Origin of the sequence: Streptomyces sp. GESEQ-35, assembly GCF_017948485.1 — a bacterium.
Lineage (GTDB): Bacteria > Actinomycetota > Actinomycetes > Streptomycetales > Streptomycetaceae > Streptomyces.
In genome coordinates this window covers 1-113,178 of record NZ_JAFFSX010000004.1, presented here as the reverse complement: position 1 = coordinate 113,178, position 113,178 = coordinate 1, and the positions used below count along the sequence as shown (strand labels likewise).

105 protein-coding genes (1 of these 105 only partly in view) are annotated in these 113,178 nt (G+C 70.0%); 44 read left to right on the top strand and 61 right to left on the bottom strand.

Annotated elements, in window-relative coordinates; translation table 11 throughout:
• Both KCH87_RS09890 and KCH87_RS09885 read right to left on the bottom strand, forming a co-directional pair.
• Positions 1–697 carry the 5' portion of a PrsW family glutamic-type intramembrane protease gene (locus KCH87_RS09890; RefSeq protein ID WP_210585583.1) on the bottom strand. It extends 1,427 nt beyond the left edge of the window, so only the first 697 of its 2,124 coding nucleotides appear in the window; the start codon lies at positions 695–697; its stop codon lies beyond the left edge, outside the window.
• A 300-nt stretch (positions 698–997) separates the two neighbouring features.
• On the bottom strand, positions 998–1,501 hold the full coding sequence (locus KCH87_RS09885) for an ATP-binding protein (RefSeq protein WP_210585582.1): 504 nt from the start codon (positions 1,499–1,501) through the stop codon (positions 998–1,000).
• A 270-nt stretch (positions 1,502–1,771) separates the two neighbouring features.
• On the opposite strand from KCH87_RS09885, the gene KCH87_RS09880 reads away from it, so the two are divergent.
• Together KCH87_RS09880 and KCH87_RS09875 are read left to right on the top strand one after the other, a co-directional pair.
• The gene (locus KCH87_RS09880) at positions 1,772–2,623 is read left to right on the top strand and encodes a helix-turn-helix transcriptional regulator (RefSeq protein ID WP_210585581.1); all 852 of its coding nucleotides are present in this window, start codon (positions 1,772–1,774) and stop codon (positions 2,621–2,623) included.
• A gap of 12 nt (positions 2,624–2,635) precedes the next feature.
• Positions 2,636–2,827 carry a hypothetical protein gene (locus KCH87_RS09875; protein WP_210585580.1) on the top strand — a complete coding sequence of 64 codons (192 nt, stop codon included), beginning with the start codon at positions 2,636–2,638 and terminating at the stop codon, positions 2,825–2,827.
• Between the two features lie 342 nt (positions 2,828–3,169).
• Here KCH87_RS09875 and KCH87_RS09870 read toward each other — a convergent pair whose 3' ends face one another.
• The 15 genes from KCH87_RS09870 to KCH87_RS09800 form a co-directional block, all read right to left on the bottom strand.
• A complete protein-coding gene (locus KCH87_RS09870; RefSeq protein WP_210585579.1) occupies positions 3,170–3,451 on the bottom strand; it encodes an Arc family DNA-binding protein in 282 nt (93 codons plus the stop codon).
• Between the two features lie 45 nt (positions 3,452–3,496).
• On the bottom strand, positions 3,497–4,129 hold the full coding sequence (locus KCH87_RS09865) for an OmpA family protein (RefSeq protein ID WP_210585578.1): 633 nt from the start codon (positions 4,127–4,129) through the stop codon (positions 3,497–3,499).
• A 7-nt stretch (positions 4,130–4,136) separates the two neighbouring features.
• The gene (locus KCH87_RS09860; RefSeq protein ID WP_210585577.1) at positions 4,137–4,718 is read right to left on the bottom strand and encodes a hypothetical protein; all 582 of its coding nucleotides are present in this window, start codon (positions 4,716–4,718) and stop codon (positions 4,137–4,139) included.
• Between the two features lie 34 nt (positions 4,719–4,752).
• A complete protein-coding gene (locus KCH87_RS09855) occupies positions 4,753–5,358 on the bottom strand; it encodes a pilus assembly protein TadG-related protein (protein ID WP_210585576.1) in 606 nt (201 codons plus the stop codon).
• Entirely contained in the window at positions 5,358–5,555 is a 198-nt protein-coding gene (locus KCH87_RS09850; protein ID WP_210585575.1) for a Flp family type IVb pilin, read from the bottom strand. The genes KCH87_RS09855 and KCH87_RS09850 overlap by 1 nt, the downstream gene beginning before the upstream one ends.
• A 113-nt stretch (positions 5,556–5,668) precedes the next feature.
• Positions 5,669–6,388 carry a response regulator transcription factor gene (locus tag KCH87_RS09845; protein ID WP_210585574.1) on the bottom strand — a complete coding sequence of 240 codons (720 nt, stop codon included), beginning with the start codon at positions 6,386–6,388 and terminating at the stop codon, positions 5,669–5,671.
• Positions 6,388–7,770, bottom strand: coding sequence for a histidine kinase (locus KCH87_RS09840; RefSeq protein WP_308298797.1), 1,383 nt, complete (start codon positions 7,768–7,770; stop codon positions 6,388–6,390). The genes KCH87_RS09845 and KCH87_RS09840 overlap by 1 nt, the downstream gene beginning before the upstream one ends.
• Positions 7,771–7,784: 14 nt before the next feature.
• A complete protein-coding gene (locus KCH87_RS09835; RefSeq protein WP_210585573.1) occupies positions 7,785–8,672 on the bottom strand; it encodes a DUF5936 domain-containing protein in 888 nt (295 codons plus the stop codon).
• 16 nt (positions 8,673–8,688) lie between these two features.
• A complete protein-coding gene (locus tag KCH87_RS09830; protein ID WP_210585572.1) occupies positions 8,689–9,630 on the bottom strand; it encodes a type II secretion system F family protein in 942 nt (313 codons plus the stop codon).
• A 10-nt stretch (positions 9,631–9,640) separates the two neighbouring features.
• Positions 9,641–10,978, bottom strand: coding sequence for a CpaF family protein (locus KCH87_RS09825; RefSeq protein WP_210585571.1), 1,338 nt, complete (start codon positions 10,976–10,978; stop codon positions 9,641–9,643).
• Positions 10,979–10,989: 11 nt separating this feature from the next.
• Positions 10,990–11,340, bottom strand: coding sequence for a TadE/TadG family type IV pilus assembly protein (locus KCH87_RS09820; protein ID WP_210585570.1), 351 nt, complete (start codon positions 11,338–11,340; stop codon positions 10,990–10,992).
• Position 11,341: 1 nt separating this feature from the next.
• On the bottom strand, positions 11,342–11,716 hold the full coding sequence (locus KCH87_RS09815; protein ID WP_210585569.1) for a TadE/TadG family type IV pilus assembly protein: 375 nt from the start codon (positions 11,714–11,716) through the stop codon (positions 11,342–11,344).
• Positions 11,713–12,954: an AAA family ATPase gene (locus KCH87_RS09810; RefSeq protein ID WP_210585568.1), complete on the bottom strand. Its 1,242-nt coding sequence runs from the start codon at positions 12,952–12,954 to the stop codon at positions 11,713–11,715. Before KCH87_RS09810 ends, KCH87_RS09815 begins: the two co-directional genes overlap by 4 nt.
• A gap of 9 nt (positions 12,955–12,963) precedes the next feature.
• The gene (gene cpaB, locus KCH87_RS09805; RefSeq protein ID WP_210585567.1) at positions 12,964–13,671 is read right to left on the bottom strand and encodes a Flp pilus assembly protein CpaB; all 708 of its coding nucleotides are present in this window, start codon (positions 13,669–13,671) and stop codon (positions 12,964–12,966) included.
• A 71-nt stretch (positions 13,672–13,742) separates the two neighbouring features.
• Positions 13,743–14,627 (bottom strand): hypothetical protein, encoded by an 885-nt coding sequence (locus KCH87_RS09800; protein ID WP_210585566.1) that lies wholly within the window; start codon positions 14,625–14,627, stop codon positions 13,743–13,745.
• Positions 14,628–14,860: 233 nt separating this feature from the next.
• Between KCH87_RS09800 and KCH87_RS09795 the strand changes: the two genes are divergently transcribed.
• The 3 genes from KCH87_RS09795 to KCH87_RS09785 all read left to right on the top strand — a co-directional run bounded on the left by KCH87_RS09795 (position 14,861) and on the right by KCH87_RS09785 (position 18,511).
• Positions 14,861–16,546: a chitinase gene (locus KCH87_RS09795; RefSeq protein WP_210585565.1), complete on the top strand. Its 1,686-nt coding sequence runs from the start codon at positions 14,861–14,863 to the stop codon at positions 16,544–16,546.
• A 145-nt stretch (positions 16,547–16,691) separates the two neighbouring features.
• Entirely contained in the window at positions 16,692–17,201 is a 510-nt protein-coding gene (locus KCH87_RS09790) for a SigE family RNA polymerase sigma factor (RefSeq protein ID WP_210585564.1), read from the top strand.
• Positions 17,202–17,254: 53 nt separating this feature from the next.
• Complete coding sequence (locus KCH87_RS09785) at positions 17,255–18,511, top strand: hypothetical protein (protein ID WP_210585563.1); 1,257 nt, start codon at positions 17,255–17,257, stop codon at positions 18,509–18,511.
• 9 nt (positions 18,512–18,520) lie between these two features.
• On the opposite strand, the gene KCH87_RS09780 is transcribed toward KCH87_RS09785, so the two are convergent.
• From KCH87_RS09780 to KCH87_RS48940, 5 genes are all read right to left on the bottom strand, one after another.
• Positions 18,521–18,940, bottom strand: a complete 420-nt coding sequence (locus KCH87_RS09780; RefSeq protein ID WP_210585562.1) for a hypothetical protein — start codon at positions 18,938–18,940, stop codon at positions 18,521–18,523.
• 28 nt (positions 18,941–18,968) lie between these two features.
• Positions 18,969–20,279, bottom strand: coding sequence for an Nramp family divalent metal transporter (locus KCH87_RS09775; RefSeq protein WP_210585561.1), 1,311 nt, complete (start codon positions 20,277–20,279; stop codon positions 18,969–18,971).
• Between the two features lie 92 nt (positions 20,280–20,371).
• Positions 20,372–20,878: an ATP-binding protein gene (locus tag KCH87_RS09770; protein ID WP_210585560.1), complete on the bottom strand. Its 507-nt coding sequence runs from the start codon at positions 20,876–20,878 to the stop codon at positions 20,372–20,374.
• Between the two features lie 76 nt (positions 20,879–20,954).
• A complete protein-coding gene (locus KCH87_RS09765; protein ID WP_308298796.1) occupies positions 20,955–21,863 on the bottom strand; it encodes an MEDS domain-containing protein in 909 nt (302 codons plus the stop codon).
• 41 nt (positions 21,864–21,904) lie between these two features.
• Positions 21,905–24,730, bottom strand: coding sequence for a LuxR C-terminal-related transcriptional regulator (locus tag KCH87_RS48940; RefSeq protein ID WP_247196002.1), 2,826 nt, complete (start codon positions 24,728–24,730; stop codon positions 21,905–21,907).
• A gap of 334 nt (positions 24,731–25,064) precedes the next feature.
• On the opposite strand from KCH87_RS48940, the gene KCH87_RS09750 reads away from it, so the two are divergent.
• Positions 25,065–26,420 (top strand): M14 family metallopeptidase, encoded by a 1,356-nt coding sequence (locus tag KCH87_RS09750; RefSeq protein WP_210585559.1) that lies wholly within the window; start codon positions 25,065–25,067, stop codon positions 26,418–26,420.
• Here the strand turns inward: KCH87_RS09750 and KCH87_RS09745 are convergent, their stop codons facing one another.
• The 5 genes from KCH87_RS09745 to KCH87_RS09725 form a co-directional block, all read right to left on the bottom strand.
• Positions 26,421–26,975 (bottom strand): hypothetical protein, encoded by a 555-nt coding sequence (locus KCH87_RS09745; RefSeq protein ID WP_210585558.1) that lies wholly within the window; start codon positions 26,973–26,975, stop codon positions 26,421–26,423.
• Between the two features lie 64 nt (positions 26,976–27,039).
• Complete coding sequence (locus KCH87_RS09740) at positions 27,040–28,518, bottom strand: GntP family permease (RefSeq protein ID WP_210585557.1); 1,479 nt, start codon at positions 28,516–28,518, stop codon at positions 27,040–27,042.
• Between the two features lie 127 nt (positions 28,519–28,645).
• Positions 28,646–29,056, bottom strand: a complete 411-nt coding sequence (locus KCH87_RS09735; protein WP_210585556.1) for a RidA family protein — start codon at positions 29,054–29,056, stop codon at positions 28,646–28,648.
• The gene (locus KCH87_RS09730) at positions 29,053–29,814 is read right to left on the bottom strand and encodes an IclR family transcriptional regulator (protein ID WP_210585555.1); all 762 of its coding nucleotides are present in this window, start codon (positions 29,812–29,814) and stop codon (positions 29,053–29,055) included. The genes KCH87_RS09735 and KCH87_RS09730 overlap by 4 nt, the downstream gene beginning before the upstream one ends.
• On the bottom strand, positions 29,811–30,977 hold the full coding sequence (locus tag KCH87_RS09725; protein ID WP_210585554.1) for a sugar kinase: 1,167 nt from the start codon (positions 30,975–30,977) through the stop codon (positions 29,811–29,813). The genes KCH87_RS09730 and KCH87_RS09725 overlap by 4 nt, the downstream gene beginning before the upstream one ends.
• 92 nt (positions 30,978–31,069) lie before the next feature.
• Here KCH87_RS09725 and KCH87_RS09720 point away from each other — a divergent pair, with 92 nt between their 5' ends.
• A complete protein-coding gene (locus KCH87_RS09720; protein ID WP_210585553.1) occupies positions 31,070–32,347 on the top strand; it encodes an amino acid deaminase in 1,278 nt (425 codons plus the stop codon).
• Positions 32,348–32,357: 10 nt separating this feature from the next.
• Positions 32,358–33,977 (top strand): amidohydrolase family protein, encoded by a 1,620-nt coding sequence (locus tag KCH87_RS09715; protein ID WP_210585552.1) that lies wholly within the window; start codon positions 32,358–32,360, stop codon positions 33,975–33,977.
• Positions 33,978–33,992: 15 nt separating this feature from the next.
• Here KCH87_RS09715 and KCH87_RS09710 read toward each other — a convergent pair whose 3' ends face one another.
• The 3 genes from KCH87_RS09710 to KCH87_RS09700 form a co-directional block, all read right to left on the bottom strand.
• Complete coding sequence (locus tag KCH87_RS09710) at positions 33,993–34,916, bottom strand: serine protease (RefSeq protein ID WP_210585551.1); 924 nt, start codon at positions 34,914–34,916, stop codon at positions 33,993–33,995.
• A gap of 173 nt (positions 34,917–35,089) precedes the next feature.
• Positions 35,090–36,895, bottom strand: coding sequence for a P-loop NTPase fold protein (locus tag KCH87_RS09705; RefSeq protein ID WP_210585550.1), 1,806 nt, complete (start codon positions 36,893–36,895; stop codon positions 35,090–35,092).
• A 153-nt stretch (positions 36,896–37,048) separates the two neighbouring features.
• Positions 37,049–37,675, bottom strand: coding sequence for a hypothetical protein (locus tag KCH87_RS09700; protein WP_210585549.1), 627 nt, complete (start codon positions 37,673–37,675; stop codon positions 37,049–37,051).
• Positions 37,676–37,801: 126 nt separating this feature from the next.
• Between KCH87_RS09700 and KCH87_RS09695 the strand changes: the two genes are divergently transcribed.
• The 6 genes from KCH87_RS09695 (at position 37,802) to KCH87_RS09670 (ending at position 44,284) form a co-directional block, all read left to right on the top strand.
• Positions 37,802–39,013, top strand: a complete 1,212-nt coding sequence (locus KCH87_RS09695) for a pyridoxal phosphate-dependent aminotransferase (RefSeq protein ID WP_210585548.1) — start codon at positions 37,802–37,804, stop codon at positions 39,011–39,013.
• 101 nt (positions 39,014–39,114) lie between these two features.
• A complete protein-coding gene (locus tag KCH87_RS09690) occupies positions 39,115–39,537 on the top strand; it encodes a hypothetical protein (RefSeq protein ID WP_210585547.1) in 423 nt (140 codons plus the stop codon).
• Positions 39,538–39,901: 364 nt separating this feature from the next.
• Positions 39,902–40,966, top strand: coding sequence for a hypothetical protein (locus tag KCH87_RS09685; RefSeq protein WP_210585546.1), 1,065 nt, complete (start codon positions 39,902–39,904; stop codon positions 40,964–40,966).
• Between the two features lie 12 nt (positions 40,967–40,978).
• Positions 40,979–42,148 carry a toxic anion resistance protein gene (locus tag KCH87_RS09680; RefSeq protein ID WP_210585545.1) on the top strand — a complete coding sequence of 390 codons (1,170 nt, stop codon included), beginning with the start codon at positions 40,979–40,981 and terminating at the stop codon, positions 42,146–42,148.
• Entirely contained in the window at positions 42,145–43,695 is a 1,551-nt protein-coding gene (locus KCH87_RS09675) for a substrate-binding and VWA domain-containing protein (RefSeq protein ID WP_210585544.1), read from the top strand. The genes KCH87_RS09680 and KCH87_RS09675 overlap by 4 nt, the downstream gene beginning before the upstream one ends.
• The gene (locus tag KCH87_RS09670) at positions 43,682–44,284 is read left to right on the top strand and encodes a hypothetical protein (protein WP_210585543.1); all 603 of its coding nucleotides are present in this window, start codon (positions 43,682–43,684) and stop codon (positions 44,282–44,284) included. Before KCH87_RS09675 ends, KCH87_RS09670 begins: the two co-directional genes overlap by 14 nt.
• A 247-nt stretch (positions 44,285–44,531) precedes the next feature.
• On the opposite strand, the gene KCH87_RS09665 is transcribed toward KCH87_RS09670, so the two are convergent.
• Positions 44,532–46,355, bottom strand: coding sequence for a phosphoenolpyruvate carboxykinase (GTP) (locus KCH87_RS09665; RefSeq protein ID WP_210585542.1), 1,824 nt, complete (start codon positions 46,353–46,355; stop codon positions 44,532–44,534).
• Positions 46,356–46,692: 337 nt separating this feature from the next.
• Here KCH87_RS09665 and KCH87_RS09660 point away from each other — a divergent pair, with 337 nt between their 5' ends.
• The 4 genes from KCH87_RS09660 (at position 46,693) to KCH87_RS09645 (ending at position 49,991) form a co-directional block, all read left to right on the top strand.
• Positions 46,693–47,406 (top strand): hemolysin III family protein, encoded by a 714-nt coding sequence (locus KCH87_RS09660; RefSeq protein ID WP_210585541.1) that lies wholly within the window; start codon positions 46,693–46,695, stop codon positions 47,404–47,406.
• 112 nt (positions 47,407–47,518) lie between these two features.
• Positions 47,519–49,078 (top strand): DHA2 family efflux MFS transporter permease subunit, encoded by a 1,560-nt coding sequence (locus KCH87_RS09655; protein ID WP_210585540.1) that lies wholly within the window; start codon positions 47,519–47,521, stop codon positions 49,076–49,078.
• Between the two features lie 4 nt (positions 49,079–49,082).
• Positions 49,083–49,712, top strand: a complete 630-nt coding sequence (locus KCH87_RS09650) for a TetR/AcrR family transcriptional regulator (protein WP_210585539.1) — start codon at positions 49,083–49,085, stop codon at positions 49,710–49,712.
• A 51-nt stretch (positions 49,713–49,763) separates the two neighbouring features.
• Positions 49,764–49,991, top strand: a complete 228-nt coding sequence (locus KCH87_RS09645; RefSeq protein ID WP_247196001.1) for a prevent-host-death family protein — start codon at positions 49,764–49,766, stop codon at positions 49,989–49,991.
• A gap of 59 nt (positions 49,992–50,050) precedes the next feature.
• On the opposite strand, the gene KCH87_RS09640 is transcribed toward KCH87_RS09645, so the two are convergent.
• The 5 genes from KCH87_RS09640 to KCH87_RS09620 form a co-directional block, all read right to left on the bottom strand.
• On the bottom strand, positions 50,051–52,450 hold the full coding sequence (locus tag KCH87_RS09640; protein ID WP_210585538.1) for a galactose oxidase early set domain-containing protein: 2,400 nt from the start codon (positions 52,448–52,450) through the stop codon (positions 50,051–50,053).
• Positions 52,447–53,778, bottom strand: a complete 1,332-nt coding sequence (locus KCH87_RS09635) for a glycosyltransferase family 2 protein (protein WP_247196000.1) — start codon at positions 53,776–53,778, stop codon at positions 52,447–52,449. Before KCH87_RS09635 ends, KCH87_RS09640 begins: the two co-directional genes overlap by 4 nt.
• A complete protein-coding gene (locus tag KCH87_RS09630; protein WP_210585537.1) occupies positions 53,775–55,421 on the bottom strand; it encodes a glycosyltransferase family 39 protein in 1,647 nt (548 codons plus the stop codon). Before KCH87_RS09630 ends, KCH87_RS09635 begins: the two co-directional genes overlap by 4 nt.
• Complete coding sequence (locus KCH87_RS09625; RefSeq protein ID WP_210585536.1) at positions 55,418–56,680, bottom strand: glycosyltransferase; 1,263 nt, start codon at positions 56,678–56,680, stop codon at positions 55,418–55,420. The genes KCH87_RS09630 and KCH87_RS09625 overlap by 4 nt, the downstream gene beginning before the upstream one ends.
• Positions 56,681–56,882: 202 nt before the next feature.
• Positions 56,883–58,913 (bottom strand): thioredoxin domain-containing protein, encoded by a 2,031-nt coding sequence (locus KCH87_RS09620; RefSeq protein WP_210585535.1) that lies wholly within the window; start codon positions 58,911–58,913, stop codon positions 56,883–56,885.
• 138 nt (positions 58,914–59,051) lie between these two features.
• Here KCH87_RS09620 and KCH87_RS09615 point away from each other — a divergent pair, with 138 nt between their 5' ends.
• Positions 59,052–62,258: a tetratricopeptide repeat protein gene (locus tag KCH87_RS09615; RefSeq protein ID WP_210585534.1), complete on the top strand. Its 3,207-nt coding sequence runs from the start codon at positions 59,052–59,054 to the stop codon at positions 62,256–62,258.
• 168 nt (positions 62,259–62,426) lie between these two features.
• Here the strand turns inward: KCH87_RS09615 and KCH87_RS09610 are convergent, their stop codons facing one another.
• Together KCH87_RS09610 and mca are read right to left on the bottom strand one after the other, a co-directional pair.
• Entirely contained in the window at positions 62,427–62,684 is a 258-nt protein-coding gene (locus tag KCH87_RS09610; protein ID WP_210585533.1) for a hypothetical protein, read from the bottom strand.
• A complete protein-coding gene (gene mca / locus KCH87_RS09605) occupies positions 62,677–63,537 on the bottom strand; it encodes a mycothiol conjugate amidase Mca (protein ID WP_210585881.1) in 861 nt (286 codons plus the stop codon). Before mca ends, KCH87_RS09610 begins: the two co-directional genes overlap by 8 nt.
• A 126-nt stretch (positions 63,538–63,663) precedes the next feature.
• Between mca and KCH87_RS09600 the strand changes: the two genes are divergently transcribed.
• Both KCH87_RS09600 and greA read left to right on the top strand, forming a co-directional pair.
• Positions 63,664–64,062: a DUF4307 domain-containing protein gene (locus tag KCH87_RS09600; protein WP_210585532.1), complete on the top strand. Its 399-nt coding sequence runs from the start codon at positions 63,664–63,666 to the stop codon at positions 64,060–64,062.
• A gap of 168 nt (positions 64,063–64,230) precedes the next feature.
• Positions 64,231–64,731, top strand: a complete 501-nt coding sequence (gene greA / locus KCH87_RS09595) for a transcription elongation factor GreA (RefSeq protein WP_210585531.1) — start codon at positions 64,231–64,233, stop codon at positions 64,729–64,731.
• A 104-nt stretch (positions 64,732–64,835) separates the two neighbouring features.
• Here greA and KCH87_RS09590 read toward each other — a convergent pair whose 3' ends face one another.
• From KCH87_RS09590 to ilvA, 3 genes are all read right to left on the bottom strand, one after another.
• Positions 64,836–65,681 carry an ABC transporter permease gene (locus KCH87_RS09590; RefSeq protein ID WP_210585530.1) on the bottom strand — a complete coding sequence of 282 codons (846 nt, stop codon included), beginning with the start codon at positions 65,679–65,681 and terminating at the stop codon, positions 64,836–64,838.
• The gene (locus KCH87_RS09585; protein ID WP_210585529.1) at positions 65,678–66,685 is read right to left on the bottom strand and encodes an ATP-binding cassette domain-containing protein; all 1,008 of its coding nucleotides are present in this window, start codon (positions 66,683–66,685) and stop codon (positions 65,678–65,680) included. The genes KCH87_RS09590 and KCH87_RS09585 overlap by 4 nt, the downstream gene beginning before the upstream one ends.
• Before the next feature lie 200 nt (positions 66,686–66,885).
• Positions 66,886–68,115, bottom strand: a complete 1,230-nt coding sequence (gene ilvA, locus KCH87_RS09580) for a threonine ammonia-lyase (RefSeq protein WP_210585528.1) — start codon at positions 68,113–68,115, stop codon at positions 66,886–66,888.
• Between the two features lie 163 nt (positions 68,116–68,278).
• On the opposite strand from ilvA, the gene KCH87_RS09575 reads away from it, so the two are divergent.
• The 3 genes from KCH87_RS09575 to KCH87_RS09565 all read left to right on the top strand — a co-directional run bounded on the left by KCH87_RS09575 (position 68,279) and on the right by KCH87_RS09565 (position 69,700).
• A complete protein-coding gene (locus KCH87_RS09575; RefSeq protein ID WP_210585880.1) occupies positions 68,279–68,785 on the top strand; it encodes a MarR family winged helix-turn-helix transcriptional regulator in 507 nt (168 codons plus the stop codon).
• A 166-nt stretch (positions 68,786–68,951) separates the two neighbouring features.
• On the top strand, positions 68,952–69,455 hold the full coding sequence (locus KCH87_RS09570; RefSeq protein ID WP_210585527.1) for a sigma factor-like helix-turn-helix DNA-binding protein: 504 nt from the start codon (positions 68,952–68,954) through the stop codon (positions 69,453–69,455).
• Positions 69,452–69,700 carry a hypothetical protein gene (locus KCH87_RS09565; RefSeq protein ID WP_210585526.1) on the top strand — a complete coding sequence of 83 codons (249 nt, stop codon included), beginning with the start codon at positions 69,452–69,454 and terminating at the stop codon, positions 69,698–69,700. The genes KCH87_RS09570 and KCH87_RS09565 overlap by 4 nt, the downstream gene beginning before the upstream one ends.
• Before the next feature lie 7 nt (positions 69,701–69,707).
• On the opposite strand, the gene KCH87_RS09560 is transcribed toward KCH87_RS09565, so the two are convergent.
• Positions 69,708–70,865, bottom strand: coding sequence for a cystathionine gamma-synthase (locus tag KCH87_RS09560; RefSeq protein ID WP_210585525.1), 1,158 nt, complete (start codon positions 70,863–70,865; stop codon positions 69,708–69,710).
• A gap of 107 nt (positions 70,866–70,972) precedes the next feature.
• On the opposite strand from KCH87_RS09560, the gene KCH87_RS09555 reads away from it, so the two are divergent.
• Positions 70,973–72,091 carry a hypothetical protein gene (locus KCH87_RS09555; RefSeq protein ID WP_210585524.1) on the top strand — a complete coding sequence of 373 codons (1,119 nt, stop codon included), beginning with the start codon at positions 70,973–70,975 and terminating at the stop codon, positions 72,089–72,091.
• 63 nt (positions 72,092–72,154) lie between these two features.
• Here the strand turns inward: KCH87_RS09555 and msrA are convergent, their stop codons facing one another.
• From msrA to KCH87_RS09535, 4 genes are all read right to left on the bottom strand, one after another.
• A complete protein-coding gene (gene msrA / locus KCH87_RS09550; RefSeq protein WP_210585523.1) occupies positions 72,155–72,667 on the bottom strand; it encodes a peptide-methionine (S)-S-oxide reductase MsrA in 513 nt (170 codons plus the stop codon).
• Between the two features lie 227 nt (positions 72,668–72,894).
• Entirely contained in the window at positions 72,895–74,037 is a 1,143-nt protein-coding gene (locus tag KCH87_RS09545) for an RNA polymerase sigma factor (protein ID WP_210585879.1), read from the bottom strand.
• On the bottom strand, positions 74,034–74,456 hold the full coding sequence (locus KCH87_RS09540; RefSeq protein WP_210585522.1) for a YciI family protein: 423 nt from the start codon (positions 74,454–74,456) through the stop codon (positions 74,034–74,036). The genes KCH87_RS09545 and KCH87_RS09540 overlap by 4 nt, the downstream gene beginning before the upstream one ends.
• 132 nt (positions 74,457–74,588) lie before the next feature.
• The gene (locus KCH87_RS09535; protein ID WP_210585521.1) at positions 74,589–74,972 is read right to left on the bottom strand and encodes a VOC family protein; all 384 of its coding nucleotides are present in this window, start codon (positions 74,970–74,972) and stop codon (positions 74,589–74,591) included.
• A gap of 109 nt (positions 74,973–75,081) precedes the next feature.
• On the opposite strand from KCH87_RS09535, the gene KCH87_RS09530 reads away from it, so the two are divergent.
• The 3 genes from KCH87_RS09530 (at position 75,082) to KCH87_RS09520 (ending at position 78,340) form a co-directional block, all read left to right on the top strand.
• Positions 75,082–76,134 (top strand): iron-siderophore ABC transporter substrate-binding protein, encoded by a 1,053-nt coding sequence (locus tag KCH87_RS09530; protein WP_308298795.1) that lies wholly within the window; start codon positions 75,082–75,084, stop codon positions 76,132–76,134.
• Entirely contained in the window at positions 76,131–77,129 is a 999-nt protein-coding gene (locus KCH87_RS09525; RefSeq protein ID WP_210585520.1) for an iron ABC transporter permease, read from the top strand. The genes KCH87_RS09530 and KCH87_RS09525 overlap by 4 nt, the downstream gene beginning before the upstream one ends.
• Before the next feature lie 167 nt (positions 77,130–77,296).
• Positions 77,297–78,340 (top strand): iron chelate uptake ABC transporter family permease subunit, encoded by a 1,044-nt coding sequence (locus KCH87_RS09520; protein ID WP_210585519.1) that lies wholly within the window; start codon positions 77,297–77,299, stop codon positions 78,338–78,340.
• 49 nt (positions 78,341–78,389) lie between these two features.
• Here KCH87_RS09520 and KCH87_RS09515 read toward each other — a convergent pair whose 3' ends face one another.
• Positions 78,390–79,430, bottom strand: coding sequence for an NAD(P)-dependent alcohol dehydrogenase (locus KCH87_RS09515; RefSeq protein WP_210585518.1), 1,041 nt, complete (start codon positions 79,428–79,430; stop codon positions 78,390–78,392).
• A gap of 169 nt (positions 79,431–79,599) precedes the next feature.
• Here KCH87_RS09515 and KCH87_RS09510 point away from each other — a divergent pair, with 169 nt between their 5' ends.
• From KCH87_RS09510 to KCH87_RS09500, 3 genes are all read left to right on the top strand, one after another.
• On the top strand, positions 79,600–80,514 hold the full coding sequence (locus KCH87_RS09510; RefSeq protein ID WP_210585517.1) for a helix-turn-helix domain-containing protein: 915 nt from the start codon (positions 79,600–79,602) through the stop codon (positions 80,512–80,514).
• Between the two features lie 125 nt (positions 80,515–80,639).
• The gene (locus KCH87_RS09505) at positions 80,640–82,097 is read left to right on the top strand and encodes an ABC transporter permease (protein ID WP_210585516.1); all 1,458 of its coding nucleotides are present in this window, start codon (positions 80,640–80,642) and stop codon (positions 82,095–82,097) included.
• Between the two features lie 317 nt (positions 82,098–82,414).
• A complete protein-coding gene (locus KCH87_RS09500) occupies positions 82,415–83,095 on the top strand; it encodes an ABC transporter ATP-binding protein (RefSeq protein ID WP_210585515.1) in 681 nt (226 codons plus the stop codon).
• Positions 83,096–83,164: 69 nt separating this feature from the next.
• Here KCH87_RS09500 and KCH87_RS09495 read toward each other — a convergent pair whose 3' ends face one another.
• Complete coding sequence (locus KCH87_RS09495; RefSeq protein ID WP_210585514.1) at positions 83,165–83,914, bottom strand: SDR family NAD(P)-dependent oxidoreductase; 750 nt, start codon at positions 83,912–83,914, stop codon at positions 83,165–83,167.
• A gap of 261 nt (positions 83,915–84,175) precedes the next feature.
• On the opposite strand from KCH87_RS09495, the gene KCH87_RS09490 reads away from it, so the two are divergent.
• Positions 84,176–87,469, top strand: a complete 3,294-nt coding sequence (locus KCH87_RS09490) for a S8 family serine peptidase (RefSeq protein WP_210585513.1) — start codon at positions 84,176–84,178, stop codon at positions 87,467–87,469.
• A 79-nt stretch (positions 87,470–87,548) separates the two neighbouring features.
• Here KCH87_RS09490 and KCH87_RS09485 read toward each other — a convergent pair whose 3' ends face one another.
• Positions 87,549–88,811: an Ig-like domain-containing protein gene (locus KCH87_RS09485; RefSeq protein ID WP_210585512.1), complete on the bottom strand. Its 1,263-nt coding sequence runs from the start codon at positions 88,809–88,811 to the stop codon at positions 87,549–87,551.
• Between the two features lie 212 nt (positions 88,812–89,023).
• Positions 89,024–89,392, bottom strand: a complete 369-nt coding sequence (locus KCH87_RS09480) for a hypothetical protein (RefSeq protein WP_210585511.1) — start codon at positions 89,390–89,392, stop codon at positions 89,024–89,026.
• 130 nt (positions 89,393–89,522) lie between these two features.
• On the opposite strand from KCH87_RS09480, the gene KCH87_RS09475 reads away from it, so the two are divergent.
• Entirely contained in the window at positions 89,523–89,807 is a 285-nt protein-coding gene (locus KCH87_RS09475; protein WP_210585877.1) for an LAETG motif-containing sortase-dependent surface protein, read from the top strand.
• 41 nt (positions 89,808–89,848) lie between these two features.
• Positions 89,849–90,625, top strand: coding sequence for a hypothetical protein (locus KCH87_RS09470; protein ID WP_210585510.1), 777 nt, complete (start codon positions 89,849–89,851; stop codon positions 90,623–90,625).
• A gap of 185 nt (positions 90,626–90,810) precedes the next feature.
• Here KCH87_RS09470 and hutH read toward each other — a convergent pair whose 3' ends face one another.
• From hutH to KCH87_RS09455, 3 genes are all read right to left on the bottom strand, one after another.
• On the bottom strand, positions 90,811–92,349 hold the full coding sequence (gene hutH / locus KCH87_RS09465) for a histidine ammonia-lyase (RefSeq protein ID WP_210585876.1): 1,539 nt from the start codon (positions 92,347–92,349) through the stop codon (positions 90,811–90,813).
• A gap of 87 nt (positions 92,350–92,436) precedes the next feature.
• Positions 92,437–93,579 carry a GGDEF domain-containing protein gene (locus KCH87_RS09460; RefSeq protein ID WP_210585509.1) on the bottom strand — a complete coding sequence of 381 codons (1,143 nt, stop codon included), beginning with the start codon at positions 93,577–93,579 and terminating at the stop codon, positions 92,437–92,439.
• 225 nt (positions 93,580–93,804) lie between these two features.
• A complete protein-coding gene (locus KCH87_RS09455; protein WP_210585508.1) occupies positions 93,805–94,614 on the bottom strand; it encodes an enoyl-CoA hydratase/isomerase family protein in 810 nt (269 codons plus the stop codon).
• Positions 94,615–94,801: 187 nt separating this feature from the next.
• On the opposite strand from KCH87_RS09455, the gene KCH87_RS09450 reads away from it, so the two are divergent.
• Positions 94,802–95,296 (top strand): hypothetical protein, encoded by a 495-nt coding sequence (locus KCH87_RS09450; protein ID WP_308298794.1) that lies wholly within the window; start codon positions 94,802–94,804, stop codon positions 95,294–95,296.
• 79 nt (positions 95,297–95,375) lie between these two features.
• Here the strand turns inward: KCH87_RS09450 and KCH87_RS09445 are convergent, their stop codons facing one another.
• Both KCH87_RS09445 and KCH87_RS09440 read right to left on the bottom strand, forming a co-directional pair.
• Complete coding sequence (locus tag KCH87_RS09445; RefSeq protein ID WP_210585507.1) at positions 95,376–96,548, bottom strand: adenylate/guanylate cyclase domain-containing protein; 1,173 nt, start codon at positions 96,546–96,548, stop codon at positions 95,376–95,378.
• 250 nt (positions 96,549–96,798) lie between these two features.
• A complete protein-coding gene (locus KCH87_RS09440; protein ID WP_210585506.1) occupies positions 96,799–97,668 on the bottom strand; it encodes a biotin--[acetyl-CoA-carboxylase] ligase in 870 nt (289 codons plus the stop codon).
• Between the two features lie 110 nt (positions 97,669–97,778).
• Here KCH87_RS09440 and KCH87_RS09435 point away from each other — a divergent pair, with 110 nt between their 5' ends.
• The 4 genes from KCH87_RS09435 (at position 97,779) to KCH87_RS09425 (ending at position 100,586) form a co-directional block, all read left to right on the top strand.
• Positions 97,779–99,398, top strand: a complete 1,620-nt coding sequence (locus KCH87_RS09435) for an acyl-CoA carboxylase subunit beta (protein ID WP_210585505.1) — start codon at positions 97,779–97,781, stop codon at positions 99,396–99,398.
• A gap of 8 nt (positions 99,399–99,406) precedes the next feature.
• Positions 99,407–99,616 carry an acyl-CoA carboxylase epsilon subunit gene (locus KCH87_RS09430; RefSeq protein ID WP_210585504.1) on the top strand — a complete coding sequence of 70 codons (210 nt, stop codon included), beginning with the start codon at positions 99,407–99,409 and terminating at the stop codon, positions 99,614–99,616.
• 189 nt (positions 99,617–99,805) lie between these two features.
• Positions 99,806–99,934, top strand: coding sequence for a morphogenic membrane protein MmpB (gene mmpB / locus KCH87_RS50045; RefSeq protein ID WP_282612928.1), 129 nt, complete (start codon positions 99,806–99,808; stop codon positions 99,932–99,934).
• Positions 99,935–99,965: 31 nt separating this feature from the next.
• Positions 99,966–100,586: a nucleoside triphosphate pyrophosphatase gene (locus KCH87_RS09425; RefSeq protein ID WP_210585503.1), complete on the top strand. Its 621-nt coding sequence runs from the start codon at positions 99,966–99,968 to the stop codon at positions 100,584–100,586.
• Here the strand turns inward: KCH87_RS09425 and KCH87_RS09420 are convergent.
• Positions 100,555–101,034 (bottom strand): hypothetical protein, encoded by a 480-nt coding sequence (locus KCH87_RS09420; protein ID WP_210585502.1) that lies wholly within the window; start codon positions 101,032–101,034, stop codon positions 100,555–100,557. The two genes, KCH87_RS09425 and KCH87_RS09420, sit on opposite strands and share 32 nt — an antisense overlap.
• 364 nt (positions 101,035–101,398) lie before the next feature.
• Between KCH87_RS09420 and KCH87_RS09415 the strand changes: the two genes are divergently transcribed.
• A complete protein-coding gene (locus KCH87_RS09415; protein WP_210585501.1) occupies positions 101,399–103,171 on the top strand; it encodes a biotin carboxylase N-terminal domain-containing protein in 1,773 nt (590 codons plus the stop codon).
• A gap of 175 nt (positions 103,172–103,346) precedes the next feature.
• Entirely contained in the window at positions 103,347–103,889 is a 543-nt protein-coding gene (locus tag KCH87_RS09410) for a TetR/AcrR family transcriptional regulator (RefSeq protein WP_210585500.1), read from the top strand.
• A gap of 82 nt (positions 103,890–103,971) precedes the next feature.
• Here the strand turns inward: KCH87_RS09410 and KCH87_RS09405 are convergent, their stop codons facing one another.
• Positions 103,972–104,931, bottom strand: coding sequence for a DeoR/GlpR family DNA-binding transcription regulator (locus KCH87_RS09405; protein WP_210585499.1), 960 nt, complete (start codon positions 104,929–104,931; stop codon positions 103,972–103,974).
• A gap of 166 nt (positions 104,932–105,097) precedes the next feature.
• Positions 105,098–106,546: an NAD(P)H-quinone dehydrogenase gene (locus KCH87_RS09400; RefSeq protein WP_210585498.1), complete on the bottom strand. Its 1,449-nt coding sequence runs from the start codon at positions 106,544–106,546 to the stop codon at positions 105,098–105,100.
• Positions 106,547–106,643: 97 nt separating this feature from the next.
• Between KCH87_RS09400 and KCH87_RS09395 the strand changes: the two genes are divergently transcribed.
• The 3 genes from KCH87_RS09395 to KCH87_RS09385 all read left to right on the top strand — a co-directional run bounded on the left by KCH87_RS09395 (position 106,644) and on the right by KCH87_RS09385 (position 109,941).
• The gene (locus KCH87_RS09395) at positions 106,644–107,081 is read left to right on the top strand and encodes a gamma-glutamylcyclotransferase (RefSeq protein WP_210585497.1); all 438 of its coding nucleotides are present in this window, start codon (positions 106,644–106,646) and stop codon (positions 107,079–107,081) included.
• Between the two features lie 115 nt (positions 107,082–107,196).
• On the top strand, positions 107,197–108,021 hold the full coding sequence (locus KCH87_RS09390) for a purine-nucleoside phosphorylase (protein ID WP_210585496.1): 825 nt from the start codon (positions 107,197–107,199) through the stop codon (positions 108,019–108,021).
• Positions 108,022–108,309: 288 nt separating this feature from the next.
• A complete protein-coding gene (locus KCH87_RS09385) occupies positions 108,310–109,941 on the top strand; it encodes a phospho-sugar mutase (RefSeq protein ID WP_210585495.1) in 1,632 nt (543 codons plus the stop codon).
• A 473-nt stretch (positions 109,942–110,414) separates the two neighbouring features.
• Here the strand turns inward: KCH87_RS09385 and KCH87_RS09380 are convergent, their stop codons facing one another.
• Genes KCH87_RS09380 through KCH87_RS09370 form a run of 3 tightly spaced genes read right to left on the bottom strand, consistent with a single transcriptional unit; the run spans position 110,415 to position 113,008 of the window.
• Positions 110,415–111,143, bottom strand: a complete 729-nt coding sequence (locus KCH87_RS09380) for a hypothetical protein (protein ID WP_210585494.1) — start codon at positions 111,141–111,143, stop codon at positions 110,415–110,417.
• Positions 111,140–112,006 carry a phosphate ABC transporter ATP-binding protein gene (locus KCH87_RS09375; RefSeq protein WP_210585493.1) on the bottom strand — a complete coding sequence of 289 codons (867 nt, stop codon included), beginning with the start codon at positions 112,004–112,006 and terminating at the stop codon, positions 111,140–111,142. The genes KCH87_RS09380 and KCH87_RS09375 overlap by 4 nt, the downstream gene beginning before the upstream one ends.
• Before the next feature lie 45 nt (positions 112,007–112,051).
• Positions 112,052–113,008 (bottom strand): class E sortase, encoded by a 957-nt coding sequence (locus KCH87_RS09370; protein ID WP_308298793.1) that lies wholly within the window; start codon positions 113,006–113,008, stop codon positions 112,052–112,054.
• Between the last annotated feature and the right edge of the window lie 170 nt (positions 113,009–113,178).

Below are 113,178 nucleotides of genomic sequence, written 5' to 3'. Positions count from 1 at the left end.
CGCCCGGGTTACTGCCTGCGTAGTTGTTGAGAGTGTGGTGCGCTGTCGCCACCCCGAAGGGGATCAGCGCCAGCGGTTTCCACCAGGTCCGCGCCCGCCACAGAATGCCAACCCCCAGGCCCGCCAAGGCCGTCCACGCAAGGTGGGTGAAGGTTGCGATCGTGACGCCCCCGCCCGGGGCGAGGTCGAGGGTGGCGGCCGGGGACGGGAGCCAGGTCGTGAAGACCTGACTCGGGCCAGGGATGTACGGCGGCGAGAGGCTGTCGGGGACCAGCCAGCCGCCGTGACGTTCGAACGCCCGGTCCGCGTCCAGGGAGTACCGCAGCAGCGCCTCCAGCAGGCCGAAGCCGGCGCCGAGTGCGGCTCCCAGGACGGTGAAGTCGGTCAGACCCCATTGGCGTCGGACCTTGGCGTAGAGCCCGGCCAGCAGGAGCGGGGACGCTTTCACCAGCTCCTCCACCCAAGGGGCGGTGGTATAGGCGGTGGCGTTCACGACCCTGATCAGCGACTCTCCTGTGGCTGCCGCGATCATCCGCGTGTACGTCAGCTCCAGCAGCGCCGCGACCGTTCCGCAGGCGTAGACCCCTGCAAGGAGCGCCAGCAGCACCGTCGAGAGCCGTACCGAGCGTGCGGGCCACGACAGCACGAACATCTGGATGACGCCGTACAGGGCCGCCGCCACCATGAGCACGGTCATGCCCGCCCCCGCTCCCCGAGCCATCGACTATTCCCGATCGCAAACGCGATGCTATGGCTCGGGCGGAGCCGCCGCAACAACTTGCGGCCAACTCACCGTAGTTTTTGGCGTATTGGCCGGCGACGTTGCCGAGTGGGCCACTGGAGATCCCCAGTCATGGCTGCCGCCGCCTCTTCGTCGGCTAACGAACATCCAAATCAAGCGGGGCCAGGCTGACCGTACTGCTACGCATTCCGCCCAGCTCGATGGCCTCCACATCATCGGCGGCCACCCCCAGACGCTCCCCGAGAGCGGACTGCGTCACCCATTCGTGCGGCCGTCGCCCAGATACGTACGGGCACCCTGCCGCAGAAGGACCGCCCACGTGCGTGTGCCGCCGGTCGGCTCGTGGGCCTCCCCGAAACCCCAGTCGCCGTCGCAGGTGCGGACTACGCAGGCCAACAGGCGAAGGGCTGCGCGGCGGCGGGTGTCGCAGGCTGCGGAGAGGTGGGGGTTGGTGTGGCGGGGGTGGGCGTCGTAGAGGATCACGCGGAGGGCACCTTCCCTGTAGCGGAGGGAGATGTAGATCTCCGTGGCCGTGGTGAAACGGCAGGCGCAGGCCACGAGTTCGCTTACCGCTTGTACGGCTGCTTCGGCCACGTCTTCCAGGCCGTGGGCCCGCAGGATCGTACGGGTGGCTGCGCGGGCGATCGCCGGGCTTTGGGGAGCGGCGGGGAGGGTGAGGCTGTAGGTGAGGGTTTCGGGGGTCGGCGGAGTGGGGGGCCGGTCGGTCGGTGTGGGGCACGTCGTCACGAGTTCGGGCATTGGCAACTCCCTGTGCTGGCGCGTGATTTCAACTCCGCCCGGTGGCTTGTCTCCCTGGCGCGGACCCACCCCTCCCAGGGGAGGAGATTGCGGGCAGGCTCGCGCGATGCGCTTCCGGTACGCGGAAGGTCGCTCTGTAATCGACCCATCACTGAAGGTAGAGCAACAGGGGAACCTGTGCCACCTTCCTAATGAAATTGCCTCCCATCGGTTAGACCATGAGGCCCGGAAGGAGGCAGACTGACGCCGACCAACCGAGAAGGAGGGCGCATGCCGACACGGTCCACGCCAACAGAGCGCCAGCGGCGCCTGGGTGCCGAGTTGCGGAAGATGCGGCTCGCGGCCGGACAGACCACGGAGTACGCCGCCGGTCTGCTCGGACTGGACCGTACGAAGGTGTCCAACATGGAGTCCGGCGTCCGCGCCATCTCGCCCGAGCGCATCCGGATACTCGCCAGCAACTACGACTGCGGGGACCAGGCCTACGTCGACGCACTGGTCGCCATGGCCGACTCCCGCAAGCGAGGCTGGTGGGAGCAGTACCGGGGCAACCTGCCCCAAGGTCTCCTCGACGTCGCCGAGTTGGAGTGGTACGCCGTCCGGCTGCGCAGTTACCAGACCGTGCACGTACCCGGGCTGCTGCAACTGAGCGGGTACGCCCGGGCCGTCTTCGACTCCGCCCTGCCGCCGCTACCGACGTCGGAGGTGGAGCTGCGAGTGGCCCAGCGCATGCGGCGACAGCAGGTACTGGAACGGGACAACCCCGTCCAGTACATCGCGTACGTCCATGAGTGGGCCCTGCGCATGCAGTTCGGCGGCCGGCGGGCGACCCGGGAGCAGTTGACGCACCTCTGTGAGGTGTCGGAGCGGGAGAACGTCGAGTTGCAGGTGCTCCCCGTCGAGGTGGGCGCCTTCCCCGGTGCGGGCCACGCGGTGCTGTACGCCGACGGTGCAGTGCCCGAACTCGACACCGTGCAGCTCGACTCCGCACACGGCGGCGAATTCACGCACGCCGACGCTCAGCTCGCCAAGTACCGTGCTCATATGGACTGGTGGCACACCAAGTCGCTGGCGCCACAGGCCTCACGGGACTTCATTCACAGCATCGCCAGCCAACTCTGAGGAGCTTCCACCATGGCCGAGATCACCTGGGAAGAGCCGTACTGCGCCGAAGGCAACAACTGCTTCCGCATAGGCACCGACTCCGACGGCAACGCCTACATCGCCGTTGCCGGCCAGGAGGATCACCACGTCACCGACAGCCGCGAAGCCCTCCGTAACCTCATCCTCGAGATCAAGGCCGGGAAGGCTGACCACCTCCTGTAAGCAGGAGCGCACCGGCTCCGCCCCCGGCGACCGGAGTCGGGCGTGTCAGCGGTTCAGGTCCATGACCCCGACTCCCAGCCCTGCGTAAGCCTCCAGCACAACCGTGGCAACCAGTGCTCCGCCGTGAAGCATCGGTTTCGGCCACGACACATGCACGGCGGCGGCGACACCGAAGGCGACGGCGACCCGCACGCTCGCGCTCGGCCTCCACCAGGCGCAGGACAGGCAGCCACAGGCGTACATCGTCGCCGGCCGCCGTGGCTTGGATGAGGCCGGAGACCTGCTTGTTGCCCCCCATTGCCGGCAGTGTGGGTCTGTCGAGGGCGTCGTGCTCGATCTGGTTCAACCGGACGGCTCGGCCTCGGCGAGAGCAGCCCGGTGTGCGGCCGTGGCTTCACGCATCTTGCGTCGCATTTCCGCGGTTTCCTCGTCCATCACGTAATGGCCGAAACGCTCGGCGAGCAGGGTACGGGTGCGATCGGCCCGCTCCTTGACCTGCTCGGGGGTCAGCGTCTGAGCCGCAATCTCCTGCATCAGGGCACGAAGACTGATCCCACGCGCCTCCGCCACTGCGGCGAGCTGGTCACGGACTTCAGCGGGCACGCGGATCACGACGTCAGACATAGCGCGAGTATGCGTGATGTTTACGTCTCGCGCTTCTCGGCATGGTCAGTTCTCGGTGCGCGGGAAGGAGACCTCCACCCGTCGGTTCTTCTTGCGGCCGGACTCCGTCGCGTTCGATGAGATCGGGTACTGCTCGCCGTAGCCGCGGACCTCGTACCTGACGTTCGCGTCGTTCAGCTCGCCCTCCAGGACCTCCTGTACGGCGTTGGCCCGCTGCTTCGACAGGACGTCGCCGTGGGCCGAGGAGCCGAGGTTGTCCGTGAAGCCGAAGACCCTGATGCTCGTCGCGTTCTGGGTCTTGATCTCCTCGGCGATCGCGGAGATACGGGACTTGGCCTCCGCGCTCAGCCTGGCGCTGTCCTTGGGGAACAGGACCTCCGCCTGGAGCGCGAACTTCACGTCCGCGTTGGTGTCTTCGCGGCGTTCGTCGCCTGTCTGGTCTTCTACGACCTGCTTGATGTCCAGGACCTTCGGCTCGGCGAGCGTTGCGCCCTCGGGGATCTTGAGATCCGGGTCGTTCCCGTCCACTTCCACCGGGGCAGAGGCCGTTGCCTCCGTGCCCGGCGGGACGCTGGGGCTTTCGTCGGCGTGGGCCGTCGTTCCGGAGGTGAGGATGGTCGTGGCGAGCAGGAGCGTGGCTGCGGTGAGGGTGGCGGCGCGGTGTGGGGTGAGGGTCATCGGTGCCTCACCCGGAGATCGTGATGGTGGCGGTGGCGAACATGGGCAGCTGGAAGGAAACTTCGGTCGTATCGGCGGGCGGTGCGGGGAACTGCAGGAACACCGGCACGGTCTCACCCGACTTGACGGACGTTATCCCGGTCGTGGTGAGGGGGCGGCCATCGGTGTCGCGCAGAACGTAATAGCGCTTCTTCCCCTTGGAATCCACGAGTGTGGCACCGCCGAACGAGCGGCCGTTCCTGATGATCTCGGTCTCGTTGCCGCTCAGCGCGGCAGGAATGGTGAGCGTTTCGTTGCCGTCGTTCTTCAAGTCGCCATTCACGGTCACGAACCCCCCGGAGTCCCGCTCGGCCGAGGTGAGTTGGAACAGCAGACCGTCAGGCCCCTTCAATTCGGCCAAGGGCACGTCCGACTGCCCCTCCTGAGCGCTCGGGGCGGATCCGCTGCTCTTGGATGCCGGAGCCGACGATTCCGGCTTCTTGCCCTCGTCGCCTCCGCCGCCGCAGCTCGTCACGCCGACGGCCAGTCCGGCCGCGACGGTCAACGCGACCATCCCCCTGCGGGCCTTGGCTGTGAACCGAATGCTCATGACTCTGCTTCCCTCACCACTCGTCGTTCACTTGTCAGTCATCAGCCAGATGGACGTCGAAGAGGTCCTCGGGGCCCGGGAGACTGGTGGGGTCGTCCGGGTCCAGGTCCTCCCAGATCCCGCCGTCCTTGCACTTGAGTTGGGGCAGTACGTCGTCCCCGGCGTCCTCGCCGGGAAGCTCGAACGTGCAGAGCGGATCGATCACAGCAGTGGCAAACGCCGTCGAGTACGTGCCCTCGGTGCCGGGAACTATGGAATCCCCGACGGGCTTGTCTGTCTTGACGCCGACCCTGTAGCCCAACACCCCCACCAGGTCACAAACGTCGACACCGGCATTGTTCTGTGCGGCGAGTTGCTCAGCACGCCAGCATGACGGATCGAGCCCCGTCACATCTCCGTTGAAGATGTCCTGCCACAGATCCGGGTCGAGTACGTTCTCCAGCCACTGCCCCGCGAGCTGGTCCCGACGATCCTGGGCCGCCGCCAGTGCGGCCGCGTCAGCCGCCGTCTGAGCACCGTTCCTGTTCGCCGCTGCCTGGCCGACCGCAAGGTAAGCGAACGCGAGAAAAAGCAGGCCCGCCACCACCGTGATGTAGATGGGGAAGGCCTGCCCTGCGTCATCGTGCCTTCGGGGCGGCATCAGCCGCCAGTGACTTCGGTGATCTTGGTCGCGATCGCATCGAAGATCGTCTGACCGATACTCGTCCCCGTAATCGCCAGCACGATCGCCACAACCACCGCGATGATCCCCAGATACTCCACCGCCGTCTGCCCCTTGTCGTTCCGGGCGGCGCGAGCGCGGACGTACGAGACGGTCGTGTTGATCCAGTTGCTCATGGTGGTCCCCTCCGGTCACGGCTGTGGTGCTTGTACCGTAAGGCGGAACACGTCGATCCGCCGAGGGCCCCAGGGCCCAATTCCGCCTACCACCAACCCCCCAACGCGCCACTTCAGGCCACCCCCAACCACTTCACAGCAGCCTGAACGCGGCTCGTGCTGTGGAGCTTGGCGAAGATGCGGTTGATGTGGTTCTTGACCGTCTTCTCGCTGATGAAGCAGACGGCGGCGATCTGGTGGTTGTTCATGCCCGATGCGATGAGGTCCATGATCTCCGCCTCCCTTGCGCTGAGTTGGAACCGCGACCTGTCGGACCATCCCGATGAAGACTGTCCCACAGTTGGTTGCAGTTGCGAAAGGCGTTTGGGGGAAATCGCTTCCCCCAGGCCTTCGGGTAGGCCTGGAGTGCCAACATCCTTTGCCGTTGCGCGAAGTTGCTCTAGCAACGCACCCGCCGCAGTGGGCGTGAAGTGCGGCCTTCCCCGCTTGATGTCCCGCACGGCTGCCACCAGTTCGTCCGCCGTGAACTCGCCGTGCACCAGGTAGCCGTTGGCGCCCCTGCGCAGGGCTTCCTGGACTATCTGTGACTCGCCGCTGTAGGTGAGCATCATCACCGGAGCGATCCGGACCAGGTGCGGGAGTGCCGAGATGCCGTCCACGCCGGGCATGCGGACGTCCAGCAGCACCACGTCAGGGCGGTGTTCGTCGGCCGCCTCACACGCCTCGCGGCCGTCCGCGGCCTCCGCCACCACCGTGATGTCCTCGCGGCCGGACAGGAGTGCGGTGAGGCCGGCTCGGACCACTGGGTTGTCGTCCGCCACCAATACCCGCATCAGGCGGCCTCCTTTCGTGTGCTGCTCTGTGGCGTCAGGGCCGCCAGGGGGAGTTCCAGGCGGACCTCCGTGCCTCGTGCGTGGTCGCCTCGGCCGATGTGGAGGTGGGCTCCCACCGAGGTCGCGCGTTCGACCATGCCCAGCAGGCCGAAGTGGCCGGCCTGGCGCAGCTGGTCGAGGGTGGTGTCGGGAGGGAGGCCGCGCCCGTCGTCGTAGATCGTGACCAGTAGGAGGTCGCCGTGGACTCCTGCCTTTACGACGACGTGGGTCGGTGATGCGTGGCGGTGGGCGTTCTCCATGGCCTCGGTGGCGATGGTGAGGAGTTGGCGGGCCACCGCCGGGGGGATCGGGGGGACGGGGGCGTCCCCTGTGGCGTGGTAGGTGGCTTGCAAGCCCGTTCGGGTGGTGAAGTCCTGGGTGCGGGCCGCCAGTTCCGTCAACACGTCCGTGGGGTCCGTCTCTCGGCGCAGGTCGGCCAGGAGGTCTCGGGATTCCGCTGCCGCTCTGCGGGCCGAGCGGGACACCAGTTCCGCCTGCTGCTTGATCAGGGCCGGATTCGGGTTGGGCGAGTCCGCGGAGGCGGCCAGGGCGTCCGCGGCCAGGGCCACTCCGTGCAGGGTCTTGGCCACCGAGTCGTGCATCTCACGTGCCAGACGGGCCCGTTCCGCGCTCACCGCCTCCGTCACGGCCAGCCGCGCCTGGGTTGCCGTCAGGGCCGTTGTCGCTGTGCCGAAGCGGAGGAGGAGCGTGCGGAGGGAGGAGCCGACCGCGCCCGCGATGACGCAGAGGCCGGGGAGGAAGGCCGTCTCCGCGACGCCTGCTTGTGTGTCGGGTCCCGTTGCGTGGACGAGAAGGAGGATCAGGGACTGGAGACTGGCGAAGACCGCGGCCCCCCGCCAGCTGTAGACGATGCCGGCGAGGAGGGGGGTGCCGATGCTGACGTACGCGAGGGGTGTGTCCGGGCCGGCGGAGATCAGGAGGAGCGAGCCGAAGAGGGTGTCGATGGCCAGGAGGGAGGGGTGGCGCAGGAGGAGCGGGCCGAAGCGCTCCCAGTCCCTGAAGAGGACGTACGAGCCCATGAAGGTGACCACCACCGCTGCGCCCACCAGGCGGACGCCCAGCCCGGGGGCCGCGTTGAGGAGGGCCGAGGGAGAGGCCAGGGCGATCATGGCCAGGCGGAACGCGAAGACCTGGCGGCACATCGCCTGTAGGGCGTTGACTTCCAGTGCGGGTACTCGTGCGGGTACTGGTGCCGGTACTGGTGCCGGTGTCCCCTGCGGCCGATTCCGACGGCGGCGACGTAGCAGTCGTGGCAGACCCAGCGGGCCGAGCAGGCCGAGCATGCCGAGCGGGCCCCCGCCGCCCTGTTCCGTCGTAGCCATGCCCCTCGCCCCCTCTACTCCCCTGTGATCGACCCGAAGTCCGTCCCCGACCCGAGCAACAACCCCGCCCCGAGCAGGATCATCGTGGCCGGCACCATGAAGGTGGTGATCATCAAGGTGGCCTTGGGGACGGCCCTGGCCGCCTTGCGGCGGGCGTTCTGCGCATCCGTACGGCGCATGTCCTTGGCCAGCGACACCAGCGTGTCGACGATCGGCGCACCCAGCTCCTCCCCCTGCTGCAACGCCGTCACGAACATCGCGACCTGCTCGGAGTCGTTGCGTCGCCTGAGTTCCGCGAAGGCCTGGCGGCGGCTCATGCCGAGGTCCATCTGGCGCAGCGTGATGCGGAGTTCGTCCGCCCAGGGGCCTTCGTACCGGGAGGCGACTCGGTCCAGGGCCTGGCGGAAGCCCAAGCCCGCGCTCACCACCACCGCCAGGACGTCCAGGAAGTCGGGCAGCGTCCGCTCGATCACGTCCTTGCGGATACGGATCGCCGACCAGATTCCGACCTCCGTCCAGAACGCCCCGAAGGCGAGCAGGAGCAGCGCCACCAGGTACTGGCCGCGCAGCACGAACACCAGGCAGCCGACGCCGCCCAGCGCGCCGTAGACCGCCCTGCGTGCCGCGTAGCGGTTGATGGTCAGGCCGCCGGGGTTGCCCGCCAGGTCGATCTTGCGGCGGTACTTGGCCACCTGCTTCGGACCCATCAGCCGGAGGACCGCGGGCGCGTACCGCATGCCGAGGCGGTCGATCAGGGAGTCGACCGCGCCCGTCCTGGTGGCGCCGACCTCCAGGGCCAGCGCCAGGTCGCTGGGGAGTTTCGCGTCCGCGCGGTACATGCGGATGCCGGCGAAGACGCCCCAGATGCCGAGGCCCATGAGCAGGGCCAGTAGGAGTGCCATGTCCTTCTCCCCCGCCTCAGACGTCGATCCGCGACAACCGGCGGATCATGATGAAGCCGATCGCGTACAGCGCGAACGCGACGATCACCGCCCCTTGTCCCATCGGTGAGCCCGTCATTCGGTCCAGGGCCCCGTCCTTCACCCCGTTCATCAGGAACAGCGCGCCCACGCCCAGCGCGGGGACGGCGTACGACGTCATGGTGACCTGGGAGAGCTGGGTACGGACCTCGCGCCTCGTCTCCTTGCGCTCTTCCAGCGTCTCGGTCAGGTTCCGCAGGGCGCTCACCACCTGACCGCCCGCCCGGTTCGACAGCACCAGGGTCGTCACCAGGACCACCAGCTCACGTGAGGGGAGCCGATCCGCCAGCTCCCCCAGCGCGTCGTCCATCGACGCGCCCACCGCCAACTGGTTCGCCACCTTCCCCAGTTCCTCCCCGGCCGGCGCCTCCAGCTCCTCCGCCGCCATCCCGATCGCCGTACGCAGCGCCAGGCCCGCCTGTGTCGCGTTCGCCAGGATGCGGGCCAGCTCCGGGAGCTGGTTGATGAACTTCTCGATCCGCTTCTGCCGCTGCCAGTTGAGGAACTGGATCGCCACCCACACCCCCAGCGCTCCGGCCAGCGGGCCGAAGAAGGGGGCCAGGGTCGCCTGGCCGATCAGCCACAGGCCCGCGACCGTCGCGAGCATGTAGGCGAAGAACTCGCCCGGGGTGACGTCCAGGCCCGTGGCCGCCAGACGGAGTTCCAGGTCCTTGCCCAGCTTCGTACGGCGCAGCCGGCGGTCCATGTTCCGGAAGCGGCGCCGGCGGCCGACGGGCAGTTGGCCGGTGGCCGACAGCCGCTCCACGAGGGCCGCCCGCTGCGCCTTGCCTGCCGCGTAGAAGTGCAGGCCCACCACGAAGAGAACGCAGGTCAGCAGCGCTGTGCCGGTGGTGAGCGTGACTAGGGTGTCGAGTTCCATCGGGAGGGTCCTACCTGGCTTCTCGGGTGGACAGCTGAGCCGGCGTGAGGGCGACGCCGTAGGCCTGGGGTATGGGCTGGCTCGCCATGTAGAGGCGGTCGGCCGTGCGGCGCGGGAGCGGGAAGTGGGTGTAGCTGCCGTGGACCCGGCCGTCGTGGGTCATCGGCTGGGCGTCGAAGCGGGCCACCGTCGCGATGCGGTACGGCTCGCCGCCGTGGCTGTCGAGGATCGCGATCTCCGTGATGCGGCGGGCGCCGTCCGGGAAGCGGGTGAGCTGGATGATGACGTCGACCGCGCTGTTGATCTGGTCGTGGAGTGCCACGAAGGGGACCTCCACGTCCGACATGGAGGCGAGGGTCTGGAGGCGCGTCAGCGCGTCCTCCGCGCTGTTGGCGTGGACCGTGGCGAGGGAGCCGTCGTGGCCCGTCGACATCGCCTGGAGCATGTCCAGGGACTCGCCGCCGCGGACCTCGCCGACGACGATGCGATCCGGGCGCATCCGCAGGGAGTTGCGGACCAGATCGCGGATGGTGACGTGGCCCTTGCCCTCCACGTTCGGCGGGCGGGCCTCCAGGCGGATCACATGCGACTGCTGGAGCTGGAGTTCCGCCGAGTCCTCGATGGTGATGATGCGCTCGGTCTCGGGGATGAGCCCCGACAGGGCGTTCAGCAGCGTTGTCTTTCCGGTGCCCGTCGCTCCCGAGACGATGATGTTGCACCGTGCCTGCACCAGCCCCGCCAGCAGATACAGCATGTGCTCGTCGAGCGAGCCGAAGCCGATCAGCTCCTGGAGCGTGAAGGAGCGGGGGAAGCGGCGGATGGTGAGGGTGGCGCCGGTGAGCGACAGCGGTGGGATGATCACGTTCACGCGCTCACCGGACGGCAGCCGTGCGTCGACCATCGGGTTCGACTCGTCGACGCGCCGGTTGACCGTCGACACGATCCGCTCGATCGTCTGCATCAGCTGGTCGTGGGAGGGGAAGCGGAGCGGCAACTGCTCGACGCGTCCGCCGCGTTCCACGAAGATCGCGTCCGGGCCGTTCACCATGATCTCCGTGATCGACGCGTCTTCGAGCAGCGGCTCCAGGATGCCGAGGCCGAGTGCCTCGTCGACCACGCGGCGGATCAGCTGCGCGCGTTCGACCGTCGAAAGGACCGGGCCCTCACGGCTGATGATGTGGCCGAGGACGCGCTCAAGACGCGCTCTGCGCTCGGCCATGGCGAGCGCGCTCATCTCCGCGAGGTCGATCTCCTCCAGGAGTTTCGCCCGGTACGAGGCGACCAGGTGGCCGTCCTCGCCCCGGCTGCCGTTCTCCTCCGGGGTGTTGATGCGGGACCGCAGGCTCATCGTCGTACTCCTCAGTGGTCCAGCGGCATGGTGGCGGTCTTGGTGGCGTCCCCGAAGTCCCAGCCGGGGACGAAGTCCGGGATGCCGACGACGGCCGTGACCGTGACTTCGTCGCCGCCCTCCGCCGCGGAACAGGAGACGGACAGCCAGTCGCTGATCGCGTTCACGCAGCCCTGCTGGGCGCTCTCGTCGAGCGAGGCGGCACGCGCCCCGGCCCGGGCCGCCGTACCGGCCTGCTGTCCGGCGTAGGCGATCAGCCCGATCTGCACCCCCGCCAGCGCGACGAGGATCAGGATCGGGATGAAGCCGAGGTACTCGATGGCTACTTGACCGCGATCGCGGCCCTTACCGTCGTACGACATCTCAGTCCTTCACCTCCTCCACGGCACCCGCGTGGCCCTCCACGTCGAAGGGGAAGCCGATCGAGCCCGGGAAGAGGACGGGGACATGGAGCGTGACGGTGGCCTTGACGAAACCGCCCTCGGTCCCGCAGTCCACCTCGCCGCTCCACGCGTCCGGCAGCTTGTCCAGACCCGCCTGCTGACACGCGGCCTGCCGCGCACCCTCCGGAACCGCCGTCCCCGCCCGCACCGCCTCATCCGCAGCATTCCCAGCCAGCGTGTACGTGTACCCCAGCAGCACGAACTGCCACATCAGCACCAGCGTGAGGATGATCAGCGGGGTCATGCCGAGGAACTCGATGGTGACCTGACCGTCGTCCCGCGCTCTGATCCTCATCCCCCTGCGTCCTTCCGCCGCCGGAAGCCGACCGCCCCCCGCCCGCCCCGCCGGGCGTCGCCTTCGGGGACGTTCACCAGGCCGAGTTCACCCGCGAGGCCCCACAGGGCCTGCTTGACCGTGCTCCTGTTGTCGAGTTCGTGGACGCGGCCCGCGTCGACCACGGCCTGGAGTTCCTTGAAGTTGGCGGGGACGGCCGTGGCGGCCAGCGCGGTCCCGGTGATCTTCTGGATCAGCGGGGGCTGTATCTCCGTACCGCGGGTGTGGCGGTTGACGACGACGGTCGTCTCCTCGGCCTTGCGGATCTGGAGCCGGTCCCACATGCGTACGGTGCGTTTGGCGCCGCGGACGGAGACCACGTCCGGGGTGGTGACCAGCAGGGCCGTGTCCGCCGCCTCGATCGCCGCCGCGCTCGCGCCGCCCACCTGGGCGCCGCAGTCGATGACGACGACCTCGTAGCGGGCGCGCAGGGCGGTGACGATCTGGCGGGCGGCGCGGTCGGTGACCTCCTCACCGCGTTCGCCTTCGCCGGGGGCGAGCAGCAGCGCGACGCCGGTGTCGTGGCGGAAGACGGCGTCGGCCAGGACGCGCGGGGATATGTCGGTGATGGTGGCGAGGTCGGCGACCGAGCGGCGGAACTGGATGTCCAGGTAGGAGGCGACGTCGCCGGCCTGGAGGTCCATGTCCACCAGGGCCGCCGACCGGCCCGACGCCTGGGCGGCGAGGGCCAGTTGGATCGCCGTCAGGGTCGTCCCCACGCCGCCCTTCGCGCCGCTCACCGTGACCACCGTGCCGCCCACGCCGGTGAACACGTCGACCGCGCCGCCCAGATGGCGCCGTACGCCGGCCGACCACTGGGCGACGGCGCGGACGCGGCTGGCCAGTTCCTCGTAGCTCAGCGGCAACGCCACAAGGCCCCGCGCGCCGTAGTCCATGGCGGCCTGGAAGAGGCCGGGGCTGGCGTCGGACGTGACGAGGATGACGCCTACGGCCGGGAAGCGCAGGGCGACGTCGCGGATCAGTTCCAGCGCGGGGACCGGGCCGATGCGCTCGTGGACGACGACGACCTCGGGCAGTTCGTCGACCGACTCGGCGGCGAGGCGGGCGAGGGTGTCGACGAGCTGGGTGGAGTCGACCACCGGGGCGACCGGCTCGGCGTCCGGGAGCTGGCTGAGGAGGGTCGTGAGGGACCGGACCGCGTCCGCGTCACCGACCGCCGGGAGGATCCTCGTGGGCATGCGGGCCTCTCACTTGTCCTTCGCGAGTTCGTACGTCCGGTCGGACTCGGGGACCGTGGTGTCGCCGCCGGGCGCGACCAGTGCGAGCCGGACCCGCTGGGCGAACGACTCCGCGTACGTGATGCGCTGGGCGTCGATGGTGGACAGTGCGAAGGTGATCGGGACGGCTTCGGTGGCGTCCCGGGTTTGGTCGTTTCCGTCCGGTTCGAGGGCGGTGAGCCGGCCGACGTCGAGGACCCTGGCGTTCGTCACGATGATCTTGGACTGATCGGGGTCGCCCTCACGCGCGCCCTCGAAGGTGGCGTACACGTTGACCGTGGAGTTCGGCGTGATCTTGCCGGCGACGCCGGTCGCCGCGTCGATCATGATGGCGACCTCCTGCTGCCCGGGCTGGAGGGCGGGCTGGTCGACGATCATGTCGCTCTGTAGCAGGGAGCCCTTCTTGAGGGGCGTCACGGCGATCTTGCCGTCGATCTGCCTCAGATCGGTGACGGCCGTGTCGGACAGCCAGCGCTCGGGCATCTCGGTCTTCTCGAACTGGCCCGCGCTGAGGGTCTCGTAGGGCTTCACGTTCGTCTTGACCCGATAGGCGGTGACCTCGGGACCGACCTTGGACTCCACGTCGTTGACGACGGAGAGAACGCCGGCGAACGCGCCGAGGGCGCACAGGACCGACAGGAGCAGGAGTATCACGCCGCGGCGCTGACGGGAGTTCATGAACCGTACAACCTCATTGGGGGGTATAGGTCGAGCGGAGTCGAGTGGTGCGGTGGTGCGATGGTGCGGGCTCAGCCTGCTGTTATCTGTTTCCGGTTCTGGTACTGAATCTGCTTCGGGCTCCCGTTCTGGTTCTCGAGGACGGGTGGGGTCGCGGAGCAGAAGACACAACGGTCGCCGATGACGTCGATGCCGCACCAGTGGCAGACGTTCTGCCGCACCGAGGCGACCAGTTGATAGAGGACCGACAGGTCGGGCAGGAACGAACAGAACTCGATCAGCTTGCCGGTCCCCCACCAGTGCGGGGACTCGGCGGGCAGTACGGCCTCACGCAGCCCCTGGACCTGCCAGGACTTCGCCAGGCTCTCCGTGACCCAGTCCGACTGCAACTGGCCCTTGGCGACCAGCATCCAGGTGGCGAACTCCGGGCCGGTCAGCCCGGCCCCGGGCTCGACCTTCACCAGTTGCGGCTCGGGATGGGCCATCACTCCGAACTGGCTGCCGGGCACCCAGGACTTGGCGTGCGACTTCAGGCCGACGGGGACGCGATCGAGGCGGGCGACGGAGCCGAGCAGCGCGCCCGCGTGGATGTAGTGCGTGAGCAGCCGGCCGGCCGAGGCGAGCACACCCGGGCCGAGGTCGCAGGACGCGAGCTGTCTCAACTGACGGGCCAGGACAGCGAGTCCGAGCGGGGGCAGCGGGGGACGGAACAGGGCGATCCGGTCACTCTCCAGCAGGGACCGTACGGTGTGCAGCCGCTGCACCACGGCAGAGGGAACCGCCTGCGAGCACATGACGATGACATGCCCGTGCTGGTCGATCAGCGTCTGCACAGCGCCCAGCGACCGGTCCAGCGACTGCCGGTCCAGGTCCTGGAGCACGACCGCGGGCACGGTTCGCTCGTCGTGAGCCGGCAGCGCCAGGTCGGCACTGGTCACGGCAATGGCAGTTGGCACGTGCAGCTCCCCGGTTCACCCGCCCCTGTCGGCCCGCCGGTGTTACTCCGGCACACCGAGTCGACTTCACAGCGTGACTACCTGAGCACTGTAACCACGCCTCTATGACCGGAGAACAGCGTTTCTGTAGCTGCGAAGCAACTGGCGTTGCACAACACCTGTCAAAACGGGGCAGGTTGAGCATCTCGGCGGCACCTCTTGACAACGCAATTGGTCTGGACCAACTTGTTGTCATGTCCCCACAGACACGATCGATACGACTCTGGGCGGGAGCCGTCACCGCCGCCCTCGCCCTCTCCCTCACCAGTGCGGGCCAGGCGTCCGCCGCCGACGTCAACAACGCCAAGAACGCCGGCTTCGAGTCCGGCCTGAGCAACTGGACCTGTTCCGCGAGCAGCGGTGCGACGGTCTCCTCCCCCGTCCGCACCGGCGCGACCGCGCTGAAGGCGACGCCGGCCGGGCAGGACAACGCCAGATGCACCCAGACGGTGGCCGTCAAGCCCAACTCGACGTATGCGCTGAGCGCCTGGGTGCAGGGCGGGTACTCGTATCTGGGCGTGACCGGCACCGGTACCACGGACGTGTCGACCTGGACGCCCGACTCGACGAGCTGGAAGCAGCTGACGACGTCCTTCACGACGGGCGCCTCGACGACGTCGGTGACGGTGTACACGCACGGCTGGTACGGACAGGCCGCGTACTACGTCGACGACCTGTCCGTGTACGGGCCGGACGGGGGCGGCGGGACCGATCCGGCGCCGACGATTCCGGGTGCGCCGGCCGGCCTGTCCGTGTCGGGCACCAGCTCGACCTCCGTGTCCCTCGCCTGGAACACGGTCTCGGGAGCGACGGGTTACACCGTCTACCGGGACGGTGCGAAGGTGACGGCGGTGACGGGAACGTCGGCCACGGTCACCGGCCTGGCCGCCTCCACCTCGTACTCCTTCCAGGTCACCGCGACCAACGCGGCCGGTGAGTCGGTGAAGTCGACGGCGGTGACGGGGAGGACGACGGCCACTCCGGTGGGCCCGGCCCTGCCGAAGCACGCCGTGACCGGTTACTGGCAGAACTTCAACAACGGCGCCACGGTCCAGAAACTGTCGGACGTGCAGTCCCAGTACGACATCATCGCGGTGGCCTTCGCGGACGCGACGACGACGCCGGGCGCGGTGACCTTCAACCTGGACTCGGCCGGGCTCGGCGGCTACACCGTCGACCAGTTCAAGGCGGACGTGCAGGCGAAGCAGGCGGCCGGGAAGAAGGTCATCGTCTCGGTCGGCGGCCAGAACGGCACGGTGTCGATCAACGACTCCGCCTCCGCGACGAACTTCGCCAACTCCGTGTACTCGCTGATGCAGACGTACGGCTTCGACGGCGTCGACATCGACCTGGAGAACGGCATCAACGCGACCTACATGTCGCAGGCGCTGCGTTCGCTGTCGTCGCAGGCGGGCTCGTCGCTGGTCATCACGATGGCCCCGCAGACGATCGACATGCAGTCGACGTCCAACGGCTACTTCCAGACGGCCCTGAACATCAAGGACATCCTCACGGTCGTCAACATGCAGTACTACAACAGCGGTTCGATGCTCGGCTGCGACGGCAAGGTCTACAGCCAGGGTTCGGTGGACTTCCTGACGGCCCTGGCCTGCATCCAGCTGGAGGGTGGCCTCTCGCCGTCCCAGGTGGGGCTGGGTCTGCCGGCCTCGACCAGCGGCGCGGGCAGCGGCTATGTCTCGCCCTCCGTCGTGAACAGCGCGCTGGACTGTCTGGCGAAGGGCACCGGTTGCGGTTCCTTCAAGCCGTCCAGGACGTATCCCGACCTGCGCGGCGCGATGACCTGGTCGACCAACTGGGACGCGGCCGCGGGGAACGCGTGGTCGAACGCGGTGGGACCGCATGTGCACGGGCTGCCGTAGCCGATGAGAGAGAGGGGGGCACCCGGCCGCTGTGCCGGGTGCCCCCCTTCCGTCACCGGCGCCGAGCTCATCTCCGTGTCAATGGGTGAAACATTTCCCGGGGCCCACCGCATCAATAGGGTGACGGCCGGCGATGGGGGAGTACATGAGACAGGTCCGCGCGGACGAGTATGCGGACTTCGCGGCGGCACGAGCGGGGCATCTCTACCGGTCCGCGTGTCTGCTGACCGCGGGGGACACGCATCTCGCCGAGGATCTGGTGCAGGAGACCCTGGGGCGGCTGTACGTCAGATGGGGGCGGGTGTCCCGGGTCGGCAACCCGGCGGCGTACGCGCAGACCGTTCTCACCCGCACGTTCCTCGCCCATCAGCGGCGCCGCAGCAGCACCGAGCGCGCCACGGACGTCCTGCCGGAGCCGCCGCACGCCGCCGACGGCGACACGACCCTCCGGCTGACCCTGCTGGAGGCGCTCGCGCGGCTGCCCGCCAAGGACCGTGCGGTGGTCGTCCTGCGCTACTGGGAGGACCGCAGCATCGAGGAGACGGCCGACGCGATGAACACCAGCTCGGCCGCGGTGCGCACGCGTTGCACCCGGGCCCTCGCCCGGCTGCGCGAACTCCTCGGTGAGGACATGGGCGAGTACGCGGCGACCTGAGCCCCCTTCCGGCACTTCATTGACCAACACCCTTGTGGAAAAGGTGGTTTGCCATGCCCTTCGGACATCAGCACGACCCCTTCGAGAACCGGCTCGGTACCGCCCTGCGCCAGGCCGGCGACTCCTTCGACACCGACCGGGCCGCCCTCGCCGCCGCAGGTCAGGTCCGCGGGCGGCGGCTGTGGCTGCGGCGCCGTGGCGCGGTGGTCGGCAGCGCGGCCGGGATCGCGCTCGTGGGGGTGGGCGCGGCGGTGGTCGCGCCCTGGGGCGGCGGGGACGGCGACGGGCAGCGGTCCGTCGGGGTCGACCGCACGGCCTCCGCGTCCTCCGAGTCGGCCGCGCCCGCTGCCGTCTCCGGCGACGAACTGCTCAAGTCGCTCAAGGGCCTGCTGCCCGAGGGCGAGTTCAGCGGGGAGGAGGCGCGCGGCACGGACGAGCTGCCGGGACCGTACGCCCACCTCGTGTACGACGACGGCAAGGGCCCGGCGGCGATCGACGTCAGCCTGGGCCGGGTGGAGCCGGGCAGCGATCAGGCCCGCCAGGCGACCACCTGCCCGGACAAGGTGCTGACACCACACGACAGTTGCCTCACCCAGCGGCTGCCCGGCGGCGCGCTGCTCATGGTGTTGCAGGGATACGAGTATCCGGACCGCCGCGTCGACACCAAGCTGTGGCGCGCGGAGTTCGTCACCCCCAAGGGATCCCACGTCAGCGTGAGCGAGTGGAACTCCGCGGCCCAGAAGGGCGCGCCGATCAGCCGGCCCGAACCGCCCCTGACCGCAAACACGCTGAGAGAGGTGGTCACCGCGGCTGCGTGGCAGTACGCCATCGCCGCCATGCCGGAGGATCCCGAGGGCACGGCGGCCCCGGAGACGAGCACGCCGCCTGCGGCCCCCGGCCCCGACGCCATCGTGGCGACGCTCACGGGACTGCTCCCGAAGGACGTCGAGGTGGTCACCAAGGGCACGGACTACTCGTATGTCGTCCTCGACGACGGCAAGGGCAAGAGCTACGTCCAGGTCGATGTGCAGCCCGGCATGGGGGACGTGGAGGGCGAACTCTTCGGCTCGGACGCCGAGACACTGGACGACGGCACGAAGTTCGTTTCCCGGCAGAGCGGAGGCGACAAGGACGTCTCCGGGGCCGTCATGTGGACCGCCGACACCCTCCGGACCGACGGTCTGCGCGTGGTGGTCAGCGCCTTCAACCAGGCCGACCAGCACAGCGCCCCCAGCCGCGAGACCCCGGCCCTGACGATGCAGGAGCTCCGGGCGATCGCCCTCAGCCCGAAGTGGGCCGACCTGGTCTAGGCGATCAGGTCAGCCCATGGGCCGGTAGTACCCCAGCACGCCCGCCAGCTGCCCGAACCACTCCCGCAGCCGCTCCCCGCGCTTGGCGTCGACCACGCACTCGTAGAACTGCCCGTCGGCGTGGACGACCCCGACGACGAGCGCGTTGCCGTTCGCCTTGTAGTGGACGCTGCGGATCTGGGGCCAGGACAGCTCCAGGGTCATGCCGTGGTTCTCGAAGGAGACCCCGGAGGAGTCCACGACGACGGAGTTGTGGCGGTCCACGGCCAGGAACTCCGGGCCCGAGGGGACCGGGTGAGGCGGTACCGGCCCGGCGTGGGGCGCATACGGGGGTGGTGGCGGCGCGGAGACGTACGGCTGCGGGGGCGGGCCGAAGCCGGGCGGTGGTGACTGTGGTGGCTGCTGGGGGCCGGAATCGGGCTGCTGCATGGGCGCACCGTAACCCGCCGGCCAGGGGCTAGAAGAACTCCGACCAGGGCTGGTCCCAGATCTGCTTCACGCACAGCACCAGGAACAGCAGCCCGGCGATCGCGAGCATCCCGTTGCTCACCCAGCCGTTGCGCCACTCCCTCGGGGTGCGCGTGGTGTTGAGGAGCCAGATCAGGGTGCCGGCGAGGAAGGGGAGGAAGGCCGCGCCCAGGACGCCGTAGAGGATGATGAGGCGGAAGGGCTCGCCCTGGAAGAGCAGGACGATGGGCGGGAAGGTGAGCCACAGCAGATAGGCGCGGAACGGCCAGGACCGCTCACGTTCGCCGGAGGCCACCTCCGCGCCCGTCGTCCGCTCGCGCTTCTGCTGCCGGGCCACGAAGTCCGCGAACATCAGGCTCACGCCGTGCCAGACGCCGATGAGGGAGGTGAAGGAGGTGGCGAAGAAGCCGATCAGGAAGAACTTGGCCGTCGCCGTGCCGTACTCCGCCTCCAGGATGTCGCTCAGCTGGATGAGGCCCTTGTCGCCGCTGGCGATCGCGATGTTGGCGGAGTGCAGCAGCTCCGCGCCGACGAAGAGCATGGAGATGACGAAGATGCCGGTCGTGGCGTAGGCGACCCGGTTGTCCAGGCGCATCACCTTCATCCAGCCGGTGTTCGTCCAGCCCTTGGCGTTGACCCAGTAGCCGTACGCGGCCAGCGTGATGGTGCCGCCGACGCCGCCGATCAGGCCCAGCGTGTTGAGGATCGAGTCCTTCTCGTCGGGCAGCACCGGCAGCAGACCGGCGAAGGCGTCCCCGAGGTTCGGAGTGACCCGGATCGCCAGATAGAGGGTCACCACGAACATGACGCCGACCAGCACCGTCATGACCTTCTCGAAGACCGCGTACTTGTTGAACCAGACGAAGACCAGCCCGACCAGACCGCACGCGATGGCCCACCATTCCAGGTCCATCACGTCCGGGAACAACGCCTGCAACGGCAGCGCGCTCGACGACATCGCCGCCGCGCCGTAGACAAAGCCCCAGATCACGACGTAGACGACGAAGAACCACGTCGTCCACCGGCCCAGACTCGCCCAGCCGTCGAACAGCGTCCGCCCGGTGGACAGATGCCAGCGCCCCGCCGCCTCGGCCAACGAGATCTTGACCAGACACCCGATGACGGCGGCCCACAGCAGCGTGTACCCGAAGTTGCTGCCGGCGATCAGCGTCGCCACCAGGTCCCCGGCCCCCACACCGGTCGCCGCGACGACGATCCCGGGCCCGATGTACTTCCAACTGGACTTGCGGGGAGCGCTGGTGGCCTCACCCGTTGCCTGGTTTCCCGTCGTCTCAGCCATGCCGATCAAGAAAGCGCAAAAAGGCTGCACAGACAAGAGGGCGGGACCGAACCGACCTCAGGGGCGCGGGGAACTGCGCGACCAGCCACCGACTAGCCGCAGCCCGCAGACGACCTCATCCGGCAGGACGAACCGCCCGACGCACACGCACACGTACCGAGCTCGAACCACACGGTCGTCCCCGCCCGATCATCCAGGCACCCCCAGCGGAGCGCCAACGCGTCCACGAGGAACATCCCCCGGCCACTCTCCGACGTACCCGCGTCGAGAACGCGTGGCTGCCCATGACCCGCGTCAGCGACCTCGCACCGCAGAACACCGTGCGCCGCGGTCAGCGTGAGCGTGAACCGGCTCTCGGAGTGCAGTACGGCATTGGTGGCGAGCTCGCTGACGAGCAGCTCGGCCGTGTCTGCCACGTCGTCCCGCTCGGCCAGTCCCCATATCTCCAGCTGCCTGCGGACCTCCGCGCGAGCCTCGCGGACCGCGATGGGGCACGGTTCGTACTCGACACTCAAGTAGCCCGCCCCCAAGGGCGGTTGGGGGTTGGCGCCGTACCGGGGACCAGGATCCGGGAGGGGGAACCCGGAGAGTTGCAGCATGGTTCATATGGTGGCCTCCCCGCGTGTACCGCACACGGGGAGGACTACCTGATTCCCTACCTGCGTCGACGTACGGCTACGCGTACTGGAGGCGTACGGTCGACCCCTCCGCGTCGTCGCGCACGTCGACGTACGCGCACACCTGCCGGGCGAACCACAGCCCCTGCTCCGGCCCGAGTTCGCCGTCGGGCGGCGGGACGAAGCCGGCCAGCGGGTCGGCGACGCGGCGTGTGGTGCGCAGTTCGCAGACGCAGGCCGGTGCCGTGCCCCACAGCAGGGCGCCGGTGACCGGTCCGAGCGAGGCCGCCGCCGCGAGGACGCAGCCGGCGAACAACTCCGCGTCCACGGTGGCCAGTCCACGGGCGAACGCACCGGCGCACAGGGCGTCCGGGTCCGGGTGGTGGAGCAGTTGCGCGTCCGCCGGGGGCTCCGGCAGCGGTACGGCGTCCAGCTCGCCGGCGAGCGTGACCGGGTCCGCGTAGACGCCGGTGCCGGGGTGGGCGCGGCGGGCGGCGGCGACGATGGCGGCTCCGGCGGTGCGGGTGTCGTACGCGCACAGGGCCGTCGTGGCGAGCGGCGCGAAGAGGAGGTTGGCGAGGGCCTCGTAGCGGATCCACTCGGCGGTCTCGCGCGGCGAGCGTCCGGCGCGGCCGTCCCAGATCGGTTCCATGAGGAGGTGGATACGGCCGCCGGGCCCGGCCTGGGCCGCGAGGTAACCGGCGCTCTGTGCGACGGCGTTGGCGGCGGAGCCGATGTACCACTCGGTGTGCGGGATGAGGGCGACGTTCTTGGCGTCACCGCCGAGGGCGTCCCGCACGAGGTCCAGCTTGCCGGGGGCGGCGATGGCGACGGGCGGGGGTTCGCCGGGGGCGCCGAGGCCTTCGGTGAGGAACGGGAGGGCGGCGGCGACGAATGCGTCGTCCGTGCCGAAGACGGCCATACGGTGGTCGAACGCCCCGTGGGCGGGGGCAGGATGGATGGTCACGGGTTCCCTTCGAGGTCTGGGGAGGGAGGATCCTGACGGGTTCAGCGCTGGGCCGTCACCCAGGCGGCGATCTGGCTGCGGTTGCTGAAGCCGAGCTTGCTGAGGATGCGTTCCACATGGCCTTCGGCGGTTCGGCGGGCGATCACCAGACGGTCGGCGATCTGCTGGTTGGCGAGTCCTTCGGCGACGAGCGCGGCGACTTCGGCCTCACGGCGGGTGAGGCGGACGCCGTTCGAGGGCCGTTCGGTGGTCTCGTCCGGCGGCTGTTCGTCGCTGAGGGCGTATGCGACGGCCTCCGTCAGGCCGTACGCACTGCCGCGTTCGTACGACCGCTGGAAGGCGGGCCCGTCCAGCGTGGCGCGCACCCCCTCCTCGCACCGTCTTCGTGCGGAGGTGAGGGCGTCCGAGCCCCAGCGGTCTCTGTCGATGTCGGCCCAGACGCGGTCGGCGGCGCCGAGCAGGGCGGCGGCGCGTTCGGGGGTACCGCGTTCGGCGGCGATCACGGCGAGCAGGTCGAGGGTGAGGGCGATACCGATGACGTCGTTGACGTCGAGCTTCAGGCGCAGCGCGTCGAGGGCGTGCCGTTCGGCGCGTGACCAGTCCCGGCGGACGGTGTGGGCGAGGGCGAGGATCCGCAGGAGGTAGGAGCGCACCCAGTCCTCGTGGTGCTCCTCGCAGTCGCGCAACGCGGCATCGCAGACCCCGACGGCACGGTCGGCCTGCCCCAACAGGGCGAGTGCGCAGGCGAGTTCGACCTTGTCGAGGCCGTGCATGCTCAGGTGCTGGCCGGGGACGCGGCCGCGGGCGACGGCGGTCTCGAAGTGGGCGAGGGCGGCCTGGAGGTCGTTGCCGAAGAGCTGGAGGACGCCGACGACGTATTCGGCATGGGCCGTCTCGGCCGGGTCACCGAGGTGACGGGCGAGGCGGCGGGCGTCCTTGGCGAGGCCCAGCCCTCGGGCGAGGTCCTGGGTGGCGGCCGCGAGGAGGCCGGCGACCCACAGGCCGCGGGCGCGTTCGGGGGTCGGCTCCGGGTTGGCGGCGAGGGCGCGGTCGAGCCAGTAGCGGCCCTCGCGGGGTGCGCCACAGGCGTGCCAGTAGAACCACAAGGTGCCCGCGAGCCGCAGCCCGGCGAGGCGTTCGCCGGGGGTGGTGAGACAGAAGTCGAGGGCGGCGCGCAGGTTGTCCTGGTCGGCGCGGAGCCTCGCGACGGTCTCGCGCTGCCCGGGGCCGAACCAGGCGCGTTCGCGGGCGGCGGCCCACTGCTGCATCCAGTCGCGCTGGCGGCGCCGGGCAGCGGTCTCCTCGCCGGGCAGGCGGCGCAGCTGCACCAGGCCGTAGTGGCGCAGCGTGAACAGGAGCCGGTAGCGCACGCCGTCCGGTCCCGGCTCCCGGCACAGCACCGACTTGTCGACAAGCCCGGCAACGGCTTCGAGAACGTCATGCGCACCAACCCTCAACCGACCGCCGGCCGGGGGGACCCCCGCCTCGCTTCCCTCCCAACCTCCGGCCGAGGGGACCCCTGTCTCGCTTGTCCCCCAGCCCCCGGCCCGGGGGACCCCCGCCTCGCTTCCCTCCCAGCCCCCGGCCGAGGGGACCCCTGTCTCGCTTGTCCCCCAGCCCCCGGCCCGGGGGACCCCCGCCTCGCTTCCCTCCCAACCTCCGGCCGAGGGGACCCCTGTCTCGCTTCTCCCCCAGCCCCCGGCCGAGGGGACCCCTGTCTCGCTTCCCTCCCAACCTCCGGCCGGGGGAACCTCCATCTCGCTTCCCTCCCAACCTCCGGCCCGGGGAACCTCCATCTCGCTTCCCTCCCAGCCCCCGGCCAAGGGGACCCCCGTCTCGCCTCTCCCCCAGCTCCCGGCCCGGGGGACCTCCGTCTCGCTTCCCTCCCAGCCGTCGGCCGGGGGGACCTCCGTCTCGCTTATCCCCCTCCCCCCGGCCTGGGGGACCGCCACCTCGCTGCCGCCGCCGTCCGCGCAGACGGATTCCGCCGTGTCCAGGTCGAAACTGCCGGCCAGGACCGAGGCGCGCGCCCACACCAACTGTTCGCGTTCGGTGCACAGTTCGTGGCTCCAGTCGATGGCGGCGCACAGGGTCTGGTGCCGGGGCAGGGCGGCTGGACTGCCGGCGTTCAGGAGGCGGTAGCGGTCGTCGAGGCGGTCGAGGAGCTGGTCGACGCCGAGGACGCGCATCCGGACGGCGGCGAGTTCGATGGCGAGCGGAAGGCCGTCGAGGCGTCGGCACAGCCGGGCCACGGCGGCCCGGTTGGCGGCGGTGAGCCGGAAGCCGGGGACGACGGCGGCGGCACGGTCGGCGAAGAGGGCGAGGGCGGGGTAGCCGTCGGCGGCGGAGAGGTCGCCGTCCGGGTCGGGTACCGGCAACGGCCGTACGTCCAGGAGGTGTTCCTCGGTGAGGCCGAGGCGGTGGCGGCTGGTGGCGAGGACACGGACGCCCATGGTGCCGCGCAGCAGGGCGGCGGCGAGGTCGGCGCAGGCGGGCAGCAGATGCTCGCAGTTGTCGACGACGAGAAGCAGCCGCCGGTCGCGTACATGCTCGGCCAGGGCGTCCAGTGGCGGCTGCGGGGAGTGGTCGTGCAGGCCGAGCGCGTCGGCGGCGGCGAGCGGGACGAGCGCCGGGTCGTGCAGGCCCGCGAGGTGCACGAAGCGCACGCCGTCCGGGAAGGCGCGGGCGACCCGGGTCGCGAGGCGCGCGGCGAGCCGGGTCTTGCCGACGCCGCCGGGGCCGGTGAGCGTGACCAGGCGGGCGCGGGCCAACAGCTCGCGGCCTTCGGCCAGTTCGTCGCGGCGGTCGACGAAGCTGGTCGTCTCGACCGGCAGCTGACGGTCCCTTCGTGGCGCTGATCCGCCCATGATCAGCCAGTCCTTGGGGTGTGGGGGTCCGAGGAGACCCGGAGGGTGTGACTCCTCTTGCGCGCACTCCCCACTCTCCCCCGGCAGATTGCATATTTGCACGCGGCGGTCACACCGTCGGGTGCAATTCGTCCGGGTTCACGTCCGCGATGGCGGGCGCGCGTACACTGCGCGACCGATTTCGGCCATGCCCTCTTGGCCAACACTTGACCGGGCCATGCCATACCCGCACCATAAGCGCCACACCCGCACCAAGTACGTCGCAGAGAGACACCCCCCAGCTCCACTCCCCACTCCGGAGACCCCGGAATTCCTGGAGAAACTAGGAGATTTCATGCGACTTCGCATACGCGGCTCAGGCGCGCGAGGCGGCAGACGAACCGCCGCACTGGCCGCACTGGCCGCCTTCGCACTCGCGGCTCCCCTCGCCGCGACGGCGACGAACGCCACCGCGGACGGTGGCGCACGCCCCACGGCCTCGGCGGACGACATCCGCCAGTACGAGATCAACATGCACTCGACCGTCAAGGACCGTACGGCGATCCAGCAGGTCGGCGTGACGGTGGACGAGGTCGACGACCACGGCGTCGTGATCTCGGGCCGCGCAGACCAGGTCAAGAAGCTCCGCCAACTCGGCTACGAGGTCACGTCGTTGGGCGCGGCCCCGGACCGGTCGACGAGCGCGGACGACATACGGCTCCTCGACTTCCCGTCGGCCGACTCGCGGTACCACAACTACGCGGAGATGACGAGCGAGATCAGCTCCCTCATCTCGGCCAACCCGAGCATCGCGAGCCAGCGGACCATCGGCACCTCGTACGGGGGCCGGAACATCGTCGCCATCAAGATCAGCGACAACGTCGGCACCGACGAGGCCGAGCCGGAGGTCCTGTTCACCCACCACCAGCACGCCCGTGAGCACCTCACCGTCGAGATGGCGCTGTACCTGCTGCGCGAACTGACGCAGGACTACGGCACGGACTCCCGCGTCACCAGCATGGTGAACAACCGCGAGATCTGGATCGTCCCCGACCTCAACCCGGACGGCGGCGAGTACGACATCGCGACCGGAGCCTACCGGTCCTGGCGGAAGAACCGGCAGCCCAACTCCGGTTCCTCGTACGTCGGTACCGACCTCAACCGGAACTGGAACTACCGGTTTGGCTGCTGTGGCGGGTCGTCCGGGTCGACGTCCTCGGAGACGTACCGGGGCACTGCCGCCGAGTCCGCACCCGAGGTCAAGGTGGTCGCAAACTTCGTGCGCAGCCGGGTTGTCGGTGGTGTGCAGCAGATCAAGGCGGGGATCGACTTCCACACGTACAGCGAACTGGTGCTGTGGCCCTTCGGGTACACCACCGCCGACACCACGACCGGTATGACGGCGGACGACCGTAACGCCTTCGCCACGGTGGGCGGGAAGATGGCCGCCAGCAACGGCTATACGCCGGAGCAGTCCAGTGACCTGTACATCACCGACGGGTCGATCGACGACTGGCTGTGGGGCAACCAGAAGATCTTCGGTTACACGTACGAGATGTATCCGTCGTCGAGCTCCGGGGGTGGGTTCTACCCGCCCGACGAGGTGATCGAGCGGGAGACGGCCCGTAACCGGGATGCGGTGTTGCAGTTGCTGGAGAACTCGGACTGTATGTACCGGTCCATCGGCAAGGAAGCCCAGTACTGCAGCTAGCTAGTCGGACTCCTCGGCGTCCTCGGCGTCCTCGAAGTAGGCGTCCAGGACCGCGTCCAGCTGCTCTTCCCACTCCTTGAAGCGGCTCCTGGCCGTCGCCTCGATCTCGATCGGGAACCAGCGGCGGTCAGGAGTGTGCACGGTGATGGTGAAACGCTTGCCGAAGCGGGGGGACTCCGTCTCGACCGCACCGATCTCGTCCCAGCGGAACTCACATTCCTGGTCGTCCAGGAACAGTCGTACGCCGCTGTGGTCGGCGATCATCCTGGCGCGGCGGTCGGAGGCTTCGAAGACGGGTCCGTCGGGAGCTTCCTCCTCTTCGGACTCCTCCTCCGCGGACTCCGGCTCTTCGGAGGCGGGGGGCTCATCGGGTGCGTCCTCGACGGCCTCCTCGGAGGCCTCGGCCGGTGACTCCGCCTTCTCCGGCTCCTCCGCTTTCTCCGGCTTCACGTCCTCCGGGTCCTCGGACACGGGTGAGGTGAGCCCGGGGATGAAGGCCGGGTCGATCCCGGCGCCGTCCAGGGGCTGGCTGCTCGAACCTATGCGCTGCTCCACAGCGGGCAGTATGGTCGACGATCCTGTGCCGTACACAGCCAGCCCCGACTTTGTTATCAGACGCCTACACAAACAAGCTCAGCACCGCCGCCACCACGAACCCCGCAACCGACAGCACCGTCTCCAGCACGGTCCACGTCTTGAGGGTGTCGCGCTCGCTGATGCCGAAGTACTTGGCGACCATCCAGAAGCCGCCGTCGTTGACGTGCGAGGCGAAGATCGAGCCTGCGGAGATCGCCATGATGACGAGGGCGATGAAGGCCTGGGAGTGGTCGCCCTCGGAGAGGAGGGGGGCCACGATGCCCGCCGTTGTCACGATCGCGACCGTCGCCGAGCCCTGGGCGACGCGCAGGACCACCGAGATCAGGTAGGAGAGGACGATCACGGGGAGACCGACGTCGTTGAAGGTGTCGGAGAGGGCCTGGGCGACGCCGCTGCCCTTGAGGACGGCGCCGAAGATACCGCCGGCGCCGACGACGAGCAGGATGTTGCCGACGGGCTTGAGGGACGACGTCGAGACCGTCTCCAGGGACTTGCGGGACCAGCCGCGCCGGATGCCCAGCAGGTAGTACGCGAGCAGCAGGGCGATGGTGAGGGCTACGAAGGGGCTGCCGAAGAACTCGACCACCGAGCGGCCCGTGGAGGGGTCCAGGGCGATCGAGGAGAAGGTCGCGGCGAGGATCAGCACCAGGGGCGTACCGATGATGGCCAGGACCGTGCCGAGCGGGACCGGCTTCTCCTGGGGCTCCACGCCCGCCTCGCGCTGCTCGTCGATGACCGCCTGCTTCGCCTCGGCCGCCGCCTCCACCATGTCCTGCGGTACGGCGACGAAGATGCGCTTGCCGATCCACGCCGAGAACACCCAGGCGGCCAGCACGGCGGGGACGCCGCAGACGACGCCCATGAGGATGACCCAGCCGAGGTCGACGTGGAGGAGTCCGGCCGCCGCCACCGGGCCCGGGTGCGGGGGCAGGAAGGCGTGGGTCATGGACAGGCCGGCCAGCAGGGGCAGGCAGTAGAGCAGGATCGACTTGCCGCTCCGCTTGGCGGCGGCGTACACGATCGGCGCCAGGACGAAGATGCCCACGTCGAAGAAGACCGGGATACCGAAGATCACGCCGGTGACGCCCATGGCGAGCGGGGCCCGCTTCTCGCCGAAGAGGTTCAGCAGCCGGGACGCCAGCACCTCGGCGCCGCCGCTGACTTCGAGGATCGCGCCGAGCATGGTGCCCAGACCGATGATGATCGCGACATGGCCGAGGATGCCGCCCATGCCGGACTCGATGGTCGACACGGCGTCCGAGCGCTGGACCGTGCCGAAGAGCTCGGTGACCGAGAGGCCCGCGAGCAGGCCGACGGCTATGGAGACCGCGAGCAGCGCGACGAACGGCTGGAGGCGCGCCTTGATGATCAGGAAGAGGAGCAGGGCGATGCCGATGGCGGCGACGGTGAGGAGACCGGCGGTGCCGTCGATGAGGAGGAGCAGGCCTCCGGTGTGGGGTGGCGTTTCGGCTGGGGCGGTGGCTGCGAGCGGATGGGACATTCGGGGGTCCTCTACTTAAATGCATGGAGCTTTCGGGCAGGGGGGATCGCGGCACGGCTCCCCGGGGGATGACGGGCACCGTGCCGAGATGGCGTACGGGGTGCGGGAGTTGAGGGGTGTCAGTCCGTCAGTCGAGTACGGCCAGCGCGTCGATCTCGACGAGGAGCCCCGCGGGCAAGCCGACGTACACCGTGGTGCGCGCGGCGGGCGGCGCGGTGAGGCCCTGCTCCTCGAAGTACGCGTTGTAGATCTCGTTCATCTCCGCGAAGTGGGCGACGTCCGTCAGATAGACGCGGATCATCATCGCGTCGTCCCAGGAGGACCCGCCCTCCTCCAGGATCGCCTTGACATTGGCGAGGGTCTGGAGGGTCTGCTCGCGCAGGGTCGGTCCCGCGGGCGTCGGGGGTTCGCCCTCGACCGCGGGCAGGAAGCCGACCTGGCCGGCGACCTGGAGAATGTTGCCCTTCTTCACACCGTGCGAGAACTTCGCGGGCGGCGTGGTGTGGGTCTTGGGGGTGAGGGCGATCTTCTCGGTCATACGGAATCCTTCGTCGTGGTTCTGCCCGAGTACTCGCCGCTGATCGCGTCCGCGGTACGGCGGACCAGCGGGAGCAGGGTGAGGAGTTCGTCGCCGGTGACGACGACGTTGGGCGCCGACACCGACATCGCGGCGGCGACCCGGCCGTCCGCGCCGCGGATCGGCGCGGCGACGCAGTTGATGGACTCCTCGTGGCCACCGAGGTCGGTGGCCCAGCCCTGTTCGCGCACCTTGGTCAGTTCCCTGAGGAAGGCTTCCGAATGCGGCGTCGAACGGGCCGTGTACATGGGGTAGTCGAGCTTCTCCGCGAGGACGCGGCGCTCGGGTTCGGGTAGATCGGCGAGCAGCAGCTTGGCGACGGCGGCGACCGTGATGGCGACCGGCTTGCCGATGCGTGAGTACATGCGCACCGGGTAGCGGCTCTCCACCTTGTCGATGTAGAGAACCTCGTCCTCCTCGTAGACGGCGAGGTGGACGGTGTGCCCGCACTGGTCGTTGAGGCGTGCGAGGTGGGGGTGGGCGATCTCGCGGATGTCGAGGTTCTCCATCGCCTCCTGGGCGAGTGCGATGAGGCGGGCGCCGAGGCGGTAGCGCTGGTCGGACTGGCGGTAGACCATGCCGTGTTCGTGGAGCGTGCGGAGCAGGCGCAGCGCCGTGGATTTGTGCACGCCCAGGCGGTCGGCGACCTGGCCGAGGTCGGCGGGGCCCTCGGCGAGCAGCGGCAGGATGCTGAGTGCGCGGTCGACGGTCTGGCTCATGGCGTACGTACCTCCTCGTCGGCCTGCTGGGTCGTCCAGCCGGGGCCGAGTCGAAGTGTCTCCCACGCGTTGTCGTCGAGGGCGGCGAGGCGGTCGGCGGTGTCGCGGGCGGGGGGTGCGGCGAGGTCGCCGGGGGCGGTGAGGGTGGCGGCGGCCATGAGGTGGCCGTGGCGGAGGCGGTCGCGGACGGGGAGTTCGCGGAGGGTGGCGGAGAGGAAGCCGGCGGCGAAGGCGTCACCGGCGCCGACCGCGGCTACGGGGGTGACGGTGAGGGCGGGTACGAAGGTGACCGGCGTTGGGGTGGGCCGGGGGTGGGTCGCGCTGCCCGGCGCTGACGGGGTGCCGCCCTTCTTTGGGTCGGGAGCCGCCCCAGGCGGCACGACTGCCCGCGGGACAACGGTCTCGAACGCCGTCGCTCCCCTCGCACCCTCCTTCACCACCAGCACCCCCGGCTCCGGCAACAGTTCGCGGATCTCCTCCGGGCCCCCGGTGATGTCCCAGGCCGCCCTCGCCTCGTCGGTGCCGACGAAGACGATGTCGGCGCGGCGGGCGAGGTCGAGGAGGACGCGAGGGCCGTCGGCGTCGTGCCACAGGCCCGGGCGGAAGTTGACGTCGAAGGAGACGAGGGGCCGGTCCGGGCGGGGTGCCGTCAGTTGCCAGAGCAGGCTGAAGCACTCGTCGGAGAGTGCTGCCGTGATCCCGGAGAGGTGCAGTACACGGCCCGCGCGCACCGCCTCCAAGTCCATGTTCTCCGCTGCCATGGCGGATGCCGCCGACCCCGTCCGGTAGTAGGCCACCTCATGACCGTCGCCGGCCCGGTCCCCCGCCGTACGGAAGTACACGCCCGTCGGCCGCTCCGGGTCACGCCGTACGGCCGAGACGTCGACGCCGTACTCGCCGATCGCCTCGATCAAGTGATCGCCAAAGCCATCCGCGCCGACCCGGCTCACCCACCGTGCGGAATGGCCGGAGGCCGCCAGCATGCAGGCCACGTTGGATTCCGCGCCGCCGATGGCGCGGTCGAAGGAGGGGACGTCGGCGAGGCGGCCCGGTCGGGTGGGCAGGAACGTGACCATGGACTCGCCGAGCGCGACGACGTCCAGGACGTCGGGGGCATTCACGATGGTCGTAGCTCCTCGTTGTCTCGGTCGCGCGGGCTCCATTGACCCGGCGTTGGCCTGGATGTTAGACAGCGGTAAGCGACATACGCAATGCACGTTGCATACTTTGCAATCCACCTGATCAGGGAGGTCCCGTGTCCCCCGACACCGGCACCGAAGCGCTCGCCCGCCTCGCAGAGGAACGCGTCGACCACCGCTTCAAGGGCCTCCCGCCGGACGCCGACGGCCTGACCGTCGCCGAGCTGACGGCCCAGCGCCGCAACCTCTTCACCGACGGCTTCGCCACCCCGGTCCTCGCCCTCTCCGCCGAGCGGCTGGAGCACAACCTCGCGCTCATGGAGACGTACACCGTCCGCCACGGCCTCGTCTTCGCCCCGCACGGCAAGACCTCCATGGCCCCCCAGCTCTTCCAGCGCCAGGTCGAGCACGGCGCTTGGGGCATCACCCTCGCCGTGCCGCACCAGGTGCGGGTGGCCCGGGCCTTCGGCAGCCGGCGGATCTTCCTGGCCAATGAACTGGTGGACCCGGCGGCTCTGCGGTGGATCGCCGCTGAGCTGGCAGCGGACGGCGACTTCCGGTTCATCTGCTACGTCGACTCCGTGCGCGGCGTCGAGCTGATGGACGCGGCGCTTCAGGGAGCCGGCCGCCCGCTGGACGTCGTCGTCGAGCTCGCCGCCGGTGAGGGCGCCCGCACCGGCGTCCGTACGGAGACGGAGTGCGCGGCGGTCGCGGACGCGGTGGCGGCCACGCGCACGCTGCGTCTCGTCGGCGTCGCGGGGTACGAGGGCGAGGTCCCGCAGGCCGATCCGGAGCGGGTGCACGCCTGGCTGCGGCGGCTGGTCGCACTGGCCGTCGACTTCGACCGGGCGGGGCGGTTCAAGGGCCTGGACGAGATCGTCGTCAGCGCGGGCGGCAGCGCCTGGTTCGACGCGGTGGCCGACGTGTTCGCCGAGATCCCGGAACTCGGTGGCCCGGTCCTGAAGTTGCTGCGCTCGGGTGCCTACGTCTCGCACGACGACGGCCACTACCGCAAGCTGACCCCCTTCACCCGTGTCCCCGAAGAGGGCGCGCTGGAGCCCGCGTTCCGCCTGTGGGCGCAGGTCGTCTCCCGCCCCTCGCCCGACCAGGCCTTCGCCAACGCGGGCAAGCGGGACGCGGCGTACGACCTGGACCTGCCCTTCGCCCAGGTCGTACGCCGGGGTGACACCGAGCGGCCGGCGGCCGGCATCGAGGTCACCGGCCTCTCCGACCAGCACGCGTGGATCCGCACGGCTCCGGAGGCGGACCTGGAGGTCGGCGACTGGCTGGGTATGGGCCTGTCGCACCCGTGCACGTCGTTCGACAAGTGGCAGCTGATCCCGGTCGCCGAGGCGGACGGGACGGTCGTCGACTACATTCGCACGTTCTTCTAGGAGGCCCGGCATGGCAGATCTCGTCATCCGTGACGCGGACGTGGTCGACGGCTCCGGCGCGCCCTCGTACCGCGCCGATGTGGCCGTCGACGGCGGCAGGATCGTGGCGATCGTCAAGGAGGCCGCGGCCGCGGGCTGTCAACGGCCCACAGCGACCCGGGAGCTGGATGCCGAAGGGCTCGTCCTCTCCCCCGGCTTCATCGACATGCACGCCCACAGCGACCTCGCCCTGCTCCGCGACCCCGACCACAGCGCCAAGGCCGCACAGGGGGTCACCCTCGAAGTCATCGGCCAGGACGGGCTGTCGTACGCGCCCGTCGACGACCGCACGCTCGCCGAGGTACGCCGTGCCATCACCGGGTGGAACGGGTACGGCGACGACATCGACTTCGACTGGAGGTCGGTGGGCGAGTATCTGGACCGGCTGGATCGCGGGATCGCCGTGAACGCCGCCTATCTCATCCCGCAGGGCACCCTCCGGATGCTCGCCGTCGGGTGGGAGGACCGGGAGGCGACGCCCGGAGAGCTGGATCGTATGCGACGGCTGCTCGCGGAAGGGCTTGAGCAGGGTGCGGTCGGTATGTCGTCCGGGCTCACCTACACCCCCGGCATGTACGCCAAGGACACCGAACTCACCGAACTGTGCCGGGTGGTGGCGGAATACGGCGGCTACTACTGCCCGCACCACCGCTCGTACGGCGCCGGTGCCCTCCAGGCCTACGAGGAGATGGTGGCCCTGACCCGGGAGGCGGGCTGCGCTCTCCATCTCGCCCACGCCACCATGAACTTCGGCGTGAACAAGGGCCGGGCGCCCGAGCTGCTGACGCTGCTGGACGACGCGCTGGCCGCCGGGGCGGACATCAGCCTCGACACGTACCCCTACACACCCGGCTGCACCACCCTGGTCGCCATGCTGCCGAGCTGGGCCAGCGAGGGCGGGCCGGAGGAGATCCTCAAGCGGCTGGCGGACGAAGAGACGGCCGAGCGGATCCGTCATCACATGGAGGTCGTGGGCGCGGACGGCTGCCATGGCGTGCCCATCGAGTGGGACACGATCGAGATCTCGGGTGTGAGCGAGGCCGCGCTCGGCGAGTACGTCGGCCGTACGGTCCGGGAGTCGGCGGAGCTGCGTGGCGAGGCCCCTTGGGTGACCGCCCGGCGCCTGCTGCTGGAGGACCGGCTCGGTTCGACGATCCTCCAGCACGTGGGCCACGAGGAGAACGTCCGGGCGATCATGCGGCACCCCGTCCACACGGGCGGGTCGGACGGCATCCTCCAGGGGATGAAGCCGCACCCGCGCGCGTACGGGACGTTCCCGCAGTATCTCGGCCGGTACGTACGGGAGTTGGGCGTGCTGTCCCTGGAGGAGTGCGTCGCCCACCTCACCTCGCGCCCCGCCGCCCGGCTCCGGCTGCCGGACCGGGGGCTGGTCCGCGAGGGCTACCGGGCGGACCTGGTGCTGTTCGACCCGGCGACGGTGGCGGCGGGCTCGACCTTCGAACGTCCGCGCGCGCTCCCGACGGGCATCCCGCACGTCCTGATCGACGGACGGTTCGTGATCGAGGACGGGCGGCGGACGGACGTACTCGCGGGGCGGGCGGTCCGTAGAACTCCGCCCGCCCTCGCTTGAGTCACGTCGCTTGATCTACGGCTTGGGCAGGGTGCAGCCGCTCGCGCTCAGGTCGAGCTTGTTGTCGACGCCGAAGCAGGGCGCCATCTGGTAGGTCTGCTGGCCGTAGTTGATGCCCTGGCGGACGGTGACGTTGCCGCTCTCGTCGACCTCGCAGGGGTTGTTGTCGGTGCAGCGACCGCCGTCCTCGTTGCCGGTGTTGTTGACGGCGACGACCTGACCGGTGGCGTTGTCGATCACGGGCGAGCCCGAGGTGCCGCCGATGGTCTGGCAGGCGGAGGTGTAGCGGACCGAGTCCTTCCAGGTCCAGCTCCCCTCCTTGAGCTGGGGCACGAAGCCGTCGACGTTGCAGGCGTACGTCCGCTTCCAGTAGCCGGAGACGACCGTGATCGCGGTGCCGGCGGTGGGGTGCGCGTCGCTGATCGTCAACGGGTCGATGCCGTACGAGCTCTTGATCGCCGCGTAGGTGGTGGTGAGCTGGTACATCGACACGTCCGTGTCGGTCATCGTCGCGTACGCGATCTTGCTCGCGCGCAGGGTCGCGACGCGGGTACCGGCGGAGTTCAGCAGACCGAAGGTACGGCTGGAGGCCTGGTCGACGATGACCTCGCCGGGCTCGGGGAAGCCGGACTCCAGGCAGTGGCCGTTGGACATGACCAGCGCCGGGTCGTTGTCCTCGGAGTCCGGGAAGCGCACGACCGAGCCGGAACAGTTGCTCAGCGAGACGGTGCCGGCGAAGGTGACGGCCTGTGCCGAGGGCGCGAGGGCCTGGTTCAGGCTCGCCGTGGTCGACGTGGCCAGGTCCCAGACCGTGGACACGGCCGTGTCCGCGTCCACGCTCTTGCCGACGGAGTCGGCCGCGGGCGCCGCGACCGCGGGCGCCGCGCCGGCCCCGGCCAGTGCCAGGGCCAGGAGCGCGGCACCGAGAGGCTTCTTCATGTGGGGGGTCCCCTCATTGCGACGAAGGTGACCGGAGAATTTCCGGCCACCGGCAGATTTGTCATGCGCATTCTCATCGCGAAGGGGCGCACGGGCAAGGAGTTGGTCCAGGGCGTGGGGGTTTCCCTACCCCTGGCCGTCAACAGACGGACTCCTGCCCATGGTTGGGATCTTCATGCCTCCCGTGTCATCGGGGCCGGGGCGAGGGCGCGCTGCTCCTGGGCAACCTGGAGCGCCCACTGCGTCAGCAGGTCAGGGCTTGATGTCGGCCCCAGAGCCTTCAGTTCGCGGGCGCGGGCGTGCCGGTTCAGGGTGCACTTGGAGACATAGAAGATCGCCTCCTTCGGCACGGGGTACAGGCCGCGCTCCCGCCATTCCTGGAGTGCGTCCAGGCCTGCGTCCGGGCCGTTGCCGCGACCGATGTCGGAGATCACCAGGTTCACACGGTCGTTGGCCAGCGCGAGCTCCGCCTCCTCCTGATCAGGAGCCTCCACCACAACGGCGCCCCGCAGCGTCAAATACTCCACCAGGCGCCGGTTGTTGGCCATGTGATCGTCCACCCACAGGACGTGCAGCCCCGTGAAGTCCTCCTTGACCCGCGTCGGCGCGGGCTCCGTCAGCCGCTGCGCGGCGATCGGGAGCACCGCGTCGCCGAGCGGCAACTGCCGCAGGGACTCGATGAGTTTCGTCGCATCCGAGAACTTCATCAGGCCGTCGTAGAGGGAGATGAAGTCGGGGTCGTCGGAGAGCTTGCCGAACTCGTTCGGCAGCTTGCCTTCCAGCTCAGTCAGACTCTGCCGCCACGTCCCGCGGGCGGACCGCTCGGGCTGCTTCACCTCGTACTCCAGCAAGTACGACACCACCCACTCCCAGTCCTCCCCGGACGCCGCTTCGGGACCCGCCGGCCTGAGCACGCGCCGCGCCCGACGGTAGTCCTCAAGCTCGCTCACCGCGTCCCGGCGCCCCTCGTGATGCTGGTCGACGAGCTGCCGGTAGAACTCGGGGTAGCAGATCTGGAGCAGCAGGACCCGGAAGGCGATCTCGGGCCGGTACTTGCCCCACACCGGGTTCATCCCACGGGCCAGCACGAAGGCGTTGATCAGCCTCTTGATGCGGCGCGGATTGCGGCGACAGCCGTCCGCCACGAGTTTGGTGAGATCGGGATCGAGTAACGCGCCGATGCCCGCCTCGGTCGCCGACTTCTCGATGTACGACTCGACGTGGTCGTCCTTGACGGCCGGCAACCGGTAGCTCGTCTGGAAGATCTTCTCCATGAACTCCGCCGCCTCCGGCGACGCATCGCGCAACATCCCGTTGGGCCCCGCGGCCGCACGGTCGCAGCTGACGACGAAGGCGATGCCACGGACCCCGAGGTAGAGCTTCACGGCTTCGCAGACGGCGAGTACGGCCTGGTCGGTGCAGCGGTCCAGATCGTCGATGAAGACGACGAGCAGCTGCTTCTTGCCCTTCTTCCCGCGGCGCGCGGCCCACGCGGAGACCAGTTTCTGCACGGACTCCTGCGTGTCGACACGTCGACGGGGATCGACGGTCAGCGCGTTCCAGACCACGTTGACCAGCGCGGCCGGCCCCACAAAGGCGGCCGCCACGGCCAGCCCCAGGCGCAGCACGGCGACGAACGAGAACCTCCCGTCCGACGTGGCCAGGAACCGGACCAGGGCACCTCGGCCGAACCCGGCCAGCACCGCCTTGAGCAGGCGTTCCAACTGGTCACCGCTGCGGGCGGACCACGCGTTGTACCAGACGGTCTCGACGTCCTCCTCCCGTAGCCGGGCCCGCGTCAGGCGCATCAGGGTGCTCTTGCCCATGCCCCGGCGCGCGTCCACCGCGACGGCCATGGGCGTCGAGCCGCACGAGCGGATCAGCAGCCTGGTGAGCGCCTCGGCACTGTCCTGCGCCTTGAGCCGATCAAGTTCCGCGCACTCCACCGGTTCGTCGCTGAGAAGCGTGAAGTCGGCCATGTCCGTCCCCCGTTCATGGCAATCCCTGCCCCGAGTGTGGCACTGGCCCGGGTGTCCTGCTCCGCTCGCGCACGCGGTCGCTCACGGCTCCGTACGACGCCGTAGACGCGACGTGCAGGGGAGGTGACGGGCCCTACGCTCGCGCCCGGATCCTCACCTGGGTTTCTTGGTGCTGCCCTGCCCTTTCCCCGGATTGCCGTCGGAGTTGCCTGGGGCGGACTGGCTCGCAGTGACGCTGGGGGCCTGGGTGGTGGCCGCACCGGACGAGGGTTCCCCCGTCGCCCTCGACTCCTCCGGCGTCGGGGACGTGGAAGCGGTTCCGGAGGGCGTGACCGCGTCCGGCGTCCCCTTGGGGGCCGAGCCCGTGGCGGTTCCGGCCTCGGCGGGCTCTGTGGACTCCCCGGCCGTCGCCGAACCCGTACGGCCGTGATTGCCCTCCCCGTCGCCCGAGGACGACCCGGAGAACGAGAAAGCGGCGATCAGCGCCGCTGCCGACACAACCCCCACCGCACCTGCGGCGACCATCGCGCGGCGCGAGCGGAGGCCGAGGGGCCGGTGCCGGCCGCGGTGGCCCGACCGACCCGCGGGTTCACCGTCCGCCACGGGAGGCAGCTGGGCCGTGTCGTCGAAGGCACCGTCCTGCCAGCCGTGCGCGGCCGCCGGATCGGCGTACTCGTCGTACACCGGGGTCGCCGGGGCCTGCGGGTGGTACACGTTCGGCGCCTCCTGAGGGTCCTCCCCCTCCGGGTGGGCGTTTCCGTATTCCGATGGCCTGGACATGACCGCGCATTGTAGGGACTTATCGGGCTCCTGAAACAGCTACCGGCGATAACAGCCCAAACCCCCGCGTCTCACGTGGCGGAAAACACCGTCCGGACCGCGTTACCGGGCCGTAAGCTCCCTGACATGCAGGTGATCCAGTCGACCAAGCTCGCCAACGTCTGTTACGAGATCCGGGGCCCGGTGCTCGAGGAGGCGATGCGGCTCGAGGCGGCCGGGCATCGGATCCTCAAGCTGAACACCGGCAACCCGGCGGCGTTCGGCTTCGAGTGCCCTCCCGAGATCCTGGAGGACATCCTCCGCAATGTGTCGTCGGCGCACGGCTACGGCGACGCGAAGGGCCTGCTGGCCGCACGCCGGGCGGTCGTCATGCACAACCAGACCCTCGGCATCGAGACGGATGTCGAGCACGTCTTCATCGGCAACGGCGTCTCCGAGCTGATCGTGCTGGCGATGCAGGGCCTGCTGGACGACGGCGACGAGGTGCTCGTCCCGGCCCCGGACTACCCGCTCTGGACGGCGGCCGTGTCGCTGTCCGGCGGTACGGCCGTCCACTACCGCTGCGACGAGCAGTCCGACTGGATGCCCGACCTCGCGGACGTGGAGCGGAAGATCACCGACCGCACCAAGGCCCTCGTCATCATCAACCCGAACAACCCGACGGGCGCGGTCTACGACGAGGCCATGATCAAGGGCCTGACCGACATCGCCCGCCGCCACAATCTGCTGGTCTGCTCCGACGAGATCTACGACAAGATCCTCTACGACGGCGCCACGCACACGCCGACGGCCGCGGTGGCCCCCGACCTGCTGACACTCACCTTCAACGGCATGTCGAAGGCCTACCGGGTGGCCGGCTACCGGGTTGGCTGGATGGCGATCTCGGGCCCGAGGGCGCACGCCGACTCATACATCGAGGGCCTGACGATCCTGGCGAACATGCGGCTGTGCGCGAACATGCCGGGACAGCACGGCGTGGTCGCCGCGCTGAGCGGACGCCAGACGATCAACGACCTGGTGCTTCCCGGCGGACGGCTGCGTGAGCAGCGGGACGTGGCGTACGAGCTGCTGACCCAGATTCCGGGCGTGACATGCGTGAAGCCGAAGGGGGCGCTGTATCTCTTCCCGCGGCTCGACCCCCAGGTCTTCAAGATCAAGGACGACCGGCGGATGGTCCTGGACCTGCTGCGGCGCGAGAAGATCATGGTCGTCCAGGGCACCGGCTTCAACTGGCCCGAGCATGACCACTTCCGGGTGGTGACGCTGCCGACGGTCGGGGATCTGCGGGATGCGGTGGGGCGGATCGGGAACTTCCTGGACGGCTACAGCCAGACCTGACGCTCACCCTGCGTGGACGTGCCGTCCCGTTTTGTGAATCACTCAACTTTAGACGAAATCTAAGCTAGGATGACTTCTGTCAGAACACAGGAGGCCATCCCATGTACGAACCGATCCGCACCAAGTCGGTCCACAGCTCGATGGCCGGCACCACCTCGGACTTCCCCCACCGGTCCCGTGAGGAGGAGCTGGACATCCAGCTCGCGGGCCATCTCGCCGCGCTCCTCGCGATCACGGACGAGCTGCGGACGATCGCGCCTTCGGCCGACCTGGACGCGGCTGCGGAGCGGCTGGCCGAACAGGTGAGCCGGTTGCGCGGTGGGGCGACGATGCGGGCGCTGCCGACCGCCGGCGCACCTCAGTCCTCCGCCGCCCTGCACCGGCGGGCCCATGCCCTCGCGGGCCGCGCGCTGGTCGTCGCCGCGTCACGCGCGGACACGGCGGCCGCGATCCTCGCCGCCGAGCGCATGGACGCGCATGCCGCTGCGCCGGCCGGGCCGAAGGAACTGAGCACCGCCCACTGATCCCGTTCACCGGGGTCCACTGAACGGCCCCGGTCCGCGCGCACCCGCAGCGACGTGCGGACCGGGTGCCACAGCACTGCGTTGGCTTGCGCCGGGGTTGTTGTTGTGCCGGGTTGGTCAGTGCCGTCGGGGCCGTGCGATGCGCCGTTCGGCCTTGTGTCGTGGGGCGGCTGCGGGTTCGCTGTGGCTGGTCGCGCCCACGCGGCGGAGCCGCATATCGATACAGCCCCGCGCCCCTTGAAGGGCGTTGCTGTGGTCGTCTTCTGAGAAGCTCTGGGTTCCGTTGTGTACCGGGACGGGTGCTTCACCGGGCGTTCATCCCAGGCGACGGGGAACGTTGGATTCCGCGAGCACTCTCCCCGGCGTGAGACGTATCGCAGGGATAGTCCTCGCGGTTCTGCTGATCGGCGGAGTGGTGGCAGCCGTCGTAGCGGGCCGACAAGGTGAGGACCAGGCCACGGCAACGAAGACCGTGCGCGCAATGATCGGGTCGGAGAAGGCGGAGTTCTTCGCCGATCCCGAGGTGGTGGACGCCCTTGCCGCCGAGGGCTACACCGTGCAGGCCGAGACCTCCGGGTCCTGGGCCATGGAAGGGCTCGACCTCAAGGGGTACGACTTCGCGCTGCCGTCGAGCCAGGCGCCCGCCGTCGAACTGGCCGGGAAGTACAAGGTGTCGGGAACCCTCCCGCGCCCCTTCTACTCCCCTCTGGTCGTCGTGGCGCACAAGAACGCCGCCGAGGTGCTCAAGGCGAACGGCCTCGTCACGCTGGACGAGCCGCACCGGGGCACGCTGAGGATGGGCGACTATCTGGACGCCGCCCGCGCCGACCGCACCTGGCAACAGCTCAAGGGAGCCGAGAAGTACGGAGAGTTGACGGGCACTCTCTACCTGTCCAGCACCGACCCCGAGACCTCCAACTCCGGCGCCCTCTACCTCGCCGCCGCCTCCTACGTCGAGAACGGCGGCAAGGTCGTCGCCACCGACACCGAGATCGACCGCACCGCCCCGCTGCTGCGCAAGCTGGTCAGCGTGCAGGGTGCTCAGCAGGCCGGCAGTGACGCGGTCTTCCGGGACTTCGTCAGCGGCGCCGGCAATCCGCTCGTCGTGGTCTACGAGTCCCAGGTCGCCGCCCTGCTGACGGAGGGACAGCAGCCGGACGACCTGGTCGTCCTCTACCCGGACACCACGGTCAACAGCGACCACACCGTCGTACCGCTCACCGACAACGGCAAGGCGGTCGCCGAACTCCTCGCCACGGACCCGCAGCTGCGAAAGCTGGAGGTCCGGCACGGGTTCCGCCCGCAGGGCGAGGCCACCGAGTTCGCCTCGGACACCACCTACCTCAAGCAGGAACTGACCGGTGTCCGGCAGGCGCCCGTGCCCACCTCCACGGTGCTGCACGAGTTGGCGCGCCGGGCCCGGAACTAGGGGGAACAGGACATGACCGACAACGACTTCACGCTCACTCCGCCCGAACCCGTCGCCGCCGTGCCCCGGGAGAAGGCCGGCGGGCTCGTGCCCGTCGACGACAGTGTGCGGGGCGACATGGCGCAGAAGGCCGCCGGGTATGTCGAGGGCCTTGCCGCGCTCGACGCCCGGTCCCCGGAGTTCGCCGGCAAGGTCGGGGAGATCACCAACCTCGGCGCCGGAGAGATGCGCAGCGCCGCCGCACAGTCCAACCGGATGCTGGAGCGCACCGTCCGCAGCCTCCCGGACAAGGGCGGCGACGCCCAGTCGCAGGTGGCGGGCTCCCTCGTGGAGCTGCGGCGGGTGGTGGAGGACCTGGACCCGCGTGACCTGCCCGCGAGCAAGGGACGCAAGTTCCTGTCCCGACTGCCCGGCGGCAACAAGCTGCGCGACCACGTCGCCAAGTACGCCTCCTCGCAGACCACGTTGAACAAGATCGTGGGCTCGCTGCGCGGCGGACAGGACGAACTGCGCCGCGACAACGCCGCGTTGCAGACCGAGCGCGTCCGCCTGTGGGAGACGATGGGCAAGCTCCAGGAGTACGTCGTCCTCACCCAGGCGCTGGACACCGCCGTCGAGCAGCACATCGGCGGTGTGGAAACCGCCGATCCGCAAGCGGCCGACAGTCTCCGCGCCGACGTGCTCTTCCCCGTCCGGCAGAAGCACCAGGACCTGCTCACCCAGCTCGCGGTGTGCGCGCAGGGCTACCTCGCCATGGACGTCGTACGACGCAACAACGAGGAGCTGATCAAGGGCGTCGACCGGGCGGCCACGACCACCGTCTCGGCGCTGCGCATATCCGTCATGCTCGCCTCGGCGCTCGACAACCAGAAGAAGGTCGTCGACCAGGTCAACGCGTTGCGCGGCACCACCGAGGACCTCATCCGGGGCAACGCGGAGATGCTCGCCACGCAGAGCGGGGAGATCCAGCGGATCGCCGCCGACCCGGCCGTCGGCGCCGAGACGCTGCGCAGCGCCTTCCAGCAGATCTACCGCACCCTCGACGCCATCGACACCTACAAGGTGCAGGCCACCGAGGTGATGGCGTCGACCGTGGAGTCCCTGACCTCCGAACTCCAGCACGCCAGCGCCTATTTGGAGCGCAGCCGCTCGCAGGGCGCGCTGGAAGGGGGCCTCGGATGAGACGAGGCGCGCTTGTCACCCTGGTGGCCGTCGCCCTGCTCACCGCCTGCACGGCACAGGGAGAGCAGACGGACTTCCCGACGCCCGGCGTCCCCGGATCCGCCGAGCCGGGCACCCTCCGCGTCCTCGCCTCCAGCGAGCTGAGCGACATGACTCCGGTCCTCGCCCAGGTCGAGAAGGACACCGGCATCAAGGTCCGGCCGACCTACATGGGCACCCTGGACGCCGTGGATCTGCTGGCGAAGGGGAAGGCGGACGGCCAGTTCGACGCGCTGTGGCTGTCCTCCAACGACTATCTGCGGCTACGACCCGACGCGGCGAAGAAGGTCGTGTCCGAGACGCCCGTCATGTCGAGCCCGGTGGCCATCGGCGTGAAGACCGCGACCGTCAAGGAGCTCGGCTGGAAGCCCCAGGACGTCACCTGGTCCCAGGTCGAGCAGGCCGTGCAGGACGGGAAACTGACGTACGGCATGACCGACCCGGCCCGCTCCAACTCCGGCTTCTCGACACTCGTCTCCGTCGCCTCGGCGCTCTCCGGCGCCCAGTCGGCCCTCACCGACGCGGATGTCACCCAGGCGACTCCGCGGCTGAAGGAGTTCTTCAAGGGGCAGAAGCTGACCTCGGGTTCGTCGGGCTGGCTGGCGGCGGCGTACGACCGGCGCGGGAACGTCGACGCGCTCCTCAACTACGAGTCCGTCCTCAAGGGCATCCCGGGCCTGACCGTGATCCGCCCGCGTGACGGCGTGGTCACCGCCGACTACCCGCTCTCCTCGCTCGCGGCCACGAACAGCGAGACCCGGGAGAACGTCCGGCGTCTCACCGAGGCCCTGCGCACCCCGGAGATCCAGCGCGCGATCACCGAGCGCACCCACCGTCGGCCCGTCGTCCCCTCCGTCCGGCCCGCTGCCGGGCTCGACACCGACCGGCGGCGCGAACTGCCCTTCCCCGGCAGCCGTTCCGTCGCCGACGGACTGCTCGACTCGTACGAGAACGAGCTGCGCCGCCCGTCCAGGACCGTCTACGTCCTCGACACCTCGGGCTCGATGGAGGGCGACCGGCTCGCCGATCTGAAGCAGGCCCTCGCCGCTCTGACCGGCGACTTCCGGGAGCGCGAGGAAGTCACCCTCATGCCCTTCGGGTCCGACGTGAAGAGCGTGCGCACCCACGTCGTCGAGCCGGCCGACCCGCAGATCGGGCTCGACGCGATCCGGCAGGACACCGGGACGCTCACCGCCGAGGGCGACACCGCGATCTTCACCTCGCTGGAGAAGGCGTACGACCATCTGGGCACCGACCGCGACACGTTCACGTCGATCGTGCTGATGACGGACGGCGAGAACACGACCGGCGCCAAGGCTGCGGAGTTCGACGCCTTCTACGCCGGACTGGACCGGGACAGCAAGGAGATCCCCGTCTTCCCCATCCTCTTCGGCGACTCCGACCGCTCCGAGCTGGAGCACATCGCCGAGCTGACCGGCGGCCGTCTCTTCGACGCCCAGCAGGGCTCGCTGGACGGCGCCTTCGAGGAGATCCGTGGCTACCAGTAGGTTCACCGGCTATCTCGAGTCCCGCAAGAACATCGCCGGCAGCCTGTGCGGGCTGCTGGGCCTCGGGCTCACCTTCGCGGGCGTGGCGGGCCCGTACTGGCCCGTGGTCGTCGCCGGCCTGTACGGGGCGGGCGCGCTGATCGCCCCGCCGGAGCGGCCGCCGCTGCCCGACTTCCCGGACCCGTCGGCCCAGCTCGACGAGATACGGGCCGACTTCGAACGCCTCACCGCCTACCTCGCGGACGTAGAACTGCCGCCCGCCGCCGCGGGCCGACTCGCCGAACTGACCGAGCTGCTGACCGCGTTGCTGGATCCCGGCTGGGTCACCGAGGTCCTCGCCCAGGACCCGGAGGGCGTGCACGCGGTGTCCCGGGCCGTACGGCAGGACATACCCGAGGCGGTCGACACGTTCGTACGGACCCGGTGGTGGACCCGGCTCACCCCGGGCCAGGACCCACCGGAACGACACCTGGAGCGCCAGCTCAGGCTGCTGCACGAGGAGGCGGAGGAACTGGCCGCGAGCCTGCGCGAGACGGAGGCAAGGCGACAGGAGTCGCTCACCCGCTATCTGGAGGACCGCAACGGGTAGCTCCGCTGGGTGGGCCATTCTTTCGCCGCGGGCCGGTGGGGGCTGGTCGCGCAGTTCCCCGCGCCCCTAACGGGGCACGGGCCCCGCACGCCATTGTGCGGGGCCCTGGCGGTTCTGGCGAAGCTACGGTCCGGCAGCGCCCCGAAGGGGCGCGGGGAACGGCGCGACCAGCCACAACGCACCCGCACCCGCCAACGGCGAAGGCCACGCACCCCATTGTGCGCGGCCTTCACAACTGGGAGGGGAGTTACCCCAGGCGCTCAACCAACGCCCGGTACTCGTCCCACAGCTCCTTCGGCGTGTGCTCGCCGAACGTGTTGAGGTGCTCGGGGACCAGGGCGGCCTCCTCGCGCCAGACCTCCTTGTCGACGGTGAGCAGGAAGTCCAGGTCAGCGTCGGCCAGTTCCAGACCCTTCGTGTCGAGCGCGTCCTTCGTCGGCAGAATGCCGATCGCGGTCTCGACGCCCTCGGCCTTGCCCTCCAGCCGCTCCACGATCCACTTCAGGACGCGGCTGTTCTCACCGAAGCCGGGCCAGACGAACTTGCCCTGGTCGTTCTTGCGGAACCAGTTGACGTAGTAGATCTTCGGGAGCTTCGCCTTGTCCTTGTCCTTGGCGACGTCGACCCAGTGACCCATGTAGTCGCCCATGTTGTAGCCGCAGAACGGCAGCATGGCGAAGGGGTCGCGGCGCAGCTCGCCGACCTTGCCCTCGGCGGCGGCGGTCTTCTCGGAGGCCACGTTCGCGCCGAGGAAGACGCCGTGGTTCCAGTCGAAGGACTCCGTCACCAGCGGTACGGCGGTGGCGCGCCGGCCGCCGAAGAGGATCGCGGAGATCGGCACGCCCTTGGGGTCCTCCCACTCGGGCGCGATGATCGGGCACTGCGCGGCGGGGACGGTGAAGCGGGCGTTCGGGTGGGCGGCGGGCGACTCGGACTTCGGTGTCCAGTCGTTGCCCTTCCAGTCGGTGAGGTGGGCCGGGGTCTCCTCCGTCATGCCCTCCCACCAGATGTCGTTGTCGTCGGTGAGGGCGACGTTCGTGAAGACGGAGTTGCCCCACAGCGTCTTCATCGCGTTGGCGTTGGTGTGCTCACCGGTGCCGGGCGCGACGCCGAAGAAACCGGCCTCGGGGTTGATGGCGTAGAGCCGCCCGTCCTCGCCGAACCGCATCCACGCGATGTCGTCGCCGATCGTCTCGACCGTCCAGCCGGAGATCGTCGGCTCCAGCATCGCGAGGTTCGTCTTGCCGCACGCGGACGGGAAGGCCGCGGCGACGTACTTCGACTCACCCTGCGGCGGGGTGAGCTTCAGGATCAGCATGTGCTCGGCGAGCCAGCCCTCGTCGCGGGCCATGACGGAGGCGATGCGCAGGGCGTAGCACTTCTTGCCGAGCAGGGCGTTGCCGCCGTAGCCGGAGCCGTAGGACCAGATCTCGCGGGACTCCGGGAAGTGGGAGATGTACTTGGTCTGGTTGCACGGCCAGGCCACGTCCGCCTCCCCCTCGGCCAGCGGGGCGCCCAGCGTGTGGACGGCCTTCACGAAGAAGCCCTCGGAGCCCAGCTCGTCGAGGACGGGCTGCCCCATGCGGGTCATCGTGCGCATGGAGACGGCGACGTACGCCGAGTCGGTGATCTCGACGCCGAGCGCGGACAGCGGCGAGCCGAGCGGGCCCATGCAGAAGGGCACGACGTACATGGTCCGGCCGCGCATCGAGCCGCGGAACAGGCCCTTCTCCCCGGCGAAGATGTCCCGCATCTCCGCGGGGTCCTTCCAGTGGTTGGTAGGGCCCGCGTCCTGTTCCTGCTCGGAGCAGATGAAGGTGCGGTCCTCGACCCGGGCGACATCGGTCGGGTCGGAGGCCGCGTAGTACGAGTTGGGGCGCTTGATCGGGTCGAGCCTCTTGAAGGTGCCCTTGGCCACGAGCTCCTCGCACAGTCGCTCGTACTCGGCCTCGGATCCGTCACACCAGACCACGCTGTCCGGCTCGGTCAGTTCAGCGATCTCGTTCACCCACGAGACCAGTTCTTTGTGGTTGGTGGGTACGACGGGGGGAGCCGCGATGTCGCGCGCCACGATTGCTCCTTGATGAGGGATTTTTGGTTGGAGGCCCCGTGGGGGCTGCGGCCCGGATGCGTCCCAGCGGGTTGCCTGGCGCTCATCCGGTGCCGACCGCACTCATTTGATCATCCGACGGGAGCGCCCATCTGTCCAGAGGGCGTCACAGGTGAGCGGAGTGAGCATCGCCACGCTTGAACCCGTCTCTTTGTGTGCACGTTGGGTTCAGCTGACCGTCTCTTTGCGTGACCAGCCACACGGGAGCCGCCAACTGCCGTGAGACGATGGCCACTCTGCGCCGGTCATCCAAGGAGACTGACGCGTAACTTACGGTTACGTAGGTACGATGCCCCGCATGACTGCGTCCGCCTCCGACGCGCCCTTGGACGAGCCGACCGCCGGCCGCCGTCCTCACGCGCTCGCACTGCCGCATCCGATCAAGCCCAAGCTCCGGGGCTGGCTGCATCTCGGCATGTTTCCGGCCGTACTCGTCGCAGGCCTGGTGCTCACCGCCCTCGCCGACTCGCCGAGAGGCCGCGTCGCCTGCGGGATCTACGTCCTGACGGCCTGCCTGCTGTTCGGAGTCAGCGCGGTCTACCACCGGGGCAACTGGAGCCCCCAGATGGACGGCATCCTGCGCCGGCTGGATCACGCCAACATCTTCCTGATCATCGCCGGCACCTACACCCCGCTGACGATGCTCCTGCTCCCCGGGGCCAAGGGGCAGGTGCTGCTGTGGGGCATCTGGGCGGCCGCGCTCGCGGGCATCCTCTTCCGGGTGTTCTGGGTCGGCGCCCCGCGCTGGCTCTACACCCCCTGCTATATCGCGATGGGCTGGGCGGCCGTCTTCTTCCTCCCGGACTTCATGCGCACCGGCGGCATCGCCGTGCTGGTCCTGGTGATCGTGGGCGGCCTCCTCTACAGCGCGGGCGGCGTGATCTACGGCATCAAGCGGCCCAACCCGTCACCCCGGTGGTTCGGCTTCCACGAGGTCTTCCACTCCTTGACGCTGGCGGCGTTCGTCGTGCACTACGTGGGGATCTCACTGGTGGCGTACCAGCACGCATAGCCCTTCGGGGAGCTCATTCCGGTGGCCGCGGCTTCAAAGCCGCGGCCATTTTTCATGCCCGCACACCGGCATCCATTGACACTAACCACCTTTTGAGAGTTACTCTCATTTCATGGTTACTGTCACTCATAGCGAAGGCGTGCACCGCGATCCACGCCGTTGGTGGGCCCTCGGCGCCCTGGTCGCGAGCATGCTCACGCTCGGCTTCGACATGACGATCCTGAACGTGGCGCTGCCGACGATGGCCGGCGACCTCGGCGCCACCACCGGCGAGCAGCAGTGGATGGCCGACTCGTACGTCGTCGTCTTCGCCGCGCTGATGCTCCCGGCCGGACTGCTCGGCGACCGGTTCGGGCGGCGGCAGATGCTGATCACCGGGCTCGGGATCTTCCTGGCCGGATCGGTCATGGGCGCCCTGGCCGGCGATGTGACCTGGGTGATCGTGGCCCGCGCGGTCATGGGCGTCGGCGCGGCGCTGGTCACGCCGCTCGCACTGTCCGTGCTGCCCTCGCTGTTCGGTCCGGACGAGCGCACCAAGGCCATCGGCGTCATCTCCGCCGCGTCCGCGCTCGGCCTGCCGCTGGGGCCGATCATCGGCGGCTGGCTCCTGGACCACTTCTGGTGGGGCTCGGTCTTCCTCGTCAACGTCCCGATGGCCGCGATCGGCATCGCCGCCTGCGTCCTCCTGCTGCCCGAGACCCGCGATCCCGCCTCCCCCAGGGTCGACGTCGTGTCCACCGCACTCACCGCGGCCGGGCTCGGCGCCCTCATCTACGCGATCATCGAGGCCCCGACGCGCGGCTGGGGCGACCCGCTGGTGCTCGGGATGTCCGGCGGGGCCCTCATACTGATCGCCGCGCTGGTGGCGCGCGAACGGCGGGCCGCGCGGCCGATGCTCGACATGGCGCTGCTCGGCCACCGCGGCTTCCTCTTCAACACCCTGGCCGCGACGCTGGTGATGTTCGTCCTGTCCGGCCTGCTGTTCGTGCTGCCGCCGTACCTCCAGGCCGTCCTCGGCCACGACGCCCTCGGCACCGGGGTCCGGCTGCTGCCGATGATGGGCGGTCTCCTGGTCGCCGCGCGGGCCGCGCAACAGGTCGTCGCCCGGTTCGGGGCGCGGGCAGTGGTGAGCGCGGGCATGGTGGTGCTGGCCTTCGCCGCGCTCCTCGGCAGTCGTACGACGGTGGACTCCGGCTACGGCTTCACCGCGCTGTGGCTCTCCATCACCGGCGTCGGCTTCGGCTTCGCGCTGGTCCCGGCGATGGACGGCGCCCTCGGCACGCTCCCCCGCGACCGCGCCGGCAGCGGCTCCGGACTGCTGATGACGCTGCGCCAGGTCGGCGCCGCGATCGGCATCGCGCTGCTCGGCAGCCTGCTCTCGGGCGCCTTCCGCGACCGGCTCGACGTCACCGGGCTGCCCGCGCAGGCGGCCGACACCGCCGGGGAGTCGGTGGTCGCGGCGCACGTCGTCGCCGAGCGGACGGGCTCGGCCGACCTCATCGCGTCCGCGAACGGCGCGTACGTCCACGGCATGGGCCTGGTCCTGCTGGTGTGCGGGATCGCCGCCCTCGTGTCCGCGCTGCTGGCCGCCGCGTTCCTGCCGGGCACACCCAGGGTGGAGGAAGAGCCCGCCCCGCCCGTGGAGGTCCCCCAGGTGGATGCCCGACAATGACTCCATGACGGCCGCACGCACTTCCACCCCCGCCGACCGCCCCCAACTGGGACTCCGCGAGCGGAAGAAGATCAAGACCCGGATGGCGATCCGCACGGCGACGTACGCGCTGATCCAGGAGCAGGGCTACGACGCCACCACGATCGAGCAGATCGCCGACCGCGCCGAGGTGTCACCGTCGACCGTCTTCCGCTACTTCCCGACCAAGGAGGACATCGTCCTCACGGACGAGTACGACACGATGATGGAGGAGGAACTCCGGTTGCGGCCCGCGGACGAGCCGTGGCTGGAGTCCCTGCGGTACGTACTCAAGAAGGCCATCGGGCTCGAGCGGGCCGAGGAGCCCGAGACGACCCGGCTGCGGGCACACCTGATGGTCCAGGTACCGGCCGTACGCTCCCGCATGATCGAGAGCATGTCCGTCACCGGCCGCCTCCTGCGCGGGGTCATCGCGGAGCGCACCGGCCGCGACGCCGACGAACTGGAGGTACGCGTGTACGCGATGTGCCTCATCGGCGGCCTGTCGGAGATCTCGCTCTACTGGGCCGAGAACGACTACCAGGAGGATCTCGCCGACCTGGTCGACCGCGCGGTGGACGTCTTCGAACACGGCCTGCCCCCGAAAAGCTCCTGAAGCCGCTCACCACCCCCCAAGGAGTGGTTACGCATCTGCCACATTAGGCACATGAGGGAGCCCGTGATCGAGTCCATGGCCGACGTTCGCAAGCACCTGGCGGACGTCATCGACATCGACGAGTACCGACGGTTGCACGAACTCGCCGAGCGAGCCGAGGACGTCTGGCTGAAGGGCCTGGCCGACGAGGCGGAGTCCGAGGGACCCGTCGGTTCGATCTCCCTGGAGGACATGGCGTCGCTCCTCCGCACCCAACCCGCACGGGTGACGCAAGGGTAGTGGGGAACTGCGGGCCGTCTGTGGCTGGTCGCGCAGTTCCCCGCGCCCCTTTGGGGCGCTTAGCGCCTCGTTAGATCCTTCTTGCCGCAGGCGATTCCGTCCCCGTTCCGGTCCAGCCGCAGCGGGTCGTCCTTGCCGTTGACCTTCAGGCGGCCGTAGTCGTTCGACTTCAGCCAGCTGCACCGGGCGGCCGTCGTCTTCTTCACCTCCTCCGGGAACGCGGTCGGCACGCACACGTTGATCGACCCGTAGTGCCGGTCGCAGCCGGAGACGGTGGGGCTGACCTGCTGCGAGGTCCGCTTCTTGGCGGGCCCCGTGACCTTGCCGGACAGGTCGTCGGCGAAGGAGTGGACGTGCGCCGAGGCGTCGGTGGCGCTCAGCGCCGAAGGGCCTTGCAGATGCACCCACTTCGCCACCGACGGAACCCCGTTCGCGTCGACCGCGAAGAGCATGTACCAGCCGGGCGGCGCCAGGTCGGGGTTGCTCGTCACGTTCAGGTCGACGTTGTTGCCGTCCACCGACAGCGGCAGGTCCACGAACCGCTGGTTCGGGTCGGAGGAGTGCGTCACCGCGGCCGGGCGGATCAACTCCGCCTTGGCGATGGGCCGGTCGACGGTGATGCGCTGGGTGTCGCCGTACGTCCACTCGGTGTCGATCACCGAAGTGATCGCCGGGCGCTCGCCCTTGAGGAGATAGGGCGGCGTGTAGATCGACACGTTGTGGTTCCAGGTGCCGTTGCCCGGGTTGTCGCCGGTCGTCATCACCCGGCCGTCGGGCAGCAGGAACGCCGACGAGTGGTAGCCGCGGGCCTGAGGGTCGGCGGCCACCGGGTCGAAGGTCCCCGTCGCCGGGTCGTAGATCGACGACTCGTAGACCGGGTCGGCCCGGTTGTGCAGCGCGCCGCCCGTCTCCAGGACCTTGCCGTCGGGCAGGAGTACGGCGGAGACGTACATCTTGCCCTGGCCCCCGGTCTGGGCCACCGGACCGTTGCCGAGGTCGACGGTGCCCTGCGGGATCGGCGGCCCGGCGACGTACGACGGGTTGGCGGACTTCAGGTCGATGACGTCGGTCAGCCGGTTGGCGTCGGGGTTGGAGTCGATGTTGCCGCCGCCGAGGGTGAGCACCTTCTGGTCCTGCGCCGGGGGCAGCAGCACGCTCGCCGACTGGTCCCGCTCGTCCTTGTTCTGCAGGCCCGGGACCTGAGTGACCGTGTTGGCGGAGTAGTCGTAGATCGCCGAACCCGTGCCGGGGATGTTGTTGCCGAAGACATGGCTGCCCGAGTAGAAGAGCCGCCCGTCCTGCATCAGGATCATCGACGGGTACAGCCCCCAGTACGACCAGGTCTGGTTGACCCTCCACGTCGGCAGCCACTGCTGCTCCGCGTCCGACCACAGCTCGGCGGTCACCGAGCCGGTCGAATCCTCGCGCAGACCACCGAACGAGATGACGTCACCGTTGCCGAGCGCGGTCGCCGACGGGTACCAGTGACCGTCGTTCATGTCGTTCGTCTTGGTGTACGTCTCGGTCACCGGGTCGAAGACGTACGAGTCCTTGTACCCCTCGTAGCCATGTCCCCCGGCGACCGGGTACGCCTTGTTGCCGCTCATCACCAGCACGCGCCCGTCCTGGAGCTGGACATGACCGGCGCAGAACATGTCCTTCGGCGTGGGGATGACCTTGTAGGTACCGTTCACCGGGTCGTACACGGCCGAGGTGAACGTGCCCGCCTCGAACATCGACTCGTCGTTGCCGGAACCCGCGATCAGCAGCACCTTGCCGTTGTGGAGGACGACGGAGTGCATGGAGCGGACCGGGTTCCGGGTGGGCAGGACGTCCCAGCGGCCGTTGGCGCACTCCTCGGGCGTGCCCGTGCACACCGGGTCCGGGACCGGGTCGGCGACCTGCTCCATCGTGTAGTCGTCGGTGGTCGCGGAACCGGTGCCGTAGACGGAGACGCCCCAGCTGATGCGGTCGGTACCGGCCGGGACCTCGGGTGTACGCACCGTCGCCTCCGTCCAACCGCCCGCCATCTCCAAGGTCTTGAGGTCGGCCCAGTACTGCCAGCCGGCCGTGGTGTCATGACGGAAGAGGGTGAGCGACGCGTCGGGTGTCGTGGTCTTGTACCAGAGGCCGAGGTCGTACTGCCTGCCCTCGGTGACCACCGGCGCGCACTCCGCCGACTCCGTGATCAGCGCCTTGCGGTCGCCGTCGACGCGGCGGGTGAGCGACACCTTCATCGCCTTGGAGCCGCTGTGGGCGTCCGTCGTCGTCTCGAAGGTGAAGTCGTTGTCGCCCCAGCCGGACTTCTTCCAGCAGTAGGGCATGTCGTCACTGCCGGCCGTCTCGAAGCCGGGGTTCTTGACGAGGTTGGCGGCGGAGGCGGGTTGGGGTGTGCTGAGCAGCAGGCCCGCGGTGAGGCCCGCGACGGCCAACAGGGCCGATCTTCGTCCGGCTCTCATGCAGTGCTCCTTGCTGTGCGGCTCCTGCGTGGCAGATAGACCAGCGCTTCGGTCCCGACGAAGCGCAGGACGAACGTCGTCACCAGCGCGAGCGCGGTGGCGGACAGGGCGCCCATCCCGAACCGGTGCACGAACAGCGCGATCAGCGGGATGCGCAGCACCAGGTCGGCGTTGGCGAGCAGCGCGAACCGTCCGGCGCGGTCCCACAGGCGCCGGTGCCGGCGGCGGTCGCGGAACAGCAGATGCTCGATGAGCAGGAAGTTCCAGGCGACGCCGAGCTGGTTGGCGACGATCTCGGCGGGGAGGTAGTGCATACCGAGGGTGGTGAGGACGTACAGGCCGAGCAGGTTCGGGACGAAACCGGTCGCGCCGATCAGCCCGAAGCCGACCATCCGCGCGACCGGCGAGGCGGAGCGCAGGCCGACGAGGTGGCGCAGGAAACGGAAGCCCTCCTGCGCGGTCGACTTGGACTCCCCCGCGAACCGGTCCTGGAAGACGAAGGGCACCTCGGAGACCTCGCGCGGACGGCTGCGGACGGCGAGTTCGAGGAGGATCTTGTAGCCGAGGGGCTGGAGGACGTCGGCCGTGACGACGCTCCGCCGGATCGCGAAGAAGCCGCTCATCGGGTCGCTGATGCCGTGCAGCCTGCGCGGGAAGAGGGACTTGGTCAGCCAGGTCGCCCCTCTGGACACGGCCACGCGATAGCTGCCCGCGAGCCCGGCTCTGCTGCCGCCCTTGATGTACCGGGAGGCGACGACGAGACCGGCGTTGGACCGCTCGCCGGTGGCCACCAACTCCGGTACCAGGGACGGCGGATGCTGGCAGTCGCCGTCCATGACGACGATCCAGTCCGAGGTGGCGGCCTTGATGCCCTCGACGACCGCACCGCCGAGCCCGCCGACCGGCTCCTGGCGGTGCAGCACGGTCACCGGGAACGGACAGTCCCGCGCCGCCTCCCTGACCACCTCGGGGGTGTCGTCGGTGGAGTCGTCCACGAAGACGACCTCACAGGGCAGCCGGGACGGCACCGACTCGGTGATCTGGTGCAGCAACTCCCGTACGTTCTCCGACTCGTTGAAGGTCGGTACGACGATGGTGACGGCGCCCGGTTCGGGGACCGCCCCCTTTATTTCCGCGGTTCGCCTCCGGGGCGCTCCAGTCGGTGTCGAGAGCCCGACCGTGCTCGACCCTTCGGGCCTCCGCGCTCCCCCACTCTCGGCTTCGCTCGAGCGGGGGGACCCCCATGCTCTCTCGACACCGACGCGCCCCTTCGGCTCACTCGCGGTGGTCTCCAGGTCCGGTACGGGTGCGGTGTACTCCTGGCTCATCGGACTCCTCCCGCGGTCTGGATCTGCCGGATCTCGATGCGGTCCTCGCCGGTGCCGAAGACGGCGACCGGCGTGGAGTGCTGGATGGCTGCCTTGACGTTGGGCAGGTCGACCGCGTCACGCCGTACCGTCGGCGAGGCCACGACGTAGTCGATGTCCCGCCAGCCCCGCGGGATCGTCTTCGTCACCGCCGGGTCGAGGTCGGCCTTGTAGAACCAGATGACGCCGAGCCCGGGCTCGTACCCGGCGTGCACCAGGTCCAGCCAGAGCGCGTCGTCGACGAGTACCCGGGTGTCCTCGGGATCCGCCACCTCACTGCCGAGCCACTTCGAGGCGGCCCGGTAGGGCGCGTTGGCGTCGGCGGTGACGGCGGTGCGGTCACCGTCGTACCAGCGCGGTACGACATAGGCGCCGGCGGCGAGCGCGAGGACGACGGCGAGGGCGTACCGGCCCCTGGTCAGATACCGCTTCTCGTCCGGCAGCCGCCATCTGCGCAGTACGGCGTGGGTGACGCTCGCGGTGCCTCCGGCGAGGACCAGGGCGAGGAAGGGCAGGGCCTGGATGACGTACATCGCGGGCAGATAGCCGTTCGGGCGCAGGGCGAGCAGGGCGAGGATCCCCACGGTGAGCGCCGGTCCGGCGAGGGCTCGGGCGGTGACCGACCAGCGCCAGGTGGCCAGCAGGAGCAGGGCGCCGGCGAGTCCGCCGAGGGGCAGGACACGGTCGTAGTAGAGCCAGGACTGAAGGACGCCGTACGAGCCCGACGCCTGGTCCAGGATGAAGCCCGAACCGGGTCTGGTCATCTGGTACTTGACGCCGTCCCAGAGGGAGACGTGACCGCTGCCCGGGAGCAGCTCGCCCTTGAGGAGGGCGAACAGCGGGTAGGCGAAGCCGATCAGGGTGCAGGCCGTGACGGCGCCCGTGAGGGCGAACTTCCTGGTGTCCCGGTGGCTGTGCCGCCACATGGTGATGAACAGCGCGGGCAGGACGACGAGCATCGTCTCCTTGGTGAGCACCGCCGTGGCGGCGGCGATGCCCGCACCGAAGTGATGCCAGAGGTGACGGCTCGGGGAGGCGGCGAGGAAGAACGCGAGGAGCGTCCACATGACCGCGAGGTTGTCGAGGAAGATCTCGCGCTGGAGGACGACGGACAGCGGCGAGAGGCCGAACAGGGCCATGCCGAGTGCGGCGGCCCAGCGCGGCAGGGACAGACGCCGGCCCAGGCCGTAGACGAGGACCGCGCTGGCGGCGCTGACCAGCAGCATCATCACGCGCATCGAGCCGACCGTCATCGACTCGGGGCTGAGCGCGGACGGTATCCAGGTGAGCAGGGCTATCTGCATCCAGCCCAAGGGCGGGTGGTCGTACCAGTACGTGTAGTGGGCCATGCCCTCGCCCTGCTGGACCGCCCAGGCCTGGGCGAGATAGGTGCCCTCGTCGTCGCTGAGCGTCGGGTAGTCGGCGATGTTCCAGCCCTGGACGACGAGGATCGCCACCAGGAGGACACCGCACAGGAGGAGGTCGGGACGGGAGGAACGCAGCCTCTTCGGCGACGTTGTTCGACCGGTCGAACCGGCGTGAGGCGCAGGCTGCCGCTGCGCGGGGACCGTAGGGGTGGTCACCGCGGGAAGAGTGGAGGTCACGCAGGAACGTCCTCTCGGATCACTTCGGTGAGATGCGCGCCGACATGAGTCGTCAACTCCCAGTCGTTCCGGCCGCGTTGCTCACGCCAGACGGCGCGGACGGCGGCCCCGGCGAGGAGGACCTGATAGAAGGGACCGCCCACGACGAGCTTCAGGTAGTGGACGAAGCGGACGCGTAGCCCGTACTGCTTGCCGAAGTCGTGCAGTCCGACGACCTCGAAGACGAAGGTGACGAATGCCGTCACGGCCGGCAGGAAGGTGATGAAGGCGATGCCGACCGGCACATCGAGGAAGATCGCGATCGCCGCGTTCAGCGGGATGACGACGCCGGTGAAGGCCTGCATGAACGGCGTCATGAGCGTGTAGCGGGCGAGCAACCGCTGCCGGAAGCCCGGGAGCTGCTTCCAGTCCTGCTTCCGGTAGACCTGGAGGAAGCCCTGGTTCCAGCGGGTGCGCTGCTTCAGCAGCGACACCAGCGAGCCCGGGGTCTCCTCCTTGGTGACCATGTCGGAGTCGTAGGCGACGACGACCTTCTTGCCGACGCTGGAGAGCCGCACCCCCAGGTCGCAGTCCTCGGCGAGGCAGTCGGGATCCCAGCCGTCGGCCTCCCGCAGAACGTGCGTGCGCACGAAGACGGTGTTGCCACCGAGCGGGATGAATCCCTTCTGCGCATGCAGATGGAGCCGGGAGCGGAACCAGAAGAAGTACTCCAGGCAGTTGCGCAGGCTGTACCAGCTGGAGTGGAAGTTGATGAGCTGGACACCGCCCTGGACGACATCCGCTCCGGTCGTCCGGAAGGCGTGATCCACATGGGCGAGCAGCTCCGGATGGACCTGGTCCTCCGCGTCGAAGACCCCGACGATGTCACCGCGGCAGTGCGGCAGCGCCGTGTTCATGGCCTTCGGCTTGTTCTTCTTCTCGTGGGTGTCGACGACGACACGGACGCGCGGATCGCGCTCCGCGGCGCTGTTGGCGACCGCTGTGGTCTCCGGGTCGTCGTGCCCGACGATGACGATGATCTCGAAGTCGGTGTGCGTGGACTCCAGCAGCCGCTGGATGGTGTGGTCCAGCACGGCCTGCTCGTGCCGTGCCGGGAGCAGCAGCGAGAACGAGCCGTGCTCGCCACCGTCCGGTCTGCTGAATCGGGTGGAGGCCAGCACTTCGGGCGTACGCCACGCGTGCATCTGCCACCACAAGGTGAAGGCCGCCATCCAGAACAAGGCCAGTGAAACGGCAGCGATGAAGACATACGTCAGCAACAGATCCCCCCAGATCCCCAAACCCCCTGTCGCGACGGTGAGTCACCCCCGCCGCGTCACTGTGGAGAGGTTAAGGGGGAATTGTGAAGCCCAGGAGCTGTGTCGATAAAGAGCTTGTTTCCGAGCGGGGGGCCGCCGGCGGGACACATACGAACGCGTGCGCAATTTCGGGTGCGCCGAAATACGCCCATCTTCCCCTTATTCAGCCGTTCAGCGTGGCACGCAACCGCTCCGAATCGGTCGTCGGGGCGTCACAGGTGAAGTTACGGCAGACGTATGCCGCCGGTTCACCCTGGACGAGCGGTCGGCCCTTCAGAAGGGGGAGTTCATCACTCTCCGGAGTTCCGACGGCGATGACCGCACCCGGGGCTGTGCCCAGAAGTGCCGTACGGTACAAGGCCCTTGTGGCTTCGTCGTCGAGGGACGGACCCACGACGGCGACCTCCTTCGGCCCGTCCAGGAGAGCCTCGGCGACAGCGAGCCCCCACCCGATGAACCGGGGCACCCGCGGCCCGAGCGCCTTGACGACACCCAACGCCCGCTCGGCGGCGGTGCGGTGCGGCTCGGCGCCGGTCTGGGCGGCATAGCTCAGCAGAGCACCGGCGGCAGCGGTCCAGCCGGAGGGCGCGGCGTTGTCGGTCGGATCCTGCGGCCGGCGGATGAGCCGCTCGGCGTCGGAGGCGGTGTCGAAGAGCGCGCCGGACTCCGGGTCGACGAACCGGGCAAGGACATGGTCGAGCAGGAACCCGGCGAACTCCAGCCACACCCCCTCCCCCGTCACGGACGCGAGGGCGAGGAAGCCCTCGGCCACATCCGCGTAGTCCTCCAACACCCCCGCATTCGCCCCGACCCGCCCGTCCTTGCTGGTACGGGCGATCTGCGCATGGTCGTCCAGATGCAGCCGTACGAGGAGATCGGCGGCGCCGACCGCGGCCTCGACCAGGTCGGGGCGGTCGAAGTAGGCGCCGGTCTCGGCGAGCGCGGCGATCGCGAGCCCGTTCCAGGCGGCGACCACCTTGTCGTCACGGCCGGGGGCGGGACGGTTCCCGCGCGCCTCAAGGAGCCGCTGCTTGATCGAGTCGACCTTCGCGGCGTCGAAAACACCCTCGCGCTGCGGGAGTTGGAGGACGGAGGAGCCGTGCTCGAAGGTGCCCTCCTCGGTCACGCCGAAGTAGTGGGCAGCGAGTTCGGCGTCATCGCCGAGCACCTCGCTGAGCTGGTCGGCGGTCCAGACGTAGTAGGCACCCTCGACGTGCTTACCGCTCCCGTCATCGCTGTCGGCATCCAGCGCGGAGGCGAACCCGCCCTCGTTGGTACGGAGTTCACGCACCATGAAGTCGGCGGTTTCGAGAGCGACCCGACGGGCCAACTCGGAGCCGGTGGCGCGCCAGAGGTGGGCGTAGACGCGGCAGAGCAGCGCGTTGTCGTACAACATCTTTTCAAAGTGGGGCACGACCCACTCCCGGTCGACGGAGTACCGGGCGAAGCCGCCGCCGAGCTGGTCGTAGATCCCGCCGCGCGCCATGCGCTCGCAGGTGTCGGCGGCCATCTGCAACGCGCCCTCGGAACCGGTACGGGCCGCGTGGCGCAGCAGGAACTCGATGGCCATGGACGGCGGAAACTTGGGCGCCCCGCCGAACCCGCCGCGCTGTGCGTCGTACTCCCTGGTCAGCCCCAGCAGCGCCTGCGCCAACTCGGCCTCGCCGGGCGCCTCGGTGTCGCCGTAGGAGATCTCCCGCCCGGCAAGATCCCGCACGATCTTCCCGGCGACCTCGCCCACCTCGTCCCGCCGGTCGGCCCAGGCGCTGCGCACCCCCTCCAGCACCTGCCGGAAGGAGGGCATGCCCTGCCGCGGCGCGGGCGGGAAGTAGGTACCGAAGTAGAAGGGCTCGGCGTCGGGGGTGAGGAACACGGTCATCGGCCAGCCACCCTGACCGGTGGCCGCCTGGACGGCTTCCATGTACACGGCGTCGACGTCGGGGCGCTCTTCGCGGTCGACCTTGATGTTGACGAAGTGGGTGTTCAGGTAGGCGGCGGTCTCCTGGTCCTCGAAGGACTCGTGAGCCATGACATGACACCAGTGACAGCTCGAATACCCGACGCTGAGCAGGACCGGTTTGCCGTTCTCCCGGGCCTCCGCGAAGGCCTCGGCCGACCAGGGCCACCAGTCGACGGGGTTCTCGGCGTGCTGGAGGAGATAGGGGGACGTCTCATGGGCCAGTCGGTTCGGCATGGGATCCATCCTGCCGCAGTACCCGGGGAACACCGGACAGCACACAACCTGAGCTTGATCTCCCGGCCCTCTCCCCAGGGAGCCCGGTCCGCAGCACACTTGACCAAGAACGTTGTTGCCGCCGGAGGGGGACATGACATGCGGGACAGCCATCGGGTGGAGGCCGAGCGGCTGTTGGCTCGGGCCGTGGAGGAAGAGGTACGGCGCTCGGGCGGGCGTACCGACGGTCAGGTGCTGATGACGCGGGCGCGCGGGGCGTTGGACGCCATGGCGCTGAAGGCCGCCGAGGAGTACGCGGCGTACACGCGCGCGTTGGACGAGGCGGAGGCCGGGCGGATCGGGTTCGGACAGCGGTATGCGCGGGAGGGCGGCGGTACGCCGCTGATGGTGGCCGGTGTCGCCGCGGTCGCCGCGGCGGTGGCCGACCTGGTGCTCGGCACCGACACGGGGACGGCGATCGGCGCGGGAGTGGCCGTGGGGGTCGTCGGAGCGGCGGCCACCGTCGTCAAGGTCGCCGGGTCGCATCTGCCCGCCGCGCACCATCGCGCGGGCGCCGCCGGGCAGCCGGGCGGGCCCGAGCAACTGCGGTTGCAGTGGCTGACGGCGCTGGAGGTGCGCGGTATCCGTCCGTGGCTCGACCAGCAGCGGGTGATCACCGCGTCCACCGGCCCGAAGAAGAAGGTGCCTCAGCTGCGCGGCACGGACAAGAGCGCGGCGGCGCGCGGGCGCAGTGTGCTGGAGCAGTCCTTCGGTCAACTGCCGGAGCCGGTGGGTCCGTTCGCGGGCCGCCGGGCCGATATGGCGCGGATCCGGCAGTGGGTGCAGGCGGCCCGCGCGAGTACGCAGACCCGGCCGACGGTGGTCGTGCTGCACGGGGCGCCCGGCAGCGGCCGTAGCGCACTCGCGATCCGCGCGGCCCACGACCTGAAGGACCAGTTCCGCGGCGCCTGCGTGGTGGACCTGCGCGGCGACACCGCGGAGGAGCCGCCGCTGTCCACCCGGGACGCCCTGCTGCATCTGCTGAATCGTCTCGGCGCGCCGCGTGAGCAGTTGCTGTTCCGGGAGCGCTCCTCCCCCGACCAGCACCTCAAGCGGCTGACCGAGCTGTACCACCAGCATCTGACCGGCCTGCCCGTCACGGTGATCCTGGACGACGCCTCGGATCCCGAACAGGTCCGCACGCTGATCCCCGAGCGCTCCGACAGCCTGGTCCTGGTCACCGCCCGCAAGTCCCTCGACCTGCCCGCCGACCTGCCGGCCTGGGTGCACCAGCTGCCGGTCGAGGCGCTGGACGCGGCGGGCGCGGAGGAGCTGCTGGACGCGACGGCACAGGACGCCTCGGGCCCGTACGACGCCGAATCCGCCGACCGGATCCGGGAGTTGTGCGGCGGACTGCCGCTGGCGCTGCGTGTCGCGGGCTCCTCGCTCGGCCCGCGCTCACCGCGTGCGCTGGCGGCGGATCTGGCGGCGTACGGCCCGGTGGAACCGGTCGACCGGGTGCTGTGGCTGCGCTACACCGACCAGCCCGAGGCGGCGCGCCGTCTGCTGCGCCGACTGGCGCTGGCGGGCCGGGCCTCCCTGGGCGCGGCGGCGGCCGCGGCGCTGCTGGCCACGGACGAGGCGGAGGCGACCCGCCACCTCGTCACCCTTTCCGACGCGGGCCTCATCGACCACGTACGCGGCAACCGTTACCGCCTGCACGACCTGGTCCGCGCCTTCTCCCATGCCCGGCTCCTGGACGAGGAGGAGCCCGCGGAGCGTACGGCGGCTCAGGAACGCCTGATCGTGAACTACGCCGACCTGGCCGAATCGGTGCTGCGCCTGGTCGACGGCAACATGTCGACCCGCTCGGACCGCTTCAGCCCGCACGGCTTCACGTCCCTCGACGAGGCGCTGCGCTGGCTGGACGACGAGTCGAGCTTCATCACGGCGGCCCTGAGGCAGGCGGAGGGCGTCAACCAGGCGGCGGTGCTCAATCTGCTGGGCGCCCTGTGCGACTACTGCCTGCTGCGCGGCGACCTCTATCGCCTGGGTGAGATCAGCGAGCTGGCGCAGGCGGTCGACCAGGGCCTGCTGGTGCGGTCGGTGCAGTGGCGTACGGGTATCGCGGCCCGCCAGCTGGGCGAGCTGGACAAGGCGCGCACCACCCTCGCCTCGGTGGTCGACCTCTATATGGAGGCGCAGCACGACGCGGGCGCGGCCCGCGCCCTGTGTTCGCTGGGCATCACCCTCCATCACCAGGGCAATCTCACCGATGCCGCGGGCAAACTCCAGGAGGCGCTGGACCTCCAGGCCTCTGCCGAGCTGGCGACGGACCGGGCCTGGACGATGCACGCGCTGGCCGCGGTGGAACGGGACCGGGCGCATCTGTCCGAGGCCCTGGAGCTTCTCAATGAATCCCTCGTCCTGCACCGCGCGGGCGAGTCGGTGCACGGCGAGGCGTGGGCCCACTTCCAGCTCGGCCAACTGGCGCTGCGCATGGGCGACGTACCGCGCGCGGAGTCGGAGCTCCGTACGGCCCTCGATCTCTACGCCCGCACCCGCGACGCCCGCGGCGAGGCCTGGGCCCTGACCCAGCTGGCCCGCGCCCGCCTCGTCGCCGGCGACCCGTCCCAGGCGGTGGACGGCCTGCGCCAGGCGGCGGCACGGCACCGGGACAACGAGGACGCGCGGGGTGAGGCGTGGTCGGTGTACTACCTCGGCCAGGCCCTGGAGGAGACGGGCAACCTGGACCTGTCGGTCCGCGAGCTGGAGCGCTCCCGGACGATGTTCTCGCGGATGCGGGACGTGTACGGGCTCGCCTGCGCCCGCCACCACTCGGCACGGGCGACCCGGGACCAACGGGCCGCCCAGACGGGTTCGTTGCGCAACTCGGGCTTCGCCCGCCAGCTTCTGGTCGACGCCCGCGCCGACTTCCAGCGCATCGGCGTCGCACACGGCGAGGCGTGGACCTGTCTGGAGCTGGCGGTGGTGGACGCGGGTAACTCCCGTACCCAGCAGGCCCTTGCCCTGTGCGACGAGGCCGTGGGGCTGTTCACGTCGTACGGCGACCGCCGCGGCGAGGACTGGGCCCGCTTCCTGCGCTGCACACTGCTGCCGTACGCGGCTCCGGGCGGCGTGGACGTCGGCACGGCCGTGGCCCAGGAGGAGCTGGCCCAGCTGTCGCGGTCGGCGCATGCGGCCCGTGACGCGAAGCTGGACGACTACGTCGAGGCGTACGCGCTGCTCCTGGAGCGGGGCGTGAACCTCGAAGCCGGGTGGCAGGCCTGGCGGTTGGGGATGGTGCCGGGGAGGCATGCGCGCGAGGTGATGGGGGTGGCGGTGGCCGCGGCGGGGCGGGGCTGAGGAGCCGTCCGCACACGCGGTTCGGCAAGCGCCGATTCCTCCGACCCAGCGGTTCCGGCAGCGCCCCAAAGGGGCGCGGGGAACTGCGCGACCGGCCACAACGGACCGGCACACGCTCGACGGCCGGTCTCGCCACTTCCGCGGAGCGCACCCGCACCGCCCGTGACGTCAGCCCTGCTGCTTGGCCTTGGGGTCGGCCGCGGCCTCGGAATCGGCGTCCGCGGCCCCCGATCCCCCGGGCTCCTTGAAGTCGACCCGGCCCATATGGCGGGTCATCGACTTCATCAGGGCCCACACCGCCAGGGCCATCGCCGCGAAGACGATGAACCCGAGGACGCCGGGGGTGACCTTGTCCTCGTCGACCTCGGCGGCGAGGGTGGCGAGGTGTGTCATTGCCTGGCTTGCGCTTGCGCTCATGTCAGGCATTGTCGCGGATGCCCGCGAAGAGGTCGTCCTCGGGGAGGGAGGTATCGACGAAGGACCTCGCGAGCTCGTACTCCTCGGTCGGCCAGACCTCCTTCTGGAGATCCAGCGGGACCTTGAACCAGCCGCCGTCGGGGTCGATCTGCGTGGCGTGCGCGATGAGCGCCTTGTCGCGGATCTCGTAGAACTCGGCGCACGGCACGTGCGTGGTGAGCGTGCGGTCCTTCATCGGCGAGTCTTCCCAGCGCTTGAGCCAGTCCCCGTACGGCGACTCCAGGCCGCGCTCGGTCAGCGCGTGGTGCAGTGCCTCGGTGCGCGCGCGGTTGAAGCCCTGGTTGTAGTAGAGCTTCAGCGGCTGGTACGCCGGTCCGAACTCCTGCTCCGGGTACTTCTCGGTGTCCGCCGCACCCTCGAAGGCCACCATCGAGATCTTGTGGGTCATGATGTGGTCGGGGTGCGGGTAGCCGCCGTTCTCGTCGTACGTCGTGATGGCCTGCGGACGGAACGAGCGGATCTGCTTCACCAGCTCGCCGGCCGCCTTGTCGACGTCCTCCAGGGCGAAGCAGCCCTCGGGGAGGGGAGGCAGCGGGTCGCCCTCGGGCAGGCCCGAGTCGACGAAGCCGAGCCACTCCTGCCGCACGCCGAGGATCTCCCGGGCCTCGTCCATCTCCTTCTTGCGTACCTCGTGGATGTGCTCCTCGATGTACTTGTCGCCCTGGAGCTTCGGATTGAGGATGGAGCCGCGCTCCCCGCCCGTGCAGGTCACGACCAGCACGTCCACCCCCTCGGACACGTACTTGGCCATGGTGGCCGCGCCCTTGCTCGACTCGTCGTCGGGGTGGGCGTGAACGGCCATCAGTCGCAGCTGGTCAGTCAAGACTCAATCCTCAGGTCAATCGGCGCCCGGTGCAGGGGGCGCAATCGGCGGCTTCTATAGTGACCGAATCGGGGGGCGAATAATTCCGATGCCGAGAGGACGATCATGAGTACGGCGAGCACGCAGCTGCCCGAGGGCCGTTACGGCCGCTCCTCGGACGAGCGTGCCGACCGCAAGCTCAGAGTCGCCGCCCTGGTGCTGGGGGCGGCGCTGGTCGCCCTGATCGGGTATTTCGCCTACTACTACGTCGGCCAGAACAAGATCAGTGCCGAAGTGATCGAGTTCGACCACACGAAGAACACGGTGCAGGTGCACCTTGAGGTGCACAAGGACGCCGGCGTCGGCGGCTACTGCACCGTGCGCTCCCAGGCGGAGAACGGTGCCGAGGTCGGCCGGGCGGACTTCCACTTCGACGGGGACGCCACGCGCATCGACAAGGTCGTCACGCTCCGTACCACGTCGCAGGGCACGACCGCGGAGCTTCTGGGCTGCCACTCCGACTGAGGTCACTCTCAATACGTAGAGGCTGACCTGCGTTGACGTGATTCTGATGCCTTATGTCCTCCCCCTTCCGCCGCTGAATTGTTAGGCTCGTGGTTTCGCCCCTCCGAGAAGGAACATTCTTCTGGGTAGGGCGATGCTTTGTATTCCCAGTACCTACGAGGAGCACCTGTGACCCAGACCAGCGAGAACGTCACCTGGCTGACCCAGGAGGCGTACAACCAGCTGAGGGCCGAGCTGGAGTACCTGTCTGGTCCTGCGCGCACGGAGATCGCCGCCAAGATCGCGGCCGCGCGCGAGGAGGGCGACCTGCGTGAGAACGGCGGGTACCACGCGGCCAAGGAGGAGCAGGGCAAGCAGGAGCTCCGTGTGCGCCAGCTGACCCAGCTCCTGGAGAACGCCAAGGTCGGCGAGGCGCCGGCATCGGCGGACGGTGCGGTGGCCCCCGGCATGGTCGTGACGATCGCCTTCGACGGCGACGAGGACGACACGACGACCTTCCTGCTCGCCTCGCGCGAGTACGCGAGCGCCGCCATCGAGACGTACTCCCCGCAGTCTCCGCTGGGTTCCGGCGTGATCGGCCACAAGGTCGGCGAGGACGCGGAGTACGAGCTGCCGAACGGCAAGCTGGCCTCCGTGACCATCCTCAAGGCCGAGCCGTACAACGGCTGACCCGGCCGGATCGCCCTCAGGACCGGATATCTGCGACGAGCCCCCGGCTGCCCTGAAGCGCCGGGGGCCTCGTCATGCCCGGTCGGGGTTCACCCCTGTCCCGCTCAGGCCGTGGCCGAGCGGTACTTGCGCACCGCCAGCGTCCGGAAGACGACGACGATCAGGACCGAGTAGATCAGCGATGCCCACACCGGGTGCTGCATGGGCCAGGCGTCCGAGGTGGAGACCCCGGGGTTGCCGAAGAGTTCGCGGCAGGCCTGGACCGTGGCGCTGAAGGGGTTCCAGTCGGCGACGTGCTGGAGCCAGGGCGTCAGGTTGCTGGAGTCCACGAACGCGTTCGAGATGAACGTGACCGGGAAGAGCCAGATCAGTCCGCCGGAGGTGGCCGCCTCGGGCGTGCTCACGGAAAGGCCGATCAGCGCGCCGATCCAGGTGAACGCGTAGCCGAGCAGGAGCAGCAGCCCGAAGGCCCCGAGCACCTCGCCGATGCTGGTGTGCGTGCGCCAGCCGACGAGCAGGGCGACGATCGCGAGCACGAGCAGGGTGAGCGCCGTCTGCACCAGGTCGGCGAAGGTCCGCCCGGTCAGCACCGCGCCCCGCGCCATGGGCAGGGAGCGGAAGCGGTCGATGAGCCCCTTGTGCATGTCGTCCGCGATGCCCGCGCCGGCGCCCGCGGTGGCGAACGTGACGGTCTGGGCGAAGATGCCGGCCATCAGGAACTCGCGGTAGACACCGGAGTCCGTGGTGCCGCCGATGTTCATGGAGCCACCGAACACGTAGCTGAACATCACCACGAACATGATCGGCTGGATGAGTCCGAAGATCACCATCTCGGGGATCCTGGACATCCGGATCAGATTGCGCTTGCCGACGACCAGCGAGTCCCGGATGGACTGGCCGACAGGGTGGGTGGGGGCCGCGACGGGCGCGGCGTCCGTGACGGCGCTCACTTGGCTGCCTCCTTCTTGTTACGGCGGTCCTGGGGGCCCTCGGCGCCATTGCCCTCGTCCTTGACCTCCGCCACATGGCCGGTCAGGGACAGGAACACGTCGTCCAGGGTCGGGCGGCGCAGGCCGATGTCGTCGATCTCGATGCCGCGGACGTCCAGTTCACGGATGACCTCGGCGAGGAGCTTGGCGCCGCCGGTGACGGGCACCGTGAGCTTGCGGGTGTGCTCCTCGACGGTGGTCTCGCCCTTGCCGAAGCCGGCGAGCACCTCGATGGCGGTCGCGATGTGCTCGCGCTCGTGCACCACGACCTCGACGCGCTCGCCGCCGGTGCGGGCCTTGAGCTGGTCGGAGGTGCCACGGGCGATGACACGGCCCTGGTCGACCACCGCGATGTCGTGCGCGAGGTGATCGGCCTCCTCCAGATACTGGGTGGTCAGCAGCAGCGTCGTACCGCCGGAGACGAGCTGTTTGATGACCTCCCACAGCTGCTGGCGGTTGCGCGGGTCGAGGCCGGTCGTCGGCTCGTCCATGAACATCACGGGCGGCGAGACGACCAGGGCGGCCGCGAGGTCGAGGCGGCGGCGCATGCCTCCGGAGTAGGTCTTCGCGGTGCGGTCGGCGGCGTCCGCGAGGTGGAACTGGTCGAGCAGCTCGCCGGCCCTGGCCTTGGCGGCCTTGGCCTTCATCTGGTAGAGCTGGCCGACCATCTGGAGGTTCTCGCGGCCGGTCAGGTATTCGTCGACCGCGGCGAACTGGCCGGACAGGCCGATCGAGCGGCGTACGGCGTCGGGGTGCTTGAGTACGTCGATGCCCGCGACGACCGCCGAGCCGCTGTCGGGGCGCAGCAGGGTCGTCAGACAGCGGACGGTCGTCGTCTTGCCCGCGCCGTTCGGCCCGAGCAGGCCCAGCACCGTGCCCTCGGGGACATCGAGGTCGACACCGTCCAGTGCCTTTACGTCGCCGAAGGTCTTTACCAGGCCTTCGGCATAGATGGCGCCTGGCATGTGAGTTCTCCACGTCGTTGGGGACAGGTCAGAGTTTCGTCAGTTCGAGTTCTTCGAAAAGACTGGGTATGCGCGCGCTTTGCTTTCCGCCTGATGAATGGTCGGCGGGCGCCCGGCGAGTGACCCGAGACACACCATAACGCGATGTATCGCGTCTCTCAAGGGGATTGACTCGGACGAGTGAGCGACTGGCCCTGACCTCAGCCGATGACCGTGTAGCCCGCCTCGCGCAGGGCCTGGCCGACCTCGGTGCAGTGCTCGGTGCCCTTCGTCTCCAGGTGCAGTTCGACCTCCGCCTCCGTGAGCCCGAGCCGTGGATCGGTCCGTACGTGGCTCACATCGAGGACGTTAGCGTCCACCACTGACAACACCCCCAGCAGCGTCGCGAGCGCCCCCGGCCGATCCGTCAGCCGCAGCCGTACGGCCAGGTAGCGGCCCTGCGCCGCCATGCCGTGCCGCAGGACGCGCTGGAGCAGCAGCGGGTCGACGTTCCCCCCGGACAGCACCGCGACGACCGGGCCCTCGAAGGCGCCGGGATCGCTCAGCAGCGCCGCGACCGGGCTCGCCCCGGCCGGTTCGACGACCAGCTTGGCCCGCTCCAGGCACAGCAGCAGCCCATTGGCCAGCTCATCCTCGGTGACGGTGCGGACTTCGTCCACCAGATTTCCGATGATCCCGAACGGCACGTCGCCGGGCCGCCCGACCTTGATGCCGTCGGCCATCGTCGCCGGCTTCTCCACGGCCACCGGCCGCCCGGCCGCCAGCGAGGGCGGATACGCCGCCGCGCCCGCAGCCTGCACGCCCACGATCCGTACATCGGGACGCAGCGCCTTCACCGCGACCGCGATGCCGGCCGCGAGCCCGCCGCCGCCGATACCGACGACGATCGTGCGCACCTCGGGGCACTGCTCCAGGATCTCCAGCCCGACCGTGCCCTGGCCCGCGATGACGTCCGGGTGGTCGAAGGGGTGGATGAACACCGCGCCCGTCTCGGCCGCGTGCCGCTCTGCGGCAGCCAGCGTCTCGTCGACCACCTGACCGTGCAGGCGCACTTCGGCGCCGTACTCCCTGGTGGCGCTGATCTTCGGCAGCGGGGCGCCCTTCGGCATGAACACCGTGGAGGCCACGCCGAGCAGCGAGGACGCCAGGGCGACGCCCTGCGCGTGGTTGCCGGCACTCGCGGCGACCACACCGGCCGCCCGCTCCTCGGGCAGCAGCCCGGCGATACGGACGTACGCGCCGCGCAGCTTGAACGAACCGGTGCGCTGGAGGTTCTCGCATTTGAAGTGCACCGGAGCGCCGACCAGCTGGGTCAGATGCCTGCTGCCCTCCATCGCGGTCACCCGCGCCACGCCCGTGAGCATCTTCTGGGCGCCGCGTACGTCGTCGAGAGTGACGGGCCGCAAGGAGTCAGCCGTGCTGTAGCTCATGACTCAAGCATCGCAGTTCACAGCCGCGGGACTCGGCTGTGACCAACCTCCGAGACCGGTTTGCGCAGCGCCGGTACGGCCTGCCGCCCGGCCGCGTACCCTGTCCCCCAACCCAGCACCCCTTTCATGAAGTGAGCCCCCGGCCATGCCCACAACACCTGAAATGTCGATGGACATGACGACCGTCGGTGACAGCGGTCTCCTGGAAGCGCTGCAGCACGAGGTGGCGGTGTTCGCCCGCCGTGCCGAGCAGACCCGGCTCGGCGGCGTCGGGCAGGTGCGCAACTCCATGGACCGCGCCGCATACCTGCTGCTCAACCGCCTCGACAAGGAAGGCCCGATGGGCGTCAAGGCGCTCGCCGCGAGCATGGGGATCGACTCGTCCACGGTGACCCGGCAGGTGGCCCCGCTCGTCGACACCGGGCTCGTCAAGCGCACCTCGCATCCGGAGGACGGGCGGGCCGTGGTGCTCCAGCTGTCCCCGCGCGGACTGTCGCGGCTCGAGGAAGTGCGCTCGTCGCGGCGTCAGTTGATGGACGAGCTGACACACGACTGGACACAGGAGGAGCGCGAGGCGTTCTGCACGCTCCTCACGCGCTTCAACAGCGCGCTCTCCGCGCGGATGGCCGTCCAGGGCCTGCCGGACGCCGAGCCGCCGACGGCCTCCTGAGCCGCGTACCGCCTTCTGTCGCGCTGCGTCCACGCGCGTGTGCCGCCTGAGTCTTGACCGTGGGGCCACCCCTGGCCTCAGATGAGACCGGGGCCTCGTCGCCGTACCCGGCTTCGCCCGCCGTACCCGGCCCGGACCCCGTCGTTCCCCAGGGGCGGGAGGCGTGGTGCGACAACGGCAGGCGTCCCAGGGCGCCCGCCGGGCCCGGGAGTTCGAGGCGTTCGTCGCGGGCGCGGCAGGGCGGCTGCTGCATGCCGCCACGCTCCTCACGGCGGAGACAGCGGGCGACAACCCACGCGCGCGACGCCTGCTCACCCTGGCCCTCGCCCACACCTACGCGTCCTGGGACCGGCTGCGCGGCGAGGACCCGTACGACCGCACCCGCCAGTATCTGGCCACCCGCTTCGCCCGCGGGGCCTGGCACCAGTACGGCGGACTCGGCCGTGCCCGCCCGCATCCCGGCAGCCCGCTCGCCCGGCTCTCGCCGCAGGAGCGGCTGATCCTCGTCCTGAGGCTGTACGAAGGGGTCGCCGAGGAGCAGACGGCGGCACTGCTGGGCCTGCCCACGGAGCGCGTCCGCGCGATCTGCAACCGCGCGACGACGACGCTGCTGCATCCGCCACGGGGACCGGCACCGGCGGCAGTGGGAGCGGAGGTGACGCAGCCGTGACCCGCCTCGATCGTGAAGCCGTCGTACGGCAGCTCCTGGAGCAGACCCCGCCGCCCGTGCCGCCGGAGCTCTACGCGGACGTCGTGCGCCGCGGCGGCCGCATGCTGCGCCGCAGGATGGCGGCCCGGCGGATGATGTGGCTGCTGCTGTTCGCGGCGTCGGTGGCGTTCCTGGTGTGGGCGCTGACAGCCCGCCCGTGGGTGGAGCCGCCGTCGGAGACGACTCCACCGCTCACGGGCTGGTGACCCTGACCTACTTGTTCAGCGCCTGCTGGAGGTCTTCGAGGAGGTCGTCGACGTTCTCGATGCCCACGGAGAGGCGTACGAGGTCGGCGGGCACCTCCAGGGCCGAGCCGGCGACGGACGCGTGCGTCATCCGGCCGGGGTGCTCGATCAGCGACTCGACGCCGCCCAGGGACTCGCCGAGCGTGAACACCTTGGCGCGGTTGCAGACCTCGACGGCCGCCTCCTCGCCGCCCTCGACCTGGAAGGAGACCATGCCGCCGAACGCCCGCATCTGCTTGGCGGCGACCTCGTGACCGGGGTGCTCGGGCAGCCCCGGGTACAGCACCCCCGTCACGCGCGCGTGCCGGGTCAGCATGTCGGCGATCTTCGTGGCGTTCTCGCTGTGCCGGTCCATGCGCACCGACAGCGTCTTCGTGCCGCGCAGCACCAGCCAGGAGTCGAAGGGCCCGGCGACCGCGCCCATCGCGTTCTGGTGGTACGCCAGCTCGTCGCCCAGCTCTGTGTCACCGACGATCAGCGCACCGCCGACGACGTCCGAGTGGCCACCCATGTACTTGGTCAGTGAGTGCACCACGACGTCGGCGCCCAGCGACAGCGGCTGCTGAAGATAGGGCGTGGCGAAGGTGTTGTCGACGACGAGCCGGGCGCCCGCGCCGTGGGCGATCTGGGCGACGGCGGCGATGTCGGTGATGCCGAGGAGCGGGTTGGAGGGGGTCTCCACCCACACGGCCTTGGTCTTCGGGGTGATGGCGGCCCGTACGGCGGCCGGATCGCTGGTGTCGGCGACCGACCACTCCACGCCCCACCGGGAGACGACCTTCGCGAAGAGACGGAACGTGCCGCCGTACGCGTCATTGGGGATGACCACGTGATCGCCGGGGCTGAGCAGCGTACGCAACAGGCAGTCCTCGGCCGCCAGTCCGGACGCGAAAGCGAGGCCCCGGCGGCCGCCCTCCAGGGCGGCGAGGTTCTCCTCGAGGGCGGTCCTGGTCGGGTTGGCGCTGCGGCTGTACTCGTAGCCGCCGCGCAGGCCGCCGACGCCGTCCTGCTTGTAGGTCGAGACCTGGTAGATCGGCGGGACGACCGCGCCGGTGAGGGGGTCGGCGGTGTTGCCCGCGTGGATCGCGAGGGTCTCGAAGTGCTGACTGATGTGCCTGTCGCTCATGGGTATTGAGCGTAGTGCGCTTGTGGGCCTGACGACGGATGGCGAGGTTATCCACAGGCCGCGGACCAGGTTCGCCAATTGTCGGCGGCGTCTGGAACGCTGGAGGCATGGAGATTCTCTGGGTCCTGATGTCGCTGGTCCTGCTCGGCTTCGTGCTGCTTCCGTTCCTGCGGCGCAGGCGCGGCATGATCGAACAGGTCGCGCCGGGCCACCCGGACGCCGCGGACCCCGCGAACTACGGGTTCGTACGGCAGGAGGAGCTGGACATCCGCATGCCCGGCCCCGACCAGGACCTGCTGGACGTCCTGGACCTGGTGCAGCGCACTCAGGACTACCGGTCGGCCTCCCAGCTCCTCGCGGGCACGGAGGCGGAGGGCGAGCGGCGCTGGCAGCGTGTGCAGGCCTTCGCGGGCGCCGCGTCGCTGGAGCTCACCCGGCGGCCGGGCGGGGTCGACGAGACGCCGGGCGGGCAGTGGCTGCGGGTGTGGCGGGCCGAGGCGCCCAAGGACGCGGGCGGCGCCGCGGTGCACGCGGAGTTCCTGGTGCAGCAGGCGTGGCGCACGTCGACGCCCGGCACGGACGAGTTCCGGATCATCATGGAGGAGGCGAGGGCGGCGTGCGGCGAGGCGGCGCTGCTGGCCCCCGGTGACCCGGTCCCGTACATCATCGAGCTGTCGGTGGCACGCGGACTGGCGTACCCCCGGGCGGAGTTCGAGCAGCTCTGGCTGAAGATCCTGGACCGCGCGCCGTCCCACATGGGCGCCCACCTGGCCGCCCTGCACTACTGGTGCGAGAAGTGGCACGGCTCGCGCGAGCTGGCGATGTCGTTCACGGAGGCGGCGGCGGCCCGGGCCCCGCAAGGCTCACTCCTCGCCGCCATGCCGCTCTTCGCGGTCTTCGAGCACCTCCCCGAGGTGAACCTGGTCAGCGGCTTCTACCAGAGCGAGGTCGTGACGAAGGCGGTCCACGGCGCGCTGTTCGCGGTGCACGCGGCCCGCCACGACGACCCGATGCTGGCCCACGTCCGCCACCTGCTGGTCTTCTTCCTGGTCCGCTCCGAGCGCTGGGCCGAGGCCATGAACCAGCTGATACAGGTCGACGGCCACGTGGGCGCCCTGCCCTGGACCCTGTCCAGCGACCCGGCCGCGGAATTCGCGGTGTACCGGGCGCTGGCGGTGGCGGGCTACGAGGCGAACGGAGGCAACCCGGCGACGCTGCCGCGCTGACGGAACTGCCGGGCGCGCCGACGGCTCGGCCCGGTCAGCCTCCGTCCCCGCCGCCCCGCGGGGTCAGCTCTGCGCGCGGGCGGGCAGCCGCCATCCCGGGCGCGGGAAGTGGCAGGTGTAGCCGTCCGGGTAACGCTCCAGGTAGTCCTGGTGCTCGGGCTCGGCCTCCCAGAAGGGGCCGACCGGCTCCACCTCGGTGACGACCTTGGCCGGCCACAGTCCGGAGGCGTCCACATCCGCGATGGTGTCCTCGGCGATCCGCTTCTGCTCGTCGTCCACGTAGTAGATCGCCGAGCGGTAGCTGAGGCCGATGTCGTTGCCCTGGCGGTTCTTGGTGCTCGGGTCGTGGATCTGGAAGAAGAACTCCAGGAGTGCGCGGAAATCGGTCTTCTCGGGGTCGAAAAGGATCTCAATGGCCTCGGCGTGCGTGCCATGGTTGCGGTACGTCGCGTTCGGGACGTCACCGCCGGTGTATCCGACCCGGGTCGCGGTCACGCCCGGAAGCCGGCGGATCAGGTCCTGCATCCCCCAGAAGCATCCGCCCGCCAGCACGGCCCTCTGCGTCTGCGCAGCCATTGCGACCCCTCCAATATCTGTCAGCTCGGTCACTCGGGTAATCAGTCAGCTCGGTCGCTCGGGCTGCCCGGTTCGCACACCACCGGCACCCCACACCCACTGGGCTCAACGCGCGAGGGTTCCCAGCGATTCCGTACCCGTCGGGCAGGACCCTGACCACGGGGCCGGTCTGGGCCTCGCCGTCCTTCCGGTCGGGACGCTTCTCATGCGGCGCAAGCAGGGCCCCGTCAGCGAAGGCGGGCGTTGAGGCGGGCGGCCTGGCGGGTCAGGTGGTTGCGTTCGGCGAGGTTGGGTGCCTGCTGGGCGGCCTCGGCGTACAGCTGTGCCGCCATGGCAAGGTCGCCGTCGCGCTCGTGTAGGTAGGCCGCCACCGCGGTGTGGCGGGGCAGGGAGTCGTCCAGGAGCGCGAGTGCCGCCAAACCGGCGCGTGGGCCGTCGGCCTCGCCGACGGCCACCGCGCGGTTGAGGAGGACGACCGGGCTGTCGGTCAGGCGCGCGAGCTCGTCGTACCACTCGACGATCTGCACCCAGTCGGTCTCCTCGGCGGTGAGCGCGTCGGCGTGGAGTGCCGCGACGGCGGCCTGGGCCTGGAACTCGCCGAGCCGGTCGCGGGCGAGGGCCCTCTGGAGGATCTCGACGCCCTCGGCGATCGACTTCGTGTCCCACCGGCCGCGGTCCTGCTCGGCGAGCGGCACCAGGCCGCCGTCGGGCGCGGTCCGGGCGGCGCGCCGGGCGTGGTGGAGCAGCATCAGGGCGAGGAGTCCGGCCACCTCGGGGTGGTCGATCGCGGCCGCGAGCTGCCGGGTGAGCCGGATGGCCTCGGCGGCGAGGTCGATGTCGCCGGAGTAGCCCTCGTTGAAGACCAGGTAGAGGACGCGCAGCACGGTGGCGACGTCGCCGGGCTGGTCGAACCGTACGCCGGAGACGGTGCGCTTGGCCCGGCTGATGCGCTGCGCCATGGTCGCCTCGGGCACCAGGTAGGCCTGGGCGATCTGGCGGGTGGTCAGCCCGCCGACGGCGCGCAGCGTGAGCGCGACCGCGGACGACGGCGTGAGGGACGGGTGGGAGCACAGGAAGTAGAGCTGGAGTGTGTCGTCCGCGGAGGGCGCGGACCCGGGCGCCGGTTCCTCGTCGACGACGTCCTCGCGCCGCCGGCGGGAGGCGTCCGCCCGGCTCGCGTCGAGGAACTTGCGCCAGGCCACGGTGACCAGCCAGCCCTTCGCATCCCGCGGGGGATCGGCCGGCCACACGCGGACCGCCTCAACCAGCGCGTCCTGTACGGCGTCCTCGGCCGCCGCGAAGTCTGCGCCGCGGCGGACGAGGATCCCGAGCACGCTCGGTGTGAGGCTCCGGAGCAGGACCTCGTTCACTTGAAAGAGCACTCCGAGATGGTGGGCGAGGAGACGCCGTAGAACGGGCGCAGCTCAAGCCATTCGTGGATCGGCTTCCCGCCCGCCCCGGGGGCGGCCGACAGCTCCCCGGCCAGCTCGACGGCGCGCTCGTAGCTGTCGACGTCGATCACCATCCAGCCGGCGATGAGGTCCTTGGTCTCGACGAACGGGCCGTCGGTGACCGGCGGGCGCCCCTCGCCGTCGTACCGGACGAACGTCCCCCCGGGTGCAAGGGCCTGACTGTCGACGAACTCGCCGGTCTCCTCGAGCCGGGCCGCGAAGTCGTTCATGTACTTCACGTGGGCCGAGATCTCCTCCGGCGTCCACTGGTCCATGGGCACGTCGTTCGCTGCGGCCGGGGCGCCACGGTAGTGCTTGAGCAGCAGGTACTTGGCCATGGTGGTTCTCCTCGGTACTGGTGCGACCCATTGTGGTCGCGTTCACTGCGGGGACGGAGCCGGTCACGGGTTCTCGACATCCCCGGCCGAACTTTTTTGTCCGGCACCGCGGAACAGCACCACGGAAAGGCCTCAGCCCCCGCTGCCGTACGGCCTCGTGATGATTTCCAGGTTGTGGCCGTTCGGGTCGTCGAAGTACGTACCGCGGCCGCCGTCGTTGTGGTTGATCTCGGCGGGGCGGCTGTGGAACGGGTCGGCCCAGTAGGTCAGGCCGGCGTCCCGGACGCGGGCGAAGATCGTGTCGAAGTCGTCCTCGGAGACGAGGAAGGCGTAGTGCTGCGGGGTGATCTCGCCGGATGTGTCGATGTAGTCGAGGGTCACCCCGTTGGGGATCTGCACCGGGATGAACGGGCCGTACGGTGGGCCGACTTCCAGTCCCAGGATGTCGGCGAGAAACTGGGCCGACGCCTTCTTGTCATGTGCGGCGACGATGGTGTGGTTCAGCTCGACGGTCATCGTGTGGGCCTCCTCACGCAGCCTCACGCACCAAGATACTCCGAGGTCATTTAAGGTAAGGCTTGCCTTATCGAGTCGGCGGGTATGCCTGTTCAGGTCGGAGAAGATCGTGCGTGCGTTGAAGTGGAAGGCCGTCCTGGCCGCGTCCCTCGTCGGAGGGCTGATGGCCGGCTGTTCCTCGGCCTCGGACAACGATGCCAAGACGGCGGCCGACGGGGCGCGCAACCCCGTCATGGGCGCCTCCTCCGACACCGGCGGGCCGTCCGCCGCGCCGAGCGCTCTCGCCGACGGCATGGGCTCCGACACCGACAAGGACGGTGCCTTCCCGCGGACGGTCAAGCACTTCGAGGGCAGTACGACCATCAAGAGCGAGCCGGAGAAGATCGCCGTCCTCAGCACCGGCCAGCTCGACGACCTGCTCTCCCTCGGCATCGTCCCGACCGCCGCGACCCGCGGTGACAACGCCGGACTCGTACCGGACTATCTGGCGGACGCCTTCCCGTCGTACAAGAAGAAGCTTGCCGCGATGACCGACGCGGGGACCCGGCAGGCGCCCAACCTGGAGTCCCTTGCGGCCGCGAAGCCCGATCTGATCCTCGTCAACGACTCGCTCGGCGACCTCTACCCCAAGCTGTCGAAGATCGCGCCGACCGTCGTCACCGCGGGCAACGGCATCAACTGGAAGCGGGATCTGCTGCTCGTCGGTGATGCGGTCGGCAAGGGGCAGCAGGCGCAGGAGATGTTGAACGACATCACGGCGGATGCCGGTGAGAAGGGCGCCGACCTAGGGGATCCCACCGTCTCCATGGTGCGGTTCACGCCCGACCGTACGCGGATGTTCGGCGTCTCCTCCTTCACCGGGTCCATCGCCGTCGACATGGGGCTGTCCCGGCCCAAGTCGCAGCAGTTCAACGGCATTTCGGAGGACATCGGGCCGGAGAGCGTCGATGTCGCCGACGGGGACTGGATCTTCTACTCGGTGCAGGGTGACGCGGGCGAGACGGATGCGGCGAGTGTCCTGGCCGGGCCGCTGTGGAAGTCGATGAAGGCCGTGGCGGCCGGGCACGCGGTGAAGGTCGACGACGATCCCTGGTATCTCAACGCCGGTCCCACCGCCGCACGTCTGGTGATACGCCAGCTCACCGAGCACATCGGCAAGTGAAGCCACGTCTTGTCTGTCTTGTCTGGCCGGCGGTCACGCTCCTCGTGGCCGCCGTCGGCGTGCTCAGCCTCGCCGTCGGCACGCGGGCGGTGCCGCCGTCCGCGGTCGTCGATGCGCTGCTGCACGGCGGGGGTTCGGCCGACGCGCTGGTCGTACGGTCATTGCGGCTGCCGCGGACCGAGGTCGGGCTTGTGGCAGGCGCCGCGCTCGGGATGGCCGGGGCGGCGTTGCAGGCGGTCACCCGGAATCCGCTCGCCGACCCCGGGATCCTCGGGCTCAGCCAGGGGGCGGCGGCCGGGGTCGTGCTCGCGCTCGTCCTCGGGCTCGCGAACGGGTTCGGGGGGTACGTCTGGTACGCCTTCGCCGGGGCCGTCCTGGCCGCGTGTCTGGTGTACGGCATTGCCGCGCGCGGGCGGGGTGGGGCCTCGCCGGTGAAGCTGGCGTTGGCCGGGACCGCGTTGTCGGCGATGACCGCGGGGGGTACGACCGTTGTTCTCACGTCCAGTTCCTCGACGCTGGACCAGTTCCGCTTCTGGCAGGTGGGGGCGCTCAGTGGGCGGGACGCGGGGACGGTGGGGCAGATGCTGCCGTTCCTCGTGGGGGGTGCGGTGCTGGTGGTGGCCTGTGCGCGGGGGCTGGATGCGCTGGCGCTGGGGGACGAGACCGCGCGGGCGTTGGGGCATCGCGTGGGGGTGGTGCGGGTGGCAGCGGCCTTGGGGGCAACGCTGCTGACCGCGGCGGCGGTTGCCGCGGCGGGGCCGATCGCCTTCGTGGGGCTTGCGGTGCCGCATGTCGCGCGACGGCTTGTCCCTCGGGGTGGCTATCGGAGCGTGCTGCCCTTGTCCGCGCTGCTCGGGGCGGGGTTGCTGCTTGGCGCGGACGTCGTGGGGCGGGTCGTGCGGGCTCCTGCGGAGGTACCGGCCGGGGTGATGACCGCGTTGGTGGGGGTGCCGGTGCTGGTCGTGCTGGTACGGAGGAAAGGGGCCGTGTCTTGAGCGGTACCCGGCGGTGGCGCGGGGCCCGGCGTGGCGGGGTGCCGCGAGTTGGTGCCGGCCGGGGGTGGGTCGCGCAGCCCGGCGCTGACGGGGTGCCGCCTGCGCCCACCCGTGCCGCCCTAGGCGGCACGAATGCCCGCAGCTGGGCGGGCCCGGCTGCCCGCGGCTTGAGGGCCCCCCGCGGATGGACCCCCCTCCGTCCCCGCCCTGGTGTCTCCCTCCTCCTTCACCGGCGTTCCGCTGCCGTCGCCGTGGCCCTTCTCCTCCTGCTCGGGGTCGTCATGGTCGCGTCCGCCTGTGCCGGGCAGACCTTCGTGACACCGGTCGAGGTGTGGCGCGCCGTTCGCAGTGGATCGGGGCCCCATGACCTCGTCGTCAACGAGTTGCGGGTGCCGCGGATCGTGGTCGGGGCGCTGGTCGGGGCCGCGCTCGGGGTGGCCGGGGCCCTCGTGCAGAGCGTGACCCGCAATCCGCTCGCCAGTCCGGATGTGATCGGGGTCGGGCATGGGGCGGCTGCCGCGACCGTGGTGGCGTTGGCGACCGGGGTGGTCGCCTCCCCCGGTGCGGTGCCGGTCGTCTCCGTCGCGGGCGGGCTGATGGCGGCGGCGCTCGTGTATGTGCTGGCGTGGCGGCACGGGATGCAGCCGAGTCGGTTCGTGCTCACGGGGGTGGGGATCGGCGTCGCGCTCTCCGCTGTCGTGCAGCTCTATCTCACCGACAGCGAGCTGGAGGCCGCCGAGCAGGTCAAGCTGTGGCTGACCGGGAGCCTCAACGGGCGGGGCTGGGAGCAGGCCGGGCCGCTCGCGGTCGTCATGGTGCTGTGTCTGCCGGCGCTGGTGTGGGCGAGCCGGGCGCTGCGGCCGCTCGGGCTCGATCCGGACACCGCGGCCGGTCTGGGAGTGCGCGTGGACCGGGTGCGGCTCGGTCTCACCGTGCTCGGCGTCGTGCTCGCCGCCACCGCGACCGGCGCGGCGGGGCCCATCGGTTTCGTCGCACTCACCGCACCGCAGCTGGCCCGTCGCCTCACCCGAACGCCCCAACTCCCGCTTCTCAACTCTGCGTTGACCGGCGCGCTGATCCTCGTCAGCGCCGATCTCGCCGCCCGTACGCTGCTGCCCCCGCTGGAGATCCCGGTCGGCGCGCTCACCTCGCTCGTCGGTGGGCCGTATCTGCTGTGGCTGCTGGGCCGCCGTACCGAAACGGCACGCTGAAGGCCCCGGAGGAGCGGCCAACGCTCCTCCGGGGCCCTCGGGCACCGACTCAGATCGTCGCCGTGTCGATCACGAACCGGTACCGGACGTCGCTCGCCAGCACCCGCTCGTACGCGTCGTTGATCTGGTCCGCGTTGATCAGCTCGATCTCGGCGCCGAAGCCGTGCGCGGCGCAGAAGTCCAGCATCTCCTGGGTCTCCTGGATGCCGCCGATGCCGGAGCCGGCGAGGGTCTTGCGGCCGGCGATCACCGAGAAGAGGTTGAGGGCGACGGGTTCCTCGGGGGCGCCGACGTTCACGAAGGCGCCGTCCGTCTTGAGGAGCGACAGGAACTGGTCCAGGTTCAGCGGCGCCGAGACCGTGGACAGGATCAGGTCGAAGGTGCCCTGGAGCTCCTCGAAGGTCTTCGGGTCGCTGGTGGCGTAGTAGTGCTCGGCGCCCAGCTTCAGGCCGTCGTCCTTCTTGCGCAGGGACTGCGAGAGCACCGTCACCTCGGCGCCGAGCGCGTGCGCGATCTTGACGCCCATGTGGCCGAGGCCGCCCATGCCGAGGATCGCGACCTTCTTGCCGGGGCCGGCGTTCCAGTGCTTGAGCGGGGAGTACGTGGTGATGCCGGCGCACAACAGGGGCGCGGCCTCGTCGAGCTTGAGGCCCTCAGGAATGCGGACGACGTAGTTCTCGTCGACGACGATCTTCTCGGCGTAGCCGCCGTAGGTCGGCTCGCCGTCCTTGTCGAGGGCGTTGTACGTGCCGACGTTGCCCTTCACGCAGTACTGCTCCAGGCCGGCCTTGCAGTTGTCGCACTCGCGGCAAGAGTCGACCATGCAGCCGACGCCCACGCGGTCGCCGACGGCGAACCTGGTGACACCGGGGCCGACCTCGGAGACGACGCCGGCGATCTCGTGGCCGGGCACCATCGGGAAGATGGCCTCGCCCCAGCCCTCACGGGCCTGGTGGATGTCCGAGTGGCAGATTCCGGCGAACCTGATGTCGATCAGCACATCGAATTCGCGGACCGCGCGGCGCTCGATCGTGGTGCGCTCGAGCGGAGCCTTGGCGGAGGGTGCGGCGTACGCAGCAACAGTGGTCATGCCGGGGTTCTCCTAGCGGGATATGCGCACCGGCCGCCTTCTGACCGGGCACGACGTCCAGCGTGCCGAAGACGGGGACATTCACCCAGGCCACCGTTCTGTGTACGTCCAGTGGTCCTACTACTGCTGGGGGCAGGCTCCGGTGCGTACGACCGTGAATACTTGAGGCATGGACGAACAGCCCGAACCCGTGCACGAGACCGGTGGGGCCCTGGACCGGCGTGCCGAGCTCAGTGAGTTCCTGCGCACCCGGCGTGCCCGGCTGAAGCCGGAGGACGTCGGGCTGCCGGACTTCGGGCGGCACCGCCGGGTGCCGGGGCTGCGCCGCGAGGAGCTGGCCCAGCTCGCCGGGGTGTCCGTGGCGTACTACACGCGCCTGGAGCAGGGCAACGGGCGGAACGTGTCGGCGGAGGTACTGGACGCCATCGCCCGTGCCCTGCGGCTGAGCGACGCCGAGCAGGCCCATCTCATGCACCTGGCGAAGCCCAAGCAGCACAAGAAGAAGCAGACCGCGCGGACGGAGCAGGTGCGGCCGGCGCTCGCGCAACTGCTGGAGTCGATCGACGGCGTGCCCGCGTACATCAACGGCCGGCGTTCGGACATCCTCGCCTGGAACCGGATGGCGGCGGCGGTCTTCGGCGACTGGTCGGAGCTGCCTGTGCAGGAGCGGAACTGGGCGCGACTGGTCTTCCTGCGGCCGGAGTACCGCGACCTGTTCGTGGAGTGGGACCAGAAGGCGTCCGACATGGTCGCCTATCTGCGCATGGACGCGGGCTGCCACCCGGACGACCCGCGCCTGTCCGCCCTGGTCGGCGAACTCTCCGTCAAGAGCGAGGAGTTCCGCCGGCTGTGGGCCACCCATGACGTCAAGGAGAAGGGCTACGGCGTCAAGCACCTGCGGCATCCGCTGGTGGGCGAGCTGACCTTGCACTTCGAGTCGTTCCGCCTGTCCGACGGCACGGAACAGGGCCTGGTCACCTACCACGCGGAGCCGGGGTCACCGTCGGCGGATGCCCTGCGGCTGCTGGCCAGCTGGGGAGCCGACGCCACGAAGGCGGGCAAGGGGACGTCCGCGGCCGGCTGACGGCACGACATGACCGGGCTCTGACAGTGATATGCGGGCTCGCTCCTGGGTCACGTACAGCCTTCTCATGCATCTCTTATCCCGGCCTTATCCCTTCATCACGGTACGTACCTAGCTTGCGGCGCATGTTCTTCACCTACCTGAGGCGCGAGCTGCGCCGCCGCAGAAAAGCGGCCCTCGTCGTCGCCTCCGGCCTCGCGCTGGGTATCGCGCTGGTCATCGTGGTCAACTCCGTGTCGTCCGGCATGGGGAAGGCGCAGGACAAGGTCCTCGAGTCGCTGTACGGGCTCGGTACGGACATGACCGTCACCAAGGCGGCCCCGGCGCAATCGGATGATTCACAACAACGTCCTCGCTTCCAGTTCGACGCGGCGGACGGCGAGGAGGAGCAGAGCAGTGACCGCGTGATGGTGCAGGGCTTCCAGACCCTGGCCGACTCCACCATCGCCAAGGTCGGCGACCAGGACGGTGTCTCCGACGCGGTCGGCGGCCTCAGCCTCCAGGTCCTCAAGGTGAACGGCAACTTCACGCCCGGTCAGTTCCAGCAAGACGGCGGCGGGGGCACGGGCGGCGGCCCCGGCGGGGGCGGTCAGCCGCAGGACGGCGAAGTACGGGGCGGCGGCGCCGACTTCGACGTCGACAACTACTCGGTCTACGGCACGGACGTCACCAAGGCGGCGCTCGGTCCGCTGACCTCCTCGAAGATCACCAGCGGTCGTACGTTCAAGTCGTCGGAGACCAACGCGAAGGTCGTCATCGCCGACTCCTCCTACGCCAAGGAGAAGTCGCTGAAGGTCGGTTCCACGGTCACCGTCAAGAGCGTCAAGTTCGAGGTCATCGGCATCGCCACGGCCGACAGCGGTGACTCGGCGGCGAACCTCTACATCCCGCTCCAGCAGGCGCAGACCCTCAGCGACTCCAAGGACAAGGTCACCACGATCTACGTCCAGGCCGCCGACTCCCAGCAGATCGACAGCGTCAAGTCCGAGATCCAGAAGAACATTTCGGATACGACCGTGACGACCTCCGCCGACCTCGCGGACACCGTCTCCGGCTCCCTCTCCACCGCGTCCGACCTCGCGACGAGCGTCGGCAAGTGGCTGTCGATCGCGGTACTGGTGGCAGCGTTCCTGGTAGCCGGACTGCTCACCTCCTCCGCCGTTTCCCGCCGGGTGCGGGAGTTCGGCACGCTCAAGGCACTGGGGTGGAAGTCGGGTCGGGTGACCCGGCAGGTCGTCGGCGAGGCGATGGTCAACGGCCTGCTGGGCGGCGCGCTGGGTATTGCGCTGGGCTTGGCGGGAGCGTACGCGGTGACAGCCATCAGCCCCACGTTGCAGGCGCAGTTGGGCGGCGGTGGCGGCGGCACGGGCGGCGGGCCGGGGGGCGGTGGCTTCGGAGGCGGCGGTGCCGGTCGGCAGGCGGCGAGCACGACGCTCGACGTGGCGATGACGGCGCCGGTGAGCCTTGCGACCGTTGCACTTGCGGTTGGGCTGGCGGTGACCGGCGGCCTGATCGCCGGGGCGTTCGGCGGCTGGCGGGCCTCTCGGCTCCGCCCGGCGGACGCACTGCGCCGCGTCGAGTAGCCGACGTACGACTGCGGCTCGGGGGGTGTCGCTCGCCCGCGCTCGCGGGGGTGCCGCCGCGCCCACCCGTGCCGCCCCAGCGGCACGACTGCCCGCAGCTACGCGAGCTATGACGGCCGACGGTACCGCAACCCCCAAGGGGCGCGGGGAACTGCGCGACCAGCCCCCACTCACCCGCAGCCGAAGTCGAGTAGCCCACACGCTCAACCGGCGGGACCGCACCCACCCCAGGGGCGCGGGGAACTGCGCGACCAGCCCCCACCGGACCCGCGGCCGACACGGACTCGCACCACCCCGAAGACCCTCCAGGAGCCACCATGTACGAACTGAAAAACGTCACCAAGCACTACACCCGAGGCAAGGAAACCGTCCGCGCCCTCGACGGCGTAGACCTCACCATCCCCGACGGCGACCGCCTGGTCATCCAGGGCCCCACCGGCGGCGGCAAGTCCACCCTGCTCCAGATGCTCGGCGCCCTCGACCGCCCCACCGCAGGTGAAGTCGTCCTCGACGGCACCGACCTGGCCAAGCTCTCCGAAGCCCGCCTCACCAAGGTCCGCAGCGAGAACATCGGCTTCGTCTTCCAGTCCTTCAACCTGATCCCCACGCTCACCGCGCAGGAGAACGTCGAGACCGCACTCGTACCCCTCGGCGTGAAGACGAAGGAACGGCGCGAGCGAGCGGCCGAGGCGCTGAAGTCGGTCGGGCTCGGCGAGCGGCTCGGGCATCTGCCCGGCGAGATGTCCGGCGGTCAGCAGCAGCGCGTGGCGATCGCGCGGGCACTGGTGAAGCAGCCGAAGGTGCTGCTCGCCGACGAACCCACCGGCAACCTCGACGAGTCGATGCGCGACGAGATCATGGACGTACTCGAATCCATGTGGAAGGAGTTCGGGCTCACCTTCATCATGGTCACCCACGACTCCGCGATCGCGAGGAAAGCCCCGCGCGTGGCCACCATCCGGAAGGGCCGCATCTCGGTCAAGGAGAAGGCCGTCTAGGCAACGGCACAGGTGTGACCGCCGCTTCCCGAAACGAGAGAAGGAGGCGGCGGTCCACCCACCATCGCCCTAATCCACTATCGCCCCGCAGGAAATGTTCACGTCCGTCGACGTCAGCGTCCGCGCCCTGTCCGACGCCACGAACGCCGCCACCTCCCCGACGTCGCGCAATGTCGCCGTGCGGCCCAGCAGCGTCTCCTTCTCGATGGAGGCGATGATCTCCTCGGCGCCGTCGAACTCCTGGGGCATCGATTCCGGCACGCCGCCCGTCTTGAGGGTGACGACGCGAATGCCGTGGGGCCCGAGTTCGACGGCCCACTGCCGGCGCAGCCCTTCGAGCGCGTCGAGGGCGATCTTGAAGCCGCCCAGCCCGGGCAGCGTCTGCGGCCCGCCGCCGCCGAACGCGAGGATGACGCCCGACCCGCGCCGGGTCATATGGCGTGCCGCGGCCCTGGTGGTGAGGAACTGGCTGCGCATGGCGTTCGTGATCGGCTGAAGGAAGTCGCTCACGGCGATCTCGGTCAGCGGCTGCTGAACGTCGCCGTAGCCGATGGCGTTGAACGAGATGTCGACCCGCCCCTCGCGGGCGGCGATGGAGTCGACGTAGGTGTCCACGGCTCGCTCGTCGAGCGCGTCGACCACGGCGGTGTCCGCCACGCCCTTCTCCGCGCGGATCTCGTCGGCCAGTTCGTCGAGCTTCTTCGCGGTGCGTCCGGCGAGTTGGACCCGCGCGCCCTCGCGGGCGAACGCGCGCGCCACCGCGCCCCCGATCGGCCCCCCGGCGCCGTACAGCACGGCCACCTTGTTCTCCAGCAGCATGTCCCGCTCCCTTCTCGTGGTAAGCGCCTGTATGGCTTTCCAGGGGTACGTCGAGACAGGTGGCCGGAATTCGACACCGGACTGTCCGTCGATCTCGTAACAGAACAAACCTGTCCGTCACTTGTCTATTGAGGTGCCCGATCTTCCACCGGCATACTGCGAAATCCGGGGGGAGCACGCGCATGCGTGCGAGACGACCCCCCGCCGGGTGAACGGGGAATTCACCCGGTACCTCAGGTAGGGGGAAATTTGCGCAGACAAGTGAAAAGTGCGTGCGCGGCCACCGTCGCCACAGCGGCCGCCGTCGCCCTCGCAGCGGGCATGACCAGCCCGGCGTCGGCGAAACCCGAGCAGAGGGCGGCCACGGGCTCCGCACAGCTCGCCGCGCCCCACCGGATCACCCTCATCACGGGTGACCGGATCGCCGTCGACGCGAAGGGCCAAGTGGTCGGCCTGGAGCGGGCGGAGGGGCGTCAGCACATACCCGTGCAGGTCCGCGAGGACGACGGGCACACGCTCGTCATACCCGCCGACGCGGCCCGTCTGGTCGCCGCCGGCAAGCTCGACCAGCGGCTGTTCGACATCACCGAGCTGAACAAGTCCGCGACCCGTTCGTCCCAGAAGAACGGTCTGAAGGTCATCGTCGGCTACAAGGGCGCCGCCACGGCCGCCAAGTCCGACGTCCGGGACGCGGGCACGCTCCGCAGGACCCTCAAGTCCCTGAACGCGGACGCGGTACAGACGCCGCAGGCAGACGCGCCCGAGCTGTGGGAGGCGGTCACCAACGGCGACAGGACGGCCTCCGGCATCGCGCACGTCTGGCTCGACGGCACCCGCAAGGCCAGCCTCGACGTCTCCGTGCCGCAGATCGGCGCCCCGAAGGCGTGGGCCGCCGGCTACGACGGCAAGGGCGTCAAGATCGCCGTTCTGGACACCGGTGTGGACGCCACCCACGCCGACCTGAAGACCCAGGTCATCGAGTCCAAGAACTTCACGCCGGCCGCCGACGCCACCGACCACTACGGTCACGGCACGCACGTCGCGTCCATCGCGGCGGGCACCGGCGCCAAGTCGGGCGGCAAGTACAAGGGGGTCGCGCCCGGCGCCAAGATCCTCAACGGCAAGGTCCTCGACGACAACGGCTCCGGTGACGACTCCGGCATCCTCGCCGGCATGGAGTGGGCGGCCGCACAGGGCGCCGATGTCGTCAACCTGAGCCTCGGCGGCATGGACACCCCCGAGGTGGACCCGCTGGAGGCGGCGGTCAACAAGCTGTCCGCCGAGAAGGGCATCCTCTTCGCGATCGCGGCGGGCAACTCCGGCCCGGAGTCGGTCGGTTCGCCGGGCAGCGCGGACGCCGCGCTCACCGTCGGCGCCGTCGACGACAAGGACGTTCTCGCCCCGTTCTCCAGCACCGGCCCGCGCACCGGCGACGGCGCCATCAAGCCGGACGTGACCGCGCCCGGCGTGGACATCACGGCCGCCGCGGCCCCGGGCAGCATCATCGACCAGGAGGTCGGCCAGAACCCGGCGGGCTATCTGACCATCTCGGGTACGTCCATGGCGACGCCGCATGTCGCGGGCGCCGCCGCGATCCTCAAGCAGCAGCACCCGGACTGGACGTACGCCGAGATCAAGGGCGCGCTGGCCGGTTCCACCAAGGGCGGCAAGTACACGCCGTTCCAGCAGGGTTCGGGCCGGATCCAGGTCGACAAGGCCATCAAGCAGACCGTGATCGCCGACCCGGTGTCGGTGAGCTTCGGCACGCAGCAGTGGCCGCACACCGACGACAAGCCGGTGAGCAAGGAGCTGACGTACCGCAACCTCGGTACGACGGACGTCACGCTCAAGCTGACCTCCACGGCCACCGACCCGAAGGGGCAGGCCGCTCCGGCCGGCTTCTTCAAGCTCGGCGCCACCACGGTGACCGTCCCGGCGGGCGGCAAGGCCACCGTCGGCATGACCGTCGACACCAGGCTGGGCGGCACCCTCGACGGCGCGTACTCCGCGTATGTGACGGCGACCGGCGGCGGCCAGAGTGTCCGTACGGCGGCCGCGGTGCAGCGTGAGGTCGAGTCGTACGACGTCACGGTCAAGCACATCGGCAAGGACGGGCAGCCGTCCGAGTACAACACCATTCTCCTCGGCTACTCGGGTCTGGGCACCGACCGCGTCTACCAGGTCCCGGCCGCCGAGTCCGGCACGACCACCATGCGCGTGGCCAAGGGCACTTACCTGCTGGACGCCTGGATCGCGAAGGACTTCGTGAACCTGGAGGGCGGCATCGACTGGCTGGTCCAGCCGAAGCTGAGCGTCACCAAGAACACCTCGGTGACGATCGACGCCCGCACGACCAAGGCGGCCGACATCACCGTGCCGGACGCCGCGGCCAAACAGACCTTCGGCATGATCGGCTACACCTACGCGGCGGCGGGCCTCGGCATCGGCGTCGGCCTCGACTCCTTCGCCAATGTGCGCATGGCGCATCTCGGCGGGGAGGTCACCGGTCTCACCCAGACCTGGAACGGTCAGTGGACCAAGGGCGCCGACACCGAGTACGACGTGGCCACCACCGCCAAGGTCAAGAAGATCCAGGGCGACAAGGTCCGTCACTTCACGGCGGGCGAGCTCGCCAAGGTGAAGACCGACATCGGTGCGGCCGCCGCCGACAAGACCGGCGGGATCTTCACCGTCGGGCTCTTCCCCGAGGACGCCGTCTTCGGGTCCTCGGTCGCGCAGAAGCTGCCCGGCACGCGCACGCTGTACCTGTCGACGTCCGACAAGATCCAGTGGACGTACGACGTCGAGCAGTACGGCGGCAAGGACGCGGACGGCTTCCCGATCCTGGAGGCGTACTACTCGCTCGGCAACCCGCAGACGTTCCAGGCGGGCAAGACCTACAAGAAGACCTTCAACAGGGCGGTCTTCGGCCCGAAGCTGAACTCGGAGTTCGGGCTGTTCCGTGAGGGCAACAACATCTTCGGGTCCCTGCCCCTGTTCGCGGACAGTGCCGGGCACGCGGGCTCGTCGCTGTTCACCTCGGTGAACACCTCCCTGTACCGCAACGGCACCAAGGTCGGCACCAACGACGACCCGCTGTTCGGCGAGAAGGCGTTCAAGGTCCCGGCCGGCGACGCCGAGTACAAGCTGACGACCTCGGTCAAGCGGAGCGTCAAGATCGCGGCCGCGTCCACGCGGATCGACGCGAGCTTCACCTTCCGCTCCAAGAAGCCGTCCGCCGACTTCGCCAAGCTCCCGGCCTCCACGGTCCGCTTCAACGCGGCCACGGGCCCGGACAGCCGCGTCGAGGCCGGTAAGACGGTCAAGATCCCGGTCGTCGTCGAGGGTTCGGCCAAGGGCAGCAACCTCAAGTCCCTGACGGTGTACGTGTCGTACGACTACGGCCAGACCTGGAAGAAGGTCACCGTGACGAACGGCAACATCACCGCGAAGAACCCGGCGAAGGGGAAGGCGATCTCCTTCCACGCCAAGATCACCGACAAGAAGAACAACAAGTCGACGGTCTCGATCTACAACGCGTACTACGGCAAGTAACAGGCAATAAGTGAGCGGCCTGTACGGGACGAGGTCCCGTACAGGCCGCTTCGCTGTTCGGTGGGAGGAGCCGGGCGGGTCAGACCGCCGAGCCCGCCTTCCACTGCGCCCAGTCCATGTTCCAGCCGTTGAGGCCGTTGTCCGGCGCGATGGTCTTGTCGCCGGTGTTCTGGACGACCACGACGTCACCGACGATCGAGTTGTTGTAGAACCAGTAACCCGCCGTGCCCTTGTCGTCGGCGCCCTTGGTGTCGTTCAGGCCGACGCAGCCGTGGCTGGTGTTGGTGCTGCCGAAGACCGAGTCCGCGCCCCAGTAGTTGCCGTGGATGAAGGTGCCCGAGCTGGACAGGCGGATGGCGTGCGGCACGTCCTTGATGTCGTACTCGCCCTTACCGTCGTCGTCGGTGAAGCCCACGGTCGCGCCGTCCATGCGCGTCTCCTTGAACTTCTCGGACATCACCATGACGCCTTCGTACGTCTTGTTCTCGGGCGAACCGGCGGAGATCGGGATGGTCTTGATCGTCCTGCCGTCCTGCGTGACCTTCATCTGCTTGGTGTTGGCGTCGACGTAGGAGACCTGGTTGCGGCCGATCTGGAAGGTGACCGTCTTCTGCTGGACTCCATAGACACCCTCGGAGCCCTGGACGCCGTCGAGCGCGAGCTTCAGGGTGACGGTGGAGCCGCCCTTCCAGTACTCGTCCGGCCGGCAGTCCATGCGGGTGTCGTTGAACCAGTGGCAGACGACCTCCTGGCCGCTGCTGGAGCTGACGGTGACGCCCTTCTGGACGTCCGCCTTGTTGGTGATCGCCTTGTCGAAGTTGATCGACACCGGCATGCCCACACCGACGGTGGAGCCGTCCTCCGGCGTGAAGTAGCCGAGGAAGCTGTTGGCCGGGGAGACGGTGCTGAACGAGGCGTTCTCGTGGGCGACGCGGCCGTCGGAGTCCTTCGCCTCCGCCGTCACCTTGTAGGTGGTGGACCGCTCCAGCTGGGCGCTGGGCTTCCAGCTGGTCTTGTCGGCGGATATCTCGCCCTCGACGGCGGTGCCCTCGGCCGTCGTCATGGTCACCTCGGTGAGTGTGCCCTTGCTCACGGTGACGGCGGTGCCTTTGTTGATGGAGGCGTTGTCCGAGCCGTCCTTCGGCGTGATCTTGATCTGGGCGTCGGAGGTCTTCTTGGCCGCCGCCTCGTCGACATTGGCCTGCGAGGTCTCCTTGCCGCCTTCGGAGGCGTTGTCGTCGCCGCCGGAACAGGCAGAGAGCACCAGGACACCGCCGAGCAGTGCGGACGCGGCCATCAGGCCCTTGCGCCGCTTACTGTCCGTTATCACACGCTTCTCCATCGTTGCCGAATCCCCAAAACCCCGAGAGTCCCCGTGAACATCGTCAAGAACATCAACGCTACGACCGGTTCGTCCCGTTCCACATCCTTCGGATGTGTGGGGCGCACCACGTCCGCGGGGCGGATGGTGCGGGTGTCGGTCAGTGCGCCCCATGAGACGACGAAACCCCGGGCCGCGGTTGCCGCCCGGGGTCACGATTTTCCCAAGCCGCGTCAGCCGACCGCGCTTTTCAGGTCTTTCGCGTCTTCTTCGTCGCCGTCGTCCTCGTCGACATCATCCTCGTCGAGGTCCCACTCGGGCGAATCCGGGTCGTACTCGATCTGCTCACTGCTCCAGGACGCCTGCTGGAGCTCGATCCCCGGTACCTCGCTGACCAGGTCGAACGGGTCCACGAGATACGCGAGAGCCTCTGCCGTGTCTTCCGTCACAGCACTCTCGGCGTGTACCCGCTCCCCGGCCGGCATATCCGCGCCGTCCGCAATGCGGCGAAGTGCTGCTTCGGTGAGGCCGTCGGCATCGTCGACCTCGATCACCAGCTCCACGCGAAGCCGTACAAAACGTGATGTCTCAGAAGTGCTCATGCCCGGAGCGTACGACTCATTGCCCCCGTGACTTTCCCGTGACCCGCGCCTTTCACTAACATCGCCTCACACGGCCAATTCGCCAGCGTCACAAGGGGATCGATATTCCGTGTCATCCGCTCGCCGTCCGTTGCTGACCGCCACCGCCGCGGGAACCCTGCTGGGCGCCCTGTGGTTCGTCCCCTCCGCCAACGCGTCCTGGGACGGACCGGCGAGAACGGAACCCTCGGCGACCCCGACTTCGCAGGTCACCACACAGGCACGGGTGACCACGACGGCTTCCGACGACGGCACCCGGCTCGCCGACACCGGAAGCTTCGACACCACCCCGTATGTCGTCGGCGGGAGCTTCTGCCTCGCCGTGGGTGCCGGGTTCGTGGTGTATTCGGTACGCCGTGAGCGACTGGGTTTTTAAAGCACTTGACGCGCCTTTGACTTGAACCTCATAGTCCGCCCATGAAGAGATCATCGGGCGTGCGCACAGCCGCCACGGTCACCGTGAGCGTGCTGTCGCTCGCCCTTGTCACCGGCTGTTCGAGCGAGGAGCCCGACGGCTCCAAGGCGTCGGACTCGAAGGGCTCCTCCTCGTCGGCTCAGGCCGCCAAGGCGCTCAGCGCGGCCGAGTTGGAGAAGTTGCTGCTCGCCGAGGGCGAGATCAAGGGCTACAAGGTCGCCGCCGGCGACGACACCCTGCCGAAGTCCAAGAGCGACGTGAAGACCGACAAGGCCGAATGCGGGCCGCTCGCCTGGGCCATGGCCGGTCTCGCGCCGGGCGACTCGGACGCGGGCGTGAGCAACACGGTCACCGCGGACCCGGCGTCGGACGCCGCCTCCAAGTCCACCGAGGCCGACCTCGAGAACGCCTTCTCGGTCAACATGACCTTCGTGGGCCTCTCCTCGTACGCGGGCGACGGCGCCGAGAAGGCGCTCAAGGCCGTCTCCGACGGGGTCGCGGCCTGCGCCGGCGGGTTCACCATCACGGCCCAGGGCGAGACCCAGAAGATCACCAAGGTCTCCTCGGAGCAGGCCTCCGCGGGCGGCGACGAGTCCGTGGCGTTCTCCGTGGGCTCCGACATGGACGGCGAGGGCACCGCCACCTTCAAGACCCAGGTGGTGCGCCAGGGCAACACCATCGCCACCTACTACACGGTGGACTTCGCCACCATGGGCACCGGCAAGGCGGCCGAGGTCCCGTCGGCCGTGACCACCGCCCAGGCAGCCAAGCTCAAGTGACGCTCCGGGGCCCTGCCGTCGCCGCACGGCCGGGCCCCGACTCCCTTACCGCAAGGGCCCCGTGACGGTCTCCACGGCCGCCAGCAACCGCCCGTCCCGCACGAACCCGACCGCACCGCCCAGCGGCCAACCCCAAGCACCTCCCCCGACCCCTCCCGTCGCCGTACGGCCGGACCCCGACTGCCCTACCGCAAGGGCCCCGTGACGGCCTCCACGGCCGCCAGCAGCCGCCCGTCCCGCACGAACGCGTCCGCCGCCGCGAGGTCGGGCGCCAGGAACCGGTCAGGACCGGGGCCCTCGACCCCCGCCGCGCGTGCGGCGTCGATGACGGCCTGCGACGCGGGCGCCGGGGTGAGTCCCTCGCGCAGTTCGACGGCGCGCGTGGCGGCGTACAGCTCGATGGCGACGACCCGGGTGAGGTTGTCGACGGCCGTGCGCAGCTTGCGGGCCGCCGACCAGCCCATGGAGACGTGGTCCTCCTGCATCGCGGAGGACGGAATCGAGTCCGCCGACGCCGGTACGGCCAGCCGCTTCAGCTCGCTCACCAGCGCGGCCTGCGTGTACTGAGCGATCATCAGCCCGCTGTCCACCCCGGCGTCGTCCGCGAGGAACGGCGGCAGACCGTGGCTGCGGTTCTTGTCGAGCAGCCGGTCGGTACGGCGCTCGGCGATCGACGCGAGGTCGGCGACGGCGATGGCGAGGAAGTCGAGCACGTAAGCCACGGGCGCGCCATGGAAGTTGCCGTTGGACTCGACCCGGCCGTCGGGCAGGACGACGGGATTGTCCACGGCGGAGGCCAGCTCGCGGTCGGCGACCAGCCGGGCGTGGGCCATGGTGTCCCGTCCGGCGCCGGCGACCTGCGGGGCACAGCGCACCGAGTAGGCGTCCTGGACGCGGGGCGCGTCGCCCTGGTGGTGCCCGGTCAGGCCCGAACCCTTCAGCACGGCCAGCATGTTGGCGGCGGAGGCGCCCTGGCCCGGGTGCGGGCGGATGGCGTGCAGCTCGGGGGCGAGGACCTTGTCGGTGCCGAGCAGGGCTTCCAGCGACAGGGCGGCGGTGACGTCGGCGGACTTGTAGAGGGTGTCGAGGTCGGCGAGGGCCATCACCAGCATGCCGAGCATGCCGTCGGTGCCGTTGAGGAGGGCGAGGCCCTCCTTCTCACGGAGTTCGACGGGCGCGATGCCGTGCGCGGAGAGGAGTTCCGCAGCGGGCCTCAGCGTCCCGTCCGGGCCTTCCGCGTCCCCCTCCCCCATGAGAGTGAGGGCGCAGTGGGACAGCGGGGCCAGGTCGCCGGAGCAGCCGAGGGAGCCGTACTCGTGCACAACGGGGGTGATCCCGGCGTTCAGGATGTCGGCCATGGTCTGCGCGACCTCGGGCCGGACGCCGGTGTGCCCCGAGCAGACGGTCTTCAGCCGCAGGAACATCAGCGCCCGTACGACCTCCCGCTCGACGCGCGGCCCCATGCCGGCGGCGTGCGAGCGGACGATGTTGCGCTGTAGCTGGGCCCGCAGCTCCTGGCTGATGTGCCGGGTCGCCAGGGCACCGAAGCCGGTGCTCACGCCGTAGACGGGCTCGGGCTTGGCGGCCAGCGCGTCCACGATCTCGCGGGCCGCGGCGAGGGCGGCAACGGCCTCCGCGGACAGCTCGACCCGGGCGCCGGCGCGGGCCACGGCGAGAACGTCGGACGCGGTGACCCCGGACGTCCCCACCACCACAGTGTGCATATCCATATTCAGGAGCGTACGCAGTGAATGCTCCAGTGTCACGAGTGGTGGACGCTTTCGCCCCTTACCGATTTGGTCACACCGGCGTCAGCGCCGCCCTCGGAACCGGCGTCGCTCGGCACCGTTGTCGCGGGACGGCTCGTCGGCCAGCCGTACGACGGGATCGTCAGGGCCTTCGCGTCCGGCGACCACCGGTTTGGTGGCCTTGACCGCCTTGGCCTGGTACTGGGCGGCGTCCGCGAGCCGGAACAGACGGCGGGCGGACCGGACGGGCCCGATGGGATCCTCCGTCGACGCGACCCCGCAGGCCACCCCGTCCCCCAGCTCCAGCTCGGCGGCCCGGCGGCACAGTTCGTCGGCGGCCCGGACGACCTCGTCGGCGGGCGGCCCGACCGCGAGCAGACAGAACTCGTCACCGCCGAGACGGGCGGCAAGGGCACCGGGGAGCATGGCCCCGCACAGCGACAGCACGGACCCGAACCGTTCGAGGAGCCGGTCCCCGACGGCATGCCCGCGGGTGTCGTTCACGCGCTTGAGCCCGTTGAGATCACAGACGACGAGGCTGACGACGACGTCCTGGTTGCGATGCCGCTCGATGGCTTCCTCAAGGCGTACGTCGACGGCCCGGCGGTTGGCCAGTCCGGTGAGCGCGTCGGTGTACGCCAGCCTCCTCGCCTCCTCCAGCCGCTCGGCCTGGGCGATCCCGGCGGCGACGACGGCGGCCAGGACGGTGGCGAAGTCGGCGTCGTTCCGGTCGAAGACGGGTTCGCCGACGGCCCGCGCGACATAGAGCTCCCCCCAGGCACGTCCGTTCAGCACGATCGGGGCGACGACACAGCAACCGCGGCCGCGACGCCGCAGGGCAGCGACCCGCTGGTGGATGTAACCGGGCCGACCGGCTGCCGGACCATCCGCGGTCTCGACCCAGGCGTCCGGCTCCCCGCCGCCTGCCCAGCGCTCGTGCAGAAACTCGGTGATCTCGGGAAACTGATGCACCGGGTACGCCTCGTCCTCCGGGAACTCGACCTCGCCGGCCGCCCGCTCCCCCACATTCACGAGCACCCTCAGCCGCCCGTGATCCCGCTCCCACACCGACAACGCGGCAAAACTCCCGCCGAGCGCCCGGCACGCCCCGACAGCCGCCGCCCGCCAGGCATCCCGCGACCCGTGCGCGGCGGCCATGCCTTGCGCCAACCCCACGACAGCTGCGAGCCGGATGTCCTCACCCATCACTCCAGGCTAGGGAGGTTTGGGGCGAACCGGGACATTGATGCGGCGAACAGGTGGGCGGCGCCGCAGCCCCACCGCAGCCACGGGCAGCCGTCCCGCCCCAGCTGCGGGCATGCGTGCCGCCTGGGGCGGCACGGGTGGGCGCAGGCGGCGCCCCGTCGGCGCCGGGCTGCGCGACCCACCCCCGCCCAGCACCAACGCCGGGTGCCGTTCAAGCAGACCGCTCTACTCCCCCGGCCACTCGGCCCGCCGCTTCTCGTTGAACGCCGCCACCCCCTCCGCCCGGTCCCCCGAGAACGCCACCGCACGCCACGCCGAGTCCTCCACCTCCAGCCCGGCGCGCAGATCGAGCCCGTACCCCACCCGCAGCGCACGCTTGGCCGCCCGCAGCCCCACGGGAGAGTTCGCCGCGATCCGGGACGCCAGCGCCAGCGCCTCCTCCCGGTCCCGCCCGGCCTCCACCAGCTGGTCCACGAGCCCCAGCTCCCGCGCCTCCTCGGCCTCGACCCGCCGCGCCGAGAAGATCAGCTCGGCCGCCCGCGCCGCCCCCACCCGCCGCGGCAGCAGCTGCGTACCACCGCCGCCCGGAATCACCCCCACCGACACCTCGGGCAACCCCACGACAGCCGTCCGGTCCGCCACGATCACGTCGCACGACAGCGCCAGCTCGAACCCACCGCCCAGCGCAAACCCGTGCACGGCCGCGATCGCCGGCACCGGCAGCTCCAGCACCCCGGTGTACGCACCCCGCGCCACCGGCCGCTGCCGCACCAGCTCGGCGTCGCTGAAGGAGTTCCGCTCCTTCAGGTCGGCCCCGACACAGAAGGCCCGCTCATGGGTCGACGTCAGCACGACCACCCGTACGTCCTTGTCGCCCCCCAGCGCCGCACAGGCCGCCGCGACGGAGCGGGCCATCTCCGTCGACACGGCGTTCATGGCCTTGGGCCGATCGAGGGCGAGCTCGGCGACGTGCCCGACGGCCCCGTCGCCGTGACGCCGCACCAGCACGAACTCCCCGAACCGTTCCTCGCTCATGACACCCTCCGGGTTAACGCGGGTTAACAACAGCATCCGCCCCGATCATCGCAGCCATCCCGGGCCAGGGAAAGGCTCCCCCTTCGGGTGACATCCCGCCCGACTCCGGCCTGACCTCCCACAGGAGCGCATAACGTGCGCATCGCCACGCGCAACGGGGGCGCGAACGCATCGGGGAGGCATCGCGGTGACGGACCAGAACACACCACCACGTCAGCGCGGCCGCCACCGCAAACCCCGCCCCCGCAAACTGCTCCTCGCCGCCGGAGGCCTCGCCATGGCCGCCGGCGTCCTGAGCCTCGTACGCATGACCCCCGACTCCGGCGTCGGCAATCTCGGCACCGCGGAGGCCGAGCCCCGCCCCGATCCCGGCACCGACCAGTCGCCGAACACCGAATCCACCCTCGCGGCCTCCCCCACGGCAATCCCCACGACCGCTTCCGTGCCGCGCGGCCCGAGCACGACACCAGCACCGACGAAGACGCAGTTCGCGACGCCCACGAAGGCGCCCCTCACGCCGACGGACGCCCCCGAGACACCCACCACATCGGCGACGACGACCAACACCCCACGGCCGACGCCCACGCCCACCCAGCCCACCAACTCCCCGACACCGGATCAGCCCGGAATCTGCATCCCGGTCATCGACCTGTGCGTGGACCCACTGATCACCAACGATTAAGCGAACTGCAACGCGCCCCGTAAGGGGCGCGGGGAACTGCGCGACAAGCCCCCACCGGCCCGCAGCCGACACACAACCGTCACCCCAACGGCGCGCGCCGCGTAAGCAGCCAGGGTTCGACCACACCAAGTCCCCGCACCGGCCGCTGCCACATCGGCTGAAGCGCGAAGCGAAACGCCGGCGGCTCCTCCCCCTCCTTCTCCGCGGCAGCCGCAGCCTCGGCCGCCTCCGCCTCGGACGCCGGGGCGTCTCCCGTACGGATCAGCTCCTCCGCCAAGGCACTGTCGACGAGGACGGCGTCACGGGGCGCTATCGACGTCAGCCGCGAGGCCAGGTTCACCGTTGTACCGAAGACATCGCCCATCCGGGTGGTCACCGTGCCGAAGGCGATGCCGACGCGCAGTTCGGGCATCGTCTCGTCGTGCGCCATGGTCTCGATCAGGCGCAGGGCGATCTCGGCGGCCACGCCCGCGTCGTCGGCGCTGTAGAGCACCTCGTCGCCGAGCGTCTTGACGAGCCGTCCGCCGTGCGCGGCCACCAGGTCGGCGGCGGTGGTCTCGAAGGCCTCGACCAGTTCGCCGAGTTCCTCTTCTTCCATACGGCGGGTCAGCCGCGTGAAGCCGACGAGGTCCGCGAAGCCGACGGCGAGGCGGCGGTCGACCATCTCCTCGTCGTCGGCGCCCTGGATGACCCGGCCCGCCGAGGCCGCGAGCTGGCGCCGCCAGACGTAGACGAGGAACTCCTCCAGTTCCGGCAGGAGCAGCTCGATGATCGGGTAGGTCACCTCGGTGCGCGTCATGCCGGGCTCGGGCGGCTCGGTCAGGCCCTCCAGGAAGGAGTCCATCTGCCACTCGGCCAGCCGGGCGGTGGTCTGCCCGGTGGACCGCGCCACCTGCACGGCCATCGCCTCGCTCAGCAGCCCCGCCTCGACGAGACCGGCGAGCCGCCGCAGCGCCAGTACGTCCGCCTCCGTGAGCGCCTTGGCCTGTCCGATGTCGGCGAAGCCCATCGCCCGCCAGAAGCGGGAGGCCAGCTCCATGGAGACGCCCGCGCTGCGGGCGGCCTGGAAGGGGGTGTAACGCCGTTCCGCGCCGAGGATGAGCTGTTCGAGGCGCAGGGCAAGGGGGTTCTCGCCGGGGTCGGCGGCCTGCGGGTCCTCCCGGTCATGGGAGTCCCGCCGCTCGATCGAAGCCGAGAGCGCATCCACCCGGCCGTCCGGGTCCCTGCCGGAGCCCGTGTCGTCGACGGTCACGCCTGCTGCCCTTCCGATCTGCCGCGGTCAGGTATCGACCGCGGTCAACTTTACGGCAGATGTGCGGCACGTCACTCCGTGGCAGCGGAAGCTTTCGTGACCGGCGGTTCGGAAGGGCACCCGGCGTTGGTGCGGCCCTCGCTGGGGGCTGCCGCCCCCAGACCCCCGCTTCGGCCCGAAAGGCCTCGTCCTCAAACGCCGGACGGGCTGGTTTTTGCCGACCGACGTCAAGAGGCACCGCATGAGGAACTCAAGCCGGTCGCAAGTGAACGATGTCGCCCGCCCCCACCGGCTCCTGCACACCCTCCTCCGTCGCCAGAACCAGCCGGCCGTCGCCGTCGATCGCCACCGCCTCACCTGTGATCGACCGATCGCCCGGCAACTCTGCCCGCACCTTCCTCCCCAACGTCGCGCATCCCGCCGCATACGTCTCCTGGAGCCCGCTCGCCGCCGGATCACCGCCGGCCGACCGCCACCGCCCGTACCACTCCTCCAGCGACCGCAGCACGGCCCGCAGCAAGGGATCCCGGTCCGTGCTCACGGCCCCCGCCAGGGCCAGTGAACCGGCACCCGGCACCGGGAGCTCGTCCTCGCGCAGGGTCACATTGATGCCGACGCCGACCACCACGGCGTCGCTCCCGGCCCGCTCCGCGAGGATTCCGCCCGCCTTGCGTTCCTCGCCGCCGACAGTCAGCAGCAGGTCGTTGGGCCACTTGAGTGCCGTATCCACGCCCGCCGCGCGGGAGAGCCCCGTCGCGACCGCGACGCCGGTGAGCAGCGGCACCCACCCCCACCGGGCCACCGGCACCTCGGCCGGCCGGAGCAGGACGGAGAAGAAGAGGCCGGACCGGGCCGGAGCCGTCCACTGCCGGTCGAGACGCCCACGCCCGGCGGTCTGCTCCTCGGCGACGAGGACGGCGCCCTCGGCCGCCTTGCCCGCGTTCGCCAGGGCCACGAGGTCGGAGTTGGTGGAACCGGTGCTCGGCACGAGCGTCACCTCGGACCACAGTCGGTCCTCCCGCACGAGCCCCCGTCGCAGCGCGGCGGCGTTGAGGGGCGGCCGGTCCAGATCGGACCACCTGCTGCTGTCGTTCGGCTCTGCTGCATCTCGCGGCGTCATGCAAGCCACCCTAGGTGTGGTAAACGCCGCACTGCCGATTGGTAGGCACCCCACTACGCTACGGATGAGTAACCGTCCCCCCTTTTGAGCAGGCAGGGAGCGCCATCCCGATGTCCGAGCCGGAAGAGCGTCACGAGATCCAAGAGCCCCAAGGGATCGACATCCACACCACCGCGGGCAAGCTCGCGGATCTCCAGCGCCGTATCGAGGAAGCGACGCACGCCGGCTCCGCACGCGCCGTCGAAAAGCAGCACGCCAAGGGCAAGTTGACGGCCCGTGAGCGGATCGAGCTCCTGCTCGACGAGGGGTCCTTCGTCGAACTCGACGAGTTCGCCCGGCACCGCTCCACCAACTTCGGCCTGGACCAGAACCGCCCGTACGGCGACGGGGTCGTCACCGGCTACGGCACCGTCGACGGCCGCCCCGTCGCCGTCTTCTCCCAGGACTTCACCGTCTTCGGCGGGGCCCTCGGCGAGGTCTACGGCCAGAAGATCGTCAAGGTCATGGACTTCGCGCTGAAGACCGGCTGCCCGGTCATCGGTATCAACGACTCCGGCGGCGCCCGCATCCAGGAGGGCGTGGCCTCGCTGGGCGCGTACGGGGAGATCTTCCGCCGGAACACACACGCCTCCGGCGTCATCCCGCAGATCAGCCTGGTCGTGGGCCCCTGTGCGGGCGGCGCGGTCTACTCCCCCGCGATCACCGACTTCACGATCATGGTCGACCAGACCTCGCACATGTTCATCACCGGACCGGACGTCATCAAGACGGTCACCGGCGAGGACGTCGGCTTCGAGGAGCTGGGCGGTGCCCGTACCCACAACTCGACCTCGGGCGTGGCCCACCACATGGCCGGCGACGAGAAGGACGCGATCGAGTACATCAAGCAGCTGCTGTCGTACCTGCCGTCCAACAACCTGAGCGAAGCCCCGGTCTTCCCGGAGGAGGCGGACCTCGCCCTCACCGACGAGGACCGCGAGCTGGACGTGCTGGTCCCCGACAGTGCGAACCAGCCGTACGACATGCACACGGTGATCGAACACATCCTGGACGACGCCGAGTTCTTCGAGACGCAGCCGCTGTACGCGCCGAACATCCTCACCGGCTACGGCCGCGTCGAGGGCCGCCCGGTCGGCATCGTGGCCAACCAGCCGATGCAGTTCGCGGGTTGCCTGGACATCAAGGCCTCCGAAAAGGCCGCCCGCTTCGTCCGCACCTGCGACGCCTTCAACATCCCGGTCATCACCTTCGTGGACGTCCCCGGCTTCCTGCCCGGCGTCGACCAGGAGCACGACGGCATCATCCGCCGCGGCGCCAAGCTGATCTACGCGTACGCGGAGGCGACCGTCCCGCTGATCACCGTCATCACCCGCAAGGCCTTCGGCGGCGCCTACGACGTCATGGGCTCCAAGCACCTGGGTGCCGACCTCAACCTCGCCTGGCCGACCGCCCAGATCGCCGTCATGGGCGCCCAGGGCGCGGTCAACATCCTGCACCGCCGCACGATCGCCGAGGCGGAGGCCGCCGGAGACGTGGAGGCGACCCGGGCCCGCGTCATCCGCGAGTACGAGGACGCCCTCCTCAACCCCTACATCGCGGCCGAGCGCGGCTACGTCGACTCCGTGATCATGCCGTCCGACACCCGCCGCCACGTCGTACGCGGCCTGCGCCAACTCCGCACCAAGCGCGAGTCCCTGCCCCCGAAGAAGCACGGCAACATCCCCCTCTAGGAGCCACCATGACCATCAAGGTCGTACGGGGCAACCCGACCCCGGAGGAACTGGCCGCCGCCCTGGCGGTGGTCCGAGCCCGCGCCGCGGCGGCAGCAGCAGAGCCGTCCGGCGCCACACGAGCCAGGGACGCCTGGGCGGACCCGGCAAGGATCGCGGCTCACCGCCTGCCGCAGCCGGGCCCCACGACATGGACCCGCACGTTCTGGCCGGGCTGAGCGCTCCCCTGCGATGCTGCGGCGCCATCGTGGCTGGTCGCGCAGTTCCCCGCGCCCCTTCGGGGCGCTCCCGAAGCGCCGCCGACTTCACCAGGGGCGCGGGGAACCGCGCACAGTAGGGCCACCCTGGGTACCAACTTGAGTACGCGTACTCAGGCGCCCTCCCCCGCCCAGCCCCACGCTGGTGACATGCTGTGGTCGGACCCCGAGAACGAACCCCCGGAGGAGCTGCGCGAAACGCAGAACATGCTCCGGAGGCTCGGCATTCTCATGGCCCTGGCCATGGTCCTGGCGATGATCGTGATCGGCCTGGGCTGAGCGGCAGCGACACCGCCGATACGCTGAACGCATGACAGACGCGCCGCCCCGCCGCCTCGTGCTCGCCTCCCAGTCCCCCGCCCGCCTGAACCTCCTCCGCCAGGCCGGACTCGCCCCCGAGGTGATCGTCAGCGGCGTCGACGAGGACGCCGTCACCGCGCCCACCCCGGCCGAGCTGGCGCTCGCCCTCGCCGAGGCCAAGGCCTCCGTCGTCGCGGCAAAACCGGAGGTCCTCGGCGCGCTGGTGATCGGCTGCGACTCGGTGCTCGACCTGGACGGCGAGGCCCTCGGCAAGCCCGCCGACCCCGAGGAGGCCACCGCCCGCTGGAAGGCGATGCGCGGGCGGGCGGGAACGCTCCAGACGGGGCACTGCGTCTACGACACCGTCACCGGCCGGTACGTCTCCGCCACCGCCTCCACCGTCGTCCGCTTCGGCGAGCCGACCGACGAGGAGATCGCCGCGTACGTCGCCTCGGGCGAACCCCTCTACGTCGCCGGGGCGTTCACGCTCGACGGCCGGTCGGCGCCGTTCATCGACGGCATCGACGGCGACCACGGCAACGTGATCGGCATCAGCCTGCCCCTCGTCCGCCGGCTGCTGGCCGAACTCGGCGTGCAGATCACGGAGTTGTGGGCGCCGGTCCAGGGGTGACCGGGGAGCCGCCGTTGCCGGGCCTGCTGTCCTCGGGTTCCTGGGCGACGGGCCCCTCCTCGGCGTCGTACGTCATCAGCAGCAGCACGATGAAGCCGAGCACCACCATCATGAACAGGAACGCCGGCCAGCCCACCAGGCCCCAGGTGAAGGCGCCCAGCAGGCCGTGCACCACGGCGCAGCTGATCAGCAGGACGCGGCCGAAGCCGGCGGGGCGGCGGCCCCGCAGGGCCACGAGCAGGGCGACCAGGCCACAGAAGGCGAAGTAGAGGCCGAAGAGCACACCGCCGATCTTCGAGGACAGGGACATCATGTCCGGGTCGAGGCCGGCCAGGGACATGTCCTGGCGGTCGACGACGATCCCCAGGAACCAGTTCAACGCGGCGATGAAGAGCGCCTCCACGAACAGCACGACCGCCACGATCCACGCCACCGGTCTGCGCACCACCGGTCCCCACCCACTCTCAAGCCGAGCCCTTGTTACCTCGAGTACGTTCGATACAGCGTGAACGCTACTAACGGGTAAACCGCGGGACAAGGGTTCTGCGGAGGGCAAAGAATCATTGGGCCATTCGTAGGGACTCCACAAAGAAACAGAGTGTGGCGCAGCACGCTCTCACAGAGACCTTGACCACATCGGGGGGCTAGGGTTTTCGGGAGGAGTCCTGCGTACCGAGGTGCGACAAGGGATTTCGCGGGTCGAGCAAGCCTCGTATCACGCTCCGTGTGGGCAAGCTCACCATTGGGGACGGGTCGAAGTGTCGTGTCGGCAGTCCCTAAACTCGGCTTGTTTCAAGGAGGGAGCCTCAATCGTGCGCAAGGTGCTCATCGCCAACCGTGGCGAAATCGCTGTCCGCGTTGCCCGGGCCTGCCGGGATGCCGGTATCGCGAGCGTTGCCGTGTACGCCGACCCGGACCGGGATGCTCTGCATGTCCGCACCGCGGATGAGGCGTTCGCCCTGGGCGGTGACACCCCGGCGACCAGCTACCTGGACATCGCCAAGGTCCTGAACGCCGCCCGGGAGTCCGGCGCGGACGCCATCCACCCCGGATACGGCTTCCTCTCGGAGAACGCCGACTTCGCGCAGGCGGTCCTGGACGCGGAGCTGATCTGGATCGGTCCGCCGCCGCAGGCCATCCGGGACCTGGGTGACAAGGTCGCCGCCCGGCACATCGCCCAGCGGGCGGGTGCCCCGCTGGTCGCGGGTACGCCCGACCCGGTCTCCGGCGCCGACGAGGTCGTCGCCTTCGCCGAGGAGCACGGGCTGCCGATCGCGATCAAGGCCGCCTTCGGTGGCGGCGGTCGCGGTCTGAAGGTCGCGCGGACCCTCGAAGAGGTGCCCGAGCTGTACGAGTCGGCGGTCCGTGAGGCGGTAGCCGCCTTCGGCCGCGGGGAGTGCTTCGTCGAGCGCTACCTCGACAAGCCGCGCCACGTCGAAACCCAGTGCCTGGCCGACACCCACGGCAATGTGGTCGTCGTGTCGACGCGTGACTGCTCGCTCCAGCGCCGGCACCAGAAGCTCGTCGAGGAGGCCCCGGCGCCCTTCCTCTCCGAGGCGCAGGTCGCCGAGCTGTACTCCTCCTCGAAGGCAATCCTGAAGGAGGCCGGCTACGTCGGCGCCGGCACCGTGGAGTTCCTCGTCGGCATGGACGGCACGATCTCCTTCCTGGAGGTCAACACCCGCCTCCAGGTGGAGCACCCGGTGACCGAGGAGGTCGCCGGCATCGACCTGGTGCGCGAGATGTTCCGCATCGCCGACGGCGAGGAACTCGGCTACGGCGATCCCGAACTGCGCGGCCATTCCTTCGAGTTCCGCATCAACGGCGAGGACCCGGGCCGGGGCTTCCTCCCGGCGCCGGGCACGGTCACCAGGTTCGACCCGCCGTCCGGTCCGGGTGTCCGCCTGGACGCCGGCGTCGAGTCCGGCTCGGTCATCGGCCCGGCCTGGGACTCGCTGCTCGCCAAGCTGATCGTCACCGGCGCCACCCGCGAGCAGGCCCTTCAGCGGGCCGCCCGGGCGCTGGAGGAGTTCCAGGTCGAGGGCATGGCGACCGCGATCCCGTTCCACCGCGCGGTGGTGAAGGACCCGGCGTTCGGTCCCGAACTCACCGGCGGCCAGGACCCCTTCACGGTCCACACGCGCTGGATCGAGACCGAGTTCGTCAACGAGATCAAGCCCTTCGCCGCCCCCGCCGACGTGGACACGGACGAGGAGCCGGGCCGCGAGACGGTCGTCGTCGAGGTCGGCGGCAAGCGCCTAGAGGTCTCCCTCCCGGTCTCGCTCGGCATGTCGCTGGCCCGCACGGGCCTCGCGGCGGGCGCCAAGCCCAAGCGCCGCGCGGCGAAGAAGTCCGGCCCGATGGCCTCCGGCGACAGCCTCGCCTCCCCGATGCAGGGCACCATCGTCAAGATCGCCGTCGAGGAGGGCCAGGAGGTCAAAGAAGGCGACCTGGTCGTCGTCCTGGAGGCCATGAAGATGGAACAGCCCCTCAACGCCCACAAGACCGGCACCATCAAGGGCCTGTCCGCCGAGGTAGGCGCCTCCATCACGTCCGGCGCCGTGATCTGCGAGATCAAGGACTGAGTCGTACGACGCCCTGAAGCGCCCGGCGGACTGTGCAACGGCCAGTCCGCCGGGCGCTTCCCTCTGCGCCCGGTCGGCCTGCCTCGATGGCATCCTGGAGACACACACGGGTGGACGAGAGCGGGTGGGAGCGATGGTGGGCGCGACCTCACAGGAATCCGCGACGCCCCGCGTCATGCGCGCCGACGCCCGCCGCAACTACGACCGGCTGCTCACCGAGGCCCGCTCCGCCTTCGCCGCGCACGGCACGGACGCCTCCCTGGAGGACGTGGCCCGGCGCGCGGGCGTCGGCATCGGCACCCTCTACCGCCACTTCCCCAACCGCCACGCCCTGCTGAGCGCGGTCTTCGAAGACGGCGTGAGCGACCTGCTCGCCCGCTCCCGCGAACTCCTGCACGCCCCGGAACCCTGCTCGGCCCTGGTGACCTGGCTCCGCGAGATCGTCACCCACGCGGGCGAGTACCGGGGCCTGGCAAAGGCATTGATGTCTGTCTCCCAGGACCACACCTCGGCCCTGGCCCGGTGCAGCGACCCGATGCGGAGGGCAGGGCAGGCCTTGCTGACTCGGGCCCAGGAGGCAGGTGCGGTGCGTGATGACGTAGCGATCGGCGACCTGCTACAGCTGACTCACGCGATCGCACTGGCGGCGGAAGAGACACCGACGGACCCGGACTTGGCGGACCGACTGCTGAAACTGACGTTGCGAGGACTGACCTAAGGGGCGCGGGGAACTGCGCGACCAGCCCCCACCGACCCGCAGCCGCGCAACAACCGCAAGCCCCACGGCGACAAGGCGCCCCCTAACGCCGCCGCATATCCGCAACCCGAGCCCGCTCAGCCCCCGCCCCCGCCGCCTCCCCGAGGACCGACGCGGCCCGCAGCGCCTGCCCCCCGCCAGGAACCCCACGTCGTGGACCCGGCACCGGCACGTCCCGACGCTGCGGCCGCGCCGGGACCGGATCACCCCCGGCGTTTCCCGTAGCCCCAGCGACAGCGATCTGCACGCCTTGGTCGGCGAGAGCCTGAAGCTCCGTGCCCGCACGGTCATCATGCCCGGGCGGCTCATCCGTGACCAACCGCGTGATCACATCCGTCGGCACCGTCTGGAACATCGTGTCCGTACCGAGCTTGGTGTGATCGGCGAGGACGACGACCTCGGCCGCAGCCTGCACCAGCGCCCGGTCCACGGACGCCGACAGCATGTTGGACGTGGACAGCCCGCGCTCGGCGGTGAGCCCGCTTCCGGACAGGAAGGCCCGCGACACCCGCAGCCCCTGCAAGGACTGCTCGGCGCCGCTGCCCACCAACGCGTAGTTGGAGCCGCGCAGGGTACCGCCGGTCATCACGACCTCCACCCGGTTGGCGTGGGCCAACGCCTGAGCCACCAGGAGGGAGTTGGTGACGACGGTGAGTCCGGGGACCCGGGCGAGCCGGCGTGCCAGCTCCTGCGTGGTGGTACCCGCTCCGACCACGATCGCTTCGCCCTCTTCGACGAAGTTCGCGGCGAGATCGGCGATGGCCGTCTTCTCGGCGGTCGCGAGATGTGATTTCTGCGGAAAGCCGGACTCCCGCGTGAACCCGCCCGGCAATACCGCACCGCCATGCCGGCGGTCGAGGAGTCCTTCTGCCTCCAGTGCGCGCACGTCCCGCCGTACGGTCACTTCGGAGGTCTGGACGACGCGGGCGAGCTCACGGAGCGACACGGCCCCGTTCGCTCGCACCATTTCGAGGATCAATTGGCGACGTTCTGCAGCGAACACGAAACTGACAGTAACCCCAACGACCGTCTGCTTTCAGCAGTTTGCGCCGAATAACAGAAGTTGTTCGCACCGGAAGACGGGAAGTGGTATAGAGCCTAGTCCGGCCGACTATGCCGTACGAATGCTCGACAACTCCCTGTGACCAGCGAGGAGTCGGTTCAAGCCGTCAGGCGTCGCCGTTCGTCTTGCGGGTGTGGAGCTGCCTCGCCACCTCGGCGATCGACCCCGAAAGGGAGGGGTACACGGTGAACGCGTTCGCGATCTGTTCGACCGTCAGATTGTTGTCGACCGCGATCGAGATCGGATGGATCAGTTCCGAGGCGCGCGGCGAGACGACCACACCCCCGACCACGATGCCGGTGCCCGGGCGGCAGAAGAGCTTGACGAAGCCGTCACGGATGCCCTGCATCTTGGCGCGCGGGTTGCGCAGCAGCGGCAGCTTGACGACGACGGCCTCGATCTTGCCCCCGTCGACGTCGGCCTGGCTGTAGCCGACGGTGGCGATCTCCGGGTCGGTGAAGACGTTTGACGAGACCGTCTTCAGATTCAGCGGGGCCACCGCGTCGCCGAGGAAGTGGTACATGGCGATCCGGCCCTGCATGGCGGCGACGGAGGCCAGGGCGAAGACGCCGGTCACGTCACCGGCGGCGTACACGCCGGGCGCGGTGGTACGGGAGACCTTGTCGGTCCAGATGTGACCGGACTCCTGAAGCTTCACCCCCGCCTCCTCCAGGCCCATGCCCTCGGAGTTCGGGATGGCACCGACGGCCATGAGGCAGTGCGAGCCGGTGATGACCCGCCCGTCGGAGAGCGTCACCTCCACCCGGTCCCCGACCCGCTTGGCGGAGGCGGCGCGGGAGCGGGCCATGACGTTCATGCCGCGGCGCCGGAAGACGTCTTCCAGTACGGCTGCGGCGTCCGGGTCCTCGCCGGGCAGCACCCGGTCGCGCGAGGACACGAGGGTGACCTTGGAGCCGAGGGCCTGGTAGGCGCCGGCGAACTCGGCGCCGGTGACACCGGAACCGACCACGATGAGTTCCTCGGGGAGCTCGGTGAGGTCGTAGACCTGGGTCCAGTTGAGGATGCGCTCGCCGTCGGGCTGGGCGTCGGGAAGTTCGCGGGGATGCCCACCCGTGGCGATCAGCACGGCGTCGGCGGGGAGTGTCTCCTCGGTCCCGTCCGCGGCCCGTACGACGACCTTCCGCGATCCGTCGAGGGCCTGCATGCCCTCCAGCCGCCCCCGCCCGCGCATGACACGCGCGCCGGCCCGGGTCACGGAGGCGGTGATGTCGTGCGACTGCGCGAGCGCGAGCCGCTTGACACGCCGGTTGACCTTGCCGAGGTCGACACCGACGACCCGTGCGGGCGTGTCGATGTGCGGGGTGTCGTCGGCGACGATGATGCCCAGCTCTTCGTACGACGAGTCGAAGGTGGTCATCACCTCGGCCGTGGCGATCAGGGTCTTCGACGGCACGCAGTCGGTGAGGACCGACGCCCCGCCCAGACCGTCGCAGTCGACGACGGTCACCTCCGCGCCGAGCTGGGCGGCCACCAGGGCCGCCTCGTATCCGCCGGGTCCGCCACCGATGATCACGATCCGAGTCACGTACCCCATTGTCCCGCACGCTTCAGGGTGGTCCTGCCGAGGGGGGCCGCCCGAGATACCACCGTTACGGGAGGGGCGGCCGAGGCGGCTGTCGTACGCTCGACCCATGTCGCTCTACGCCGCGTACGCCGGCAACCTCGACGCGCGGCTGATGACCCGCCGCGCACCGTACTCGCCGCTGCGCGCCACCGGCTGGCTGAACGGGTGGCGGCTGACCTTCGGCGGCGAGCAGATGGGCTGGGAGGGCTCGCTCGCGACGATCGTCGAGGACCCGGTGGAGCAGGTCTTCGTCGCTCTGTACGAGATCGCGCCGATGGACGAGGAGTCCCTGGACCGCTGGGTGGGCGTGGGCCTCGACATCTACCGCCGGGCACGGGTGCGGGTGGTCACGCTGGACGGCGAGGAGCCGGCGTGGGTGTACGTCCTGAACGGCTACGAGGGCGGACTGCCGTCGGCTCGCTACCTCGGGGAGATCGCCGATGCCGCGGAGTCGGCGGGGGCACCGCACGACTATGTGATGGAGCTGCGCAAGCGCCCCTGCTGACGTCACTTCGCCGGAGCTTCGGTCGGAACTTCGTCGGAAACAACAAGACAACGATCGCCATCCCGTCAGCTCTGTCATCTACGCGCGTAGGCCCAGACCGGCTACCCTCATGCGCGTGAACGCATCTCTTCTTCCGGACGACATCCAGGGCGATCCGTACGCCGCCGCCGACGCCGCCGCCGCGCGCCTGCGCGAACTCACCGGCGCCGAGACCCACGACGTCTCCCTCGTGATGGGCTCCGGCTGGGCACCGGCCGTGGAGGCCCTCGGCGCGCCCGACGCCGAGTTCCAGGTCACCGAGCTGCCCGGGTTCCCGCCGCCGGCGGTGGAGGGCCACGGCGGCAAGATCCGCTCGTACCGGATCGGTCACAAGCGGGCGCTGGTCTTCCTCGGGCGCACGCACTACTACGAGGGCCGCGGGGTGGCCTCCGTCGCGCACGGCGTCCGTACGGCGGTGGCGGCGGGCTGCAAGACGGTCGTCCTCACCAACGGCTGCGGCGGTCTGCGCGAGGGCATGCGCCCCGGCCAGCCGGTCCTCATCAGCGACCACATCAACCTCACCGCGACCTCCCCCATCGTCGGCGCCAACTTCGTCGACCTCACCGACCTGTACTCGCCGCGTCTGCGGGCCCTGTGCAAGGAGATCGACCCCTCGCTGGAGGAGGGCGTCTACGCCCAGTTCCCCGGCCCGCACTACGAAACTCCGGCGGAGATCCGCATGGCCCGGGTCATCGGGGCGGACCTGGTCGGCATGTCGACGGTGCTGGAGGCCATCGCGGCGCGTGAGGCGGGGGCGGAGGTGCTGGGTATCTCCCTGGTGACGAACCTCGCGGCGGGTATGACGGGGGAGCCGTTGAACCACGAGGAGGTTCTGCAGGCCGGGCGCGACTCGGCAACGCAGATGGGATCGCTGCTGGCGCAGGTGCTGGGCCGCCTGTAAGACGTTTCTCGCCCCCGCCGCCCCTACCCGTCCCATCCTGAAGGGGCTCCGCCCCTTCGACCCCGCTCCTCAAACTCCCCCAGAGGGGGGACCCCCAAGGGGCTGGATTTGCCGGTCGGGCTGGATTTTCAAGCGCCGGTCCGCACAATTCAGCCCGTCCGGCGTTTGAGGACACAGCGGGGGTCTGGGGGCGCAGCCCCCAGGGACGGGACGGGTAGGGGCGGCGGGGGCGAGAAAACCCAAGCCCGCACCCGACACCGCACGCACACACAACGAGAGGCACCCGACGTGCACGACGACCTCATTGCCCGGGCGCAGGCATGGCTCGCCGAGGACCCCGACGCGGAGACCCGCGACGAGCTCGCCAAGCTCATCGACGCCGGGGACGTCACGGAACTCGCCGACCGCTTCGCCGGCACCCTCCAGTTCGGCACGGCGGGCCTCCGCGGTGAGCTCGGCGCCGGCCCGATGCGCATGAACCGCACGGTCGTCATCCGCGCGGCGGCGGGCCTCGCCGCGTACCTGAAGAAGAACGGCCAGTCGGGCGGCCTCGTCGTCGTCGGCTACGACGCCCGCCACAAGTCGGCGGACTTCGCGCGCGACACCGCCGCGGTGATGAGCGGCGCGGGCCTGCGCGCCGCCGTCCTCCCCCACCCGCTCCCCACTCCCGTCCTCGCCTACGCCATACGGCACCTGGGCGCGGTCGCCGGCGTGGAGGTCACCGCCAGCCACAACCCGCCCCGCGACAACGGCTACAAGGTGTACCTCGGCGACGGATCGCAGATCGTCCCCCCGGCGGACGCGGAGATCGCCGCCGAGATCGACGCCATCACCACGCTCACGTCCGTCCCCCGCCCCGAGTCCGGCTGGGAGACCCTCGACGACGCCGTCCTGGACGCCTATCTGGCCCGTACGGACGCCGTCCTCGCCCCCGGCTCCCCGCGCACCGCCCGCACCGTCTACACGGCGATGCACGGCGTCGGCAAGGATGTCCTGCTGGCCGCGTTCGCCCGCGCCGGCTTCCCGGCGCCCGCCCTCGTCGCCGAACAGGCAGAGCCCGACCCGGACTTCCCGACCGTCGCCTTCCCCAACCCGGAGGAGCCCGGCGCGATGGACCTGGCCTTCGCGAAGGCCCGCGAGACCGAGCCGGACCTGATCATCGCCAACGACCCCGACGCCGACCGCTGTGCGGTGGCCGTCGGGGAAGGCGGGGACTGGCGCATGCTCCGCGGCGACGAGGTCGGCTCCCTCCTCGCCGCCCACCTCGTACGCCGCGGCGCACACGGCACCTTCGCCGAGTCGATCGTGTCGTCCTCCCTGCTCGGCCGGATCGCCGAGAAGGCGGGACTGCCGTACGAGGAGACCCTCACCGGCTTCAAGTGGATCGCCCGCGTCGAGGGCCTGCGCTACGGCTATGAGGAGGCCCTCGGCTACTGCGTCGACCCCGACGGCGTGCGCGACAAGGACGGCATCACCGCGGCCCTCCTCATCACCGAGCTGGCGTCCGAGCTCAAGGAGCAGGGCCGCACACTCCTCGACCTCCTCGACGACCTCGCCGTCGAGCACGGCCTGCACGCCACCGACCAGCTCTCCGTCCGCGTCGAGGACCTGTCGGTCATCGCTGACGCCATGCGACGCCTTCGCGAGCAGCCGCCGACCGAGCTGGCGGGCCGGACCATCACCGGGTCCGAGGACCTGACGCAGGGCACGGACAGGCTCCCGCCCACCGACGGCCTGCGCTACACGCTCGACGGCGCCCGCGTCATCGTCCGCCCCAGCGGCACGGAGCCGAAGCTGAAGTGCTACCTGGAGGTCGTCGTGCCGGTCGCCGCGCACGACCGGCTGCCCGAGGCACGGGCGAAGGCCGCCGAGGTGCTGGCCGCCATCAAGCGGGACCTCTCGGCGGCCGCCGGCATCTGAGCCGTACGAGTGCTCAGCCCGAAGGCGTGACGCCGGCCCCGGTCGTCGTGTCCGTCGCGCCCGGCTCCGGGGTCTCCGTGGGGGTGGGGGACGGTGAGCCGACCGGCGTTTCGGGCGACGGCTCGGGGGCCGGGGTGGTGTCCGAGGGGACGGGGTCGGGGGAAGCCGTCGGGGAGCTCTCGGTGGGGGTGGGGCTCGCGGACGGCGAGGGGGACGCCGGGCGAGTGGGCGCCGCGGGCGACGGCGTGGCACCTCCACCGGGGCGGAGCCACCGCGCCCTGGTTCACGGGCAGTTGGGCTGTCGCATGCTTCCCGGCTGCCCGCCTCCGTCACAGCCGCGCGATGCTCGAACCGCGGTACGGATGTGCTCCTCACCCCCCTTGGAGGCATCCGCCCCCAAGGTGTACCGCCGCCCCCTGTACACACACTCAGGCGGAACACCGGATGCCGCACGCACGGGCCGGACACGAGGTTCAGATGCGCATGAGGTAGCTGAACCCCGTGTCGGGTCCCACGCACGACTGGAGGGTGAGATCGCCCCAGTAGAGCCCGGCGGCGGGGGCGCCGCGGCCCGGCGTGATGTAGTTCGCGTACACCTGGTAGGCCCAGGTGCCGCGCGGGGAGGCGATCGTGACGCGGGTGCCGACGGGCAGGGTGGCGAACCGGTCGAAGCCACAGAAGTCATGGCCGACGATCACGCTCGTGCTCATCTCGTAACCGTTCTCCGTGCCCAGCGTGGGCCCCGCCCACTGCACCGCGTCCCGGCACGCGTCCACCTCGTCCTGACCGCCCGGGACGACCCGCGAGGACCAGGTCCCGATCCGGATGGTGGTCCGGGTGGGGCGGCCTTCGGGAGCGGCTTTGGGGGTGGCCTTGGGGGCCGCTGGGGCGGAGGCCGTACGACGGGCGGTGGCCGACGGAGTACGGCGGGACAGGTCCGGGCCGCGCACGGAGCGGCCGGCGGAGGCCGAAGGTGTCGGACGGCCGCTGTCGCCGGGGCGCTGCTGGGTGCGCTCGGGGGTCGGTGAGGGAGCGGGCGCGGACGGGGGCGGGCTCGTCGGCGGTGTCTCCGTCGCCGGGCCCGCGGACGGTGGCGCCGCCCCGGCCCTGGCCTCCCGTGTGACCTGTGCCCCCGCCCCGCATCCGGCGAGCAGCAGTACGGCCGTGAGCGCGCCGACGGCCCTGGCGGCGCGCCCCCTCATCCGAACCGTCCGTTCACATAGTCCGAAGTGCGGTCGTCCTGCGGTGAGTTGAACATCGCGTCGGTCTCACCGTGCTCGACGATCACGCCCGGGGTGCTGTGCGAGGCGAGGAAGAAGGCGCAGTTGTCGGAGACGCGGGCGGCCTGCTGCATGTTGTGCGTGACGATGACGATCGTGACCTCCTCCTTGAGGTCGTGGATGGTCTCCTCGATCCGGCGGGTGGACGTCGGGTCGAGGGCGGAGCAGGGCTCGTCCATCAGCAGCACGCGGGGGCGTACCGCCAACGACCGTGCGATGCACAGGCGTTGCTGCTGACCTCCGGAGAGCGCGCCGCCGGGCTGCCGCAGCCGCTCCTTGACCTCCTTCCACAGACCCGCCTTGGTGAGGCACTCCTCGACCAGGTCGTCCCTGCCGTCGCGGGTCGACTTGATGGCGTTGAGCTTCAGGCCGGCGAGGACGTTGTCGTAGATCGACATCGCCGGGAAGGGGTTCGGCTTCTGGAAGACCATCCCGATCTGCCGGCGGGCGTGCGTGATGCGCCGGCCGCGGTCGTAGATGTCCTCCTCGTCCAGCAGCACCCGCCCGGCGAGCGAGGCCGAGCCGATCAGCTCGTGCATACGGTTGAGGATGCGCAGGAACGTCGACTTGCCGCAGCCGGACGGGCCGATGAGCGCGGTGACCTCGCGGGCGGGCATGGTCAGTGAGACCCGGTCGAGGACCTTGTGGTCGCCGAACCAGGCGGAGACGGCGTCTGCCCGGAGGGTGGCAGGGCCGCCGACGCCGATGGTCTGCGTGGCCGCGATGCGTGGCTGGACGATGGTGTCGGTGAGGTCGCTGATGTCGGGGTTCTCGGTGGTTGCCATGGTCTTGGTGTCAACTTCCGTGCGGAGTCCGGCGGGTCTGGCGGTTCAGAGCAGGTTCGGCAGGAGGGCGGCGATGGCCTGGGAGTCGGCGAGACCGAGCGCGGCGAGCAGGGGGCCCGCGCAGATCCAGGTCTGCCAGCGGCCCCACATGCGGTACGCGAACACCGCGATCAAGGACGCCAGCAGCAGGCCCTGGGTCCACAGGAAGACGGCGAGCCAGGCGTTCCCGTCCGTGCCGAGGGCCTGTTCGGACGAGGCGATCCAGCCCGACCGGAGGTCACGCGGCGGGTTGGGCTGCACGGGCGTGAGCAGCTTGGCGTCGACGCGCACCACGCCGCTCGGGGTGTACGGCGCACCGGTCGAGGTGATGAGGGTGAGCCGTCCCTGTCCCGCGCCGGGGACGACGGGCAGTTCGTCGCCCGCGTTGCGGATACCGGTGACCTCGTAGACCGACTTGCCCTGGCCGGTGGTGAGTTCGAAGCGGGTGCCGACGGGCAGGTTGTGGATGTGGTTGAAGGGGCTGCCGTACGCCCACTGCCGGCCCATGATCACTACCGTGCCGGCCTGGCCGGGCAGCGGGGTGTCGCGGCGGTGACCCGGGCCCGACATCAGCACCGTGGAGGTCGTGCCCTCGGCGACGACCTCCTGGATCTCCAGGGCGGGGATGCTGAGCAGCGCCACGGGTGCACCGTGCTTCAGGAGGGCGCCCTCGAAGTCGCGCTGGCCCACGGGGGCGGTCCCCAGAGCGAGTTGGCGGCGCAGCTCGTCGTACGCCGTCTGCTGGTCGCGGGCGTGCTGGAGGTGGCCGACGACGGTGAGGTTCGCGGCGAAGCCGAGGAGCACGGCGGCCAGGACGCACATGGCAGCCCCGGCGAGTGCCAGCCCGGGGCGGGCGGGGGGGCGGGGGGTTTCCTGCTTCGGCTCTTCGGTGGGCGGCGGCGGGTCAGGAGGACCGGCCGGGGGCGCCGACGGGTCGGCGGAGGGCGGGGCGAGCGTGGTCACGGCGTGTGCTCCTGGAAGCGGGAGGGGGGGAAGGGGCGGGGGGGGGGCCGGGGGGGGGGGGGGGGGGGGGCGCCGGGGCGCCCGGGCGGGGGGGGGGGGGGGGGGGGGGGGGGGGGGGGGGGCTGGCCTCCCCGTGCATGGCCTTGTGCCAGAGCCCCCCGCCGGGGGAC

Bases quoted from the DNA above. Each gene is read 5' to 3' on its own strand.
- KCH87_RS09500 (WP_210585515.1), top strand. From the start codon at position 82,415: ATGTACGAACTGAAAAACGTCACCAAGCACTACACCCGAGGCAAGGAA.
- KCH87_RS09560 (WP_210585525.1), bottom strand. From the start codon at position 70,865: ATGAGCGACAGGCACATCAGTCAGCACTTCGAGACCCTCGCGATCCAC.
- KCH87_RS09535 (WP_210585521.1), bottom strand. From the start codon at position 74,972: ATGACCGTCGAGCTGAACCACACCATCGTCGCCGCACATGACAAGAAG.
- KCH87_RS09835 (WP_210585573.1), bottom strand. From the start codon at position 8,672: ATGGCACTCCTACTGGCCCTGCTCATGGGCCTCGGCATCTGGGGCGTC.
- KCH87_RS09610 (WP_210585533.1), bottom strand. From the start codon at position 62,684: ATGCCTGACATGAGCGCAAGCGCAAGCCAGGCAATGACACACCTCGCC.
- KCH87_RS09695 (WP_210585548.1), top strand. From the start codon at position 37,802: ATGCAGGTGATCCAGTCGACCAAGCTCGCCAACGTCTGTTACGAGATC.
- KCH87_RS09440 (WP_210585506.1), bottom strand. From the start codon at position 97,668: ATGACGCCGCGAGATGCAGCAGAGCCGAACGACAGCAGCAGGTGGTCC.
- KCH87_RS09650 (WP_210585539.1), top strand. From the start codon at position 49,083: ATGACGGCCGCACGCACTTCCACCCCCGCCGACCGCCCCCAACTGGGA.
- KCH87_RS09830 (WP_210585572.1), bottom strand. From the start codon at position 9,630: ATGGAACTCGACACCCTAGTCACGCTCACCACCGGCACAGCGCTGCTG.
- KCH87_RS09810 (WP_210585568.1), bottom strand. From the start codon at position 12,954: ATGCCCACGAGGATCCTCCCGGCGGTCGGTGACGCGGACGCGGTCCGG.
- mmpB (WP_282612928.1), top strand. From the start codon at position 99,806: ATGCTGTGGTCGGACCCCGAGAACGAACCCCCGGAGGAGCTGCGCGAA.
- KCH87_RS09825 (WP_210585571.1), bottom strand. From the start codon at position 10,978: ATGAGCCTGCGGTCCCGCATCAACACCCCGGAGGAGAACGGCAGCCGG.
- KCH87_RS09575 (WP_210585880.1), top strand. From the start codon at position 68,279: ATGTCGATGGACATGACGACCGTCGGTGACAGCGGTCTCCTGGAAGCG.
- KCH87_RS09515 (WP_210585518.1), bottom strand. From the start codon at position 79,430: ATGACCACTGTTGCTGCGTACGCCGCACCCTCCGCCAAGGCTCCGCTC.
- KCH87_RS48940 (WP_247196002.1), bottom strand. From the start codon at position 24,730: ATGGGCGGATCAGCGCCACGAAGGGACCGTCAGCTGCCGGTCGAGACG.
- KCH87_RS09725 (WP_210585554.1), bottom strand. From the start codon at position 30,977: ATGGAGCCCGCGCGACCGAGACAACGAGGAGCTACGACCATCGTGAAT.
- KCH87_RS09710 (WP_210585551.1), bottom strand. From the start codon at position 34,916: ATGAAGAAGCCTCTCGGTGCCGCGCTCCTGGCCCTGGCACTGGCCGGG.
- KCH87_RS09655 (WP_210585540.1), top strand. From the start codon at position 47,519: ATGGTTACTGTCACTCATAGCGAAGGCGTGCACCGCGATCCACGCCGT.
- KCH87_RS09770 (WP_210585560.1), bottom strand. From the start codon at position 20,878: ATGCTGCAACTCTCCGGGTTCCCCCTCCCGGATCCTGGTCCCCGGTAC.
- KCH87_RS09870 (WP_210585579.1), bottom strand. From the start codon at position 3,451: ATGTCTGACGTCGTGATCCGCGTGCCCGCTGAAGTCCGTGACCAGCTC.
- KCH87_RS09780 (WP_210585562.1), bottom strand. From the start codon at position 18,940: ATGCAGCAGCCCGATTCCGGCCCCCAGCAGCCACCACAGTCACCACCG.
- KCH87_RS09705 (WP_210585550.1), bottom strand. From the start codon at position 36,895: ATGGCCGACTTCACGCTTCTCAGCGACGAACCGGTGGAGTGCGCGGAA.
- KCH87_RS09885 (WP_210585582.1), bottom strand. From the start codon at position 1,501: ATGCCCGAACTCGTGACGACGTGCCCCACACCGACCGACCGGCCCCCC.
- KCH87_RS09400 (WP_210585498.1), bottom strand. From the start codon at position 106,546: ATGGGGTACGTGACTCGGATCGTGATCATCGGTGGCGGACCCGGCGGA.
- KCH87_RS09615 (WP_210585534.1), top strand. From the start codon at position 59,052: ATGCGGGACAGCCATCGGGTGGAGGCCGAGCGGCTGTTGGCTCGGGCC.
- KCH87_RS09845 (WP_210585574.1), bottom strand. From the start codon at position 6,388: ATGCGGGTATTGGTGGCGGACGACAACCCAGTGGTCCGAGCCGGCCTC.
- KCH87_RS09875 (WP_210585580.1), top strand. From the start codon at position 2,636: ATGGCCGAGATCACCTGGGAAGAGCCGTACTGCGCCGAAGGCAACAAC.
- KCH87_RS09410 (WP_210585500.1), top strand. From the start codon at position 103,347: ATGCGCGCCGACGCCCGCCGCAACTACGACCGGCTGCTCACCGAGGCC.
- KCH87_RS09865 (WP_210585578.1), bottom strand. From the start codon at position 4,129: ATGACCCTCACCCCACACCGCGCCGCCACCCTCACCGCAGCCACGCTC.
- KCH87_RS09455 (WP_210585508.1), bottom strand. From the start codon at position 94,614: ATGAGCGAGGAACGGTTCGGGGAGTTCGTGCTGGTGCGGCGTCACGGC.
- KCH87_RS09485 (WP_210585512.1), bottom strand. From the start codon at position 88,811: ATGGAGAAGCGTGTGATAACGGACAGTAAGCGGCGCAAGGGCCTGATG.
- KCH87_RS09785 (WP_210585563.1), top strand. From the start codon at position 17,255: ATGCCCTTCGGACATCAGCACGACCCCTTCGAGAACCGGCTCGGTACC.
- KCH87_RS09820 (WP_210585570.1), bottom strand. From the start codon at position 11,340: ATGTCGTACGACGGTAAGGGCCGCGATCGCGGTCAAGTAGCCATCGAG.
- KCH87_RS09700 (WP_210585549.1), bottom strand. From the start codon at position 37,675: ATGTCCAGGCCATCGGAATACGGAAACGCCCACCCGGAGGGGGAGGAC.
- KCH87_RS09425 (WP_210585503.1), top strand. From the start codon at position 99,966: ATGACAGACGCGCCGCCCCGCCGCCTCGTGCTCGCCTCCCAGTCCCCC.
- KCH87_RS09495 (WP_210585514.1), bottom strand. From the start codon at position 83,914: ATGCTGCTGGAGAACAAGGTGGCCGTGCTGTACGGCGCCGGGGGGCCG.
- KCH87_RS09620 (WP_210585535.1), bottom strand. From the start codon at position 58,913: ATGCCGAACCGACTGGCCCATGAGACGTCCCCCTATCTCCTCCAGCAC.
- KCH87_RS09860 (WP_210585577.1), bottom strand. From the start codon at position 4,718: ATGAGCATTCGGTTCACAGCCAAGGCCCGCAGGGGGATGGTCGCGTTG.
- KCH87_RS09880 (WP_210585581.1), top strand. From the start codon at position 1,772: ATGCCGACACGGTCCACGCCAACAGAGCGCCAGCGGCGCCTGGGTGCC.
- KCH87_RS09395 (WP_210585497.1), top strand. From the start codon at position 106,644: ATGTCGCTCTACGCCGCGTACGCCGGCAACCTCGACGCGCGGCTGATG.
- KCH87_RS09680 (WP_210585545.1), top strand. From the start codon at position 40,979: ATGACCGACAACGACTTCACGCTCACTCCGCCCGAACCCGTCGCCGCC.
- KCH87_RS09740 (WP_210585557.1), bottom strand. From the start codon at position 28,518: ATGTCCCATCCGCTCGCAGCCACCGCCCCAGCCGAAACGCCACCCCAC.
- KCH87_RS09850 (WP_210585575.1), bottom strand. From the start codon at position 5,555: ATGAGCAACTGGATCAACACGACCGTCTCGTACGTCCGCGCTCGCGCC.
- msrA (WP_210585523.1), bottom strand. From the start codon at position 72,667: ATGGCTGCGCAGACGCAGAGGGCCGTGCTGGCGGGCGGATGCTTCTGG.
- KCH87_RS09505 (WP_210585516.1), top strand. From the start codon at position 80,640: ATGTTCTTCACCTACCTGAGGCGCGAGCTGCGCCGCCGCAGAAAAGCG.
- KCH87_RS09735 (WP_210585556.1), bottom strand. From the start codon at position 29,056: ATGACCGAGAAGATCGCCCTCACCCCCAAGACCCACACCACGCCGCCC.
- KCH87_RS09640 (WP_210585538.1), bottom strand. From the start codon at position 52,450: ATGAGAGCCGGACGAAGATCGGCCCTGTTGGCCGTCGCGGGCCTCACC.
- KCH87_RS09600 (WP_210585532.1), top strand. From the start codon at position 63,664: ATGAGTACGGCGAGCACGCAGCTGCCCGAGGGCCGTTACGGCCGCTCC.
- KCH87_RS09460 (WP_210585509.1), bottom strand. From the start codon at position 93,579: ATGGGTGAGGACATCCGGCTCGCAGCTGTCGTGGGGTTGGCGCAAGGC.
- KCH87_RS09645 (WP_247196001.1), top strand. From the start codon at position 49,764: ATGAGGGAGCCCGTGATCGAGTCCATGGCCGACGTTCGCAAGCACCTG.
- KCH87_RS09675 (WP_210585544.1), top strand. From the start codon at position 42,145: ATGAGACGAGGCGCGCTTGTCACCCTGGTGGCCGTCGCCCTGCTCACC.
- KCH87_RS09480 (WP_210585511.1), bottom strand. From the start codon at position 89,392: ATGAGCACTTCTGAGACATCACGTTTTGTACGGCTTCGCGTGGAGCTG.
- KCH87_RS09715 (WP_210585552.1), top strand. From the start codon at position 32,358: ATGGCAGATCTCGTCATCCGTGACGCGGACGTGGTCGACGGCTCCGGC.
- KCH87_RS09815 (WP_210585569.1), bottom strand. From the start codon at position 11,716: ATGAGGATCAGAGCGCGGGACGACGGTCAGGTCACCATCGAGTTCCTC.
- KCH87_RS09790 (WP_210585564.1), top strand. From the start codon at position 16,692: ATGAGACAGGTCCGCGCGGACGAGTATGCGGACTTCGCGGCGGCACGA.
- KCH87_RS09585 (WP_210585529.1), bottom strand. From the start codon at position 66,685: ATGCCAGGCGCCATCTATGCCGAAGGCCTGGTAAAGACCTTCGGCGAC.
- KCH87_RS09730 (WP_210585555.1), bottom strand. From the start codon at position 29,814: ATGAGCCAGACCGTCGACCGCGCACTCAGCATCCTGCCGCTGCTCGCC.
- KCH87_RS09855 (WP_210585576.1), bottom strand. From the start codon at position 5,358: ATGCCGCCCCGAAGGCACGATGACGCAGGGCAGGCCTTCCCCATCTAC.
- KCH87_RS09840 (WP_308298797.1), bottom strand. From the start codon at position 7,770: ATGGCTACGACGGAACAGGGCGGCGGGGGCCCGCTCGGCATGCTCGGC.
- KCH87_RS09430 (WP_210585504.1), top strand. From the start codon at position 99,407: ATGACCATCAAGGTCGTACGGGGCAACCCGACCCCGGAGGAACTGGCC.
- KCH87_RS09435 (WP_210585505.1), top strand. From the start codon at position 97,779: ATGTCCGAGCCGGAAGAGCGTCACGAGATCCAAGAGCCCCAAGGGATC.
- KCH87_RS09660 (WP_210585541.1), top strand. From the start codon at position 46,693: ATGACTGCGTCCGCCTCCGACGCGCCCTTGGACGAGCCGACCGCCGGC.
- KCH87_RS09375 (WP_210585493.1), bottom strand. From the start codon at position 112,006: ATGGCAACCACCGAGAACCCCGACATCAGCGACCTCACCGACACCATC.
- KCH87_RS09510 (WP_210585517.1), top strand. From the start codon at position 79,600: ATGGACGAACAGCCCGAACCCGTGCACGAGACCGGTGGGGCCCTGGAC.
- ilvA (WP_210585528.1), bottom strand. From the start codon at position 68,115: ATGAGCTACAGCACGGCTGACTCCTTGCGGCCCGTCACTCTCGACGAC.
- KCH87_RS09635 (WP_247196000.1), bottom strand. From the start codon at position 53,778: ATGAGCCAGGAGTACACCGCACCCGTACCGGACCTGGAGACCACCGCG.
- KCH87_RS09540 (WP_210585522.1), bottom strand. From the start codon at position 74,456: ATGGCCAAGTACCTGCTGCTCAAGCACTACCGTGGCGCCCCGGCCGCA.
- mca (WP_210585881.1), bottom strand. From the start codon at position 63,537: ATGGCCGTTCACGCCCACCCCGACGACGAGTCGAGCAAGGGCGCGGCC.
- KCH87_RS09750 (WP_210585559.1), top strand. From the start codon at position 25,065: ATGCGACTTCGCATACGCGGCTCAGGCGCGCGAGGCGGCAGACGAACC.
- hutH (WP_210585876.1), bottom strand. From the start codon at position 92,349: ATGCACACTGTGGTGGTGGGGACGTCCGGGGTCACCGCGTCCGACGTT.
- KCH87_RS09380 (WP_210585494.1), bottom strand. From the start codon at position 111,143: ATGAGGGGGCGCGCCGCCAGGGCCGTCGGCGCGCTCACGGCCGTACTG.
- KCH87_RS09795 (WP_210585565.1), top strand. From the start codon at position 14,861: ATGTCCCCACAGACACGATCGATACGACTCTGGGCGGGAGCCGTCACC.
- cpaB (WP_210585567.1), bottom strand. From the start codon at position 13,671: ATGAACTCCCGTCAGCGCCGCGGCGTGATACTCCTGCTCCTGTCGGTC.
- KCH87_RS09775 (WP_210585561.1), bottom strand. From the start codon at position 20,279: ATGGCTGAGACGACGGGAAACCAGGCAACGGGTGAGGCCACCAGCGCT.
- KCH87_RS09470 (WP_210585510.1), top strand. From the start codon at position 89,849: ATGAAGAGATCATCGGGCGTGCGCACAGCCGCCACGGTCACCGTGAGC.
- KCH87_RS09690 (WP_210585547.1), top strand. From the start codon at position 39,115: ATGTACGAACCGATCCGCACCAAGTCGGTCCACAGCTCGATGGCCGGC.
- KCH87_RS09555 (WP_210585524.1), top strand. From the start codon at position 70,973: ATGGAGATTCTCTGGGTCCTGATGTCGCTGGTCCTGCTCGGCTTCGTG.